This window comes from Modestobacter italicus (assembly GCF_000306785.1).
Classification (GTDB): domain Bacteria; phylum Actinomycetota; class Actinomycetes; order Mycobacteriales; family Geodermatophilaceae; genus Modestobacter; species Modestobacter italicus.
The window spans coordinates 848,889-963,054 of sequence record NC_017955.1 but is presented as its reverse complement, the minus strand read 5'-3'; the positions used below and the strand labels follow the sequence as shown (position 1 = coordinate 963,054).

Below are 114,166 nucleotides of genomic sequence, written 5' to 3'. Positions count from 1 at the left end.
ACCAGCGGCCCGGGACCGGGCAGCGCGACGGTGACGTCGAACCGGGTGGCCAGCGCCGACGCGGACTCGGCGAGCACCCGGTCGGCGCCGTAGAGCTCGGCGCCCGGGTGCACCACCAGGACGCGCGGGCGCGCTCCCGGCCCGGTCACGACGCGGCGCCGGTGAAGACGAGGACCGGGGCCCCCGCCTCGTACCCGACCGACAGCGTGACGTCGGCGCGGTCGGCCGCGGCGATGCTGAAGACGTAGACGCCCTGCGCCGTCCCGCCCGCGGCGACCGTGCCGCTGAACGGGGCCGCGGCGGGGTCGTTGACCGGCGAGGCGGGCACCAGCTCGGGCCCGGAGGCCAGGTCGACCGCGACGCCGCCGAGGGGCAGCGCGTCGGCCTTGCCGTTGGTCAGCGCGACGGTGACCCGCAGCGCGGGGCCGGTCACGTTGCCCGGGCCCACGCCCGTGGCGTCGACGGCGTCCAGCGAGACCACCCGGGCGGTGACGCCGTCGCCCACCGCGGCGGGCTGGTCGAGCGGCACCGGGGCGAGGTTGGCCGGCGGTTCGTCGGCGTCGGTGGTCGGGCCGGTCGGCGCGGGGGTGTCCGCGGCGGGGGCGAGCACCACCGTCGTCGGCGCGGCGGTCGGGGCCGCGGACGTCGCCGTCCCGGGGGACGCGGCCGCCGGGTCGCTGCCGGAGCCGCCGGTGGTCAGCGCCAGGACGACGAGCGCAGCGGCCACGACCGCCAGCACGGCGGCGACCGCCGGCCGGCGCTTGGACGACCGGGTCGTCGGGGTGTCGGAGGGGACGTTCATCGCGGCAACCTGCCCATCTCGCGGAACCACTTGACCGACGCGAGGGCCAGGAAGGCCGTCATCGCGACGAGGAGGAGGGTGTAGACGGACAGGAACAGCGCCGGTGCACCGAGGAGCACGAAGACGCAGCACAGCAGCCCGTAGTCGGTGGGCAGCACGAGCAGCGACCGGAGGACGCCGGCCCGCTCCCCCCGCTGCTGGGACCTGATCGGCACCCCGTGCTGGGCGCGGAGCGCGTCGTTGAGCATGGTCCCGAAGTAGAGGACGCCGTCGACCACGCAGTAGGCCAGCGGCACCAGCAGCCAGGCCCGGGCGTCGAGGTCGCCGAAGCGGTAGAGGCCGATGGCGACGGCCAGGTGCAGGCTCGAGGCCTTCGCCGCGTCGACCATGTGGTCCAGCCACTCGCCGGCCGGGGAGCCGCCGCCGCGGAGCCGGGCCAGCTGACCGTCCGCCGAGTCCAGCGCGTAGCCGACGACCAGGCAGGCGGCGACCGCCACCCCCAGCGGCCAGGACGGCGCGACGAGGGCGAGCAGCGCGATGCCGGTGGCGGAGAACGCGGCGCTGATGCCGGTGACCGCGTTGGGGGTGAGGCCGGCGTGGTACGCCGCGGCGGCCAGGAACCGGCCCATCCTCCGGTTGACGAACCGGGAGTAGGCGGGCGCGCCGAGGGCGCCCTTCTGCGCGCCGCCGAGCCGGGCCAGGGTCTGCCCGAAGGTCTCCGCCGGGCCCGGCCCGGGCGGGGCCGGGGTGTCCAGCACCGCGCTCACGCCTGGGCCGCCCGGGCCGTCGGCGCCTCGACCGGGAGGACCTCGGCTCCGACCGCCACCCGCAGGGGCACGGGCTCGTCCAGCGGGCGGCGGGGAGCCGGGGGCAGCACGGCGACCGGCGCGGCCGGCGTGGCCGGCTGCTCCCGGCGGCGGCCGCTGGGGCGGGAGCGCGGGAAGTCGCGGGCCGCCAGCCGGGCGCAGAGCGCCTCGTACCGGGCGGCGACGTCGTCCCAGTCGTACCGGGCGGCCATCACCCGGGCGCTGTTGCCGTCCCGGCGGACCGCCGCCGGGTCTGCCTCGGCCGCCGTCACCTCGACGGCGACGTCGTCGGGGGTGCTGAAGTACCGGCCGCTGATCTGCAGGACCTCGCGGTTGAACGCCACGTCGAAGGCGATGGTCGCCGCACCCGCGCCGATGGCGCGCAGCAGCGAGGGGTTGGTGCCGCCCACCGAGTGGCCGTGCAGGTAGGTCGCGCAGTTGGCGTAGAGCTGGTCGAGCAGCTCCTGGTCCCAGACGCCACCGAGGAAGCGGACCCGGTCGTCGGACAGCTCGTGCACCTGCCGGGTGTACTCGTCGGCGTAGGGCGCCGAGCCGACCACGACCAGGGGCAGCGTGGCCCCGCTGCGGCGGTAGCCGTCGACGATGACGTGCACGTGGTTCTCCGGCTCGAAGCGCGCGACCACCAGGTGGAACCCGCGCGGGGTGAGCCCGACGTCGGCCAGCTTCTCCGACCTGCCGCCGGCGATCTTGGGGGCGCCGTAGGCGATCTGCTCGGTGGAGGCGGCGAACTCGTCGCGGTAGTAGTCGGCGATGCCCTGGGCGTCGGCGATGAGCGCGTCGGACCAGCGGACCGACAGCGCCTCGACCACGCGGTAGTAGCGCTTGCCGGTGCCGCCCCACTTGGCGCGCTTCCACTCCAGGCCGTCGACGTGGGTGGCGACCGGGATGCGGGCGGCGCGCAGCAGCGGCAGCCACGGTGCGTTCGCCGCGTTGAAGACGATCGCCGCGTCGACCCGGTGGGCCAGCAGGTGGGCCACCGACAGACCGGTGTGGCTCAGCGTCTCCAGCGACCGGCGGCGCATGGCGGGCAGGTGGACCAGCTGCATGCCCAGGTGCGTCTCCGGGCGGGGCTCGTCCGCGGCGGTGCGGCAGTAGACGACGACCTCGTGGCCGGCGTCGGCCAGCCGGTGGCCGACCTCCTCGACCGCGGTCTCGAAGCCGCCGTACCGCGCCGGGACCCCACGCGTACCGACCAGCGCGATGCGCAGCTTCCCCGACGTGTTCCGTGGCATGTCTGCCGCTCCGTTTCTCCCCGTGCGTCCGTCCCGGCGTCCGGTCGGCCTGCCGGCCGCGCGGGACGCGGGGCCGGCACGCCGAGGCCAGGCCACGGGTGTGCTGGGGAGACCATCGGCTCTGCGTGACGGCGTCATCACCGAAGTGGTTGACGCCGTCACTCAGAGGGAGTACTCGGGTCAGTAGGCCCCGGAGGCGGTGGCCACGGCCCGGGCGGTCTTCCAGAGGATCTGCAGGTCCAGGGCGAGCGACCAGTTCTCCACGTACCGCAGGTCCAGCCGGACGGCCTCCTCCCACGGGAGGTCGCTGCGCCCGGAGATCTGCCACAGCCCGGTCAGGCCCGGCTTGACCAGCAGCCGACGGCTCACCGAGCTGTCGTAGCGGGCCACCTCCTGCGGCAGCGGGGGGCGCGGGCCCACCAGCGACATCGTGCCGGTGAGCACGTTGACCAGCTGCGGCAGCTCGTCCAGGGAGAGCCGGCGCAGCCAGCGGCCGACCGGGGTCACCCGCGGGTCGGAGCGCATCTTGAACAGCAGGCCGTCGGCGTCGTTGCCGTCGGAGAGCCCGGCCACCTGCTGGTCGGCACCGGACACCATGCTGCGGAACTTGAGCATCGTGAACGGCTCGCCGTTCAGGCCGATCCGCTCCTGCCGGTAGAAGACGCCGCCGGGGCTGGTCAGCCGCACGGCCAGCGCGAGGGCGCCGAACAGCGGGGCCAGCACGAGCAGCGCGCCGAGCGCGACCGAGCGGTCCAGCACCGTCTTGACCACCCGGCGCCACCCCTCGAACCGGGGCTGCTCGACGGCCAGCAGCGGCAGCCCGTCGAAGGGCCGGATGTGCAGCCGCGGGCCGGCGACCTCGACGAGGCCGGGCGCGACCAGGAGCTCCAGCCCGGTGCCCTCGAGCTGCCAGGACAGCGACCGCAGGTACTGCGCGGCGGTCTCGCTGGCCGAGGTCACCGCGATGGTGTCGGCCTGCACCCGGGCGGCGGTGGCGACCACGTCGTCCAGGCCGGCGACCGGCAGGCCGACCACCCGCGCGACCCGGGCCCGGTCGTCGGGCGTCACGCAGGCGGCGACGACCTGCAGCCCGGCGTGCGAGGTGCGGGAGAGCCGGTCGACCAGCTCCAGGACGGCGCCGCCCCGGCCGACGACCACGACCCGCTTGACGCACCGGCCCTGCAGCCGCTGGCGGTGCAGGAGGTGGCGGGCGCCGTACCGCTCGACGACGGTGGCCAGGGCCAGCGCCGGGACGCCGACGACGACCAGTCCGCGGCTGAGGTCGAGCTCGGCGGCATAGCTGAGGAAGCCCAGCCCGGCCAGCAGCAGCAGGCCGGCGCGGCCGATCCGGTGGAACTCGTCGCTGCCGATGCCGAACGTGCGCTCCTCGTAGGCGCCGGTCACGGCGAGCAGCAGCGGCCAGGCGAGGACGAGAGAGACGCTGGCCCAGAACAGGCCACCGGCCGGCGGCACCACGCCGTCGTGGGCGACCAGCACCACCAGCGCCGCGGCGGCCGCGAGGACGACCTCGGCGCCGACCAGCCGGCGGCGGTGCCGGGCGGCCCAGGGGTCGCGCGGGGTGGTGGGGGTGGGCAGCCGGTCGATCGACCCCGCGCTGCGCAGCGCACCTGCGACGGGATCGACGACCGACACGGCCTCAGCGCGTTCCAGCAGCAACGTGTCCCCCTAGGACCTGGTCGGTGACTTCCTGTCATCACGTCGCCGGGAGCCGGCCGCATCGGTGCGGCATCGGCTCCCTGTGGCGACGCACAGTGACCATCACAGCCGGTCACCGCTCGGACAACATGTCGTCACCCGAAGGGGCAGGCTGCCAGGGAAGGACCACCCGACCGGACACGGAGCGTCATCCGACCGGCGTCCCGGCTCCCCGATCGGGTCCCCGCAGCCCGCCCTTCCCCCGATCGGGGACGAACCGGGCACACGTCCGGGTGAGCAGGTCCCCGATCGGCTCCTCACGCTCCGGCGTCGGATGAGCATGCAGGGGACGAGAGGGCGGACCTGTGCGCGAAAGAGAACACCACCGGGGGAACGGCCCCGGCAGTTCGAGACCGGCCGGTGCACGTCGCTGGCTCCCCTGGGCCCTGGTGCCCGTGCTGGTGGTCGTGGTCTCGCTGACCACGGCGGGTCAGCGGACCCAGGCGGCGTCGCCGTCGCCGGCCTCACCCGCGGCGACCAGCAGCCCCGTACCGCCGGTGCCCGCACCGGCGACGCCAGCCCCGGCGCCGGTCCCCGCTCCGCTGGGCGCCGAGTGGACGCCGCTGATCGACCAGGGCTTCGACACCCCCGCCGCGCTCGGCGAGTTCGCCGACCGCTACCCCGGCTGGGCCGACTACGACGGCTGGAACGACACGACCGGGCCGGGTCTCTACGACAGCAGCCGCGTGGTCACGGTCGCCGACGGGGTGCTGACGGAGAACCTGCACACCGAGGACGGCGAGGCGCTCGTCGTCTCCATCACGCCGGTGCCGCACGTGCAGACCTACGGGCGCTACGAGGTCCGCTTCCGTGCCGACGTGGTGCCGGGGTACCACTTCTCCTGGCTGCTCTGGCCGGCCGACAACGACTGGACCGACGGCGAGATCGACTTCCCCGAGACGGGACTGGACCCCGGCGACTGGATCATGGGGTTCTCCCACCAGATCGGCCCGACGCCGGCGGTCAACCAGTGGGCGCAGCGCTTCGACGGGTCGCCGCAGAACTGGCACACCGCGGTCATCGAGTGGCGCCCGGACTCGCTGACCTTCGTCCTCGACGGCCAGAGCAGGACGACGACCGACCCGCTGGCCATCCCCTCGGTGCCGATGTACTGGTCGATGCAGACCGAGGCCGAGGAGCCGGACGCCTCGACCGCCGGCCGGGTCCAGATCGACTACGTCAAGGCCTGGGCCTACACCCCAGAGGCCGCGGGAGGCTGACCGGTCAGCTCCTGGGGTGCACCTGGTTCTGGGCGGTCTCCAGGCCCCGCTCGAGCAGCAGCTCGGTGGCGTCGGCGGCCTCGCCGACCAGCAGCTCGAGGGTCTTGCGCTCGGTGGCGGAGAAGTCCTTGAGCACGAAGTCGGCGGGGTCCTGCCGGCCGGGGGGCCGGCCGATGCCGACCCGCACCCGCAGGTAGTCCTTGGTCCCGGTCGAGCGGGAGATCGAGCGCAGGCCGTTGTGCCCGCCCTCTCCCCCGCCGCGCTTGAGCCGGACCGTCTCGAACGGGAGGTCCAGCTCGTCGTGCACCACGACCAGGTCGGTGGCCGGCAGGTGGTGGTAGTCCAGCAGCCCGCGCACCGGGCCGCCCGACTCGTTCATGTAGGTGAGCGGCTGCGCCAGCACGACGCGGCGACCGGCGAGCCTGCCCTCCGCCGACAGCGCCCGGGCGCGGGGCCCCTTGCCGGTGGACAGCTTGGCGCCGGCGCGGGCGGCGAGCTCGGCCAGCACCATCGCGCCGACGTTGTGCCGGTTGCCGGCGTAGCCCGGTCCGGGGTTGCCCAGGCCGACGACGAGGAACGGCCCCTCGGAGACCGGTTCAGGAGACGCCGCAGGGGCGCCGGCAGTGCCGGCGCCCCTGCGGGCCGTGCTCTCGCTCAGCGGTCCGCTCAGGACTCGTCGGAGTCGGCGGCCTCGATGGACTCGCCGCCGCCCTGGTCGGAGGGCTCGCCCACGACGTCGCCGTCGGCGTCGGACTCGTCGCGCTCGATGCCGGCCTCGGCCTCGGCCTCGGCGAGCTCCTCCTCGAGCTGCGCAGCGGTCGGCGCGCCGAGGAAGCCGATGACCAGCGCCTCGGGGTCGGTGAGCAGGGTGGCGCCGGCCGGCAGCGGCAGCTCGCCGGCGGTGATGCCGTTGCCCGCGGTGCGGCCGGTGATGTCGACCTCGATCGACTCGGGCAGGTTGGTGGCGTCGGCCTCGAGCGAGACGGTGTTCAGCTGGTGGTTGCTGATCGTGTCCGGCGCGGGGTCACCGACGATGATCACCGGGACGTCGACGGTGGTCAGCTCGCCGCGGCGGACGACCAGCAGGTCGACGTGCTCGTGGACGCGGGTCAGCGGGTCGCGCTGCACGGCCTTGGTCAGCGCCAGCTGCTCCTTGCCGTCCAGGACGACGGTCAGCAGCACGTTGGTGCCACCGTTGCGCAGCGCGGCGGCGAACTCGCGGGCCGGCAGGGACAGGTGGACGACGTCCTGGCCGTGCCCGTACATGACGGCGGGGACGCGCCCGGCCCGGCGGGTCCGGCGGGCGCTGCCCTTGCCGAACTCGGTGCGGGGCTCGGCGACGAGGCGGAAGTCAGCCACGGTGGTGTGCTCCTCAACAGGGTGGATCGGGTCTGTGCGGCCGGCGCACGAGCGCGGCACACCCTGGAGGGCAGACGCACGTCGATCACGGAGCGCGGACGAACCGCCTCCCTCGCCGGGCAGCACAAGAGAGGTTACACGACACCCCCACCGCGCTTTCGCGCGACAAAGCACCGCGCTTTCGCGCCAGAAAGCGCGGTGCTTCAGCGCGCGAGAGCACGGCAGGACCATGAGGGACCCGGGCCGCCGCCCCGGAGGGGCGTCTGCGGGACCGGGCGCGGGGCCGGAGGCTCCCGCCCGGGACCGCAGCCCGGGCCGGCGGCGCCGTCACGGGGCCCGGAGGGTCCCTGACGACGCCGCACCAACGGCTCAACGCAGCTGGGGAACGGCTCCTGGCCGCGGTGGAAGCCCGAAGGGCGACAGTCCTACGAAGCCCCGTCGAACAAGCTCGTCACCGAGCCGTCCTCGAACACTGCCTTGATGGCCCGGGCGAGCAGCGGGGCGATCGACAGCACGGTCAGCTTGTCGAACTGGCGGGCCGGCTCGATCGGCAGCGTGTTGGTGACGAGCACCTCGCTGACCCGGCTGTTCTTGAGCCGGTCGATCGCCGGGCCGGAGAGCACGCCGTGGGTGGCGGCGATGATCACGTCGGCGGCGCCGGCGGCGAAGAGGGTGTCGGCGGCTTTCACGATGGTGCCGCCGGTGTCGATCATGTCGTCGACCAGGATGCAGACCCGGCCCTCGACCTCACCGACGACGCGGTTGGCGACGACCTCGTTGGGGCGGGTGACGTCCCGCGTCTTGTGGATGAAAGCCAGCGGCGTGCCGCCGAGCTTGTCGCTCCACCGCTCGGAGACCCGGACGCGGCCGGAGTCCGGCGAGACGACGGTGAGGTCGCGGTCGCCCCACTTCTTCTTGACGTCCTCGATGAGCAGGTCCATCGCGAAGAGGTGGTCGACCGGGCCGTCGAAGAAGCCCTGGATCTGCGCGGTGTGCAGGTCGACGGCCATCAGCCGGTCGGCGCCCGCGGTCTTGAACATGTCGGCGACGAGCCGGGCGGAGATCGGCTCCCGGCCGCGGTGCTTCTTGTCCTGCCGGGCGTAGGGGAAGAACGGTGCGACGACGGTGATCCGCTTGGCCGAGGCGCGCTTGAGCGCGTCGACCATGATCAGCTGCTCCATGAGCCAGGTGTTGATCGGTGCGGTGTGGCTCTGCACGACGAAGGCGTCGCAGCCGCGCACCGACTCCTCGAACCGCACGAAGAGCTCACCGTTGGCGAACTCGTAGGAGGCGGTCGGGGTCGGGGTCACCCCCAGGTGACCGGCGATCTCCGTGGTCAGCTCGGGGTAGGCCCGCCCCGAGAAGAGCATCAGGCTCTTGTTGGTGGTCTGCCGGATCGCGCTCATCGCCGTCCCTGGTGGTCGTCGTCCCCCGCGGTGGCCGCGTGGCGGCCACCCTCGGACTGTGCAGGTCGAGTGTCCGCTGCGTCGTCGGCCGGTGCACCACCGGCCGCCGCGGCGGCCTCTGCCGAGGGCGTCCCCGGACGCCGTCGGCTCACCCAGCCTGCCACATTGCGCTGGTGCGCCCGGGCGACGGCCATCGCGCCGGGCGGCACGTCCTCGGTGATCACCGACCCGGCGGCGGTGTACGCGCCGTCGCCCACGGTGAGCGGAGCCACGAGCATCGTGTCCGAGCCGATCCGCACGTGGTCGCCGATCTCGGTGCGGTGCTTGGCGACGCCGTCGTAGTTGACGAACACCGTCGCCGCGCCCACGTTCGACCCCCGCCCGATGGTGGCGTCCCCGACGTAGGACAGGTGCGGCACCTTGGAGCCCTCACCGACCTGGACGTTCTTGGTCTCGACGAAGGCGCCCACCTTCGCGGCGCGGGCCAGCTCGGTGCCCGGGCGCAGGTAGCTGAACGGGCCGACGCTGGCGGCGGGGCCGACCACCGACAGGGTGACGTGCGAGCGGACGACCGAGGCGCCCTCGCCGACCTCGGTGTCCAGCAGCGTGGTGTCCGGCCCGACCACCGCGCCGGCGCCGACGGTCGTGGCGCCGAGCAGCTGGGTGCCCGGCTGCAGCACGGCCTCGGCCGCGACGTCGGCGGTGACGTCGACCCAGGTGGTCATCGGGTCGACGACCACCACGCCGGCGCGCATCAGCCGGTCGAGCACCCGGTCGTTGAGCGTGCGGCGCCGGTCGGCGAGCTCGCGCTGGTCGTTGCAGCCCAGCGTGTCGGCGGCGTCGTCCGCGCGGTGGCCGCCCACCGGGCGCCCGTCGGAGACAAGCAGCCCGAGGACGTCGGTCAGGTAGATCTCGCCCTGGTCGTTCGCGGCGCCGACCCGGCTGAGCGCCTCCCGCACGGCGGCGGCGTCCCCGACGTAGACGCCGGCGTTGACCTCGGCGATGGCGCGGGTGGCGGGGTCGGCGTCCCGCTCCTCGACGATGGCCCGCACGCCGCCGTCGCCGTCCCGGACGATCCTGCCCAGCCCGGTCGGGTCGGCGACCTCGGCGGTGAGCACGGTGAGTGCCGCGCCGGCGTCCCGGTGGGCCTGCACCAGCGTGCTGAGCGTCTCGGCGCGCAGCAGCGGGGCGTCGCCGTTGACGATGAGCACCGCGCCGGAGACCTCGCCGAGGGCGTCGAGCGCGACCGCCGCGGCGTGCCCGGAGCCGAGCTGCTGCTCCTGGACGACGGCGGCGGCCTCCGGCGCGACGTCCGCCAGGTGCTCGGTCACCATCTCCCGGCCGGAGCCGACGACGACGACGGTGCGGGCGGCGCCCAGCGGGGCGGCCGCGGCCAGCACGTGCCCGAGCATCGACCGGCCACCGAGCCGGTGCAGCACCTTGGGGGTGGCCGAGCGCATCCGGGTGCCCTGGCCGGCGGCGAGGACGACGACGGCGCCGACGTCGCCGCCGGGGCCGGCGGTGGGCGGGGTCTGGGGCAGGCTCACGGTTCTCCTCGCGGTGGCGGGTGGTGCGGACGCGGCGGGGCACCGGCCACGGCGGGCCGGCGGCGCGGACTGGCTGGGGGACTCGGACTCGAACCGAGACTTCCCGGCTCCAAAGGCCGGCGGGCTGCCGATTACCCCATCCCCCATCGCCGGGCGGGCCGCACGGAGCGGTCGCGCACCGGCGGTGCGACGGCGCGGGACGCCGGTGGACCACCGGTGCCCCGCCCGTGAGCCTAGGGCCGGGTCCCGGTCCGGGCACCCAGCACTCCGGTCGCGGGCGGGCCGGCCGCCCCTCGCGCCCCGTGGGTCACGGCCGGCGCCGGTCCGGGGTTCAGCCGACGAGCCGGGCCCCGTGCACCGGCCCGTGCACCGCACGGACCGTCCGGAAGACGCCGGCGCCGGCGAGCTCGGCGGCCAGCCGCACGGCGGTGTCCTCGTCGTCGGCCAGCCCGGCCACGGTCGGCCCCGACCCGCTGACCAGCGCGGCGCGCGCACCGGCGTCCGAGGTGGCCCGCAGCGCCCGGCGCAGCTCCGGGCGCAGCCGGATCGCCGGGGGCTGCAGGTCGTTGCTGAGCGCGGCCGCCAGCGCCTGCGTCGGTCCGCTGCGCAGCGCGGCGATGACCGGCTCGGTCGAGGCCAGCTCCGCACCGTCGGGCAGCGTCCCGGCCGCCCGCATCTCGTCGAGCTCGGCGTAGACGGCCGGGGTCGACAACCCGTCCCCGGCGATGCCCAGCACCCAGTCCCACCGCCGGCGGGCCAGCACCGGGGACAACCGCTCGCCGCGGTGGGTGCCCAGGGCGACCCCGCCGAGCAGGCTGAACGGCACGTCGCTGCCCAGCTGCGCGGCGAGCGTGGCGAGGTCGCCGCGGGTGGCCCGGGTGCCCCAGAGGGCGTCCAGGGCGACCAGCGCCGCGGCGGCGTCCGCGCTGCCCCCGGCCAGCCCGGCGGCGGCCGGGATCGTCTTGTCGATCTCCAGGTCCGCGTCGGCCGAGATGCCCGCGTGCCGGGCCAGCAGCTCCGCGGCCTGCCAGACCAGGTTCCGCCGGTCCAGCGGCACGCTCGACGGGCCGCGGCCGTCGCCGGCACCCTCACCGCGGACGGTGAGCGAGAGCCCCTCGGCGCGCCGCACGGTGACCGTGTCGAACAGCGAGACGGCGAGGTACACCGTCTGCAGCTCGTGGTAGCCGTCCGGGCGCAGCTTCCCGACGCCCAGGTGCACGTTGACCTTCGCCGGTGCCCGCGCGGCGACGGCGCCGTTGCCGGCCAGCCTGCCGGGTCCACCGGACGTCGCGTTCCTCACCGGGCCACCCTGCCTGCCGGTCGACGCACGCGCTACCGCCCCCCGTCGGGCACGGGGGCGGTGGCGGCCAGCCGGGCGAAGTCGGTCACCGAGAGCTGCTCGCCCCGGGTGGTGGGGTCGATGCCGGCCGCGCGCAGCCGGACCTCGGCCGCCGCGGGGCTCCCCGCCCAGCGCGCCAGCGCCGCGCGCAGCCCCTTGCGCCGGGTGGCGAAGGCGGCGTCGACGGCGGCGAAGGTGGCGGCCCGGTCCCCGGGCGGCGACGGCCGCCGGGTGAGCGCGACCAGCCCGGAGTCGACGTTGGGCACCGGCCAGAACACCGGCCGGGGGACGTTGCCGGCCCGGCGCACGTCGGCGTACCAGGCCGCCTTCACGCTCGGCACGCCGTAGGACGGCGTCCCCGGCCCGGCGGCGAGCCGGTCGGCCACCTCCGCCTGCACCAGCACCAGCGCGCTGCGCAGCGAGGGCAGCAGCTCCAGCAGGTGCAGCAGCACCGGGACGGCGATGTTGTACGGCAGGTTCGCCACCAGCGCGGTGGGCGGCGGTCCGGGCAGCTCGGTGACCCGCAGCGCGTCCGCGGTCACCACGGTCAGCCGGTCGGCGTACCGGGGCAGCCGGTCGGCGACCGTCCGCGGCAGCTGCTCGGCCAGCATCGGGTCGATCTCCACGGCGGTGACGTGCGCGCAGGCCGGCAGCAGACCGAGGGTCAGCGAGCCCAGCCCCGGGCCGACCTCGCAGACGACGTCGTCCGGGCCGAGGTCGGCGGTGCGCACGATCCGCCGGATGGTGTTGGCGTCGTGCAGGAAGTTCTGGCCGAGGGTCTTGGTCGGTCGCAGCTCGAGCTGCTGGGCCAGGTCGCGGATCGCGGCCGGGCCCAGCAGGCCGTCGCCGTGCTCGGGGTCGGTGCTCAGTTCGTCGCTCAGTCGAAGAGGTGGCTGCCGCAGCCCCACTGGCCGGCACCACTGCGCGCGTAGAGCATCTGCGCACGCATCGTCTGCTCGGCCACGGAGGCGGCGGCCGGGTCACCGGTGCCACCCACGCCGGCCCAGGTGGCCCGGGAGAACTGGTACATGCCGCGGTAGGTGCCGCTGGCGCTGACCGCGTTCGGCCGGCCGCCGGACTCGCACTGGGCCAGCGCGGCCCAGTTCAGGCCGTCGGCCGAGACCACCGCGGTGCTGGCGGCGGCGACCGGCTGCTCCTTGGTGCCCACGCTGACCAGCTCGTCGACCGGCGGCGTGGTGACGGCGACGCCGACCTGCTCGCGGCCGGTCTGGACGCCGTCGGTGCGGGTGACCCGCCAGGTGACGGTCTGCTCGCCCTCGACGCCCTCCTGGGTGACCGTGCGGTCGCCCTCGTAGGCCTCGGGGTCGTCGGTCTCGACGGTGGCGTAGTCCACCGGCTGCACCTCGGTGACGTCCTCGACCTGCACCCGGGTCACCCGCAGCACCATCGCGTCCAGCAGCGGCTGGGCCGGGTAGAGCGAGGTGCGGTCGGTCGGCGAGAGGGTGATGCCCTGCTCGGCCAGCAGCTCGCCGGCGGTCTGCGCGGTGGTGGTGACCACCTGCTGCCGGCCGTCGGCGACGAGGGTGACGTCCTTGGCGGTGGCGATCGAGAGGTCCATGCCGTCCAGCGGGAGGCGCTCGCTGCGGCTGGCCGACAGGACCAGGTTCTCCGCGCGGTAGCCGAGCTCGTCGAGCGCGCCGTCGACCGACAGCGCGGTCGTGTAGACCTGGCTGCGCACGCCGTCGACGGTCAGCGACAGCGGCCGCGCACGGTTGAGCACGATGGTGTCGCCGTCGTCGACGGCGGCGTCCTGGGCGGGCAGGACGACGTCGTGCGACGCGAGCTCCAGCCCCTCGTCGGCCAGCACCTCACCCGCCGTGTCGGCGTAGGTGGTGACCTCGCGCGCCTGGCCGTCGACGGTGATCGTCACCGTCTTCTGGGCGAGGAACCAGGCGGCAGAACCGCCCACCAGGCCCAGCAGGACCAGGGCGAGGAGACTGAGCTTCACGGATCGGCGCACAACACATCCACGGGTCACTGGACCCGGGCAGGGGAACGCGGGCAGCAGCCAGCGGGACCCCACCCGAGGTGGCGCCCGGCATCGCACGGCCCGACGGTGGTCCGGGTCCGGGAGTTCTCCGGACCGGCGGACCGGTCGCCCAGGTGTTCCCCACCCCGGCTGGTCGGTCACGACACGATAACGAACGCCTTCGGAAGACAACGGTGCCTGATCAAGAAACCACCATGTCGACCAGTCGCTCTGGAGGCGCGCCGACACGCACCGTGAGGCACACGCCGTGCTGGACGCTCAGACCACCGGGTGACCACGTGGGGAAGCCCACACGATGATCTTGGGACGAGCTGGGTACCGGGCCACCTCAGGCCAGCGCGTGCGAGGTCTGCTGCACCGGGCGCAGCCAGGTGACCAGGAAGCCGGCGACCACCAACCCGGCCAGGATCGCGGTGAAGCCGCCGGCGACCAGGGCGACCGGGAGCAGCCCGGCCCCGTCGCCGGCGATGCGGTCGTCGAGGTCGATCGCCGCGCGCAGCAGCAGCGCGCCGAGCGGCAGGACCGACAGCACCGTCGCCGCGGCGACCACCAGGTGAGCGGTCCAGGTGCGCAGCGCCTCGTCGATCGGCACGTCGGCCCCCTCGGCGGGCAGCGGGCGCGCCAGCACCCGCAGCAGCGCGGCCTCGGCGAGCAGCCACCCGGCCAGCGGCACCGCCAGGGCGATCACGGTCGGTGCGGTGCCCAGGTCGTCGGCCAGCCACAGCGCCGCGAGGACGTCGCCCGCGACGGTGCCGCGCATGGTCCACAGCAGCCCCGGCGAGATCTGCTCCCCGCGGCGGGGTCGGCGGGGCGGGTCGCTGAGCGCCCAGCGGGCCCGCGGGCGGGTCGCCTCGGCCAGCAGCACGCCGGCGAGCAGGCCGACGGCCAGGGCGGGCACCCACAGGAAGACCGACGCCTCGGCGAAGAGGACGACCGACAGCACCACCAGGGCCACGCCGAGGGCGAACCCGAGCTTGCGGACCCGGCGGCCGTGGGCGGCCTGCCGGGCCAGCTGGGCCGTCGCCGGGGGCGTGGTCGGCACGAACTCCACGGCGGCCGACGCGACCGCCCGGCGACCGGAGGCCAGCGACCAGGCCCGGGCCAGCAGTCCGGCCGGCGCGAGCAGGGCGATGAAGAGCACGACGGCGATGAGGCGGCCCACGCGCCCAGTGTGCCCCGGATCCCCGGCGAGGCGGTACCGCCCGCGGCCCCCGTCGCGGGGACCGCTGGTCACCAGCTGCCGAAGACCCGTTCGGCGGTGGCGGAGAGGGTGGCGCAGAGCTGCTCGAGGTCGGTGCCGGTGACCTCCGCCAGGGCGCGCACCGTCAGCGGCACGAGCCGGGCGGCGTTCGGCCGCCCGCGGTGCGGCATCGGCGTGAGGAACGGCGCGTCGGTCTCGGTGAGCAGCTGGTCCAGCGGCGTGCTGGCCGCGGCCTCCCGCAGGTAGCCGGCGTTCGCGAAGGTCAGCGTGCCGGCGAACGACAGCACGTACCCCCGGTCGATGCACTGCCGGGCGAAGCCGGCGTCGCCGGAGAAGCAGTGGAAGACGACGTGCTCCGGCGGCCCCTCCTCCTCCAGCACCCGGAGGATCTCCTGGTGCGCGTCCCGGTCGTGGATCTGCAGCGCCAGCCCGTGCCGCTTGGCGATGTCGATGTGCGCCCGGAACGACGCCTCCTGCGCCGCCCAGCCGTCCTCGCCGGTGCGGTACCGGTCCAGGCCGGTCTCCCCCACCGCCCGCACCCGCGGCAGCGCCGCGAGCCGGTCGATCTCGGCCAGCGCCGTCTCGCTCGCCGCACCCGCCCCGGCGTCGTTCGGGTGCAGCGCGACGGCGGCGAGCACCTCCGGACGGCGCTCGGCCAGCGCGGCCGACCACTGCGACGAGGCGACGTCCACCCCGGTCTGCACCAGCCGCGGGACGCCGACCGCCACCGCGGCGTCGATGGCCGCGTCGACGTCGGCGTCCTCCGGCCGGCGGTCCTCCCCGCCGACGGCGAAGTCGAAGTGGGTGTGGCTGTCGACCGCCGGCGCCGGCAGCGGCTCCGGGGACGGGACCGGATCGCCCCGCCGGTTGGCGCGCGCGGCGGTCGACCGGCTCACGCCTCGCCGTCCGTGCTGCTCTTCCCACCGGCCTCGAGCCGGGCCAGCTCCTCCTCGACGATCGAGGGGTCGAGCTTGGTGAAGACCGGCGTGGGCGCGGCGAGCGGGGTGCCCGGCGGGGCCAGCGGCGTGGACGCCCAGACCGCCTGCGCCTCGCCGTAGGACCCGGTGATGATCGGGTACGGCGACCCGTCGTCGAGGTCGGTGACCTCGTCGATGCGCGGGGCCACCGACCAGGTCCCGGTCCCGCCGAGCAGCTCGTGCACCTGCTGCGAGGAGTGCGGGAGGAACGGCGTGAGCAGCGTGTTGCAGTCCTTGATCGCCTGCAGCGCGGTGTGCAGCACGGTGTCCCGGCGGGCCGGGTCCTCCTTGAGCTTCCACGGCGCCTGGTCGGAGAGGTACTTGTTCGCCTCGCCCACGATCCGCATCGCCTCGGTGGCGGCGGCCTTCTGCCGGTTGCGGGCCAGCAGGTCGCCGACGGCGGAGAACGCCCCCGACGTGGTGGCCAGCAGCGCGCGGTCGGCGTCGGTCAGCTCCCCCGGGGTCGGGACGGCGCCGATGTTCTTGGCCGCCATCGACACCGAGCGGTTGACCAGGTTGCCCCAGCCGGCGACCAGCTCGTCGTTGTTGCGGCGCAGGAACTCCGCCCAGGTGAAGTCGGTGTCCTGGTTCTCCGGGCCGGCGACGGCGATGAAGTAGCGCAGCGCGTCGGCGTCGTAGCGGGCGAGGAAGTCGCGCACGTAGATGACGACGTTGCGCGAGGAGGAGAACTTGCGCCCCTCCATGGTCAGGAACTCGCTCGACACCACCTCGGTGGGCAGGTTGAGCCGGCCGTAGGACCCCGGCGTCCCGCCCTTGTCGCCCTCGCCGTTGTAGCCCAGCAGCTGCGCGGGCCAGATCTCGGCGTGGAAGACGATGTTGTCCTTGCCCATGAAGTAGTAGGCGGCCGAGTCCGGCGTCTGCCACCACTGCCGCCACGCCTCGGGGTCACCGGAGCGGCGGGCCCACTCGATGGACGCCGACAGGTAGCCGACCACCGCGTCGAACCAGACGTAGATCCGCTTGTCGTCGCGGTCCCGCCAGCCGTCCAGCGGCACCGGAACGCCCCAGTCGATGTCCCGGGTGTAGCTGCGCGGCTTGAGGTCCTCGAGCAGGTTGACGCTGAAGTTCAGGACGTTGGAGCGCCAGTTGGTGCGGGTGGCCAGCCAGTCGCCCAGGGCCCGGGCGAAGGCCGGCAGGTCGAGGAAGTAGTGCTCGCTCTCCACGAACTTCGGCGTCTCGCCGTTGATCCGGCTGACCGGGTTGATCAGGTCGGTCGGGTCGAGCTGGTTGCCGCAGTTGTCGCACTGGTCGCCGCGGGCGCCGTCGTAGCCGCAGATCGGGCAGGTGCCCTCGATGTAGCGGTCGGGCAGCGTGCGCCCGGTCGACGGGCTGATCGCGCCGAGCGTGGTCTGCGGGAAGACGTAGCCGTTCTTCAGCAGCCCGAGGAAGATCTCCTGGCTCACCGAGCGGTGGTTGACCGTCGTCGTCCGGGTGAACAGGTCGTAGCTCAGCCCGAGGCTCTGCAGGTCCTGCACGATGACCCGGTTGTTCCGGTCGGCGATCTCCCGCGGGGTCACGCCCTCGGCGTCGGCGGCGACGGTGATCGGCGTCCCGTGCTCGTCGGTGCCGCTCACCATCAGCACCTTGTCGCCGGCCATCCGGTGGTACCGGCTGAAGACGTCGGAGGGGACGCCGAAACCCGAGACGTGCCCGATGTGCCGCGGGCCGTTGGCGTAGGGCCAGGCGACGGCGGTGAGGATGTGCCGATCTGTCACGGCCTGAGGGTAGTGACCGCCGTCCAGCGGCTTCCGGCGGTTCCCCGGGTCAGGTGCCGTCGACGACGGCGGCGGTGCTCGGCGGTGCCACGGGAGCGGCCGGGCCGCCGAGCACGGCGACGCCGGTCAGGGCGAGCCCGATGCAGGCCACGGTGACCCCGCGCAGCACGCGGCGCTCCCCGTCCACGGCCGGACGGGGGGTCCGCGGCCGGCCACCCGCGGCCACCCACGCCGCGGACGACGGGGCCGTGGCCAGCAGCAGCTTCGCGGTGGGCACGCCGAGGGTGAGCAGCGCCAGGGCCGGCACGGGCAGCGCCCGCAGCGGGCCGAGCGCGAGCACCCAGACGCCGTCCGCGCCGAGCACGCCGGCGACGGCGAGCACGAGCAGCAGCACGATCTCGCCGCAGGCGACCGCGACGAGCAGCTGGCGGCCCGCGCCGTCGACCAGGCTGGCCCCGCCGCCGGCGCACAGCACGACCCAGCCGGCGAGCAGCACCAGCGTGACGGCGACGAGCAGGCCGTCCGGCCGCACGCCGGTGCCGAAGACGCCGTCCAGGCTGGTCAGACCGAGCGCGAGCAGGCCGAGGGACTGGAGCACCGCGAGCGCTGCCGCGGCCGCGACCGGGGCCGGCAGCCGGCGCGGCGACCGGGTCGCGGGGGCGACCAGTGTGGTGCGGGCGTCGACGAGGGCGCTCGGCACGGGGACCTCCTGACCGGGGACGGGTGTCCCTGATCAGGTCGGGTGCCGCGCCGTCCCCCCGGAGGACGGGCGGGCCGGGCCTCACCCCGGGGGGTGAGGCCCCGCCGTCACCGCTCCCCGCCGGCCTGCTGGCCGGCCGCCTGGCGCTCGGCCGCGCCCCTGACGGAGAACCGGGAGTTCCGGCGGCCGTAGGCGTAGTAGACGACGACGCCGAGCACCATCCAGACAGCGAACCGGGCCCAGGTCTCACCGGGGAGGTTGAGCATCAGGTAGATGCAGGCCAGCGCGGAGACGATCGGGAGCACGGGCACCAGCGGCACGCGGAAGGAGCGCGGCAGCTCGGGGCGGGTCCGCCGCAGCACGATGACGCCGATCGAGACCAGCACGAAGGCGAACAGCGTGCCGATGTTGACCAGCTCGGCCAGCACGCCGAGCGGGATGAACCCGGCCAGCAGCGCGACGAACGCCCCGGTGATCAGCGTGATCTTGTACGGCGTCCCGTGCTTGGGGTGCACGGCGCCGAGGGCCGGCGGCAGCAGGTGGTCCCGGCTCATCGCGAACAGCACCCGGGACTGGCCCATCATCAGGATCATCACGACGGAGGTCAGCCCGGCGAGCGCGCCGACGGAGATGGCCCCGGACAGGAACGGCAGCCCGACGCTGCGGAAGGCGTCGGCCAGCGGCGCCTCGGTCGACAGGTCGGTGTACTTCTGCATGCCCACCACGACCAGCGAGACGGCGACGTAGAGCAGCGTGCAGATCGCCAGCGAGCCGAGGATGCCGCGGGGCAGGTCGCGCTTGGGCTCCTTGGTCTCCTCGGCGGCGGTGGCCACGATGTCGAAGCCGATGAAGGCGAAGAAGACGATGGCGGAGCCGGCGAGGATGCCGCCCACCCCGAAGGTGCTGGGGGCGAAGCCGAACAGCGTCTGGATCAGCGGTGCGCTCCAGCCGCTGCCGGTCTCGGTGGGCTCGGCCGGCGGGATGAAGGGCGTGTAGTTGGCGGCCTTCACGTAGAAGAGGCCGACCACGATCACCAGCAGCACGATCGCGAGCTTGATGGCCACGATCACCGAGGTGACCCGGGAGGAGAACTTGATCCCGAGGACGAGCACCGAGGTCATGATCGCGACGATCACGATGGCCGGGATGTTGACCGTCGCCTCCTCGCCCGCGATCGACGTGGGCAGCGGGATGCCGAGGTCACCGAGCAGCTGGTTGAGGTAGCCCGACCAGCCGACCGCGACCGTCGCGGCGCCGAGCGCGAGCTCGAGCACGAGGTCCCACCCGATGATCCAGGCGATCAGCTCGCCGAGCGTGGCGTAGGAGAACGTGTAGGCCGAGCCGGCGACCGGCACGGTCGAGGCGAACTCGGCGTAGCAGAGGGCGGCGAGCCCGCAGACGATGCCGGCGACCACGAACGAGAGCGCCACGGCCGGGCCTGCGGTGGTCTTCGCCACCTCGCCGGTGAGCACGAAGATGCCGGTGCCGATGATCACGCCCACGCCGAAGACCGTGAGGTCCAGGGCGGAGAGGTTCTTCTTGAGCTGGTGGTCAGGCTCCTCGGTGTCGCGGATCGACTCCTCGACGCTCTTGACCCGGGCCTTGTTGGTGGCCACTGGAACCCCTCTCGAGCGGCCCGCGCTCTGGTGCGCCGGCCGACTGGTGATCATCGGTTCGGGGAGCGTCCCACGGGTGCGCACATCTCGCATGCCTACCCTCAGCAGGTCACGCGCCGGGTCGACCGAGCAGGCGCACGAGCAACCAGGAGACCCCGGTGACCAGCACCGACAGCTCGTCCGGGACGCGGTCGCGCCTGCCCCAGGTGCGGCGCACACCTCCCCCGGCCGGTGCCCCGAGCCTGCCGCCGGCCGCCCGGTCGGGCACCGACTTCGTCGTCGACTGCGCCGTCTACGTCGACGGCCGGCGCCTCGCGCCGGTCCCCCACGACGAGGCCCTGCGGCTGGCGGTCGAGCAGGACGGCTTCGTGTGGCTGGGGCTGCACGAGCCCACCGAGGCCGAGCTCGCCGGGATCGCCGCGGTGTACGGGCTGCACCCGCTGGCGGTCGAGGACGCCGTCGAGGCGCACCAGCGCCCCAAGCTGGACAGCTACGACGACAGCCTGTTCATGGTGCTGAAGACCGCTCGGTACGTGGAGCACGGCGCGCTCACCGCGACCAGCGAGGTGGTGAACACCGGGGAGGTGATGGTCTTCCTCGGCAGCCATTACGTGATCACCGTCCGGCACGGCGACCACGGCGGCCTGAAGGACCTGCGCAACAGCCTGGAGGGGCAGACCGACCTGCTGCGGCTGGGGCCGGCGGCGGTGCTCTACGCCGTCAGCGACCTGGTGGTCGACCACTTCGTCGAGGTGGCCGAGGCGGTGGAGGACGACGTCGAGGAGCTCGAGACGTCGGTGTTCAGCACGGACCGCACCGACGACACCCCGCGGATCTACCAGCTGAAGCGGGAGCTGATGCAGCTGCGCCGGGCGGTCCAGCCGCTGGAGATCCCGCTGTCCACCCTGGCCGAGCGGCCCAACGACCTGGTGCCGGACGCGATGCGCTCGTACTTCCGCGACGTCCAGGACCACGCCCTGCGGGTGCGCGACCAGGTCGCCGGCCTCGACGAGCTGCTGTCCAACATCCTGCAGGCGGCGCTGGCCCGGATCTCGGTGTCGCAGAACGACGACATGCGCCGGATCTCCTCCTACGCCGGCCTGATCGCCGCGCCCACCCTGATCGCCGGCATCTACGGGATGAACTTCGAGCACATGCCGGAGCTCAGCTGGCGCTTCGGCTACCCCCTGGCGCTGCTCCTGATGGCCGGCCTCTGCTACCTCCTCTACCGCGGCTTCAAGCGCAGCGGCTGGCTCTAGCCCCGCCGCCGTCCCAGGCATAGGTACCTATACGTGCATCTGAGGCGCTGACGTGCACGTATAGGTACCTATGCCTTGGCCAGGGGACGACGGTCGGCGCCGGCTCGGTCATCCACAGGACGGCGTCCGGGCCCTTCGCGACCGAGCTGCGCCGGGCACCCTCCTCGGGTGGACTGGCGCTCAGCGATCCGGCAGACAGTGAAGGCCAACGACGGGCTGGCGACGCGCAGGCAGCTGCTCGAGACCGTTCCGGCGGTCGTCCTCGACGGACACATCGGACGGCGGAACCTCACGCGGGTCTTCCCGCACGTCTACCGACTGCCCGACGGAGCAGCGGACGACCGGGCCGTGCTGCGCGCGGCGTTGCTGCACGCAGGGCCGGTTGCCGCATTGAGTCACACGACGGCACTTGCCGTCTGGGGACTCCGACGACTGGAACGGCCGCTCCACCTCACGGTCGACCAAGGTCTCAAGCGGGCCGGGGCGAGCGACCTGGTGGTCCACCGCCGACTGCGCTTCGACCCTGAGTCCGAGCAGTGCACCGAGCGGTCCGGGCTTCGTGTCACCGCCCTGCCCCGCTCGATCGTCGATGCCTGGCCGCTGATGCCGGTGCCCGAGCGCCGTCCTCTGGTCATCGACACCGCCCGCCGACGACTGGTGACGGCTCACCAACTGCGGGAGTCGCTGGCCGAGCGACCCAACGTCCCTGGGCGGCGAACGCTGCGGCAGACGATCGAGCTCATCGCCGACGGCTGCGAGAGCGAGCTGGAGGCACACGGCGTGCTCAGCGTCTTCCAGCACCGGTCGCTCCCCCGGAGCGTCGGGCAGCACCCGGTCGAGCTGCCGACGGGCCGGATCAAGCTCGACCGGGCGTACCCCGAGGTCAAGCTCGCCGTGGAACTCGACGGCGCGGCCCACCACACCTCCCCGGAGGACCGCCGCAAGGACCTGGCCCGCGACAGAGCACTCGCCGCGCTCGGCTGGGTGGTGCTCCGGTTCACCTACGCAGACGTGCTGCGGGACCCGGACGGCGTCCGGGCCAAGGTCCTCGAGGTCTACCGGGCACGCCAGATGCAGCTGAACGCCGGCTGAGGGCACCGGCATAGGTACCAATACCGGCGGATCGCGGCTCAGGACGCCGGTAAAGGTACCTATGCCTCAGGCTCCCTTGGCGGCGACGACGGCGTCGTAGACGACGCGGCGGGACAACCCTGTTCGGCCCACCACGGTCCGGATCGCCTCCTTGCGGTCGGCGCCGGCGGCCTCCTCCGCGGCGACCTCCGCGGCGAGCTCGGCCGCCGACATCGACACCGGCCCGGCGACGGCGCCCGCGACGACCAGGGTGATCTCCCCGCGCACGCCCTCGGCGGCCCAGCTCGCCAGCTCGCCCAGCGGCCCGCGGCGGACCTCCTCGTGGGTCTTGGTCAGCTCCCGGCAGACGGCGGCGGGCCGGTCGGCGCCGAAGGCCGCGGCGGCGTCGGCCAGCGCCTCGGCGAGCCGGTGCGGCGACTCGTAGAACACCATCGTGCGGAGCTCACCGGCCAGCGCGGCCAGCGCCGCCCGGCGCTCACCGCCCTTGCGCGGCAGGAAGCCCTCGAAGCAGAACCGGTCGGTGGGCAGCCCGGAGACGGCCAGCGCGGTGACGACGGCGGACGGGCCCGGCACCGAGGTGACGGTGATGTCGGCCTCGATCGCCGCCCGCACCAGCGTGTAGCCCGGGTCGGAGACCGAGGGCATGCCGGCGTCGGTGAGCAGCAGCACGGTGGCGCCGTCCCGCATCGCGGCCACCAGCCCGGGCAGCCGGGCCTGCTCCACCGACTCGTAGAAGCTGACCAGCCGCCCGGTGAACGTCACCCCGAGGTCGGCGGCCAGCCGGTGCAGCCGGCGGGTGTCCTCGACGGCGAGCACGTCGGCGGTGGCCAGCACCTCGCGCAGCCGCGGGCCGACGTCCCCGGGCTGCCCGAGCGGCGCACCACCGAGCACCAGTCGTCCGCTCATGCCGCCGAGCCTGTCACGGGGCCTGTCGCGGCGGACCGGACAGGTCGGCCACATACCCTGACGGCCATGGCGGTGCTGACCCCCGAGCGGACGGAGTCGGCTCCCGAGGACCCGCGGCCGCGCCGCCGCCCGGCACTCCCCCGGCCGCGCCGGCAGTCCACCCCGCCGCTGCCCGGCGACCGCCGGCTGGCCGCCGTGCTCACCGCGGTGCTCGGGGTGGCCACGCTGGTGACCCGGCTGTGGGACATCAGCTACCCGGCGGACCTGGTCTTCGACGAGGCGTACTACCCGCCGGAGGCCCGGGAGTTCCTGGAGCTCGGGTACGAGTACAACCGCGGCTACACGTTCATCGTCCACCCACCGCTGGGCAAGCTGCTGATCGCGGTCGGTGAGCAGCTGTTCGGCTACGACTCGTTCGGCTGGCGGCTGCCCAGCGCGGTGGCCGGCACGATCGCCGTCGTCGTCCTCACCCGGCTGGCGCGCCGGCTGACCGGCTCGACGCTGCTCGGCCTGGTGGCCGGGCTGCTGCTGGCGCTGGACGGGCTCTCGTTCAGCCTCGGCCGGATCGGGCTGCTCGACGTCTTCCTGCAGGTGTTCGTGGTGTGCGCGGTCAGCTGCCTGGTGGTCGACCGGGACCAGGTGCGCGCCCGGGTGCGCGAGGGCGCCGACCGGGTGACCCGCAGCGGGTTCCCGCTCGGGCCGCGGACCTGGCGACTGGCCGCCGGGGTGCTGTTCGGCTGCGCCTGCGCGACCAAGTGGAGCGGCGTCTACTTCCTGGCCTTCTTCGCGGTGCTCTCGCTGTGGTGGGACCGGTCGGCCTGGCGCGAGGCGGGCGTGGCCCGGCCGACGGCCGTGGCGCTGCGCCGCGGTCTGCCGGGTGCCGCCTGGGCCCTCGGCCTGCTGCCGGTGCTCGCCTACCTGGCGACCTTCACCGGCTGGTTCCGCGGCGAGGGCTCGCAGGGCCGGCACTGGGCCGAGCAGCACCCGGACACCGCCTACCCGTTCGTCCCGGGCGCGCTGCGCTCGCTGTGGCACATGCACGCCGAGTGGCTGCGGTTCCACAACGGGCTGTCGACCCCGCACCCGTGGCAGTCCGAGCCGTGGTCGTGGCTGGTCGACGGCCGCCCGATCCTGCTGTGGAACCCGCAGGGGCTCACCGACCCCGAGGGCAACCAGGTCATCCGGTACATCCTGATGCTCGGGACGCCGACGCTGTGGTTCGCGTTCGCCCCGGCCCTGGTGTGGCTGGTCTGGCGGCTCGTCGCCCGCCGGGACCCCGCCGCGCTGACCATCGCGGTCGGCATCGCCGCCGGCTGGCTCACCTGGTTCGTCAACCTCGACCGGACGATGTTCATCTTCTACATGGCACCGGTGCTGCCGTTCTTCGTCCTCGCGGTGACCCTGGTGCTGCAGGACGTGCTCGGTGCGGCCGGGGCCAGCGTGCTGCGCCGGCGGATCGGGCTGGCGGCGGTCTGCCTGTACGTCGCCGCGGTGGCGATGACGTTCGTCTTCTTCTACCCGATCCTCACCGGGCAGCCGCTGACGCACGCGGAGTGGGCCCAGCGGATGTGGTTCCCCTCCTGGTTCTGACGCCCTGCCGCGTGTCTCGTCCGTCACCCTGACTGGCCGGGATACATAGTTGGGTTGTACAACAGAGCGGTGGACGTCGACAGCAGCGAGCTCGCCGAGCGGCTGGACGACGTGGTCATCGCGCTGCGCCGGCTCACCCTGGACCGCCAGGGGCTGAGCCTCACCGCGGCCGCCACGCTGACCACGCTCCGCCGCTGCGGCGCGGCCCGGCTCACCGAGCTGGCGGCCGGCGAGGGCGTCAGCCAGCCCTCGATGACCGCGCTCGTCGGCCGGCTCGCCGACGCCGGCCTGGTGCACCGGCGCACCGACCCCGGCGACGGCCGGGCGGTGCTGCTCACCCTCACCCCGGCCGGCGCGGAGCTGCTGGACCGGCGGCGCGAGGACCGGGCCGCCCGGCTGGCCGGGCCGCTGGCGCAGCTCGCCGAGGACGACGTCCGCGCGATCACCGCAGCACTGCCCGCGCTGGCCCGGCTGGCGCAGGCCCCCGTCCCAGAACGAACCGGAGGCACCTCGTGAGCGGCGGCAGTCCCACGACCACGTCCAAGCAGCCGAAGGCGGTCTACGCCGTCGCCTTCGCCTGCGTCGTCAGCTTCATGGGCATCGGGCTGGTGGACCCGATCCTGCCGGCGCTGTCCGCCCAGCTGGACGCCACGCCCAGCCAGGTCAGCCTGCTGTTCACCAGCTACCTGGTGGTCACCGCGGTCGCGATGCTCGGCACCAACTGGGTGTCCAGCCGGATCGGCGCCAAGAAGACGCTGATCACCGGCCTGGCCGTCATCGTCGTCTTCTCCGCCCTCGCCGGGCTGTCCGGCTCGATCAACGGCATCGTCGGCTTCCGCGCCGGCTGGGGCCTGGGCAACGCGCTGTTCATCGCCACCTCGCTGGCGGTCATCGTCGCCTCGGCGTCGGGCGGCTTCGCCGGCGCGATCGTGCTGTACGAGGCCGCGCTCGGGCTGGGCATCGCCGCCGGCCCGCTGGTCGGCGGTCTGCTCGGCGACATCAGCTGGCGCGGCCCGTTCTTCGGCGTCGCCGTCCTGATGGCGATCGCGCTGCTGGCCACCGTCGTGCTGCTCGACGCCACGCCGAAGCCGGCCGAACCGACCCCGCTGTCGGCGCCGCTCAAGGCGCTGCGGCACCGCAGCCTGCTGACGATGAGCCTGACCGCCCTGTTCTACAACTGGGGCTTCTTCACCATGCTCGGCTACGCGCCCTACCCGATGGAGCTGTCGGCGATCCAGCTCGGCTTCGTCTTCTTCGGCTGGGGCCTGCTGGTCGCCTTCTTCGCGGTCATCGGCGCGCCCCGGCTGCAGGCCCGCTTCGGCACCGCCCCCGCGCTCTACGGCGCGCTCGGCTTCTTCGCCGTCCTGCTGCTGCTGATCGGCCTGTTCACCGACGTCCGCTGGGCGCTGATCACCTGCGTGATCGCCTCCGGGATCGTCGTCGGGATCAACAACACGCTGACCACCCAGGCGGTCATGCTCGTCTCGCCGGTGCCCCGCCCGGTCGCCTCGGCCGCCTACGGCTTCGTCCGGTTCCTCGGCGGCGGCCTGGCGCCCTACGCCGCCGGCAAGCTGGCCGAGCGCTTCGACCTGCACGTGCCGTTCCTCGTCGGTGCGGGCGCGGTCGTGCTGGCCATCGCCGTGCTGGCCACCGGCCACCGGATGCTCACCGCGGCCGACGCGCAGCTGGCCGGTGGCCACGGCGAGCCCGACGACGTCGCCGGGGAGGTCGCCGACGAGTTCGGCGGCGCGCCCGGCGCCATCGACCAGGAGGTCGAGCCGGAGCTGGTGGCCCGGAGGGAGTCCGCCACCCGTTCCTGAGGGACCTCCTGCACACGCGACGCCCCGGTCACCGGCGACCGGGGCGTCGTCGCGTTCCCGGGCGGGGAGGCCGCCCGGCCCCTAGCGTGGAGTTCCGAGGACAGGGGGCAGCAGACGATGAGCGGACCGGTGACCACCGCGCTGGACGGCGACGTCTGGCACGTCACGCTGGACGACGCGGCGCGGGGCAACGTCGTGGACCAGGCCATGGCCGAGCAGCTTCGTGCGGCGCTCGAGCAGCGGCCCGGCACGGCGCGGGCGGTGCTGCTGACCGCGGCCGGGCCGAGGTTCTGCGTCGGCGGGGACGTCCGCGTCTTCGCCGACGCCGCCGAGGACATGCCGGAGGTGGTCGGCCGGCTGGCGCACACCTGGCACGACACGATCCGGGCCGTCCTCTACTGCGACGTCCCGGTGGTGGCCGGCGTGCACGGCGCGGTGGCCGGCGCCGGGCTGGGTCTGCTCGGCGCCTGCGACATCGTGGTCTGCGCCCGCGGCACCAAGCTCCGGCCGGCCTACGGCGGCCTCGGCCTCTCCCCCGACGGCGGGACGTCGTGGGCGCTGACCCGGGCGCTCGGGGCGCCGCGCGCGCTGGAGCTCATGCTCACCGACGGCACGCTCAGCGCGGCCGACGCGCACCTGTTCGGCCTGGTCGCCCGGCTGGTCGACGACGACGAGCTGCTCGACGTGGCCACCGCGCTGGCCTCCCAGGTGGCGGCCGGCCCGGTCCGGTCGATGGTGCGCACCCGCGGGCTGGTGCGCCGGGCCGCCGTCCGCACGCTGGAGGAGCAGCTCGTGGACGAGGAGCGGCTGATCCGGGAGTCCGCCGCGGACCCGGAGAGCCGGGAGGGCGTGGCCGCGTTCCTGGCCCGGCGCCCGCCGGACTTCCCCGGCGCGGGCTGACCGCCGGACGGCGTCAGCGGAGGCTCTCGGTCACCTGACCCGTCGCGGCGTCCCAGGTGAGCGAGCCACCCTGGAAGTCCGACCGGCGCCCGCCGGGGACGGCGTACTCGTCGCTGGTCGGGAAGCCGAGGGAGGACCGTTCCCAGCCCAGCGCGGCCCAGCGGCGCAGGATGTCCCCCTCGACGACGTGCGCACCGGTGGCCGGCGTCCAGTAGACCGAGCCCCGCTCGAAGTGGTTGAACCGCCCGGCCCCGCCCGGCGTGCCCGTCTCGTCGGTGACCGGGAAGCCCAGCCGGCCGCCCTCCCAGCCCGCGCGGGCCCAGGCGCCGTAGATCGCGCCGACCACGCTGCGCGCGCCCACCCCCGGCAGCCAGTAGATCCCGCCGTCGGCGAAGTCGTTGTACCGACCGCGCCCGTCCGGCGTGCCCAGTTCCGAGCTCCGCGGGTAGCCGTGCACGCCCCGTTCCCACCCCAGCGCCGCCCACCGGGCGCCGATGTCGCCGTACACGGCACGGGCACCGGTCGCCGGGGTCCAGTAGACCGCGGCACCGAGCGCGGCGAACTGGTTGTACCGGCCGACGCCGTCGGGGGCGGTGCGCTCGTCGGTCAGCGGTGGGCCGAAGCGGACGTGGCCGCCCTCGGCGAGGTAAGCGGTCAGGACCGCACCGTGGACCTCGTGCACGCCGGCCGCCGGCGACCAGTACACCCGACCGCCGGTCGTGGTGAGGTAGCGGAGCGTCTCGTCGCCGGCCTCGGGGGCGGTGGGTGCGCCGAGGACGGCCCGCAGCGCCGGGTCCGTCGCGTACCGGCGGTCGATCGGGGTCAGGTAGTCGGCGCTGAGGGCCACGTCCTCGTCCGGCATGGTGAGCTCCCGCGCACGGGGGCTGCCGTCGGTCCAGCGCTCGAAGGTCGCCACCCCGTCGGTGGCCACGACCGGGGCGATCACGGACACCTGCGCGCCGACCGTCAGCCGGCTGCTGGCCCGGGCGACGCCGTTGACGGTGACCGCACCCGGCGTGCTGGCCGTCACCGTGAGCGTGCGCAGCCGCGGTGCCGCCTCGAAGGTCTGCTGGACCCGCACCCCGGCGGAGTCCCGGGCGCTGGCGGTGATCTCCACCCGGGTGTCGTCTCCGTGGTCGACGAAGGGCCGGCTGAACGTGCCGCCGGTGACCGTCTCGCCCGGGTGCTGGTGGCAGTAGCCGCCGCTGCAGTGGACCAGCACCTCGCTCCAGGTCACCGGCAGGGCACCGTCCTCCGCGTCGGTGGCGGTGGCGGTGGCCTCCACCGTGTCCCCCACCGCGAACAGCCGACCGGCCGGTGGCGACCCGAGCGTGAGGACGGGTGCGCCGTTGGCCGGCACCACGGTCGCGGTCGACGTGCCGGTGGCGCCCTGGGGGTCGGAGACGGTGAGCGTCACCGGGACCGGTGCCGTGCTGGGTGCGGCGTAGGTGTGCGACACCTGGGCACCGGTGCCGGTGCTGCCGTCACCGAAGTCCCAGCGGTAGGTGAGCACCTCGCCGTCCAGGTCACCGGAGGCGGTGCCGTCGAAGGCCACCGTGCGGGTGGCGGCGTCGCTGGTGAGCGTGATCTGCGCCGTGGGCGGCCGGTTCCCGGGCACGTAGACCAGCCGCTGCAGCACGCTGCCGCCGATGTCGGCGTACACGACGTCGCCGTTCGGGGCCGCCCCGAACGCCACCGGCAGGCCGTTGCCCACCCCGAACCCGGCGTCCTCCGGTGCCCGGACGAGGTCGCCCTCGGCGTCGTACCTCATCGTGTAGAGCCGCTGGGAGGAGTAGTCCCCGAAGAAGTAGGCCCCGCGGTAGGCCTCGGGGTAGTTGGCCCCGGTGTAGACGATGCCGCCGGTGACGCTCGTGCCGGCCGGTCCGTGCGGGTACGTGGCGAGCGGAGCGCTGTTGCCGACCCCCTGGCAGCCGGGCAGCTCGGCGTACCCCGGCGTCCGGACAGGCCCCTCCCAGCACGGCCACCCGTAGGAGGCGCCGGGTCGGACGAGGTCGACCTCCTCCCACGTGTTCCAGCCGACGTCCCCGACCACCGGTGCGCCGCTGGCCGGGTCCAGGGTCATCCGGAACGGGCTGCGGAAACCGCTGGCGTAGACCCGGCTGCGCCAGGAGCCGGGTGCTGCCGGGTCGTAGTACGGGTTGGTGGCGACGCCCCGGCCGTCGGGGAGGACGTGCAGCACCTTCCCGCGGCCGTCGTCCACGTCCAGGGCGCGCAGGGCGCGGGCGTCGACGAACCGGAAGTCCGCCGCATCGCCGACCGTGACCCACAAGGTGCCGTCGGGCGCCGCGAGGACGCTGGTCATGGCGTGCACGTCGGCATCGGCCGGCAGGTCCCAGACGACCCGCTCCGCACCCAGCCCGGTGGGCTCGGGGGAACCGGTGACCGTCCAGGCGCTCAGCCGCATGACCCACCGGCCGGCCACGTCGAGCGTGCGCACGGTGTAGACCTGCCGGCTGGTCTCGTAGTCCGGGGCGACGGCGACCCCGGAGAGACCGAGGTCCTGCACCGTGACGACCGGGAGCGTGGCGAGGGTGCGTGGGCGTCCATCGGCCGACACCCAGGCCACCCGGCCGTTCTTGCCGACGGTGAACCAGCTGCCGTCGGGTGCGAACGCGAAGTCGGTGAGCAGCTCGTCCTGCCCGCTCGGCAGCGGGCGGACGGCGAACCCGGCCGGCAGCAGGGGGGCTGCGGCGGCCGGGGTCGGCGGCAGGCCAGCGAAGGCGGCCGTCGCCAGCAGGACCAGCAGCACCAGCAGGGCCCCGACCGACCCGGGTGGCCTGGCGGTCGCGCGGTCGCCCTCCACCCCGGTCATCCGGGCAGTGCACCAGCCGCCGGGGCCGCCGGCCGGGCAGGACCGGGCGCGCCGGGGTGCGGATGACGGACCCGCCGTCCGCGGTGACCGAGCGCGCCCGGCCGGTGACCATGACCCGCGTCCGGAGCCGGAGACGCGTCAGGCCGGGCCCGATGGGCCCGGCCTGACGAGGGTGGAGCTGAGGGGAATTGAACCCCTGACCCCCTCGATGCGAACGAGGTGCGCTACCGGACTGCGCCACAGCCCCTCGAACGCAGAGCTTACCGTCCGCCCCTCCCGCCGCTGACAGGAGGGTCCGCGATCAGCCGTTGACCACCCGGGGCTGGTAGACGTCGATCTCGGCGAAGCCGATGTCCTCGTCGTCCAGGCCGACGACGGCGCTCTGCTGCCAGCCGGCCGACACCGGCGTACGGGCGGCGACCACCCGGCCGGGGCGCAGCGGGTGCACCGGGGCCAGCGGCACGCTCGGGTGCACCGGGCCGGTCTCGGCGGCGACCACGGGAGCCGGCCGGGGGGCGGGACGCTGCGCGGCCGGCCGCTGCGGCACGGGCCGGGCCTCCGGGGCACGACGGGCCGGCCGCTGCACGGCGCGGGCCCGGCGGCGGGCGGCGGCCCGCCGCTCACGCTGGGCCGCGGCGCGGATCACCATGAGGTAGCCGACCACGGCGACGTCCAGGAGCACCTGCGGCGCCCACAGCCAGGAGCGGTAGGTCAGCGCGCCGACCAGCGCCAGCACGGCCAGCGCGACCAGCCCGGCCAGCGTGCGGCGGCGCACCGCGTGCACGTCGACCCGCAGCTCGCCGCTGCTCACCAGCGCGGCCCGGTCGATCGTCACCCGCTCGGTCTCGGCGTGCACCACCGGGTCCACCGGACGACGCCGTTGCAGGGTGCGGCCCGAGTCGGCCACGCCGGTCCCCGTGCGTGCGTCGCCCCGGGTGACCACCATCGGCACCAGGACCACGAACCACAGCACGACGAGAGCGGCCAGCAGAACGCCCGATCCCATCACTTCCACCCCGATCCATCCGTGGCACACCGTGACGGCCCCATCCCTGGGACCACTCGAGTCACATCCGTCACTCGGCAGTCAAGGTAAGTGCCTGGGCTGCCGATACGCGGGACGTCCTGCGGTGTGTCGGCGTGGCGTGCCCGACGTGTCGGCGTGTCGAGGTCCGCTGTGCGTCTCGAAGCGGTAACGGACAGTCAGTGGCTGGGCGTGTGCGGTCCCGGTCGGCTCAGCGCGGCGCCTGCGACCGCCACCGGGTGAGCAGGCCCCCGGGGGCGTCCTCGGCCAGCAGGGCGTAGGCGAGGTGGTCCCGCCAGGCGCCGTCGATGTCCAGGTAGCTGCGGAACAGGCCCTCCTGCCGGAAGCCCAGCCGCTCGACCAGCCGGCGGCTCGGCCCGTTCTCCGGCCGGATGTCGGCCTGCAGCCGGTGCAGCCCGACCGGGCCGAACGCGTGGTCGCAGACCAGCGCCACCGCCAGCGAGGCGATCCCCCGGCCGGCGACCGCGGAGTCCACCCAGTAGCCGAGGTGCCCCGACCGCAGCGCCCCCCGGACGACGTTGTCGACCGTGACCTGCCCGGCCAGCCGGCCCTCGACGAGCAGCGCGAAGGGCAGCGACATCCCGACCCGGGCCCGCCGCCCGGCGGCCCGCCGCATCGCCCGGTACGCGGCCGGGGTGTGCCGGTCGCGCCAGGGCACCGGCGAGGACGGCTCCCAGGGCGTCAGCCACGCCTCGTTCGCCGTCCGCACCCGGGCCCACTCGCCGGCGTCGGCGCGGCGCAGCGGCTCGAGCCGGACCGGCCCCCAGCCCAGCTGGGCCGGCCAGCCGGGGTGCACCGCCGGGTCCAGCTCAGCCCCCGAGGAGCATCGGCATGACCGTCACCAGCCCGCCGGCGGACACCTCGGTGACGTCCTCGTCCACCACGATCAGGCAGTTGGCGCGGGCCATCCGGGCCAGCATCGCCTGGTCGCCGTCCCCGATCGGCTCCACGACGTAGCCGCCGTCGGGGTGCCGCATGACCTGGCCGTGCAGGTACTGCCGGTACCCGAGCGGGGAGAGCAGCTGCTGGGCCGACACGGCCTGCACGGTACGGCGGAACAGCTGCCGCTTGCCCAGCATCAGCCGGATCGCCGGGCGGACGAACACCTCGAAGGCGACCAGCGCGGCGACCGGCTCGCCGGGCACGCAGATGACCGGCACGCCGGTCGGGCCGAGCGTGCCGAAGGCGTGCACCGGGCCCGGGTGCATGGCGACCTGGGTGAACGACAGCCCGCCGAGCTCGTCGAGGGCCTCCTGCAGCACGTCGGGTGCGCCGGTGGCGAAGGTGCCGGCGATCAGGACGACGTCGCTGCGCAGCGACTGCCCCTCGATCAGCTCGACCATCCGGCGCCGGTCGTTGGGCAGGATGCCGCCGCGGTAGGCCTCGGCGCCGGCGTCGCGGGCCGCGGCGGCCAGCGCGTAGCTGTTGACGTCGACCTGCTGCCCGGGGCCGACGGTGGCGCCGACGTCGACCAGCTCGTCGCCGGCGCACAGCACGGCGATCCGCGGCCGCGGGCGCACCGCCACCCGCTCGCGGCCGACGGCGGCCAGCAGGCTGATCTGCGCTGGGCCGATGGGGGTGCCGATCTGCACGGCGGTGTCACCCGGGCTCACGTCGTCGCCGATCCGGCGGACGTAGCTGCCGGGTGCCAGCGCGGCGTAGACCTGCACCCGGGCGAGGCCCTGGTCGGTCCAGGCGGCGGGGACGACGACGTCGGCGCCGGCCGGCAGCATCGCCCCGACGGCCACCTTCTGCGCCAGCCCGGGGCCGATCGCGGTGGTCTCGGCCGAACCCGCGGTGGTCTCCCCCACCACGGCCAGCACGGTGGGCACCTCGACCGTGGCGGTGGTGGTGTCGGCCGAGCGGACGGCGTACCCGTCCAGGCCGGCCTGGTCGAAGGCAGGCAACGCCCGGGAGCTGGTGACCAGCTCGGCGCAGAGCAGGCCCTGGGCGTCCAGCACGGCGAGCTCGATCGGGGCCGGCTGCGGCACGGCGCCCAGGATCTCGTCCAGGTGCTGCTCGACCGAGCGCAGCCGCACCCCGGAGACGTCCACCGAGCCGGTGTCGGCCAGCGGGTCGGGGGTGCGGTCGCCGGTGGCGACGGCCGGGGAGGGGACCCGGTCGGAGGCGAACATCTCCCGGTCGACCTGCACGGTGTCGTGGCCGACGGGCACCGGGCGCTCGGCGGTGGCCAGCTGGGCCTCCCGCCGCGGCGTGACCAGCTGCCCCTGCCCGAGGTCGAGCTGGCTGGTGTCCCGGCCACCGCCGGAGAACCACCCGCGTGTGCTGTCGTCGTTCATCCCCACCACCGTCGTCCTCCGCGCCGTCGGGCCTGTCCCCCGTGGTCGCGTCGCGACCACGGCCGCCGATCGACGGACCTGCGCGGGACGATGGTGCCCTCTGCGGGCGCCGGTCAGGCCGGCGACGCGCCCTCGACGGGCAGGTCCGCGACGAAGTCACGCAACCAGGGGGCGAACGCGGGGCCCAGGTCCTCCCGCTCGACGGCGAGCTGGACGACGGCCTTGAGGTAGTCGAGCTTGTCGCCGGTGTCGTAGCGGCGACCGGAGAAGACGACGCCGTGCACGGGCACGCCGTCGTCGACCAGCTTGAGCATGGCGTCGGTCAGCTGGATCTCCCCGCCGCGGCCGGGCGGGGTCTCCCGGATCGCGGCGAAGACCTCCGGGGGGAGCACGTAGCGGCCGATGATCGCCAGCGAGCTGGGGGCTTCGTCGGCCGGGGGCTTCTCGACCATGCCGGTGATCCGGAAGACCTCGTCACCGGCGGCGTCGCCGGAGACCTTGGCCTCCTCGACGGCGACCGCGCCGTACTTGGAGATGTTCTCCGCACCCACGTCGAGCAGCGCCACGACCGCACCGCCGTGCTCGGCCTGGACGGCGAGCATCTGCTCCAGCAGCAGGTCGCGGGCGTCGATGATGTCGTCGCCGAGGAGCACCGCGAACGGCTCGTCGCCCACGAACGCGGCGGCCTGCAGCACCGCGTGGCCCAGCCCCTTGGCCTCGCCCTGGCGGACGAAGTGCACCTGGGCGACGTCGGTGGAGGCGTGCACCGCGTCCAGCCGCGACTGGTCGCCCTTGGCCTCCAGCGCCGTCTCGAGCTCCGGGGTGCGGTCGAAGAAGTCCTCGATGCTGCCCTTGTTGCGGCCGGTGACCATGAGCACCTCGGGCAGGCCGGCGCGCGCCGCCTCCTCCACGATGTACTGCAGCGCCGGCCGGTCGACGACCGGCAGCAGCTCCTTGGGCACCGCCTTGGTGGCGGGGAGGAAGCGGGTCCCCATCCCGGCAACGGGGATGACGGCCTTGGTGGCCGTGCGCTGGCTCGGGGTGGACGGGCTCGACATGGCGGGCAGCGTAACCAGCCCGCCGCCACCGGCGACTCCCCCGACCTGGTGAGCGGGACGGCGACGCTGCACACACCCGCCGCCCCGTCTGCCGGCTGGTGGCAGCTGACGGGACGGGCGGCGCGGGCCTCTGAGAGGCTGACAGACGTCTCCGTCGTCTTGCTGGAAGGACCCTGCAACCGTGAGTGGCCCCCTGGACGGCGTCCTCGTCGTCGACCTCACCCGCGCCCTGGCCGGCCCGCACGCCGGCATGATGCTCGGCGACCTCGGTGCCCGGGTGGTCAAGGTGGAGACCCCCGGCGGCGGGGACGACAGCCGCGGCTGGGGCCCGCCGTTCGTCGACACCCCGGACGGCGGGCGGGAGTCCACCTACTTCTTCTCCGCCAACCGCAACAAGGAGTCGATCGCCCTCGACCTCAAGGACGCCGCGGACAAGGCCGTGCTCACCGAGCTGGTGCGCCGCGCCGACGTGCTGCTGGAGAACTTCCGCCCCGGCACGCTGGCCAAGCTCGGCTTCGGCACCGACGTCCTCGCCGAGCTCAACCCGCGGCTGGTCACCCTGGCGATCAGCGGCTTCGGCCACGACGGCCCCGAGGGTGGCCGCGCCGGCTACGACCAGATCGCCCAGGGCGAGGCCGGGCTGATGTCGATGACCGGGTCCGGGCCCGAGGACCCGCAGAAGGTCGGCGTCCCGATCAGCGACCTGCTCGCCGGCATGTACGGCGCCTACGGCGTGCTGGCCGCGCTGCTCGAGCGGGAGCGGACCGGTCGCGGCCAGGTGGTGCGCACCTCGCTGCTGGCCGCCGTCGTCGGCGTGCACGCCTACCAGGGGACGGCCCACACGGTGGGCGGCAAGGTCCCCCGCGGGCAGGGCAACCACCACCCGTCGATCTCGCCCTACGGCCTGTTCCACTGCGCCGGCGGCAGCGTGCAGCTGTCCTGCGGCAGCGAGGGCCTGTGGCGCCGGCTGTGCACCGAGTTCGGGCTGGATGCCGACGCACCCGGCTTCGCCACCAACGGCGAGCGGGTCGCCCGGCGCGAGGAGGTCATCGCGCTGCTCGAGGGCGTGTTCGCCGACATCGAGGCCCCCGAGCTGCTGGCCCGGCTGGCGGCCGCCGGCGTCCCGGCCGGCAAGGTGCGCACCCTCGACGAGGTCTACACCTGGGACCAGGTCGAGTCGCAGGGCCTGAAGATCAGCGTCGAGCACCCCACCGCCGGGCCGCTGACCCTCCCCGGCCCGCCGCTGCGGTTCTTCGCCGCGGGTGCGGACGGCGAGCAGGAGACCACCCGCCGGGACCACACCCCGCCGCCGGTGCTCGGCGCCGACGGCGAGGCGATCCGGGCCTGGCTGTCGGGCGCTGAGCCGGACGGCGTGCCGCAGCCCGAGGGCGACGACGTCGAGGACGGGCACGCCACGTGACCGACCGGCTGGACGCCCGCGGCCTGCGGGACCTGGTGCTCGACCCGGGGTCCTGGCGGTCGTGGGACACCCCCGTGCCCCCGCGCGAGGTGGACGACGACTACGCCCGCGACCTGGCCCGGGCCGCGGAGAGGACGCAGCAGGACGAGGCGGTGGTCACCGGCGCGGGCACGTTGCGCGGCCGGCCGGTCGCCGTCGTCGCCGGGGAGTTCGGCTTCCTCGCCGGCTCGATCGGGGTCGCCACCGCCGAGCGGCTGATGGCGGCGGTCGAGCGGGCCACCGCCGAGGGCCTGCCGCTGCTGGCCTCGCCGGTGTCCGGGGGCACCCGGATGCAGGAGGGCACCGTGGCGTTCCTGCAGATGGTCGGCATCACCGCCGCGATCGCCCGGCACAAGGAGGCGGGGCTGCCCTACCTCGTCTACCTGCGCGGCCCGACGTTCGGCGGGGTGCTGGCGTCGTGGGGGTCGCTGGGTCACGTGACGATCGCCGAGCCCGGCGCCGCCATCGGGTTCCTCGGCCCGCGGGTCTACGAGGCGCTGTACGGAGCGCCGTTCCCGCCCGGCGTGCAGACCTCGGAGAACCTCGCCTCGCGCGGGCTCATCGACGGCGTCGTTCCCCCGGACGAGATCGCCGACGTCGCCGACAAGGCGCTGCGGGTGCTGGCCGCCCGGGAGACCTGGCACCGCGAGGCGGCCGTGGAGGGCCCGGTCGCGGGCGACGGCACCGACGCCGACGACCCGGAGGACGGCCGCACCGCGTGGGAGGTCGTCACCGCCTCCCGGCGTCCGGACCGGCCCGGGGTGCGGCAGCTGCTGCGCACCGCGGCGACCGACGTCGTCACCCTCAACGGCACCGGCGCCGGCGAGTCCGACCCGGGTCTGCTGCTCGCCCTGGCCCGGTTCGGCGGGGCGCCGTGCGTGCTGCTCGGCCAGGACCGGCGCGGGCAGTCGCTGTCGGCGCCGCTGGGCCCCGGCGCGCTGCGCGAGGCCCGCCGGGGCATGCGGCTGGCCGCCGAGCTGCGGCTGCCGCTGCTCACCCTGATCGACACCCCCGGCGCCGCGCTGTCGGTGGCGGCCGAGGAGGGCGGGCTGGCCGGCGAGATCGCCCGCTGCCTGCAGGACCTGGTCATGCTCGAGGCGCCGACGCTGGCCGTGCTGCTGGGCCAGGGCACCGGCGGCGGCGCGCTGGCACTGGTGCCCGCCGACCGGGTGCTGGCGACGGCCAACGGGTGGCTGGGCCCACTGCCGCCGGAGGGCGCCTCGGCGATCGTGCACCGCACCGTCGACCGGGCCGGGGAGATGGCGGCCTCGCAGGGCGTGCGGGCCACCGACCTGTGGCGCGCCGGCATCGTCGACCGGGTCGTGCCCGAGCGGCCGGACGCGGCCGACGAGCCGGTCGAGTTCTGCATGCGGCTGGGCCGGGTGCTCGCCGAGGAGCTGGCCGGGCTGCTCGGCCGTGACGACGTCGAGCGCCGGCGCAGCCGGGCCCGCCGCTGGCGGCACCTGGGCCACGCCGGCCGCTGACCCGGGACGGCGAGCCGGTGGCGCACGACGGGGTTGCTGCGCCCAGGGAGCGGGCACGGTCGTCGGGCGACCGGTGAGCCCGTCCGGTCACCGTCCCGGCCCGCGGGCCGGGCACCGCGAGGAGACCCGATGTCCCACGACACGCACACCGTCCTCCGCTCGATGCACGACCTCGGCCTGGCCACCTGGTTCGGCGGCAACCTGATGGGCGCCGTCGGGCTGAACAAGGCCGCGGCCGCCGCCCACGACAGCACCGAGCGCACCCGACTGTCCTCGATCGGCTGGGCGGCGTGGTGGCCGGTGCAGGGCGCGGCCATGGCCGCGCACCTGGTCGGCTCGGTCGGCATGCTGCGCGCCGACCGCGGCCGGGTGGCCACCGACCCCGGCGCGACGGCGAACACCGCGCTCAAGAGCGCGCTGACCGTCGCTGCCATCGGCACCTCGGTGGCCAGCGGGGTGCTCGGGGCCAGGATCGGCGCCCAGGCGCCGGTGCCCAGCGCGACCGCGACCGAGCCGGGCGCGGCCACCCCGCCGGACGTCGCGGCGGCGCAGCGCGGCCAGAAGCCGCTGCAGTGGGTGAACCCGGCGCTGACCGGGGCGCTCATCGTGCTGGCGGCCCAGCAGGGCGAGCAGCAGCGGACCAGCTCCACGCTGCGCGGCGCCCTGGGTGCCGGCCTCACCAGCCTCAAGGCCGCCGTCCTGCGGGCGTCCTAGCTCACGCGGCAGCGCGCTCGGGCGGGAGGCCCCAGGCCCGGGCCAGCAGCTCGAGGCTGTGCAGCCGCTCGGCGACCCCGTGCGTCGAGGCGGTGACCATCAGCTCGTCGGCGCCGGTGTCCGCGGCCAGCTGCCGCAGAGCGGCGACCGCGGTCGCCGGGCCGCCGACCACCGCGTTGCTCGGCATCGCCTCGGCGGCCGCGCGCTCGGGGTCGGCGACGGCCTCCTCGAGGCTGGGCACCGGCCGCAGCCGGTTGGTGCGGATGGACAACCGCATCAGCTGGCCGGGCAGCGCGAGCCGGCGGGCCTCCTCGTCGGAGTCGGCCACCAGCGTGTTGGCGGTGACGACCGCGTACGGCCGGTCGAGGACGGCGGAGGGCGTGAACGTCTCGCGGTACAGGTCGAGCGCCGCGACGGTGTTCGGGCTGCCGAAGTGGTGGGCGAAGGTGAACGGCAGGCCGAGCTGACCGGCCAGCTGCGCGGAGAACCCGCTGGAGCCCAGCAGCACCACCCGCGGTGCGGTGACCGCGGCCGGGGTGGCGCGGAACCGCTCGGCCAAGCCGCCCTCCACCCGCTCGTCGCCGAACAGCCCGAGCAGGTCCAGCAGGTTGGTCGGGAAGTCCTCGGCGGACAGCGCCCGCGGGTCCCGGCGCAGCGCGAGCGCGGTGTGCTGGTCGGTGCCCGGCGCCCGGCCGATGCCGAGGTCGATCCGCCCCGGGTGCAGCGCCTCGAGCAGCGCGAACTGCTCGGCGACCACCAGGGGGGCGTGGTTGGGCAGCATGACCCCGCCCGAGCCGACCGCGATCCGCTCGGTCACCGCCGCGAGGTGCGCGATGAGCACCGGCGGGTTGGTGCTCGCCACGGCCGGCATGTTGTGGTGTTCGGCGACCCAGATCCGCCGGTAGCCCAGCCGGTCGGCGGTCTGCGCGACGCGCACCGTGGCGGCCAGCGCGTCGGCGGTCGACTGACCGGTCCCGACCGTGGACAGCTCGAGGACGGACAGGGGCAGCGGGGTCTCGGACATCACCGACGCCAACGCCGTCCCGGCGGGCGGGCTTCCCGGAGGTCAGCCGACGCCGGGCACCCGAAGGGTGTGGTCGGGGTCCAGCCGCTCCAGGACCGCGCCGAGCGCCTGCTCCAGCGCGTCGGTCTGCTCCGGGGTGAGCGCGGCGAACAGGCCGTCGCGCACCGCGGCCACGTGCCCGGGGGCGACCCGCTGCACGACGTCCCAGCCCTCGTCGGTCAGGACGGCGACGTTCCCCCGCCGGTCCTCGGTCGCCCGCTCCCGGCGCACCCAGCCGCGCTCCTCCAGCCGGGCCACGGTGTGCGAGAGCCGGCTCTGCGACTGGTTCGCCGTCCGGGCCAGGTCGCTCATCCGGCGGCTGCGGTCCGGTGCCTCGGACAGCATGGCGAGCACCACGTAGGCCGCGTGGGTGAGCCCGGCGTCCCGCTGCAGCTGCGCGTCCAGGGTCCGGGGCAGCAGCTCGGTCACCGCCAGCCACGCACGCCAGGTGCGCTGCTGCTGGTCGTCGAGCCACGGCGTGTCCACGGGCCGACGTTATCCGCCCGCTTCGTCACCCCCATCCGGTAGACAGCCATCGTCGCCGTACGTCCACCGGTCGAGGGACACCTCGACAACCGGACGCCCACCAGGAGGAGAGCCCGATGAGCACGGCCACCAGGACCGACCAGCAGGCCGCCGGGGTGCACGGGGCCGACAGCCACGACCTGATCCGGGTGCTCGGCGCGCGGGTGAACAACCTCAAGGACGTCAGCGTCGAGATCCCCAAGCGCCGGCTGACGGTGTTCACCGGCGTCTCCGGCTCGGGCAAGAGCTCGCTGGTGTTCGACACGATCGCCGCGGAGTCCCAGCGGCTGATCAACGAGACCTACAGCGCGTTCGTCCAGGGCTTCATGCCGACGCTGGCCCGGCCCGAGGTCGACCTGCTCGCGGGCCTGACCACGGCGATCATCGTCGACCAGGAGCGGATGGGCGCGAACCCGCGCTCGACCGTCGGCACCGCCACCGACGCCCACGCGATGCTGCGCATCCTGTTCAGCCGGCTCGGCACGCCGCACATCGGCCCGCCCACGGCGTTCTCGTTCAACGTCCCGACGCGGAAGGCGAGCGGGGTGATGAGCACCGAGAAGGCCGGCGGCCGGGTCGAGAAGGCGGTGGTCAAGGACGTCGTCTACCTGGGCGGCATGTGCCCGCGCTGCGAGGGCATGGGCTCGGTCTCCGACTTCGACCTCACCGCGCTGTACGACGACCAGAAGTCGCTGGCCGAGGGTGCGCTGACGGTCCCCGGCTACAGCATGGACGGCTGGTACGGCCGGATCTTCGCCGGCGCCGGGTTCGACATGGACAAGCCGATCGGCCGGTACACGAAGAAGGAGCTGCACGACCTGCTCTACAAGGAGCCGACGAAGATCAAGGTCGAGGGCATCAACCTCACCTTCGAGGGCGTCATCCCGAAGATCCAGAAGTCGATGCTCTCCAAGGACGTCGACGCGATGCAGCCGCACATCCGCGCCTTCGTCGAGCGCGCGATCACCTTCCAGACCTGCCCGGAGTGCGACGGCACCCGGCTCACCCCGGAGGCCCGCTCCTCGACGATCCAGGGCGAGAGCATCGCCGACGTCTGCGCGATGCAGATCAGCGACCTCGCCGGCTGGGTCCGCGGCCTGGACGAGCCGTCTGTCGCGCCGCTGCTCAAGGGGCTGCGGCACCTGCTCGACTCGTTCACCGAGATCGGGCTGGGCTACCTGTCCCTCGACCGGCCGGCCGGGACGCTGTCGGGCGGCGAGGCGCAGCGGACCAAGATGATCCGCCACCTGGGGTCCTCGCTGACCGACGTGACCTACGTCTTCGACGAGCCGACCATCGGCCTGCACCCGCACGACATCGAGCGGATGAACGACCTGCTCCTGCTGCTGCGGGACAAGGGCAACACCGTGCTCGTCGTCGAGCACAAGCCCGAGACGATCGCGATCGCCGACCACGTCGTCGACCTCGGCCCCGGCGCGGGCGCCGGCGGTGGCGAGATCGTGTACGAGGGCACCGTCGACGGGCTGCGGGCCAGCGGCACGCTGACCGGCCGGCACCTCGACCAGCGGGTGTCGCTGAAGCCCGAGGTGCGCAGCTCCACCGGCGTCCTCGAGGTGCGCGGGGCGGACACCCACAACCTCCGGGACGTCGACGTCGACGTCCCGCTCGGTGTGCTGGTGGTGCTCACCGGCGTGGCCGGGTCGGGGAAGAGCTCCCTGGTGCACGGCTCCATCGCCTCCCGGGACGGCGTGGTGGTGGTCGACCAGGGCGCGATCCGCGGCTCGCGGCGGAGCAACCCGGCCACCTACACCGGGCTGCTCGACCCGATCCGCAAGGCCTTCGCCAAGGCGAACGGCGTCAAGCCGGCGCTGTTCAGCTCCAACTCCGAGGGCGCCTGCCCGACCTGCAACGGCGCCGGCGTCATCTACACCGAGCTCGGGGTGATGGCCACGGTGGAGTCCCCCTGCGAGGAGTGCGAGGGACGCCGTTTCCAGGCCGCGGTGCTGGAGTACCGGCTCGGCGGCCGGGACATCGCCGAGGTGCTGGCCATGCCGGTCACCGAGGCCGCCGGGTTCTTCGGCGCCGGGGACGCGCGCACGCCGGCCGCCTCCGCCGTGCTGGACCGGCTGGCCGACGTCGGGCTCGGCTACCTCACGCTGGGCCAGCCGCTCACCACGCTGTCCGGCGGCGAGCGGCAGCGGCTCAAGCTGGCCACCCGGATGGCCGAGAAGGGCGGCGTCTACGTGCTCGACGAGCCGACGACCGGCCTGCACCTCGCCGACGTGGAGAACCTGCTGGGCCTGCTCGACCGGCTCGTCGACTCCGGCAAGTCGGTGGTCGTCATCGAGCACCACCAGGCGGTCATGGCGCACGCCGACTGGATCATCGACCTGGGGCCCGGCGCCGGCCGGGACGGCGGCCGGGTGGTCTTCGAGGGCACGCCCGCCGACCTGGTCGCCGCCCGCTCCACCCTCACCGGCGAGCACCTGGCCGGCTACGTGGGGGCGTGAGCGCGTCGTCCGCACGCCGGAGGGCGTGGACGAGCCGGGTCCGGCTCGGGAGGATGCGGACGTGCCGACCCCTCCCCCGACGCCGGACCCCGTCGTGGACCCCCAGCGCCTGCGCGACCTGGCCCTGCTGCGCCGGGTCCGCGACCGGATCGACCGGGAGTACGCGCAGCCGCTGGACGTCGAGGCGCTCGCCCGCGGCGCGCACATGTCGGCCGGGCACTTCAGCCGCGAGTTCCGGCGGGCCTACGGCGAGTCGCCCTACGCCTACCTGATGACCCGCCGCATCGAGCGGGCGATGGCGCTGCTGCGGATGGGCGACCTGAGCGTGACCGAGATCTGCCTCGCGGTCGGCTGCTCGTCGCTGGGCACCTTCAGCACCCGGTTCACCGAGCTCGTCGGCGTGCCGCCCAGCAGCTACCGACGAGCGGCGCACGCGACGGCGGGGATGCCCTCCTGCGTGGCCAAACAGGTCACCCGACCGGTCAGGAACAGAGAAGCGCAGGTCACCGGCCCACCCCTAGCGTGACGGCCATGGACACCAGCCCGGGCATCGCCCTCCACTCGACCTTCCTCCCGCACGAGGACGCGGAGGCCTCACTGGCCTTCTACCGGGACGTGCTCGGCTTCGAGGTCCGCAACGACGTCGGGTCCGGCCGGATGCGCTGGATCACCGTCGCCCCCGCCGGCGACGGCCCGGCCATCGTGCTGTTCCCGCCGGGCGCCGACCCCGGCATCACCGACGACGAGCGCCGGACGATCACCGAGATGATGGCCAAGGGCACCTACGGGATCATCGTGCTGGCCACCCGGGACCTCGACGGCGCCTTCGAGGCGCTGCAGTCACGCGGTGCGGAGGTCGTCCAGGAGCCGATCGAGCAGCCCTACGGCATCCGGGACTGCGCCTTCCGCGACCCGGCCGGCAACCTGGTGCGGATCAACCAGGTCCGCTGAGCCGGTCGGCCCCCGTCGGGAACCCCCGTCCGCGAGACCCTGGTCACGCGTGCGGCAGCGACACCCGCTGCCCCGTGGACGTCGGGCCGCCGGACGGCGCATCATTGGCAGTCGCCGGGGGTGAGTGCCAGCCCGGCCCGGTCACCGACGAGGAGTTCGCAGCACTGTGCCCACCTACCAGTACGTCTGCACCAACCCCGAGGGCAAGCACGAGTTCGAGGTCGTGCAGTCGTTCACCGACGCCGCGGTGACCACCTGCCCGGAGTGCGGTTCCCCGGTGCGCAAGGTCTACGGCTCGGTCGGCGTCGTCTTCAAGGGCTCGGGCTTCTACCGCACCGACAGCCGCAAGGCCGAGAGCGCCAGCACCCCGGCGGCGGCCAAGGAGTCCAACGGGAGCAGCAGCAAGGAGTCCTCCGGCGGGAGCAAGGACTCCTCCAGCAGCTCCTCCTCGACCTCCTCCGCCGCTCCCGCGGCCTCGAAGGGCAGCGCCAGCAAGGCCGCTGACTGACCCAGCACGACGGACGCCGGCCCGCTGCCGGCCGTCCACAACCGGGCACCCGGTCCACAGCCGGGCGCTGACCCGCCCGGCCGACCGCGCCGGCGCCCAGCATCGAGGGGTGCCCCGCCTCCGCCGTCCCCGCTCCCCCGTGCGCCTGCTCCGGCAGGTGACCGCCGGGTGCCTCGCCTGCCTGGCGCTGGCGCTGGCGCTGCGTCCGCCCCCGGCACCCGCAGCCGCACCCGCGACGACGCCGGTCGTCACCGCCGCGGCCGACCTGGCGCCCGGCACGGTGCTCGCCGCCGGCGACCTGACCGCGGTGGCCGTGCCGGTCGAGCGGGCGCCGGCCGGGTCGGTGGCCGACCCCGCCGAGCTCACCGGCCGGGTGCTCGCCTCCCCGGTGCGGGCCGGTGAGGCCGTGACCGACGTCCGGCTCGTCGGTCCGGGGCTGTGGTCGCAGGTGCCGGCCGGCGAGGTGGCCGCCCCCGTCCGGCTGGCCGACCTGGCGGTGGCCACCCTGCTGCGCGCCGGCGACCGGGTCGACGTGCTCGGCACCACCGGCGACGGTGAGCTCGGTGCCGCCCCGGCCGTCGAGCTCGTCGCGCAGGGCGCCCTGGTGCTCAGCGCGCCGGCGGCCGCCGAGCCCGGTGCGGGGGTGGGGTCGGGCACCGACAGCGGCCTGCTCGTGCTCGCCGTCCCGCCGGACACGGCCCGCCTGCTGGCGGCCGCCGGGGCGGGCGGCACGCTCACCGTTACGCTCGGCCGGCCGTGATCATGGGGCCAGCCGTCGCCCCTCCGACCGAGGGGTGCGCAGGTGCTGACGAACGTCATCCGCGGGTTCAAGGACTTCCTGCTCCGCGGGAACGTCGTCGAGCTGGCCGTCGCCGTGGTCATCGGGGCCGCGTTCACCGCGGTCGTCAGCTCGTTCACCGAGTCGTTCCTGCAGCCGCTGATCGGCCTGGTGGGCGGTGGCGGCGTGACCGGCGGCAGCACCGTCGTCGACGGCCAGGTGTTCGCCTGGGGCGACTTCGTCAACCAGCTCATCACGTTCGTGCTGACCGCGGCGGTCATCTACTTCGTGGTCGTGCTGCCGCTGAAGATCGTCGCCGAGCGGCGCCGGCGCGGCGAGGAGGCCGGTCCTGCCGCGCCCACCCAGCTGGAGCTGCTGGCCGAGATCCGCGACCTGCTGCGGGCCCAGCAGGGCCTGCCGCCGACGACCGACGAGGAAGCTGGCCGGCACGCCCACACCGGCGAGTTCCCCCGCCCGGTCTGAGAAAGGACCCCTCCGCCCCGACGCCTCGCAGGCTCGGCGCGGGCCCCTGCGCAGGGGCCACAGCGGCTGTTCGGGCCGGCGGGCCGGTCCGTCACCAGTGCGGGGGGCGGTCCTCCAAGTAGCGGCGGTCGTCGTCGTCCGGGTCGGCCGGCCGCTCGCCCCAGCCGACGTCGCTGTCGTCGGGCGCGCGCTCGGGTGCCGGGCTCGGCACGGTTCCCCGCGGTTCGGCCGCGGGCTGCTCGGGTGCAGACACGCTCACGAGCCTAAGCGCGTCCACGAACCGGAGCGGAGCTGACGGCCGCCGCCGGACGCGATCGTCCTCGCGGCATCTCTGCCACGCCCCGCGCGAGGCCTGACCGGGCTCTTCAGCCGACCGGCTGACCCAGCCCCTCGAGGACCTCCGCGCCGGGCAGCGCGGCCAGCACCGACCCGGGCACCGCGAGCTTGCTGCCGCGGGTGCCCGAGCCGACGACCAGCAGCTCGGCGGCCGCGACCGCGGCGTCCACGAGCACCGGCCACGACGCCGGCAGGCCGATCGGGGTGATCCCGCCGTAGGCCATCCCGGACCCGGCGACCGCGACGTCCTGGGGTGCGAAGGACGCCTTGCGGGCGCCCAGGTGCCGCCGCACCAGCCCGTTGACGTCCGCGCGGGTGGTGGCCAGCACCAGGCAGGCGGCGAGGGTGGTCTCCCCCGCCCGCCGGGCGGCGACCACGACGCAGTTCGCCGAGGCGGTCAGCGGCACGCCGTAGGTGTCGGTGAACGCCGCGGTGTCAGCGGCCTCCTCGTCGATGGCGGCGACCCAGGCCGGGCCGGGCAGCCCGGGCAGCGCTGCGGCGACCGGCTCCCCGAGCAGCTCCGGGTGGTCGGCGGCGGGCAGCCAGGTCAGCGAGCCGAGCTGTACAGCGGTCATGACCTGATCCTGCGGCACCGGCCGACCGGCTCGCTGGCCGGACCCCTGCGCGCGGCGGCCGGGTTCCCGCTGGTCGGCGGCGCCGGGGCCGGGAGAGGATGGCGGCCATGATCGGTCAGCTGCACTCCGTGGTCATCGACGCCCCCGACCCGCACGCCCTGGCGACGTTCTACGCCGGGCTGCTGGGCATGGAGGTCAAGGGCGCGCCGGGCGACGACTGGGTCGTGGCCACCGGCGCCGGCTACCGGCTCGCCTTCCAGGAGGCCCCGGACCTGCAGCCCCCGGACTGGCCGGACCCCAGCCGGCCGCAGCAGTTCCACCTCGACATCCGGGTCGCCGACGTCGACGTCGCCGAGCCCCAGGTGCTCGAGCTGGGCGCCCGCCGGCTGCCCGGCGGAGGCGGGGACTTCCGGGTCTACGCCGACCCGGTCGGGCACCCCTTCTGCCTCGTGTGGGACGCGGCGTGAGCCCGGACCTGACGGCCGCCAGCGCGTTCGTCGCGGCGACCGGCCTGCAGCTCACCGAGGTCACCGGTACCCGGGTCGCCGGCTCGATCGACGTCGGACCGGACCACCACACCCCCTGGGGCGTGGTGCACGGCGGCGTGTACTGCACGGTCGTGGAGTCCGCGGCCAGCATCGGTGCCAGCACCGCGGTGGCCGAGCGCGGCCAGTTCTCGGTCGGGGTGTCCAACCAGACCGACTTCCTCCGGCCGATGACCGCCGGCCGGCTGGACGTCGTCGCCGAACCGGTCCAGCAGGGGAAGACGCTGCAGCTCTGGCTGGTCACCCTGGCCCGGGAGGACGGCAAGCTCGTCGCGCGCGGCCAGGTGCGCCTGCAGAACGTGCCGCTGCCCGGGGCGTGACCGACCGCGTCGGCCGGGCGGTGGCCGCCGCGGTGGCCGTCGCCCGCGCCTCCGGGCTCCGCTGCGCCGACCCGGTCGTCCTGCACGACGGGGTCAACGTGGTCGTGCACCTGCGGCCGGCGCCGGTCGTGGCGCGGGTCGCGACGCTGACCCCGCTGCTGCGGCCGGTGATCGACCGGCCGTTCGCCCGGGAGGTCGCCCTGGCGGGGGCGCTGGCCGCGGCCGGTGCACCGGTCGTCCCGCCGTCGGACCTGCTGCCTCCCGGCCCGCACCGGCACGCCGGTCTGACCCTGTCGTTCTGGCGGTACGTCGAGGTGCTGCCCGACCGTCCCGGCCCGGTGGCCGCCGCCGCCGCGCTGGTCGAGCTGCAGGCCGCGCTCGCCGACGTCCGGCCGGGCTGGGACGGCGCACCGCTGGACACCCCGCTGGACGACCTCGCCGTCTTCGGCGACCGCGGCGTGCGCCTCGGCGCGGCGCCGGACCTGGTGGCCCGGGTGGGCGAGCTGGTCGAGGAGCTGCGGCCCCGGCTGACCGGCCTCGCCGGCCACCTGCACGGCGACACCCACCCGGGCAACCTGCTGGGCACCCGGCAGGGCTGGGTGTGGACCGACCTGGAGGACTCCTGTCGCGGGCCGCTCGGCTGGGACCTGGCCTGCCTGCGCAGGACGAGCCGGCTGGACGGGCGGGCGGCTCTGGACGCGGTGCCGGGCCGGCCGAGCGACGAGGAGCTGGCTCCGTTCAGCTGGTTGCGGGCGCTGCACGCGGCCTCGTGGTGGTTCGTGCACGCCGTGCGGGTGCCCGGTGACCTCCCGGCCGCCGGTTCCCAGCTGCGGTCGGCGGTCGAGGAGGTCAGCGCAGGGCTGCGGGCACCGCGTCCGGGTCGAGGGTGACCCGGAACAGCGCCCGCGGGTCCTGCAGCGTGGCCGGCGGCCGGGCCGCCGAGCGGGGCACCACCGAGGCGAACCGGGCCGGGCGGCGGTGCGGCAGCAGCTCGCGGCCGGCGAAGGAGTAGTCCCCCACCACCTCGCCGAGCAGCAGGCCCGCGCCGCGCTCGACCGGCAGGCCGACCAGGTCGCCGGGCGCCACCTCGTCCAGGAACGCCGACAGCTGCCGCAGGTCCTTGGCCGGGCGCTTCCCGGTGAGCTCCTTGGACAGCGCCCGCAGCTCGACCTCCGTCAGCCCGGTGGCGTCGACGTCGACGCCGGCCTGGGTGCCCAGCCCGACGATCCCGGTGGCCAGGGCGGCGCCCAGCTCGGTGTGCGCCCGCGGCCGCACCACCCACACCGGCACGCCCTCCGGCGGGGCGGCCGGGGGGACGTCGTCGGCACCCGGCCACTTGTAGGGCAGGTCGTCGGGGTCGGCGGGGAACTGCGACCGGTAGAAGTCCGCGTCCTTGGCCAGCAGGTTGGAGCGGTGCGAGAGGTGCAGCTCCTCGTCGCCGACCCAGCTGGGCAGCAGCCCCGCGGCGGCCGCCTCGGCCTGGGTCATCCCCGCCGCGTCCGGGGCGAACTCGGCGATGAGGGTCTCGGTGGTGTCGGCGAAGCCGCGCTCCCGCCAGACCCGCACCATGGCCAGGGAGTAGACGACGAGGCCGGCGGTGTGGCCGCGCCACATCGTCACCACCGGGTGGTTGGCCCAGCCGTAGTCGGGGAGCTCGAGGGCGCGGAGCACCTGCAGGCACTCCACGCGCTGCTTGCCGAGCCGGGGGTTGTCCAGGAGCCGGGCGGACTCGGTGAAGTCGGCGACCGGGAGGAACGTCTGCATCGCGACCCAGTCTGGGTCAGGGGTCTAGTTCCCGCAGGGCCGCCTCCCAGCGGGCCCGGCGCTCGTCGTCGTCCTGGTCCCACCAGGCCGGGCCGCGCTCGCCGAGACCGGTCTTGGCCAGCTGCACCCGGGCGCGCGCGGCGGCGACCGCGGCGTCGTCGCCACGGGAGGTGCGCACGGCGGAGCGGGCCACGCCGAGGTGGTGCAGCAGCCGGCTGCGGACCTCGGCGGGCAGCGCGGGGTCGGCGGTCCGCCAGCGCCGCCCGTCGACGACGATCCAGCGGCCGTCGTCGGTGTGCTCGACCTCCCGGGCCACCGGTCAGCCCACCCGGCGGGCCAGCTCCGGCAGCACCGCGCCCAGCGGTGCGTCGACCTTCAGGTCGGCCTTGGCGTCACCGCGGGTGGGCCCGGAGTTGACGATCGCCACCGGGATGCCCCGCTTGGCGGCGTGGATGACGAACCGGTAGCCGCTCATCACCGTCAACGACGAGCCCAGCACCAGCAGCGACCGGGCCCGGTCGACCAGGCCGAAGCAGTGGTCGACGCGGTCCCGCGGGACGGTCTCGCCGAAGAAGACGACGTCGGGCTTGAGCGGCCCGCCGCCACAGGCCAGGCAGTCGACCATCACGAACCCGTCGAGAGCCTCCTCGGGGAGCTCCACGTCGCCGTCCGGGTTGACCTCGTCGGTGGGCTCCGGCCGGAAGCCGGGGTTGGCCGCCCGCAGCCGGACGTCGAGCGCCGCCCGGTCGGCGACGTCGCCGCAACCCAGGCAGACGGTGCGGTCCAGCCCGCCGTGCAGCTCGACGACCTCCCGCGCACCGGCGGCCTGGTGCAGCCCGTCGACGTTCTGGGTGATCACCGCGCCTACCGCCCCGGCGGCCTGCAGCGCCGCGACCGCCCGGTGGCCGGCGTTCGGGCGGGCCTCGCCGATCTGCCGCCAGCCGACGAAGCTGCGCGCCCAGTACCGGTGCCGGCCGCGCGGGTCGCGGGTGAAGGTCTGCCAGGTCATCGGGGTGTGCCGGCGCAGCGAGCCGGTCGCGCCCCGGTAGTCGGGGATGCCGGAGTCGGTGGACAGGCCGGCGCCGGAGAGGACCAGCGCACCGCCGTCGGCGAGCAGGTCGGCGAGCGCGGGGACGCCCTCCACGGTCGCGGGTGCTGCGGTCACCGGCCCATCGTCCCTGCCCGGCGACCGTTGCGCCCGTGCCCGTCACCACCGGCCCCGTCACCACCGGCCCCGCCGGCGCGGCTCCCAGGTCGCGCAGGGCTGGGAGGACCGGGACCCGACGCCGGGGCACGCCGGCCGCTGCGGCGGCCAGTCGGTCTCACCGTCCTCGTCGCGCACCAGGAGGTCGTCCCGGACGGTCCACCCGTTCAGGAAGACCTCGCAGTCGCAGAACCCACCGCTGCGGCCGAGCCGGCGCTCCAGCCCGGTCGCCCGGGGCAGCCGCAGGTCACGCCAGCGGCGGACCCAGCGCAGCGTGCCGTCGCAGCCGAACTCGTCGAGCATGCGATCGGCGAAGCAGAACAGGCACTCGGCGGGCCGCGGGCGGGTGAGTGCGTCGGACAGCGCGACCAGGTCGGTCTCGGCGGTGCGCGCGGGGTCGGTCTCCATGGGGCTCCTCCTCCGGTGAGTGGACGAGGAGTCCAGCGCGCGGAGACGGGGTCCTGCCGACCGTCGTCCACACCGGACGGCGTCGTCCACAGGCCGGGCCTCGTCTCGCTGCGAGTGGAGATTCCCCCTCCGCAGATGCTGCCCGGCGGGACCTGGGCGCTGTCCACAGCGGTCTGCTGCCGTGATGACGGTGACCGGAGGCCAGAGACGACCGCGTCCGCCCTGCTCACGCCGCTCCTCGCCGTGGCTCGGTCAGTCGCCGTCCACGTCGCCGGAGCCGCTGTCGAGCCAGGGCATCGGGTCGGTTCGCCAGTCGGCGGGCGGGGGAACCGGCTCGGACTGCACCTCGACCTGCTCGTCCAGCGGCACCTGGGCGCTGGCGTAGAACTCGTCCTCCGGGAGGCGGTACCTGTCGTCCGGCATGGGCGCAGCGTGGCATCGGGGATGCGTGAGGGGGGAGCTCGCACGCACGCTTCCCCTCGCGCGTCGCTGCGGTCTCCTCGCGCGCCTCCGAGGGCCACCGTCCGACGAGGGCCGGACCGCCGGGCTCAGCCGGTGGTGACGGTGTGCTCCAGCCGCTCCAGCAGCGCCTGGTGGATGCGGGCCAGGCCCTTGGGCGCGAAGGCGCGCTCGAAGAACCCGCCGATGCCGCCGGCCCCGTTCCAGGTCGTCCGCGCCCGGACCGTGCTGGCCCCGGCGTCGGCCGGGGTGACGGTCCAGGTGGTGACCATGCTGGAGTTCGCGTCGCTCTCCACCAGCGCGCCGTCGGGGCCGGCGGTGACGACGACGTCCTGCTCGCGGACCCGCTTCGACGTGGCCTGCAGCCGCCAGTGCACGCGGGTGCCCGCGCCCCGGCCACCGTCGTCGACCCGGTACTCGCTGTACTGCTCGGGCAGCACGGCGGGACGGGTGGTGACGTAGTCGGCGAGCGCGTCGCGGACGACGTCCGCGGGTGCTCGTACGACGCGTTCAGCGGTGGCGACGACCTGGCCCATGACCGCCATCCTGCCCCCCGGGGTGGGTGCGCCCGCAGGCAGCCGCACCCACCCCGGCCGGGTGATCACGTCCACCAGGAGCCGATCAGCCACTACTCTCGCCGCCGGAGCCGCCGGCAGGACGCCGGGTGCCTGCCGCGAGCGCGGCGCCCGGACTCCACCCGGCGAGGCGCCACATCCAACGACGGAGGCGGCCGGGGTGCTCGCGCGACAACGACAGGAGCGGATCCTCGAGGCGGTCCGGGTGCACGGCGGTGCCCGGGTCTCCGACCTCGTGACCCTGCTCAACGTCTCGGAGATGACGGTGCGGCGGGACATCGCCACCCTCGCCGGCCGGGGGCTGGTCGCCCGGGTGCACGGGGGTGCCACGGCCGTGGACGGCAGGAGCGCCGACGAGCCCGGCTTCCTGGCCAAGTCGGCCATGGCGCTGCGCGAGAAGGCGGCCATCGCCCAGGTCGCCGCCGGCCTGGTCGAGCCCGGCGACTCGGTGGCGCTGTCCGCCGGCACCACCACCTACGCCGTCGCCGAGGCGCTGCTCGGGGTGGCCGACCTGACCGTGGTCACGAACTCGCTGCCGGTGGCCCGGCTGCTGCACGAGAGCGCCCGGCGCGACCTGACCGTGGTGCTCACCGGCGGTGTGCCCACCCCGTCGGACGCCCTCGTCGGCCCGGTCGCCGTCGGCGCCCTACGCGGGCTGCACGTCGACTGGCTGTTCCTCGGGGTGCACGGCATGGACGAGCACGCCGGGCTGACCACCCCGAACCTCGTGGAGAGCGACACCGACCGGGCGCTGGTGGCCGCCGCCCGCCAGGTGGTGGTCGTCGCCGACTCGTCCAAGTGGCGGATCGTCGGGTTGAGCAGCATCGCCACCCTCAGCGAGGTAGACGTGCTGGTCACCGACTCGGGTCTGCCCGAGACCGCCCGCCGGGAACTGGCCTCCCGGGTCGGCCGGCTGGCCATCGCCGAGGTACCCGCCCCACCGGCCTGAGCAGCACGACCGGCGTCCTGGCGAGGGGGTCTCGACGCGTCGTCACCAGACCGTGATGTGACCTACGTTGCGCGACTGTGTCCGTTCATGTTCGATCTGGTCCGGCGGGAGGTCCGGCCCGCACCAGGCAACGAGGCCTCACAGGGAGCGCACACACATGACCAGCACCACCATCCACCGGCGGTCCGCGCTGCGGCCGTCCAGCATCCTCGTCGCCGGCGCCACAGCAGCCCTCGTGCTCAGCGGTTGCGCCAACAGCGGCGAGAGCGAGAGCTCGGCCGGGTCGGCGGCCGCCGGCTCCGGGGCCGCGCAGCAGACCGTCGAGAACACCGCGGCGGCCGGCGAGGGCTGCACCCTCGACAGCTACGGCATGAAGAAGGTCGACCTCAAGGGCGCCATCGTCGGGTTCTCCCAGTCCGAGCCGGACACCGCGGCCTTCCGCGCCGCCGAGACCCAGTCGATCAAGGACGAGGCGGCGAAGGTCGGCGTCGGCCAGCTGCTGGTCACCAACGCCAACGCCCAGCTGACCAAGCAGATCTCCGACATCCAGGACATGCTCAACCAGGGCGCCCAGGTGCTCATCGTCGCGCCGGTGAACTCCGACGGGCTCGACCCGGCGCTGGCCGCGGCCAAGGCCAAGGGCGTGCCGGTGCTGACCATCGACCGCAAGGTCACCAACGCCTCCTGTTCGGACTACCTGGCCTTCATCGGCTCGGACTTCGAGGACCAGGGCAAGCGGGCGGCCGACGCGATGAACGAGGCCACCGGCGGCAAGGCGAACGTCGCCGTCCTGCTGGGCTCCTCGGGCAACAACGTCACCGACCTGCGCACCTCCGGCTTCGAGGACCAGGTCAAGGCGGAGTACCCGGACATCAAGATCGTCGCCTCGCAGACCGGTGACTTCGACCGGTCCAAGGGCCAGTCGGTGGCCGAGCAGCTGCTCCAGTCCAACCCCGAGATCGACGCCATCTACGCCGAGAACGACGAGATGGGGCTCGGCGCGATGCAGGCCGTGCTGAGCGCCGGCAAGCAGCCGGGCACCGACGTCAAGATCGTCTCGATCGACGGCACCCGCAACGCGGTGCAGGCCATCGTCGACGGCCAGTACAACGCCGTCATCGAGTCCAACCCGCGGTTCGGGCCGCTGGCGTTCTCCACGCTCAGCGACTTCATGAACGGGGAGGCCATCCCCGAGGACATCATCATCGCCGACGACGAGTACACCCCCGAGAACGCCGAGTCCGAGCTGGCCAACGCGTTCTGAGCCGTCGCTGACGCTCATCTCAACCGGCGCCCCCGGCCCCGACCCGGGCCGGGGGCGCCTCCGCACAACTCGACGAGGAGTCGTGGTGGCCGAGCCGACCGCTGCCCACAGCCGTGCCCCCGGCCTGACCGAGGACGACGCCGGGCCCCTGCTCACCGTCCGGGGCGTGGAGAAGTCCTTCAGCGGCGTGCACGCGCTGCGCGGGGTCGACCTCACCCTCGAGCGTGGGTCCATCCACGCCCTGGTGGGCGAGAACGGGGCCGGGAAGTCGACCCTGATCAAGGTCCTCACCGGCGTGCACCCCGCCGACGCCGGCGAGGTCCGCTTCCGCGGCCGGCCGGTGGCCTTCACCCGGCCCGCCGACGCGCAGGACGCCGGGATCTCCACGGTCTACCAGGAGATCAACCTGGTCCCGCTGCTGACCGTGGCGCAGAACATCTACCTGGGCCGGGAGCCGCGCCGCCGCGGCCTGGTCGACACCCGCGGGCTGAACCAGCAGGCCGCCGAGCTGGTGCAGCGCCTGGGCATCGAGGTCGACGTCCGGGCGAAGCTCGGCTCGCTGGGCCTGGGCGTCCAGCAGATGGTGGCCCTCGCCCGCGCCGTCTCCATCGACGCGCGCGTGGTGATCATGGACGAGCCGACGTCCTCGCTGGAGGTGCGCGAGGTCGAGACGCTGTTCGGCGTCGCCCGCACGCTGGCCGCCTCGGGCGTCGGTCTGCTCTTCGTCTCGCACCGCATGGAGGAGCTGTGGGCGCTGTGCGACACGGTCACCGTGCTGCGCGACGGCCGCGTGGTGCACACCGGCCCGATGGCGGCGCTGGACCGGGTCGGCCTGGTCTCGCTCATGCTCGGGCGGGAGGCCAGCGACGTCCGCGCCGGTGGCACCACCGACTTCGGCGACTCGCACGTGCACGGCACGACGCCGCTGCTGTCGGTGTCCGGGGTCCGGGTGCCCAACCGGCTGCGCGACGTCGCCCTCACCGCGCGGCCGGGTGAGGTGGTCGGCCTCGGTGGCCTGCTGGGCTCCGGCCGCAGCGAGACGCTGAAGGCGATCTACGGCGACCTGCACACGACCGCGGCCGACATCGAGATCGGCGGGCAGCGGGTGAAGGCGGGGTCGGTCAGCCGCTCGCTGGAGGCCGGCATCGCGCTGCTGTCGGAGGACCGCAAGGCGGAGGGGATCATCCCGGACCTGTCGGTGCGGGACAACATCGCGCTGGCGGTCATGCCGCGGCTGTCCCGGGCCGGGATCATCTCCGACTCGAAGGTCGACGCGCTGGTCGAGGTCTTCATGCGCCGCCTGAAGATCAAGGCCTCCAGCCCGCGGCAGAAGGTCCGCGAGCTGTCCGGCGGCAACCAGCAGAAGGTGCTCATCGCCCGCTGGCTGGCCACCGAGCCCAAGGTCTTCCTGCTCGACGAGCCCACCCGCGGCATCGACGTGGGCGCCAAGCGCGAGGTCCAGGGCCTCATCGACGAGCTCGCCGAGCAGGGCCTGGCCGTCGTGCTGGTGTCCAGCGAGATGGACGAGCTGGTCGAGGGCAGCGACCGCATCGTGGTCCTGCACGACGGCGCGGTCTCCGGGCAGCTCTCCGGCGACCAGCTGACCTCCGCGCACCTCCTCACCGCCCTCGCCGGCGGCACCCCCTCGGACACCGGCACCGCTGCCGGCGCAGGAAGGAGCGACCGTGGCTGAGCACACGGCGACCGCGATCGAGCCGGCGACCCCGCCGCCGGCGGAGGAGGCCCCGGACCGCCGGAGCCGCCTGGACGGCGCCTGGTTCCGGCGCAACGGCGTCTACGTGGGCCTCGTCGTCCTCGTCCTGGTCAACCTGGTCATCACCCCGCACTTCGCCAGCACCGGGTCGCTCCGGCTGCAGCTCGTGCAGGTCGCCCCGATCATCGTGGTGAGCCTGGGTATGGCGATGGTCATCGGCACCGGCGGCATCGACCTGTCGGTGGGCGCGGTGATGGCGCTGACCGCCGCGGTCATCCCGCTCTACATCGGCTACGGCACCCTGGGCGCCATCGCGGCGGGCCTGATCGCGGGCATGCTGGCCGGTGCGCTGTCCGGTTCGGTGATCAGCCGGATCGGCGTCCAGCCGATCATCGCCACGCTGGCGGTCATGGTCGGCGGCCGCGGCCTGGCGAACATCATGGGCGGCCAGATCAAGAGCATCCGCGACCCCGGGTTCCGCGAGCTGGGCAGCGGCAAGCTGCTCGGCATCCCGTGGGTCGTGCTCATCGCGATCGTCGTGGTCATCGCGGTGGCGCTGCTGATGACCCGCACCACCTTCGGCCGTCAGCTCGTCGCGATCGGTGGCAACGCGCGGGCCGCGGCGCTCGCCGGCCTCCCGGTCACCCGGGTGCTCACCACGGTCTACGTGCTCTCCGCGCTGCTGGCCGCGCTCGCCGGCGTGCTGCTGGTGGCCCGCAACCAGGCCAGCGACCCGACGCGGCTGGGCCAGCTGGTCGAGCTGACCGCGATCACCGCGGTCGTCGTCGGCGGCACGCCGCTGACCGGTGGCCAGGTGCGCGTGCTGGGCACGGTGGCCGGCGCCCTGCTGATGCAGCTGATCACCTTCACCCTGGTCGCCCACAACATCACCGACTCGGTGGCCCAGATGGTCCAGGCGGTCATCGTCGTCCTGGCCGTCTACGCCACCGTCGGCACCCGGATGCGGCGGAGGTCGCGAGCATGAGCACCGTCGACACGACGCCCCAGGCCGCTGGGACGTCGGCCTCCACCCGCCGGCTCCAGGTCGTGCAGCGGATCCAGCAGCAGGGCGCGCTGGTCGTCCTGGTGCTGCTCTGCGCGATCGCCAGCTTCCAGTTCGACTCGTTCGCCACCGGGCCCAACGTCCGGTCGATCGCGCTGCAGGCCTCGTTCCTGGCGGTCATCGCGCTGGGGATGACCTTCGTCATCTTCACCGGCGGGATCGACCTCTCGGTCGGCTCGGTGTTCGCCCTCGGCGGCGTGCTGGCCGCATGGGCCTCGCAGTACGGCACGCTCGCCGCCGTCCTGGTGCCGCTGGCCGTCTGCGGGGCGATCGGCCTGGTCCAGGGGCTGATCATCGCGCACGCCAAGCTCGCGCCGTTCATCGTCACGCTGGCCGGCCTGCTCTTCGCCCGCGGGCTGCTGCTGTTCATCAGCGACGAGGGCGCGACGGTCTACAAGGTCCCCGCCGACAGCGGCTTCCGCGAGCTCGCCCAGGGCAGCTTCCTGGGCATCGGGTTCCCGATCTGGCTGGTCGCGATCTTCTACGCCGTGGGCGCGCTGGTCCTGTACCGCACGTCCTACGGGCCCACGGTGCTGGCCATCGGTGGCCAGGAGGACGCGGCCGAGCTGATGGGCCTGCCGGTGGCCCGCACCAAGGTGGTCACCTACACCGCGAGCGGGCTGCTGGCCGGGTTCGCCGGCGTGCTGATCGCCTCGTACACCTCCTCCGGCGTCCCGATCATCGGCGTGGGCACCGAGCTGCAGGCGATCTCCGCGGTGGTGCTCGGCGGCACCCTGCTCGCCGGTGGCGCCGGCACGGTGCTGGGCACCCTGATCGGCGTCCTGCTGCTGCAGGTCATCGCCAACGTGATCAACCAGGTCGGGTCGCTCAACTCGAACTGGCAGGACCTGGTCAGCGGCGCGATCCTGCTGGCCGTCGTCGTGCTGCAGCGCTACCTCGCCGGCCGGGCCAGACGGTGACGGCGGCCGGCCCGACCCGCTGGACCATCCGCTCCGGCGCCCACGAGGCGGTCATCGGCCGCCGGGGCGCCGGCCTCTGCGGCTACACCGTGGACGGCGTGGACGTCACCGACCCGCTCGGTGAGCAGGAGGTCCCCGAGGCCTACCAGGGGCTGGTGCTCGCACCCTGGCCCAACCGCGTCCCCGACGGCCGGTGGAGCTGGGCGGGGCAGGAGCTGCAGCTGCCGGTCAACGAGGTCCCCACCGGCTGCGCGCTGCACGGGCTGGTGGCCTGGACGGCGTGGAGCCCGCGCGAGGTCACCGCGGACGCCGTCGAGCTGGGGGTCGCGATCGAGCCCCAGCCGGGGTACCCCTTCGCCCTGGACCTGACCGTCCGCTGGTCGGTGGCCGCCGACGGGCTGCACTGCCGGATCGGTGTGCAGAACACCGGCTGGACGGCGGCGCCGTTCGGGGTCGCCGTGCACCCCTACGTCGTCCTGCCCGGCTGCACGGTCGACGACCTGGAGCTGACGCTGCCCGCGGCCTCCTGGCTGGAGACCGACGAGCGGTTGCGGCCGGTCGCGCTGCGGCCGGTGACCGAGGGCGGGCACGACCTCCGGGCCGGCGCGGCCCTGCGCGGGCGCCGGCTGGACACCGCGTTCACCGACGTCTCGGGCAGCACGGTGCAGGTCGCCGGCGGTGGCCATGCGGTCGAGGTCTGGGCCGACGACGCCTTTGGCTGGTGGCAGGTCTACACCTCGGACTACTTCCCGGCCGGTTCCCCGCGGCACCGCCGCGGGCTGGCCGTGGAGGCGATGACCTGCGGGCCCGACGCCTTCAACACCGGCCGGGACCTGCTCGTCCTCGAGCCGGGCGACCGGTGGGGCGCGGAGTGGGGGGTCCGCCCGGCCTGAGCGGTCGGTAGCACGGGGCAGCGTTGAAGTTCTCGGATCTTGACTTGAGGTGATGGCTCTCGGTTCCGAGGAGTCATCACATGCCGGTCACTACTCTCGCCCTGACCGCGGAGCTGCCTGAGCTCGGTGGGTCGCTGAGCTGGTCGCAGCTGGAGGCATGGGCGGTGGCGATGCGCGAGGAACTGCCGGCGGCAGCCCTGGCTGCGGCGTTGGAGGAGCTGCAGGACAGGCTCATCGATCGGGTGTGTGGCCGGAAGTGGCTGCCGGTGCGGGAGCTGCCGGCGCCGTTCGGCTGCCCGGGGTGTGGGGTGATGAGCGACTTCGAGCGCAAGGGCAAGCGCACCCGGCTGCGGAAGTTCAGCACCGCCGCGGGGGTGGTGGAGATCCGGCTGGCCAACGTCGGCTGCCGGTCCTGCCGGCGGGTGTTCGCCCCACTGCTCCTGCTGCTGGATCTGTCGGGCAAGAGGCGCACCGACCGGCTGATGGTGGAACTGGCCGAGCTGGCCACGCAGATGTCCTTCGCCCGGGCCGGTGCGGTCGCCGCCTCCTTCGGGCTGCCGGGCTCGGCCGGGCGGGCGCATGCCGCGGTGGCCGATCTGGCGCCGCTGCTCGATGGCGTCGGGCGCCCGGACGTGCCCGGAGCGCCCGCCGGTGCCCAGGTGGTCATCTTCGATGGCACCGGGATGCGTGCGGGGCGGCGCCGGTTGGGCGTCAACGGCAACATCGCCCTGGGCGTGACCGGGAGGGGCGGGCCGCGCCGGCGGCGGCGGGCCACCACGACCCTGCTCGGGCTGACCGTGGGCCAACCGTGGTCGGCGATGGCCGACCAGCTCCGCGACCTGCGCCCGCCGGCGATGGTCGTCGTCGACGGTGAACTGGCGATCACCACGCTGGCCCAGACGCTGTGGCCCGACGTGCCGATCCAGCGCTGCTGGTGGCACCTGCCCCGCGCACTGCGCTGGGCCCTCTACGCCGACAAGGCACCAGCAGCCTGGGCCAACACCAGGCGCACCGAGCTGACCGACCTTCTGCACCGGGTCGCCCGTGAACGCCTCACCCACGCCCAGGCGCTGGCCGCCTACGACGCCTTCACCGCGAGTGTCACCGCCGAGGGCCACCACGCCGCCGGTGAGCTGCTCGCCGGCGCCCGCGACCAGGTCTTCACCTGCCTGCGCCCCGAACTCCGCGCCCGCCTGGCCCACCTCGGCGGACCCGAACTCGGCTCCGGTGTCCTCGAGCGGGTCATGCGCGAACTCAACGCCCGCACCGACATCGGCGGCAGCCGCTGGTCCATCGAAGGCCTACGCGACCTGCTGACCGTGAAGCTGGCCCAGATGACCGACCACCCGGCGTGGACCACACTGACCCAGTCCCTACGCCCACCCAACGCCATCGCCTTCAACATCAAGACGCTGAACTTCAACGCTGCTTGACGCTACCGAGCGGTCAGCTGCTCTCGCGCACCACGAGCCGGTGCGGGGCGGTGATCACCCGGGCCGGGCTCTCGTCGCCGGCCAGCCGCTCGCGCAGCGACCGCAGCGCCAGCCGGGCGATGCCGTCCTTGTCCGGGCTGATCGTGGTCAACCGCGGGACGGCGAACCGGCCGTCCTCGACGTCGTCGAAGCCGACCAGGGCGACGTCCTCGGGCACCCGCAGGCCGGCGTCGACGACGGCGCGCAGCGCACCCAGGGCCAGCTCGTCGCTGAAGCAGAACGCCGCGTCCGGAGCCGCGTCGGCGCGCAGCAGCTCGGTCATCGCCCGGTGGCCCTCTGCTCGGTGCAGCGAGGTCACCGGCGCCGCGATCGCCGGCAGCCCGGCCGCCGCGATCGCCTGCCGCCAGCCGAGCTCGCGCTGGCGGGCGGTCTCGCTGGCGGGCTCCGACGACGCCCCCACCGCGGCGATCCGGCGCCGGCCGCGCTCCGCCAGGTGGGTGACGGCCGCGGCGGCCGCGGCGACGTTGTCGATGACGACGTGGTCGACCGGCGGCGTGCCGGCGTGCTCGCCGAGCAGCACGATCGGGGTGGCGTCGGGGCGCTCGGCGAGCTCCTCGGCGGTGACCGACCACGGGCTGAAGATGACCCCGTCGACCAGCTGGCTGCGCTCGCCGCGCAGCAACCGGCGCTCCCGCTCGCCGTCGCCGTCGGTCTGGTCGATCAGCACGGTCCAGCCCTCGGCCTCGGCGATCCGGACGGTGCGGGCGGCCAGCTCGGAGAAGTACGGGGAGTCGATCTCCGGGACCACCAGCGAGAGCAGCCCGGTGCGGCCGCTGCGCAGCGTGCGGGCGGCCACGTTGGGCCGGTAGCCGAGCGCAGCGATGCTGGCCTGCACCCGGGCCCGGGTGTCGGGGGCCACGTAGCGGAAGTCGTTGACCACGTTGGAGACGGTCCGGACCGAGACGCCCGCGTGGGCGGCGACGTCGCGCAGGCGCACCATGCCGGGCTCCTCCCCTGGTCTGCCGAACTCGCTCACTCTATCTCTTGCAACGTGGCATGCCACGTTGCAAGATGGTCGTACCCACGGAGAGGGAGAACACGATGACGACCACGTCCCCGGCCGCCACGGACACCGACGTCCAGGCCAAGCGCGACACCATCTACACCGACGGCATCGTCGGCGTCCCCGGTGCCTTCCCGACCGAGTGGGCCGACCGGCTCCGCGAGGACATCGAGGTGGCGTTCGCCGAGGCCCGCACCCGCGAGGGCGGCGCCATCGGCCGCGGCCCGAACCGCTGGTACGTCGAGGTGCACCCGGAGCAGATCCGCGGCTTCCTCGAGCTGGTCTCCCACCCGACGGTGACCGGCGTCTGCGAGGCCGTGCTCGGCCCGGACTACGAGATCGTCGAGATCGGCTTCGACATCCCGTTCCCCGGGGCGAAGAACCAGCCCTGGCACCGCGACTTCCCGTCCCCGGACGTCACCCGGAACGAGCGGAAGCTCAACTCGCTGGCCATCAACGCCACCGCGGTCGACACCGAGGAGGACATGGGCCCCTTCGAGATCGCCCCCGGCACCCAGTGGGACGACGACCCGTCGTTCAACCACGGCATGTTCCCGCCGAAGACCTGGTACCCCCGCTTCCAGGAGCGCGCGGTGCGCAAGTTCCCCCAGCGCGGTGACATCTCGATCCGCTCGGCGCTGACCATCCACCGCGGCACGGCCAGCCAGTCGGACAAGCCCCGCCCGGTGCTGGTGCTCGGTGTCGACGCCCCCGGCGCCGGCAACGGCGACAAGCACGACATGGCCGTGACGAAGGGCTTCTGGGAGACGCTGCCGGAGTCGGTGCGCGCCCACCTGAAGTGCCCGGTCGTCGACGAGCTGACCCCCATCTCGCAGAAGCACGACATCGAGGGCCTGGTGATGGGCGAGGAGTGACCTCTCCCGCCTGACGCGACAGGGCGCCGTCCCCCACTCGGGGGGCGGCGCCCTGTCGCGTGCGGAGGGGGGATCAGACCTCGGCGGCCTCGTCGGTGACGACCGGGGTCGCGGTGGTGAGGGCGTGGGCGCCGCAGGTGCAGGTGCCGCCGTTGCGGGCGGACAGGACCAGGGACACCGCGTGCGCGCGGTCCCGGGCACCGAGCTTGCGCAGGATGGCCTTGACGTGGGACTTGACGGTGTCCTCGGAGATGAACAGCGCCTTGCCGATCGCCCGGTTCGACTGCCCCTGGATCAGCTCGTCGAGCACGTCGGACTCCCGGCGGGTCAGCGGCACCTCCGGGGTCAGCTCCCGGGACACCGGCACCTCCCCGGCCTCCCCGCGGCGGATCTGCGGGTCGACCACGGTGCGCCCGGCGCGGGCGGCCAGCACCGCCCAGCCCAGCAGCGTCGGGGAGGTGTTCATCAGCAGGTAGCCGCGCACCCCGGCGGCCAGCGCCTCGTTGACCACGGCCGGGTCCTCGGAGGTGGCGACGGCGACGATGGCGATCTGGGGGTAGCGGCGGCGCAGGTCCCGGCAGGCGTTCAGCGTCGCCGCCCGGCCGGTGCCCAGCTCCACGATGACCGCGTCGGGGCGGGCGGTCTCGGCCAGGGTCAGCGCCCGCCGCGGCTCGCCGGGGGTGCCCACCGCCTGCAGACCGGCGGTCTCGTTGACCATGCCGATCAGGCCACGGCGCAGGACCGGGGCGTCGGCGAGGATGAGGACGCGGGTGACGCCGCGGGTGGTGCCGGCCATCGGGGTGGACACGTTCGTTGCTCCGCTCACAGTGGGTGATCGACTGACATCACCTAGATCGACCGGGTGAACGAGGTCCTTGAACACTTTCCTGTGACCGACCTGGGCCGGCCCCGCCGGCGTCCTCAGCAGCGTGGCCGGCGCCGGGGTCAGCGCGCCCGGTCCCGGCGGAAGCTGGCCGGCCGCCGCACCGTGTCCCGGCCCGCCCAGGCGGTGCGCCCCCAGGTCACCTGCTCCGGTGCGGGCACCGGCAGCGGGTCGCCGTGCGAGGTGATGTCCAGCCTGCTCAGCGCGCCGCCCTCGACGAACAGCAGCACGTTGCCGACCGGCCGCCCGTCCGGGCCGACGACGGTGCCCTCGACCGGCGCGGCGCCACCCGAGGAGGTGGTCGGCACGTCACCGGGCACCTGCAGGTCGAGGGTGCCGCAGCCGCAGCTGCAGCCGGGGGTGGCCGTCGCCCGGTCGACCTGGGCGCGCAGCTCGGCCGCGCCCGGGAAGTCGTGGGCGAGCAGGGCGTGCAGCAGCGCCCGGGCGTCCTCGGCCAGCGGCCGGGGGGTGGGCTGGGTCTTCCCGACGGTCATGGCACCCAGTGTCGCCCGCGTGCCGGCCCGGCCCGGCGACCCCCTGGCTCAGGCCGTCCAGCGGGCCGGGATGCGGCGGGTGTCGGCGCCGGCCACCGCACGCTCCTGCGCCGCGGCCAGCAGTCCGGCGACCTCGTCGGCCTGGTCCGGCGGCACCGACAGCGGCAGCCGCAGCCACCGGTCGGCGGTGCCGTCGACGGTGAACCGCGGCCCCGGCGTCACCCGCAGGCCCAGGTCGAGCGCGTGCGCGGCCAGCCGGGTGGAGCTGCACCCGGGCAGCTGCGCCCAGAGCACGGCGCCGGCCCGCGGCGGGACCACGCGCCAGTCCGGGAGCCGGGTCGCCAGCGCGGCCAGCAGCGCGTCCCGGCTGGCGCGCAGCCAGGCGACGCGGTCGGCGAGCACCTCGTCGGCCACCGCCAGCAGCCGGGTGGCGACCAGCTGCTCGAGCACCGGGCTGCTCAGGTCGATCGTGCCGCGCACCTGCGCCAGCCGGGCCAGCAGCGCCGGCTCGGCGCGCACCCAGCCGACCCGGAGCCCGGACCAGTAGGCCTTGCTCATCGAGCCGACCGTGACCACCCGGCGGTCGAGCGCGGCCAGCCGGGTCTGCGGCCCGCCGTCGAGCACCAGCTCGGTGAAGGTCTCGTCGGCGACGACCACCGGGGCGTCGAGCGCGGCGAGCAGCGCCCGGCGCTGGGCGTCGTCGGCGAGCAGGCCGGTGGGGTTCTGCCCGTCGGGGGTGACCAGCGCGATCTCGGCCGCGGCGACCGGCAGCTCCCAGCCGTCGGCGCCCACCGGCAGCGCGACCGGGCGCAGGTGGTTGGCGCCCAGGCAGTCGAGGGCGGCGGCGTAGGTGGGCTGCTCGACCAGGGCGCGCTGCCCGGGCCGGGTGACGGTGCGCAGCAGCAGGTCCCAGCCGGCCAGCGCGCCGCTGGTCACCATCACCTGCTCGGCCGCGGTGGCCAACCCCCGCCGGGTCAGGTGCCCCGCGATCGCGGTGCGCAGCGCGGGCAGCCCGTAGGGGTGCAGCCCGTACCCGGCCAGCAGCGGCCGCAGGTCGGCCGTGGCCCCGGCGACGGCGTCCAGCAGCTGGGCGGGCGCCGGGGCCGCCGCGACGGTGAGGTCCCGGACGACCGCCGGCTCCCCCGGGTCGGCGTCCGGGCGCACCGGGGAGACCGACGGCAACGCGACGGTGCTGCCGGCACCGGCCGCGCTGCGCAGGTACCCCTCGCCGCGGAGCACGTCGTAGGCGGCGCTGACGGTGGTGCGGCTGAGCCCGAGGGTGCCGGCGAGCTGCCGCTCCGAGGGCACCCGGGTGCCCACCGGGAGGCGGCCGTCCAGCGCGAGCCCGCGCAGTCCGGCCGCGACCGAGGCGTAGACCGGCCCCTCGGCCAGCCAGGGGGTGAGCAGCTCGGCGAGGCGGTCGGTGCGCACGGCGTCATCCTCCGCGACTTGGCCTGGTCCCGACAGGGCCAAGACGTCGCACTTGGCCCTGTCCCCGGAGCTCCCGCTGCTACAGCGTGGGGGCATGCGTCTGATCGAGCCGGTGCCCGGTGACCGCCGTCCCGCCCGGTTCGCGCTGCTGGTCGCCGGGCTGGCCGCCTACGGGGTCAGCGTCGGGCTGATGCTGCGCGCCGGGCTCGGGCTGATGCCGTGGAGCGTGCTGGACCAGGGCCTGTCGGAGACCTTCGGCCTGGAGGTGGGCACCTGGTCGATCCTCACCGGCGGCGTCGTCCTGCTGCTGTGGGCACCGCTGCGCCGCCGGCCCGGGGTCGGCACGCTGGGCAACGTCGTGCTGGTCGGGCTGACCATCAACGCCACGCTGACCGTGCTGCCGGAGGCGAGGACCCTCCCGGTCCAGGTGCCGCTGCTGCTGGCCGGCATCGTGCTGAACGGGGTGGCCACCGGCGCCTACATCGGTGCCGGGCTCGGTGCCGGGCCGCGGGACGGCCTCACCACCGGCATCGCCGCGCGCGGGCACTCGGTGCGGCTGGTCCGCACGGCGATCGAGGTGGCCGTGCTCGGGATCGGCTGGCTGCTCGGCGGCACGGTCGGCATCGGCACCGCGCTCTACGCCGTGACGATCGGCCCGATCATGCACCGCACCGTCCCCGCGCTGCGGCTGCGGACGGCGCCCGTGGAGTGCCCCCAGCAGGATTCGAACCTGCGACACACGGTTTAGGAAACCGATGCTCTATCCCCTGAGCTATGGGGGCTCGTGGGGTCTGCGGCGTTGAGGCTAGCTGGCCACTACAGAGGGACCCGGGAACATCCCCGTGGGTGAACTCGTGAGGACAGATAGGGGCGCTGTCGTGCCGCAACGGTTACCTTGGCTGAGCACGAGCCCCGGCAACGGCGCCGGCGGCGCGGGAGGTGGAGATCAGATGGACATCAGGGTGGTCGACGTCCCCGAACGGGGTCGCTTCGAGATCCGGGACGGCGAGCACTGCGTCGGACTGGCCAGCTACCACGTCGACGGCGGGGTGATGACCCTGCCGCACACCGAGGTCGACCCCTCCCGGAGCGGGCGCGGCCTCGGTACCCAGCTGGTCCGCGGCGTCCTCACCGCGGCCCGTGAGCGCGGCCTGCACGTGCTCCCCTACTGCTCCTTCATCCGCAAGTACCTCCTCGACCACCCGGAGGAGCTCGACCTCGTCGCCGAGGCCGACCGCCCGACGTTCGGGCTGGCGACCGCCAACAGCTGACCCACCCAGCGGGTCGGGCACGATCTTCTTACGCTCTACCGGTGCCCACCGCGCTGCTCTGGTTCCGCCGCGACCTGCGCCTCGGCGACCACCCGGCCCTGCTGGCCGCGGTCGACGCGGCCGGTCCCGAGGGCGCCGTCCTGCCCGTGTTCGTCTTCGACGACCGGCTCTACGGCCCCTCCGGTGACCCCCGACGGGTCTTCCTGCTCGACTGCCTGGCCGACCTGCGCGAGCAGACCGGCGGCGCGCTGGTGCTGCGCACCGGCGACCCCGCGCAGGTGCTCCCACAGCTGGTGGCCGAGCTGGGCGCGGGGTCGGTGCACGTCTCCGCCGACGCCGGGCCCTACGGCCGCCGGCGGGACACCGCCGTCGAGCGCGCGCTGGGCGACGTCCCGCTGGTCCGCACCGGCTCCCCCTACCTGGTCGCCCCCGGCCGGGTCACCAAGCGCGACGGCACCCCGTTCCAGGTGTTCACGCCGTTCTCCCGGGCCTGGCGCGAGCACGGCTGGCACGCTCCCGCGCCCCGCCCGGACGACGTCCCGTGGGCGACCGGCGTGCGCTCGGACGACCCGCCGCCGCGCCCCGAGCTGGACGGCGTCCGGCTGCCCCCGGCCGGTGAGGCCGCCGGGCTCGCGGCCTGGGCGGCGTTCCGCGACGAGCGGCTGCTGGGCTACGCCGAGGGCCGCAACACCCCGGGCACGAACGGCACCAGCCGGCTGTCGGCCTACCTGAAGTACGGCTGCGTGCACCCGCGCACGCTGGTCGCCGACCTGGCCGCGCACGACGACGGCGGGGAGTCCGTGCGCCGGTACACCGACGAGCTGGCCTGGCGGGACTTCTACGCCGACGTCCTCTGGCACCGCCCGGACTCCGCCCGCGCCTACCTCAAGCCCGAGCTGCAGTCGATGGCCTACGACTCCGGCCCGCACGCCGACGAGCTGCTGGAGGCCTGGCGCACCGGCCGCACCGGGTTCCCGATCGTCGACGCCGGCATGCGGCAGATGCTCGGCGAGGCCTACGTGCACAACCGGGTCCGGATGATCGTCGCCTCCTTCCTGGTCAAGGACCTGCACCAGGAGTGGACGGTGGGTGCCCGGGTCTTCATGCAGCACCTGGTCGACGGCGACCTGGCCAGCAACCAGCACGGCTGGCAGTGGGTGGCCGGCACCGGCACCGACGCCTCGCCGTACTACCGGGTGTTCAACCCGGTCACCCAGGGCAAGAAGTTCGACCCGGACGGGACCTACGTCAAGCGGTGGGTGCCCGAGCTGCGCGACCTGGACGCGAAGTACGTGCACGAGCCGTGGACGGCGCCCGGCGGCATCCCGGCCGGCTACCCCGAGCCGGTCGTCGACCACGCGCACGAGCGGCTGGTCTCGCTGGACCGCTACAACGCCGTCCGGGACCGGTGAGCCGGTGTCGGCTCTCTCACCCCTCCGCTCGTGGCAGCGCCCCGCGGCCGGAGGAAAGCTGGACGGCGTGATCGACCGTGCCTGAGGGCCACACCCTGTTCCGGCTGGCCCGCGAGCAGCAGGCCGCGTTCGCCGGCCGCGAGGTGCACGTGACCAGCCCGCAGGGCCGGTTCGCCGGCCAGGCCGAGCTGCTGGACGGCCGGGTGCTCGACGACGTCACCTCCTACGGCAAGCACCTGTTCGCCAGCTTCGGCCCGGACGTCGTCCACGTGCACCTGGGGCTCTACGGGTCGTTCACCTCCGGCACCGGGCTGCCGCCCGCGCCCCGGGGTGCGCTGCGGATGCGCTGGGAGGGCCCGGGCGAGGACGGCGAGGGGGTCTGGACCGACCTGCGCGGCGCCACCGCCTGCGACCTGATCACCGACGGCGAGGTGCAGTTCATCCTCGACCGGCTGGGCCCGGACCCGCTGCGCCGGCGGTCGGACCCGGCTAAGGCGTTCGCCCGCATCTCCCGCAGCCGGGTGGCCATCGGCGCGCTGCTGATGGACCAGGCCGTGCTCGCCGGGGTGGGCAACGTCTACCGCGCCGAGATCCTGTTCCGGCAGCGGATGAGCCCCTTCCGGGCGGGCCGGGACGTCGACGCCGAGGCGTGGGACCGGATGTGGGCCGACCTGGTGGTGCTGATGAAGGCCGGGGTCAAGGCGGGCCGGATCGTCACCACCGAGCGGGTCGACCGGGAGCGCCGGCGCGGCCCGGCGCTGCGGGAGGACGCGCACTACGTCTACCGCCGCCAGGGCCTGCCCTGCCGGATCTGTGGCACCGAGGTGCGCACCGAGGTGATGGTCGGCCGCAACCTCTTCTGGTGCCCCACCTGCCAGGCCGTCTAGCGGAGTGCCAGGGGCGCGTCATCCGCGCCCTGGCACTCCGCTCAGGCGGTCACAGCGCGCCCTTGGCCTCGTCGCCGGCGGGGACCGCGGTGAGGAGCCGGACGCCGATCGGCTCGGTGAGGTCGTCCTTGACGCTCTCGGAGAGCTGGTTGAACGTCGTGCCGGCGCCGTGGGCCTTCACGTCGTCCTGGGTGGCCCAGCGCTCGATCATCACGAAGCCGTAGCCGTCCTCGTGCAGGGCGTAGAGCTCGCAGCCGGACTCCTCGTGCACCTTGGGGATGGCCGCGGTGAACGCCTCCCGGACGGCGTCGGCGCGGCCGGGCTTGGGCGAGATGGTGGCGACGATCGTGATGGACAACAGGGTCTCCTCAGGGGTCGGGTCGGCCGAGCAGGCACGGCTCACCCTGGCGCCTACCCGCCCAGGGGACGACGATGCGGGCGTGGCCGAACCCGCAGGTACCGGACCGCGTCCGCTGCGGGTGGCCGTCGTGGGCGCCGGGCCGGCGGGCATCTACGCCGCCGAGGCGCTCGCCGGTCAGGACGACGTCCCGGTGGCCGTCGACCTCGTCGACCGGCTGCCCACGCCCTTCGGCCTGGTCCGGCACGGGATCGCCCCCGACCACGTGAAGATGCGGGCGCTGCGCGAGACGCTGCACCACACGCTGGACCACGAGCGGGTCCGGTTCGTCGGCAACGTCGAGATCGGCACCGACCTCTCCCTGGACGAGCTGCGCCGGCACGTCGACGCCGTCGTCTACACCTACGGCGCGGCCGGTGACCGGCGGCTGGGCGTCCCCGGCGAGGAGCTGCCCGGCAGCCTGGCCGCCACCGACGTCGTCGCCTGGTACTGCGGGCACCCCGACGCCGACCGGGCCCGGGTCGAGGACGCCGTGCTGCGCGCCCGGGACGTCGTCGTGGTCGGGGTCGGCAACGTGGCGCTGGACGTCGCGCGGGTGCTGGCCCGCTCCCCCGCCGAGCTGGACCCCACCGAGATGCCGCAGCACGTGCTGGACACCCTGGCGGCCGCGCCCGTCGAGCGGGTGACGGTGCTGGGCCGGCGCGGACCGGCGCAGGCCACCTTCACCACGCAGGAGCTCCGCGAGCTGGGGCACCTGGCCCGGGCGACCGTGCTGGTGCACCCCGGCGACCTGACCGACGCCGGCGACGCCGCGCTGGCCGCCGAGGACCGGCACGTGGCCCGCAACCTCGCCGCGCTGCAGGGGTTCTCCGAGAACCAGCCGGTGGCCGGCTGGACCACGGTGCGCCTGCAGTTCCACGCTCGCCCGGTCCGGCTGCTGGGCACCGACCGGGTCACCGGGGTGGAGGTGGAGCGGACGACGGTCGACGAGGACGGCCGCGCGGTCGGCACCGGGGAGACCTCCACGCTCCCCGCCGACCTGGTGGTCCGCTCGGTCGGCTACCAGGGGCACGCCCTCCCCGGGCTGCCGTTGGAGGCCGGCACGGTGCCGCACCAGGCCGGGCGGGTGCTCCGCGACGGCGTGCCGAGCACCGGGGAGTACGTGGCCGGCTGGATCAAGCGCGGCCCGACCGGCGTGGTGGGCACCAACAAGCACGACGCCCGGGAGACCGTCGCCTCGCTGCTGGCCGACGCCGCGTCCGGCGTCCTGGCACCCCGCGGGGACGACGACTGGGTGGACACCCTGGTGGCCCGGGGCGGGCGGCCGGTGCTGCTCGCCGACTGGCGGGCCATCGACGCCGCCGAGATCGCCCTCGGCGCCGTGCACGGCCGCGCCCGGACGACGCTGCACGACCGGGAGCAGCTGCTCGCCGCCGTGCGCTCCGCCGCTGCGGCGGTCGAGGGCTGAGGGCCGCCGTCCGCCTGCGCCTGGGTGGGGCAGACTGAGGGCCGTGAGCACCCCGGTACAGACCTCACCGGCCAGCACCATGATCTCCTTCGCGCGCGGCGCCCCGTCGACCGACATCGTCGACGTCGAGGGCCTCAAGCAGGCCGCCGTCGCGGCGTTCGACAGCGACCCGGCGGGGATGACCGGCTACGGGACGGCGGTCGGCTACGTGCCGCTGCGCCGGTGGATCGCCGAGAAGCACGGCGTCCCGGTCGAGCACGTGCTGGTCACCAACGGCTCGATGCAGGCCGACGCCTTCCTCTTCGACGAGCTGGCGACGCCCGGGGCCGCGGTCATCACCGAGCGCCCCACCTACGACCGCACCCTCCTCGGGCTGCGCAACCGCGGCGCCGACGTGCACCTGGTGACGCTGGAGGAGGACGGGATCGCCGTCGAGGAGGTGGCCGGCCTGCTCGAGGGCGGGCTGCGCCCCACGCTGGCCCACGTCATCCCCAACTTCCAGAACCCGGCCGGCTACACGCTCTCGCTGGCCAAGCGGGAGCGGCTGCTGGAGCTCGCCCGCCGGCACGACCTGGTGCTCTTCGAGGACGACCCGTACGTCGACATCCGGTTCAGCGGTGAGCCGCTGCCCCGGATGCTGGAGCTGGACGGCGGCGCCGCCAGCGAGCACGTCGTCTACGCCTCGTCGTTCTCCAAGACCGTCTGCCCCGGCATCCGGGTGGGCTACCTGGTCGGGCCGCCGGCGCTGATCAGGAAGATCCAGGTGCGGGCCACGAACACCTACATCGCACCGAACATGGTCGCCCAGGGCACCGTCTACGCCTACCTGCAGGGCGACCGCTTCCCGGCCGCGCTGGAGCGGGTGAAGCAGGCGCTGGCCGAGCGGGTCGGTCTGCTGGACGACGCGCTGCGCGCGCACCTGCCGCAGGCGAGCTTCCGCCGTCCCGAGGGCGGCTACTTCCTGTGGGTGTCGCTGCCCGAGGGCGAGGGCCACGACGTCGCCCGGATCACCGCCGAGGCGGCCGCCCGCGGGGTGGCGATCGTGCCCGGCACCGACTTCCTGCTGGAGGGCGGCGAGAACTCCTTCCGGCTCGCCTACTCCGCGGTGCAGCCCGGTGACGTCGACGAGGGCGTGCGCCGCCTCGCCGAGGCCGTCGAGGCCGCCCGCCCGTAAGAGCTCCTGCCCGCGCTCGTGCTCTGCTGCCTGACAGGCAGCAGAGCACGAGCGTCGTCAGCCTGAGTTGCGCAGGGCGGTGGCGACGCCGTTGACCGACAGCTGGATGCAGCGGCGGACCAGCTCGTCGTCGTCCCCGCCGCGGCGGCGGCGCAGCATCTCCACCTGCAGGTGGTGCAGCGGCTCCAGGTAGGGGAAGCGGTTGCGGATCGACCGGGCCAGCGACGGGTTGTCGGCCAGCAGGTGGTCGTCGCCGGTGATCGCCAGCAGCATCCGCACCGACCGCTCGTGCTCGGCGGTGATCTGGCTGAACACCCGGTCCCGCAGCTCGGCGTCGGGCACAAGCGAGGCGTAGCGGGCGGCCAGCTCCAGGTCGGTCTTGGCCAGCACCATGCCCATGTTGGACAGCACCGTGCGGAAGAACGGCCACCGGGCGTGCAGGTCCTGCAGCTGCGCGAGCCGGTCGGGCGAGTCGCCGACCCACGACTCCAGCGCCGTCCCGGTGCCGTACCAGCCGGGCAGCATGATCCGGGCCTGCGACCAGCTGAACACCCACGGGATGGCCCGCAGGTCGGTGATCTTGTCCCCGGCCTTGCGGGACGGCGGCCGGCTGCCGATGTTGAGCTCCGCCAGCTCCCGGATCGGGGTGGCCGCGCGGAACCACTCGACGAAGCCGGGCGTCTCGTGCACCAGCGCGCCGTAGGAGGCCCGGGCGCGGGCGGCCAGGTCGTCGAAGAGCGCGTAGGTCTCCTCGGCGTCCTCCCCCAGCCCCTCGATGTCCAGCAGCGTCGACTCCAGCGTGGCGGCGACCAGCGCCTCCAGGTTGCGCCGGGCCAGGTGCGGCGAGGCGTACTTGGCGGCGATCACCTCGCCCTGCTCGGTGATCCGCAGCGCGCCGGCGACCGAGCCCGGCGGCTGCGCGCGGATCGCCTCGTAGCTCGGCCCGCCGCCGCGGCCGACGGTGCCGCCCCGGCCGTGGAACAGCCGCAGCCGCACGCCCCCGGCCCGGGCGACCTCGACCAGCGCCAGCTCGGCCCGGTACAGCGCCCAGTTGGCCGCCAGGTAGCCGCCGTCCTTGTTGCTGTCGGAGTAGCCGAGCATGACCTCCTGGGCGTCGCCGCGGGCGGCCACCAGCGCCCGGTAGAACGGGTGGTCGAGCATCGCGGCCAGGGTCGCGCCGGCCGACTGCAGGTCCTCGATCGTCTCGAACAGCGGGGAGATGCCCAGCGGGCTGGTCGGCCGCCCCGCGGCGTCCAACTGCAGCAGCCCGACCTCCTTGAGCAGGACGCCCACCTCCAGCACGTCGCTGACCGACTCGCACATGCTGATCACGTAGTTCGGGATCGCGTCGGGCCCGAGCAGCGCGACCTGCTCGGCGGCGGCGCGCAGCAGGTCCAGCTCGCCGCGGGCCAGCTCGGAGAGCTCGGCGTCCGGGCGCACCAGCGGGCGGCGCAGCTGCAGCTCGCCGGTGAGCAGCGCGACCCGGGCCGGCTCGTCGAGGGCCAGGTAGTCCTCGCAGACCCCCGCCCAGGCCAGCAGCTCGGCCAGCACCTCCTCGTGCACCGAGGAGTTCTGCCGCATGTCCAGCCCGCACAGGTGGAAGCCGAAGACCTCCACGGCCTCCCGCAGCCGGGCCAGCCGGTCGTCGGCCAGCGCGCCGGCACCGTGCCCGCGCAGCGACCGGTCGACCGTCTCCAGGTCCGCGAGCAGCTCGCCCGGCGCCTCGTAGGCGGGAAGGACGGCGTCCGGCGCCGGGCCGGGGACCTCGCCGAGCACCCACAGGGCGGTGGCCGCCAGCCGCCGGTAGATGCCGCGCAGCGCCTGCCGGTAGGGCTCGTCGGCGCGGAACGGCGAGTCGTCCGACGCCGCCCGGGCCAGCGCGTACAGCTCCTCGGTCGGGGTGACCAACCGGTCGGACATGGACAGCTCGTCGGCCAGGCAGACCAGCTCGGCCAGGTGGTGGCGCAGCGCCGTCCCGGCCTGGGAGGTGGTGGCCCGGCGCACCGCGTCGGCGGTGACGAACGGGTTGCCGTCGCGGTCGCCGCCGATCCACGAGCCCGGCCGCAGCATCGGCGTGGCCAGCAGCCCGGCGTCCGGCCAGCGCTGCTGCAGCGCCTGCCGCAGCTCGGCGTTGATCTCCGGGACCACCTGGAACAGCGACAGGTCGTAGTAGCGCAGCGCCTCGTCGATCTCGTCGGCCAGCCGCAGCCGGCTCAGCCGCAGCAGCGCCGTCTGCCAGAGGGTGAGCACCTCGCGCCACAGGTGGGCCGACCAGGCCGGGTCGTCGGTGTCGCGCCGCTGCAGCAGGTCGCTGATCTGCTGCTGGACCTGGGAGACGGTCTTGCGCCGCACCTCGGTGGGGTGCGCGGTGACGACCGGCACGACCAGCGCGCCGGTGAGCTCCCGGGCGACGACGGCGGGGTCGAGGTCGGCGGCGTCGAGCAGCTGCAGCGAGGCCGCCAGGCTGCCCGGCTGCGCCGGGGAGCCCTCCCGCCGGTGGTGCCGGCGGCGGCGCTCGTGGTGCACGTCCTCGGCGATGTTGGCCAGCAGCGAGAAGTGGCTGAACGCGCGGATGACGTGGTTGGCCTCGCGCGGCTCCAGCCCGGCCAGCCGCTCGGCCAGCTCACCGCGGTCCACCTCGGAGCGGCGGATCCGGAAGGCCTCCACCCGGGTGGCCTCGACCAGGTCCAGCACGTCCGCGCCGGCCTGCTCGCCGATCACCTCCCCCAGCACCCGGCCGAGCAGCCGGATGTCCTCGCGGAGCGGGTTCTCGGACTCCCGGTCGTCGGGGGCGTGGAGGTCGGCGACGTCGACGGTTGCTTCGGACACGCGCGCAGTATCGGTGGTCGGTGTGACGGCCCGGTGTCCTGGGGAGGATGGGCCCGTGATGCGACTGCAAGCTGCACCCGCCGGACCCCGACCCGCCGAGCACGGGGAGGGCCCGGTCTGGGACGACGCGGCGCAGGAACTGGTGTGGGTGGACATCACCGCGGGGCAGGTCCGGCGCGGCCGGGTGCAGGGCGACGACGTCGTCGACGTGGCCGCGCACCGGGGCGGTGACACGGTCGGCTTCGTCGTCCCGGCGGCGGCCGGCGGCTGGCTGATGGGCGCCGGGGCGGGGATCAGCCGGCTGACCGCCGACGGGGAGGCCTCGGTGCTGATCGAGCTGACCGGCGAGGGCGGGGAGGAGGAGGCCGGCGGCAGCCGGATGAACGACGGCGCCTGCGACCGGGCGGGCCGGTTCTTCGGCGGCACGATGGCCTTCGACGAGCGCCCCGGCGCCGGTGCGCTGTACCGGCTGGACCTGGACGGGACGGTGCGCACGGTCCTCGACGGGCTCACGGTGTCCAACGGCCTGGGCTGGTCCCCGGACGACGCCACGGTCTACCTGTCCGACTCCGGCGCAGCCCAGGTCTGGGCCTTCGACTACGACCTGGCCAGCGGGGGCTTCGGGCCGCGGCGGGTGCTGCTCGACTTCAACGACGACCCGGACGGCGTGGCCGACGGCCTGACCGTCGACGACGAGGGCTGCCTCTGGACGGCGCTGTGGGGCGGCGGCCAGGTGCGGCGGTACTCCCCCGACGGCGAGCTGCTCGCGGTGGTCGACGTCCCGGGCGTGCAGAACACCACCAGCTGCGCGTTCGTCGGGGACCTGCTCGTGATCAGCACCTCGGTGCACGGGCTGGACGACGACGCCCGCGCCGCCCAGCCCGACGCCGGCCGGCTGTTCACCGTCCGCACCGGCGTCACCGGCCCGCCCGCACACCCCTACCGCGGCTCCCTCGGCGCCCTCTCCCAAGCGAGGTGATGGAACGGCCCGGGTGCAGGGGCCCGCGGCGTGCGGAGCGCGTCGTGGGGGGCACCCGGGTCCTTCATCAGGCGCGCTCGGCGCTCAGGGCCTCACGGAGCTTGACCTTGCCGCCGGTGCGCAGCAGCGCGCCGGAGTAGACCCGGCCGCCGACCCGGACGATGGCGGCGATCGAGACCAGCATCAGGACGACGGCGACCACGACCTCCCACCACGCCGCTCCCCCGGCGGCCTGCCGCACCGGCATGACCAGCGGCGACAGCCCCGGGACGAACGAGGTGACCGTGGCCAGCGTGCCGGTCGGCTCCTGGGCGGCCTGGATGGAGACCACGAAACCGACCACCAGCAGCAGGGACGCCGGGGTGATGACGCTGCCCAGGTCCTCCTGCCGGCTGACCAGCGACGCCGCGGCGGCGAACACCGAGGCGTAGAAGGCGTAGCCGAGCACGAACCAGGCGACCACCGTGACGACGGTGCCGATGAGCCGGCCGGGCAGCTCGACGACGTCGAAGGCCAGCGCCCCGGCGACGCCGATGACCGCGATCACCAGCATCTGCCCCAGCCCGAGCAGCCCGAGGCCGAGGATCTTGCCGGCGAGCAGCTGCCAGGGCCGCATGGTGGCCAGCAGCAGCTCGACCACCCGGCTGGACTTCTCCTCGACCACGCCCTGCGCGACGAACTGGCCGAACAGGATGAGCAGGCTGTAGAGCACGACCACCCCGACCAGCGCGACGACCGCCGCCTCGGTGTCGGCGTCGGCGTCCGGGTCGAGCGCGACGACGTCGACCTCGGGCGGGCTCTGCAGCTGCACGCCGGCGTCGGCCAGCTGCTGGCTGACCGCCATGCCCTGCACCGCGCCCTGGACGATCGTCTCGGCGGTGCCGCCGTCGTTCTCCACGAGCAGCTCGGGCTGGGCGGCGGACGGGCTGAGCAGCGCGGCGTCCACGTCGCCGTCCTCGACCGCGCGGCGGGCGGCGGCCTCGTCGTCGTAGTCGACGACCGAGACGTCGGTGTCCAGCGCCTCGCCCTGCGCCTCGAGCGCGTCGGTGACGGCCGCGCTCCCCCCGACGACCGCCAGCCTGGTCGACTCGCCGCCGCTGTTGATCGCCACCTGGAAGACGAGCATGCCCAGGATCAGCACGATCAGGACGCCGGAGCCGAGCAGGAACCCCTTGTCCCGGATCCGGGTGGAGACCTCCCGGCCGGCGACCAGGCGGACCAGCTGGGCCGGCGTGTGCGGCCGGGTACCGGAGGTGCTCACGCCGCCACCTCCCGGGTGTCGGTGACCGCGCCGCGGAACAGCTCGACCAGGGTGGGCTCGCGCCAGGCGAAGTGGGTGACCCGCCCGGTCGCCAGCGCGGCGGCCAGCACCTGCTGGTCGTCGGTGCCGGGACCCAGCTCGAGGACGACGTCGGCGCGCTGCTCGGAGACGACCCGCACCCCCGGCACCGCGGCCGCCCAGCCGTGCGGCGCGTCCGGGGCGACCACCCGCAGCTGCCGGCCGGCCGCGCCCGAGCGCAGCTCGTCGACCGTGCCGCTGGCGACGATCTTGCCGCGGGCGAGGATGCCGACCGCGTCGCACAGCCGCTCGACGAGGTCGAGCTGGTGGCTGGAGAAGACCACCGGGACGCCGCGCCGGCACTGCTCGAGCAGCGCCTCGGCGAGCGAGTCGACGCCGACCGGGTCCAGGCCGGAGAACGGCTCGTCGAGGATGAGCACGTCGGGCTCGCTGACCAGCGCGGCGGCGAGCTGCACGCGCTGCTGGTTGCCCAGCGACAGCTTCTCGACCTTGTCGCCGCGGCGCTCCCCCAGGCCCAGGCGCTCGGCCCAGTGCTCGGCGGCGCGTGCGGCGGGTGCGGCGTCCAGGCCGTGCAGCCGGGCGAAGTAGGTGAGCTGCTCGCCGACCTTCATCTTCGGGTACAGCCCGCGCTCCTCGGGCATGTAGCCGATCCGGCGGCGGACCGCCTCGTCGACCGGACTGCCCTGCCAGCGGACCTCACCGGCGTCGGCCCGGGCCAGGCCCATGGCGATCCGCATGGTCGTGGTCTTGCCCGCACCGTTGGACCCGCAGAAGCCGAACATCTGCCCGGGCGCGACGGTGAAGCTCACGCCTTCCAGCACCTGGTTGTCGCCGTAGGCCTTGTACAGGCCGTCGAACTCGAGCACAGCTCCTCCGCGGGTCGTCGTCTGCCTGCCGCCGTCACTTTCCATACCGGAAAGACTGGCGCATCACTTTCCGACTCGTCAAGTGAACTCTCCGGTGCGGCTGCGGCCCGGGACCGACCGTATCGGCGTCCCAGGCTGCGGCCCAGCCCTCCGTCGGGTGTCATCAAGGGCATGAGCACCGAGAACCACCCGGCCCAGCCGCCCTCCGGAGTCGGGCTGAGCGGGTTGCGCGAGGCCGCGGCCGGCTGCCGCGCCTGCGAGCTGTGGGAGCCGGCCACCCAGACCGTGTTCGGCGAGGGTCCGGAGACCGCCCGGATCGTCTTCGTCGGCGAGCAGCCCGGCGACCAGGAGGACCGCAAGGGCGAGCCGTTCGTCGGCCCGGCCGGCCGGCTGCTGGACAAGGCGCTGGCCGACTCCGGCATCGACCGCCGGGACGCCTACATCACCAACGCCGTCAAGCACTTCCGGTTCACGCCCACGCCGAAGCGGCGGATCCACCAGTCCCCGGGCGCGGAGCACCTGATGGCCTGCCGGCCGTGGTTGGAGGCCGAGTTCGCCGTCCTGCAGCCCGAGGTCGTGGTCTGCCTCGGCGCCGTCGCGGCGAAGGCGCTGATCTCGCCGTCGTTCCGGATCACCAAGGACCGCGGCCAGCTGCTGCCCTGGACGCCCCCCGGCCGGCCGGCCCTGCCGCTGACCGAGCCGGACGCCGACGGCGACGAGCCCGAGGAGGAGGTGCCGGCCCAGACCTGGATGCTGGCGACCGCGCACCCCTCCGCCGTCCTGCGCACCCCGGACGACGCCCGGGCCGCCGCCTACGACGCCCTCGTCGCCGACCTGAAGGTGGTCGCCGGCGCCCTCGCCTGAGGGGCAGGAGTGGCCACTTCTGCCCCTCAGGCGGTCAGTCGCGCTCGGGCTCGGGGAGGCGGCCGCCGGCGGGGACCTGGCCGCCGTCGGGCACCGTCGCCTCCCGGCCGACCAGGGTGATGTCGCCGTCCCCGCCGACCGTCGCGCCGGCGCCGACCACCACGTTGTCGTCCAGGACGGCGCGGGTCACCGTCGCGCCCGCGCGCACGTGGACGCCGGGCAGCAGCACCGAGTCCTGGACCGTGGCGCCCGCCTCGACGACCACCCCGGGCGACAGCACCGAGCCCCGGACGTTGCCCGAGACCCGGGTCCCGCCGGAGAGCAGGCTGTTCTCGATCTGCCCGTCGTCGAGCACCCGGGCCGCGCTGTGCCGCCCGCCGCGGGTGTGGATCGGCCAGTCGAGCTCGTCGAGGTCGATGGGCGGGTCCGCGGACAGGAAGTCGCGGTGCGCCTGCCAGTAGGACTCGACCGTGCCGACGTCCCGCCAGTAGCCCTCCAGCCGGTACGCCCGGGCGAGGCCGTCCTTGGTCTGCGCGGGCAGCAGGTGGTTGCCGAGGTCCTCCAGTCCGTCGTCCCCGACCTGGTCCTTCAGCGCCTGCAGCCGGTCGAGGGTCGCCGTCGGCGAGAACACGAAGACCTCGTTGGTGGCCGTGGTGCTCGCCGGCTCGTCGGGCTTGTAGGCGTAGTCGGTCACCTGCCCGTCGTCACCGACGACGACGATCCCGTAGCGCGACGCGTCGTCCGCGTCGACCTCGGTGGTCACCATCGTGACCTCCGCCCCCGAGGCCAGGTGCGCGTCGACGACCTCGCGGTAGTCCAGCTTGTAGACCGCGTCGGAGCTGACCACGACCAGCGCGTCCGGGTCGAACTGCCGGATGAGCTCCGACTGCCGCCACAGCCCGTCGGCGGTGCCCTCGGTCCAGCCGCCGCGCTCGCTGCCCTGGAACGGCGTGAGCATCATCAGCCCGCCGGTGGTCCGGTCCAGGTCCCACGGGCGGCCGTTGGCCAGGTGCTCGTTCACCGACTGCGGCTGGTACTGCACCGACACCCAGACGTCGGCGATGCCGGAGTGCTCGCAGTTGGACAGCGGGAAGTCGATGAGCCGGTACACCCCGGCGAACGGGACGGCGGGCTTGGCCCGGGTCTCGGTCAGCAGCTCCAGACGACTGCCCTTGCCACCGGCGAGCACCAACACGAGGACCTTCGGGAGAGCCATGCCCTCCCGCTACCCGCCGACCCCGGGTGCAAGCGCCAACGATCAGCTCCCGGCCATCCTCCGGCGGGCGGACTCGGCGAGCTCCTCGGCCCGCGAGGCGCGGAACAGCCAGAACGACGGCACCAGGACGGCGACCAGCAGCATCGCCACGATGATCACCACACCGCCGGACACCATCGCCGCGCTGACGCCGACCGAGCTGGCCAGCACGCCGGCGCGCAGGTCGCCCAGCCGCGGCCCGCCGGCCACGACGACGATGAACACGCCCTGCATCCGGCCGCGCATCTCGTCCGGCGCGGCGCTCTGCAGCATCGACGTGCGGAGCACCGCGCTGACCATGTCCCCGGCACCGGCGACCGCCAGGCACAGCACCGCCAGCCACAGCGTCGAGGCCAGCCCGAACCCGATGATCGCCACGCCCCACACCGCGATGGCGGCCAGCACGACGGCGCCCTGCCGGTCGACCCGGCTGACCCAGCCCGAGCTCAGCCCCATCAGCAGCGACCCGATCGACACCCCGGCGAACAGCCAGCCCAGGCTGTTGGCGTCCCCGCCGTAGGTGGTCACCGACAGCTCCGGGAACACCGCCTGCGGCCAGGCGAACAGCATCGCGATGACGTCGACGACGAAGGTCATCAGCAGCACCGGCTGGGTGCGCAGGAACGCGAAGCCCTCGCCGACCCCGCGCACGGCCGCGCCCAGCCTGAGCGGGCCCGTGGTGACGCCGCCGGGCGGCAGCGGCGGCAGGCCGCGCAGCAGCAGGACCGCGGCGAGGAAGCCCAGCGCGTCGATCGTGTAGAGGACGGACAGGTCGCCGACGCCGATCAGCAGCCCGGCCAGCAGCGGACCGACGATCACCCCGGCCTGCCGGACGGTCATCGCCAGCGCGTTCGCGGCCGCCACGCCCTCGGGCCCGACCAGCGCCGGGATCACCGCGCTGCGGGCAGGCTGGTTCACCGCGGCGAACGCCGACACCGCCGCCGCCAGCACCCACAGCACGGCCACGTGGCCGTCGCCGGGCAGCAGCGCCTGCACCGCGAGCAGCGCGCTGGTGACCGCGGCGCCGACGGAGGTGACCAGCATCAGCGTGCGCCGGTCCATCGCGTCCGCGATCGCCCCGCCGAGCAGGCCGAACACGACCAGCGGCACCAGCGCGACGACCGACGTCAGGCCGACCATCAGCGAGGAGCCGGTCAGCTCGTAGACCTGGTACGGGACGGCGACGAGCGTCATCTGCTGGCCGAGCATGGTGACCGTGACGCCGCCGAACACCCGCCGGTAGGCGCGGTTGCGCAGCGGCGAGGTGTCGATCGCCCAGCTGCGGCGCCGGGCCGGCTGCGGCTCCTCGACCGGCCCGCCCCCCTCGACCGGGTCGACGGGCGTCAGCGGGGGTGACGTGCTGGAACGGCCCCGTCGCAGGGGCCCACGGCGAGCGTGCGAGTCGTGGGGGGCGACGGGGTCGTTCATGGGGCGAGGCGCTGCACGACCCAGCCGCCGCCTTCCTCGTCGTCGCGGACGAACACCAGCCGGTCGTGCAGCCGGTCGTGACCGCCCTGCCAGAACTCCACCCGCTCGGGGAGCACCCGGTACCCGCCCCAGTTCACCGGCCGGGGCAGCTGCCCGGGCGGGGTCTGCGCGTCCAGCTCGGTCACCCGGGTGCGCAGCAGCTCGCGCGACTCGACCACCGTCGACTGGATCGAGGCGGCGGCGGCCAGCTGCGAGCCCCGGGGCCGGGGGTCCCAGAGCAGGTCGGAGGCGGTGTCGCCGATGCGTTCCACGGTGCCGTTGACCCGCACCTGGCGCTGCTGGGCGTGCCAGGGGAACACCAGCGCCGCCCGCGGGTTCACCGCCAGCTGCGCGCCCTTGGCCGAGGCGTAGTTGGTGCCGAAGACGAACCCGCTGACGTCGTAGCCCTTCATCAGCACGACGCGGGCGTCGGGAGCGCCGTCGGCGTCGGCGGTGGCCACCACCATCGCGTTGGGCTCGGGGAGGTCGGCGGCCACGGCGTCGGCGAACCACCGGTCGAACTGCTCGAGCCAGGTGGGGGCGAGACCGTCCTCCCCGAAGGCGCCGTCGTCGTAGTCCCTGCGCATGCGGATCAGGTCGGGCACCTCCTCATGCTGTCACCGCGGCGCCGGGCGCCGCCGTGTGACCGTGGACACCGGCGCTGCCCGGGTTCACCGGCCCGCCCCGGACCGCCTAGGTTGTGCCTCGTCGAGCGCTGGTCCAGCGCCGTCCCCACCCGCGCGCAGAGGAGCATGCGAGATGGCTGACGACTTCGTCCCCGGGCTGGAAGGCGTCGTCGCCTTCGAGACCACCATCGCGGAGCCGGACAAGGACGGCGGCGCGCTGCGCTACCGCGGCGTCGACATCGAGGACCTCGTCGGCACGGTCACCTTCGGCAACGTGTGGGCGCTGCTGGTCGACGGCGCGTTCGGGCCCGGCCTGCCGCCGGCCGAGCCGTTCCCCGTCCCGGTGCACACCGGTGACGTACGGGTCGACGTGCAGGCGGCGCTGGCGATGCTCGCCCCGATCTGGGGCCTGCGCCCGCTGCTGGACATCTCCGCCGAGCAGGCCCGCGACGACCTGGCCCGGTCCGCGGTGACGGCGCTGTCCTTCGTCGCGCAGTCCGCGCGCGGCACGGGCGTCCCGGCCGTCCCGCAGGCGCGGGTCGACGAGGCCGGCACGATCGTCGAGCGGTTCATGGTGCGCTGGCGCGGCGAGCCCGACCCGCGGCACGTCGCCGCCGTCGACGCCTACTGGACCTCAGCCGCCGAGCACGGCATGAACGCCTCCACGTTCACCGCCCGGGTCATCGCCTCCACCGGTGCCGACGTCGCCGCCTCGCTCTCCGGCGCGATCGGCGCCATGTCCGGCCCGCTGCACGGCGGTGCGCCGTCCCGGGTGCTGCACATGCTCGACGGCGTCGAGGCCTCCGGCGACGCGACGCGGTACGTCAAGGACCTGCTCGACAAGGGCGATCGGCTGATGGGCTTCGGCCACCGCGTCTACCGCGCCGAGGACCCCCGCGCACGGGTGCTCCGCCGCGCCGCCGAGGAGCTGGGCGCCCCCCGGTTCGAGGCCGCCCGCGCGCTGGAGCAGGCCGCGCTGACCGAGCTCCGCGAGCGCCGCCCGGACCGCCCGATCGAGACCAACGTCGAGTTCTGGGCCGCGATCGTGCTGGACTTCGCCGAGGTGCCCAGCCACCTGTTCACCTCGATGTTCAGCTGCGCCCGCACCGCCGGGTGGTGCGCGCACATCTTGGAGCAGAAGAACACCGGCCGGCTGGTGCGCCCCTCCGCGCGGTACGTCGGCCCCGACCCGCGTCGGCCCGAGGACGTCGAGGGCTGGGACACCATCACCACCAAGGCCATCACCGAGGCCACTCCCGCGTGATCAAGGACCCCCTGCCCCCCACCCCTCGCAGGCTCGGGGCGGGACCCTGCAGGGGGCCACAAAGACCTGAAGGGCATGCCACATGAGCATCACCATCCCCGCTGACCTGCTGCCGAAGGACGGGCGCTTCGGGTGCGGCCCGTCGAAGGTGCGGCCCGAGGCGCTGCAGGCGCTGGCCACCGACGGGGCGGCGCTGATGGGCACCTCGCACCGGCAGGCGCCGGTCAAGGGCCTGGTCAAGCGGGTGCGCGAGGGGCTGACCCAGCTCTTCGACCTGCCCGACGGCTACCAGGTGGTGCTGGGCAACGGCGGGACGACGGCGTTCTGGGACGCCGCGACGATCGGGCTGGTCCGCCGGCAGAGCGCGCACGGCAGCTACGGCGAGTTCTCCGCGAAGTTCGCCTCCGGCGTGGCCGACGCGCCGTTCCTGCAGCCGCCGCTGGTGGCCAAGGCGGAGCCGGGCTCGCTGGCGCTGCCACCGGCGCACCTCGGCGTCGACGCCTACGCGTGGGCGCACAACGAGACCTCCACCGGCGTGATGGCCCCGGTGACCCGCCCGGCCGGCGCGGACGACGACGCGCTGGTCCTGGTCGACGCCACCTCCGGCGCCGGCGGGCTACCGGTCGACATCGCGCAGACCGACGTCTACTACTTCGCACCGCAGAAGTCCTTCGCCAGCGACGGCGGGCTGTGGATCGCGCTGATGTCGGCGACCGCGCTCGAGCGGGTCGCCGAGATCAAGGCCTCCGACCGCTGGATCCCCGGGTTCCTCGACCTGTCGATCGCCGTGGACAACAGCAGCAAGGACCAGACCTACAACACCCCCGCCGTCGCCACGTTGTTCCTGCTGGCCGACCAGATCGACTGGATGCTCGGCCTCGGCGGGCTCTCCGGCGCCGTCGCCCGCAGCCGCGAGTCCTCCAGCCGGCTCTACGACTGGGCGGAGAAGAACGACCACACCCAGCCCTTCGTCGACCGGGTGGACGAGCGGAGCTACGTCGTGGGCACCATCGACTTCGACGAGTCCGTCGACGCCGCCCTGATCGCGAAGACCCTGCGCGCGCACGGCGTCGTGGACACCGAGCCCTACCGCAAGCTGGGCCGCAACCAGCTCCGGATCGGCATGTTCCCGGCCGTCGACCCCGACGACGTCAGCGCGCTGACCGCCTGCATCGACCACGTGGTGGGCCAGCTGTAGGGCGGAACCCGCGGGATCAGTAGATCGCACGCCATCTTCTGGTCGCGCAATCCGCTTGTCCGTGTGAGGCTCGACCCAGGTCCGGGTGGCAAGCCCCGGGCACGGAGTTCGAGGAGCACCTGTGTCGCACTCACCACGTCGGGTCGGAACGGCCATCGTCGGGCTCGGGGGTGCCGTGGCGACCACCGCGGTCGCCGGGCTGGAGCTGCTGCGGCTGGGCGCCGTCGGCGCCGACGGTCTCCCCCTCGCCGGGCTGACCGTCGGCGGCGCGTCCCTGGAGGAGGCCACCGGCCTCGTCGGCTACGACGAGCTGGTCGTCGGCGGTTGGGACCTGGACGGTTCGGACCTGTACAAGGCCGCCGAGCAGCACGGCGTGCTCGACCTCCGCCAGCTGCAGCAGGCCGAGCCGCTGCTGTCGACCATCACGCCCTGGCCCGCCGCCGGCGACGCCGACTTCTGCCGCAACGTCACCGGCGGCAACGTGGTGCTCGCCGAGGGCCGCCGCGCCCAGGTCGACGCCGTCCGCGCCGACCTGCGCCGCTTCCGCGAGGAGCAGCAGCTCGACGGGCTGGTGCTGCTCAACCTGGCCTCGACCGAGCGCTGGCCCGACCCGGCGGCGGCCTGCCTGCAGACGCCCGAGGCGTTCGAGGCCGGCCTGGACGCCGACGACCGGGCGATCACCCCGTCGATGGTCTACGCGTACGCCGCGATCACCGAGGGCGTCGGCTACGCCAACTTCACCCCCTCCCTCTCGGCCGACGTCCCGGCGCTGGTGCAGCTGGCCGAGCAGCGCGGCGTACCGATCGCGGGCAAGGACGGCAAGACCGGCCAGACGATGATGAAGACGGTGCTGGCCCCGGCCTTCCGCAGCCGCGCGCTCACCGTCGAGGGCTGGTACTCCACCAACATCCTCGGCAACCGGGACGGGCTCGCGCTCGACGACCCGGCGTCGCTGGAGAGCAAGCTGCAGACCAAGGCCAAGGTGCTCGACTCGATCCTCGGCTACCCCGTCGAGGACCACGTCGTCCGGATCGACTACTACCGCCCCCGCGGTGACCAGAAGGAGGCCTGGGACGCCATCGACCTGGTCGGCTTCCTCGGCCAGCGCATGCAGATCAAGGTCGACTTCCAGTGCCGGGACTCGATCCTGGCCGCCCCGCTGGCCGTCGAGATCGTCCGGCTGGTCGACCTCGCCCAGCAGCGCGGGGAGGGTGGCGTGCAGCGGCACCTCGGCTGGTTCTTCAAGGCCCCGATCACCGCCGACGGCAGCACCCCCGAGCACGCGCTGCACCGCCAGGAGTCCGAGCTGATGGACTGGCTGGCCGGCGGGAGCGTCGTCGTCCCCGGCCCCCGGTGACGACGACGACCGACCTCTCCCCCCTCGGGGCGCTGCGACCCCTGCTCGCCGAGATCGGTGACGCCAAGCGCGTCCGCACGGCCGCGGCACCCGGCTCGCTGGCCGAGCAGGCGTTCGGCCGCGCCTGGGCCCGGCTGCTCGAGGGCGAGGACGCCGAGGCGGTGGCGCTGTCGGAGACCGCGGCGGCGGTGGCCCGGGCCCGGCTGGCCGGGATCGACGCCCCGGTGCTGACGGCGGCCGGGCTGTCCGACGACGAGGCGCAGGCGGTGCTGCGGCGCGCCTTCGACGAGGTCGCCGGGCCCCTCGACGCGGAGCTGGCCGACCGGCTGCGGGCGGCGCTGCCCGCGGTGCGGCCGGCCGGTCCCCCGCCGTCGCTGGCGGTGGCGCTGAACGCGCAGCCGCGGGCCGGGGCCACCAGCCCGGGCAAGCCGCGGGTCATCGTCGAGCCGCCGGAGAGCCACGGCGACCACTGCCTCACCGTGGCCGTCTACGGCTGCCTGCTCGCCCCCGCGCTGGGCGCCGACCCGGTGCCGCCGTTCCTGGTCGGGATGGCGCACCACCTGCACAACGTCGTGCTGCCCGACGCCGGGTTCGCCGGCGAGGTGCTGCTGGGCGGCGCGCTGGACCGGGTGCTCGGCACGCTCGAGGAGCGGGAGCTCGCCGGCCTGCCCGCCGAGCTGGCGGACCGGCTGCGGCAGGTGCTGGCGCTGCGGGCCGACGCCGTGGCACCGGAGTCGCAGGCCTTCCACGCCGCCGACGTCCTCGACCGGGTGCTGCAGGTGCACCACCACGCGCGCGCCGCTGCCTTCACCGCCGCGCAGGCGCTGGACGACCTGGAGCTGGTGCACGCCGGGCCGGTGCAGTCGTTCCACCTGGACGTGCTGGCGGCGGCGGGGCTGTGAGCGTCACCGGTGTCACCGCGACCGGGGTGCCGGTCGTCGACGGGATCCCCTTCGCCCGCACCGGGCGGGAGGAGCTGCAGGCCCGGGTCGCCGCCCTGCTCGCCGATGGCCAGGTCGACCGGGCCCGGGTGGCGCTGCTCGCCGACGCCGACGACTGGTGGACCGAGCCCGCTCCCCCCGCCGAGCAGCTGGCGCGGGTCCCCGCGGCGGGCAGCCTGCGCGAGGCCATGCAGCTGCTCGGCATGGGCCGGGTCGGTGACTACTTCGCCCACCGCTGGTCCGACCCCACCCACCTGGCCGGGCTGGCGCTGCTCGGCCAGCACTGGCCCGGGGACCGGCCGGTGGTCGACGTCGCCTGCGGCATCGGCACGCAGCTGCGCGAGCTCGCCCGCCGCGGCGTCGCCGACCTGGTCGGTCTGGACGTCGTCTGGGCCAAGCTCTGGCTGGCCCGGCGCTTCGTGTGCCCGACCGCCCGGTACGTGTGCGCCGACGTGACGACCGCACCGGACCTGCAGGTGGGCCGGCCGGCGTTCGTCACCTGCACCGACGCCTTCTACTTCTTCCGGGACAAGGCCGCGGCCGCTGCCGCGATGGCCCGGCTGGCCGGGCCCGGCGGCACGGTCGTCGTCGGGCACGCGCACGTCGCCGACCCGCACGGCGCGCCGCTGCCCCCCGACGAGTACGCCCGGCTGCTGGGCGCCACGCTGCTCTACGACGACGAGGAGCTGACCCGCTCGCTGCTGGAGCGCCGCGCGCCCCGCCCCGCGCCGGCCGCGGAGCTGGCCGGCAGCGAGGCGATCGCCCTGGTGGCCGGTGACCTGCGCAGCCCGGCCCCGGTCGACCTGGGCGAGCCGCTCGGGCCGCTGCGCCCCAACCCGCTCTACGCCGACGGCGCGCTCCGCTGGCCCAGCGAGCGGTACGCCGCCGAGTACGGCCCGCGGTCGGGCCACCTGCCGGCCCGCTGGCCAGACCCGCTGCCGGCCGACGCGGCCCGCCGGCGGCTGCTGGTCGACCTGCCGGAGCAGTGGTGAGCGGCGTCGGGTGGGGGGTCGCCGGCTGCGGCTGGGTGGCCCGCGACCACGCGCTGCCCGGCCTGCTGCAGGTCCCCGGCGCCCGGCTGGTGGCGCTGCACGACCGCGACCCCGCCGCGATGGCCCGGATGCCGGTCGAGGCGCCCCGCAGCACCGACCTGGCCGCGTTCCTGGCCACCCCAGGCCTGGACGCGGTCTACGTCGCGGTGCCCAACTCCGCCCACCGGCAGGTCGTCGAGGCGGCCGCCGCGGCGGGGGTCGCGGTGCTGTGCGAGAAGCCGCTGGCCGCCGACGTCGCCGACGCCGAGGCCGCCGTCGCCGCGGCCGCCCGCGCCGGTGTGCTGCTGGGCACCGCCTTCGACCAGCGCTGGCACCCCGCGCACGTCCGGCTGCGCGAGCTGGTGCCCGAGCTGGGCACGGTCACCGCCGTCCGGATCGCCTACTGCTGCTGGCTGCCGGCCGACTGGTCACCGGACGGCGGCCCGCATGACAACTGGCGGGTCGACCGGTCGCGGGCCGGCGGGGGCGCCGCGATCGACCTGGCCCCGCACGGCCTGGACCTGGCCGGTGTGCTGCTCGGCGAGGACGTCGTCGAGCTCTCCGCGCTGCTGCAGAACCGGGTGCAGGACTACCCGGTGGACGACGGCGCGCTGCTGGCCGGCCGCACCGCCGGGGGCGTGCTGGTCGACCTGCACGTGTCCTACAACTGCCCCGACGCCCTCCCCCGCCGCCGGCTCGAGGTGGTCGGCACCCGGGGCATGGCCGTCGCCGTGGACACGATGGGCCAGACCGCCGGCGGGTCGCTCACGCTGTTCCGCCCCGAGCCGGTCGACGTCCCGTTCGCCGGCACCGACCCGTTCACCGCCCAGTTCGCCGGGTTCGGCGCCGCGGTCACCGGCGCGGCGCCCTGGCCGTACCCGCCCGACCGCGACCTCGCCCTGCACCGCCTGCTCGTGCAGGCGCTCGACGCCGCCACCGACCGCACCGGAGCCCGCTCGTGACGAACCCCGACACCAACCCCTACCGCGGCCTGCTGCCCGACCTGCCCGCCTTCGCCTGCACCAACTGCGGGCACTGGCAGCGCTGGCCGGCCCCCGGCCCGCAGGTCTGCCCGGTCTGCGCCGACGTGCGCAACGCGCTGCCCGAGCACGGCTTCGAGTTCGTCACCCCCAAGCAGGCCGACGAGCTGGTCACCGGCTTCTGGCGGCCCACCGCCGTGGCCGGCATCACCGAGTTCGGCACCGGACCCCGCTTCGGGCTGGACAGCCGCGGCTGGGTCATCGAGACCGACGCCGGGCTGGTCGGCTTCGAGTGCGCGCCCTGGTACACCGCCGAGATGCTCGCCGAGCTGCGCCGGATGGCCGCCGAGAAGGGCGGGTTCGACGTGCTCGCCTCCAGCCACGTGCACGGCTACGGCGCGCTGTGGCAGCTGCAGCTGGAGCTGGAGCCCGCGACGGTGTGCGTCGGGGTGCGCGACCTGGAGTGGACCAAGGCCTTCCGGGTCACCTGGCCCGCCGACGACGTGCTCGAGCTGGCCCCCGACCTGACGCTGCACCGCACCGGCGGGCACTTCCCCGGGCACTCGGTGCTGCACGACAGCCGGCGCGGGGTGCTCTTCTGCGGCGACTCGCTCAAGGTCGACCTGGACGGCGAGGGCAACCCCGTCGGGCTGAGCGCGCACAAGGCGTTCCACGCGCAGATCCCGCTCTCGCACGGCGAGCTGCGGGAGTACCTGGCGGTGGTCGCCGAGCTGGACTTCGGCGCCGTGGCCACGCCGTTCGAGCTGGTGCCGGGCGTGACCACCGACCACGTCGTCCACCTGGTGCAGCGGCTGCTGGCCGGGCGTCCGGACGCCGCACCGATCGCGCTGACCGAGCTGTGACCACCACCTCCCAGCGGTACCTGGACTCCTTCCCGGCCGGCGTCGAGGAGTTCGCCATCGAGGGCCTGGACGTCCTCGACGTGCCGCTGCACAGCGCGTTCCTCTCCTCGACGCCGGAGCACCCGGGCGGCAGCGGGCTGGGCTACGGCGCGACCCGGGAGGAGGCCCGCACCGGCGCGCTCGGCGAGATGGCCGAGATGGCGCTGTCCATCCGCGCGCACGCCGGGCTCGACCGGGTGCACGGCTCGTACCGGGAGCTGGCCCGCACCGAGGGCCGGGACCGGGTGGCCGACCCGCGCACGCTGTGCCTGGAGGCCGGCAGCACCTACGACGACGACCGCGAGCTCCAGTGGCTGCCGATGACCCGCACCCGGGACGGCGAGACCGTGCTGGTGCCGGCCGAGCTCGTCGTCTCCGCGCCCGAGGAGCTGCCCGGGGACCCACCGCCCGGCGGCTGGCTCACCACGGTGATCACCAACGGCCAGGGCGCGGCGTTCGACGCCGACCGGGCGGTCCGGCACGCGCTGCTCGAGCTGCTGCAGCGCGACGGGAACGCCACCACTTTCCGCGCGCTGGACCAGGGCGTGGTGGTCGACCTGGCCGGTCTGCACGACCCCGATGCGCTGGCCCTGCTCGACCGGCTCGACGCCGCCGGCATCGACGTGCTGGTCAAGCTGGCGAGCACCGAGCACGGCATCGTCGACGTCTACGCCGTCGGCTGCTCGCGGGACGGCTCGGAGCCCGCCCCGATGATGGTCACCGCCTGCGGCGAGGCGGCCGACCCCGACCGGGACGCCGCGGTGCGCAAGGCGCTGCACGAGTTCGCCGCCGCGCGCAGCCGCAAGGCGTTCATGCACGGCCCGCTGGACGCCGTCGCCGCCGCCACCCCGCCGGGCTACCTGGACCAGTGGCTGCGCGGGCACCCGCCGGAGCGGATGGTCGAGGAGGACCGGGCGCTGCAGGCGATGCTCGGGTGGACCCGGCTGGGCACCGACCGGCTGACCGACCTGCTGCGCGGCTCGGTGCTGTCCCGGCGGAGCAGCGTGGCGCTGTCCGACCTGCCCAGCGGCGGGGACGACGACGTGGTCGGCACCCTCACCGCCGAGGGGTACGACGTGCTGGTCGACCTGCAGCCCTCCCGGGGCGAGGCCGTGGCGGCGAAGGTGCTGGTGCCCGGCCTGGAGGCCGAGACGATGTCCTACGGCCGGATCGGTGAGCGCGGCGTGCGCCGGCTGCTCGACCGCGGCGACGGCCCCGGGGCCGGGCTCGCCGCCGTCGGCGCCGGACCCCGGCGGCTGGGCCCGGGTGCACCTGACCGCCGAGGCGGAGGAGCGCCTGGGTGGGCCGGCCTGGTTCGACCGGGCCGGCGCCGAGCGGGCGGTCGGCGAGCTGTACGCGCTGTACCGGGAGCCCGGCCGGCACGTCGCCGCGCTGGCGGTGAGCTCGTGAGCCTGCGGTACGCCTACAACACCAACGGGCTCACCTCGCACCGGCTCGACGACGCGCTGTCGTTCCTGGCCGACACCGGGTACGCCGGGGTGGCCCTCACCCTCGACGTGCACCACCTCGACCCGTTCGCCGTCGACGCCCGCGCGCAGGCCCAGCGGGTCCGCCGCCGCTGCGACGACCTGGGGCTGGGCGTGGTGGTCGAGACCGGCGCCCGGTTCCTGCTCGACCCGCGGGTCAAGCACGAGCCCACGCTGGTCAACCCGACCCCCGAGGGCCGCGCCCGCCGGCTGGCCTACCTGCGGCTGGCCTGCGAGCTCGCCGAGGTGCTGCAGGCCGAGGCGGTGAGCTTCTGGGCCGGCGTGCCGCAGCCCGGCGTCGACCGGGCGGCCGCCCGCGGCTGGCTGGTCGACGGCGTCCGGGCGCTCGTCGACAGCCACGGCGGGCGCGGCTACGCGCTGGCCGTCGAACCGGAGCCGGGGATGCTCGTCGAGGACGCCGACGACTGGGCCGCCCTCGCTGCGGACGTGCCCGGCCTGACCCTCGCGCTGGACACCGGGCACTGCGTGGTCAGCGGCCGGTACACCCCCGAGCAGGCGGTGACCGCCTTCGGCCCGCAGCTGGGGGCGGTCGCCGTCGAGGGCATGCGCCGCGGCGTGCACGACCACCTGCCGCTCGACGAGGGCGACGTCGACCTGCCGGCGGTGCTGGCCGCGCTGCGCGCGGTGGGCTACGACCGGCTGGTCAGCCTGGAGCTCTCCCGCGACGGCCACCGGGCGCACCAGCTGGTGCCCCGCTCGATCGAGCTGCTGAGGGAGGCCGAGGGATGAGGATCTGCTTCGTCAGCCGGCGCTACTGGCCGGCGGTGAGCGGCATGAGCGTCTACGCGGAGAACCTGCTGCGCGAGCTGGTCGCGCTCGGGCACGACGTGACGCTGGTCAGCCAGTACCGGGACGACGAGGCCGGCACCCGGGTCTACGGGGGCGGCCCGCCGCCGGCCGACCGGGTGCCCGCCGGGGTCGAGGTGCACGCGCTGCCCAGCCGCGGCGAGACCGTCGTCCCCGCCGACTGGGAGGGCGACATCGAGGAGCTCGTCCGCACCGTCGTCGCCCTGCACGACCAGCGGCCCTTCGACGTGCTGCACGCCCAGTACGGCTACCCGCCGGGGCTGGCGGTGCTGGAGGCCTCGCGGCGCACGGGCGTGCCGAACCTGGTCAGCATCCAGGGCGGCGACGGGCACTGGGTGGGCACCTGCTGCCGCACCCACGCCGAGGCGATGCGGGCGGTGCTGGACCACGCCGGCGCGGTGCTGATCGGCAGCGCCAGCTTCCGCGACGAGGTGGTCGGCAACCTGGGCACCGACCCGGCGCGCTTCACGATCGTCCCCGGCGCCACCGACACCCGCCGGTTCACGCCGGCCGACCGGCCGCTGGGCAGCCTGGCCGACCCGCCGGTGCTGCTGTTCCACGGCCGGGTCGACCGCCGCAAGGGGGTGCTCGACCTGCTCGAGGCGCTGCCCGACGGCGTCCGGCTGGTGGTGTCGGGCATCGGCCCGGACCTGGAGGAGGCGCGCGCCCGGGCCGACGACCGGACCACCTTCCTCGGCTACGTGCCCCCGGACGAGGCACCCGCGGTGTACCGCTCGGCCGACGTGTTCGTCAGCCCGACCTACAGCGAGGGGTTCAGCAACACGCTGCTGGAGGCGATGGCCAGCGGCCTGCCCACGGTCAGCACCGTCAGCGTCGGCGTCGTCGACTGCCTGCGGCACGAGGAGAACGGGCTGCTGCACGAACCCGGCGACGTGGCGGGGTTGCGCAAGGAGCTCGACCGGCTGCTGTCCGACGCCGAGCTGCGGCAGCGGCTGGCCACGACCGCCCTGGAGGAGGTCCGCCGGCTCTACTCCTGGCCGGTGCTGGCCGGCGCGATCGACGGGGTCTGCACCCGGCTCGCCGGCACCCTGCCGGACCTGGGCTGGACGCCGCCCACGACCGTCGACCCGAGCTGCCGGTTCCGGGCCGCAGCGCACCTGCTCTGATGCGGGTGCTCGCGGTCAGCCCGCACCTGGACGACGCGGCCTTCTCCGCCGGGGCGACCCTGGCGGCGCTGGCCGACGCCGGGCACGAGGTCACCGTGGTCACCTGCTTCACCCGCAGCGTGCCCGACCCCACCGGCTTCGCGCTGGCCTGCCAGCTGGACAAGGGGCTGCCCGCCGACGTCGACTACCTGGCGCTGCGCCGCGCGGAGAACGCGGCCGCGATGGCGGTGCTCGGCGCCACCCCGGTCGACCTCGACCTGCCCGAGGCGCCGCACCGGGGCTACACCAGCGCCCCCGACCTGTTCGCCGGCGTGCACCCGGGCGACGACGTCTGGCGCGAGGTGGCCGACCTGCTCGCCGGGCAGACCGCGGACCTGTGGCTGGCCCCGCAGGGGCTGGGCGCGCACGTCGACCACCTGCAGGTGCTGCGGGCGGTCGCGTCGCTGGACCTGCCGGTGCTGTGGTGGCGGGACAGCCCCTACGTGCTCCGCCGGCCCGACGCCGTCCCGGGCGAGGCCCTGCCCGGCGGGCTGTCCACCGTCGAGCTCCCGCAGCTGCTGGACCGGCGCGCCGACGCCTGCGCCTGCTACACCACCCAGCTCGGCTTCCAGTTCGGCGGCGAGGCGGGCATGCGCGCGGCGCTGGCCGACCTGCCCGAGGTGCTGCTCGCCGGGTCGGCGGCGCGGGACGTGCTGGCGGTGCGGGCATGAGCTGGCTGGTGACCGGCGGTGCCGGCTACATCGGCGCCCACGTCGTGCACGCCATGACCGCGGCCGGTGAGCAGGTGGTGGTGCTCGACGACCTCTCCACCGGCGACGCCGGCCGGCTGGCGGAGCTGCCCGGCGTGCCGCTGGTGGTCGGCTCGGTCCGGGACCGCGGGCTGGTCCGCCGGGTGCTGCGCGAGCACGCGGTGCAGGGCGTGGTGCACGTGGCCGGCAAGAAGCAGGTGGCCGAGTCGGTCGCCGACCCGCTGACCTACTACGCGGAGAACGTCGAGGGGCTGGTCGCGCTGCTGGAGAGCTGCCGGGCCAAGGGGGTCGCCCGGTTCGTGTTCTCCAGCAGCGCCGCCGTCTACGGCACCCCGGACGCCGACCCGGTGGCCGAGGACGCGCCGTGCCGGCCGCTGTCGCCCTACGGGCAGACCAAGCTGGTCGGTGAGTGGCTGCTCCGCGACTGCGCCGCCGCCTGGGGGCTGGCCGCCACCTCGCTGCGCTACTTCAACGTCGCCGGCGCGGCGACGCCCCGGCTGGGCGACTCCGGTGCGGCCAACCTGGTGCCGCTGGTCTTCGCCGCGCTGGACGCCGGCTCGGCACCGCTCGTGTTCGGCGACGACCACGGCACCCCCGACGGCACGGGTGTCCGGGACTACGTGCACGTCGCGGACGTCGCCGAGGCCCACCTCGCCGCGGTGCGCGCGCTGACGGCCGGCTCGCCGGGGGGCACCTACAACGTGGGCCGCGGGCAGGGCGCCAGCGTGCTCGACGTCCTCCGGGTGGTCGGCGAGGTGACCGGCGCGGACACCACGCCCGAGGTGGTCGGCCGCCGGCCCGGTGACCCGGCGAGCGTGGTGGCCGCGGTCGGCCGGATCGAGCGCGAGCTCGGCTTCCGGGCGCGGTACGACCTGCACGACATGGTCACCAGCGCCTGGACCGCCTGGCGCCGCCTCCAACCCCTCTGAACGGAGTGCCACGGCGCGGAAAACGCGCCCCTCGCACTCCACTAAGCAGGGGGCAGGACCCAGGTGTCCTTGCTGCCGCCGCCCTGGCTGGAGTTGACCAGCAGCGAGCCCTCGGTGAGCGCGACCCGGGTCAGCGCGGCGGGCAGCGCCCGGGTGCTGCTGCCGGCGACGGCGAACACCCGCAGGTCGGCGTGCCGCGGCACGACCAGGCCGTCGACGACGGTCGGCACCGTGGAGAAGTCGACCGGCTGCTGGGCGACGAACCGGTGCGGGGCGGCGAGCACCTGCGCCTGCAGCTCGGCGAGCTCCGCGGCCGAGCACAGCGGGCCGAAGACGACGCCCTGCCCGCCGTACCCGTCGACCGGCTTGACCACGAGCTCGTGCAGCCGGTCGCGCACCTCGGCGAGGTCGGCGGCGTCGGCCAGCAGCCAGGTCGGCACGCAGGCCAGCACCGGCTCCTCGGCCAGGTAGAAGCGGATCATCGCGTCGACGTACCGGTAGGTGGCCTTGTCGTCGGCGACGCCGTTGCCCGGCGCGTTGGCCACCGCCAGCTGCCCCGCGCGCACCGCACCGGCCAGCAGCGCACCGACCGACGCGCCGCTGGGGGTGAGGTGGGCGGACAGGTCGGCCTCGTCGAAGCGCCGGTACAGGACGTCGACCGGCTGGCGCTCGCCGTCCCGCTGCACCGCCACCCCGCCGGACGTCGTCGGCCAGAGGACGTCGGGGGTGACGATCGGGATGCCCATCGCCTCGGCGAGCAGCCGGTGCTCGAACCAGGCGGAGTTGTGCGGGCCGTCGGTGAGCAGGCCCAGCCGCGGCACGCCGGTGCACCCGGCGGGGGCGGCGTCGGCCAGCGCGGCGCGCAGCATCGCCACCGACTCGGCCGGGTCGACCAGGCCCGCCGCCTCGGCCCCGGCGTAGAGCTGCGGCAGCGCGGCGCAGCCGCTGTCCCGGTTGGTGAGCGCGTAGCCGATGCCCGAGGGCACCCGCAGGTTGTCCTCGAGCACCACCCAGCCGTCCGGCCCCAGCAGCAGGTCCATCCCGGCGACGGTGATCCGCTGCTGCCCGGGGACGGCTGCGCCGACGGCGTCCGGCCGGTGGCCGGGGCTGGCCGAGACCAGCCACTCCGGGACGACGCCCGCCCGCACCACCTCCGGCTGCTTCTCCTCGTCGGTGCGCCGCCGGCCGGTCGGGCGGTAGACGTCGGCCAGGAAGGCGTTCAGCGCGCGGGTGCGCTGCTCGACCCCGGCGGACAGGTGCGCCCAGTCGGCCGCGGACAGCACCCGCGGCACCGGGCAGAGCGGGAACGGGCGCTCCTGCAGCCGGCCGTCGACGTAGCTGCCGAAGACAACGCCGCGCATCCGCCGCTCCTGGGCGACCGCGCCGACCACGGCGGCCAGACCGACCCCGCCGAGCTGGTCGAGGACCCGGGCCACCGGCTCGTAACCCGGCCGCACCGCGCCGTCCGCGGTCACGGCCTCGTCGCCGACCGAGGCGGGGTAGCGGGCGAAGACGCCGGGGCTGCTGGTCATCGCGTGGTCACAGCCATCGATCGAACCACTCGGTCACGCGCTCGGACAGGTGCACGAGGTTCTCCCGTCCCACGATCGTGTGTCCCTCGCCGCGGAGCAGCAGCAGCTCGGCCGGTGCGCCCAGCGCGGTGAGCTGCTGGTGCGCCTGGACGGACTCGAGCACCGGGACGTTGGTGTCCCGGTCGCCGTGGGCGAGCAGCACCGGGGCGGTCAGCCGGTCGAGCGCGGTCATCGGCGACAGCGTGGCCAGCATCTCCCGGTCGGTCACCGGGTCGCCGTACTCGGTCACCGACGCGGCCGCCATCCACGGCTCGGTGCCGGCGAAGAAGGTCCGCAGGTCGCTCATCCCGGCGAGCGTGGCGCCCGCGGCGAACAGGTCGGGCCAGCGGGTCAGCGCCACCAGCGTCAGGTAGCCGCCGTAGGACCAGCCGTGCGCGCCGACCTGACCGGGCAGCGCGACGCCCGCGGCGACCAGGTGCTGCACGGTGGCGACCACGTCGTCGAAGGAGGCCTCCCGGGCGGCCAGGTCGTCGGCGGCCATGAACGCCGCGCCGTGCCCGCCCGAGCCGCGCACGTTCGGCGCGAACACGGTCAGCCCGGCGGCGACCAGCGCCTGCGCGACCGGGGAGAAGACCGGCCGCTCCTGGCCCTCCGGCCCGCCGTGGAAGCTGACCACCGTGCGGTTGGGCCCGTGCACCCCCGGCGGCGTGTAGAGCCAGCCGTCGAGCTCGGTGCCGTCGGCCGCGGCGTACCGCAGGTGCTCCGGGGCGACCAGCAGGTGCGCGTCGGGCCGCCGCGGGGTCGAGGGCAGCGGCACCGGCGCCTCCGCGCCGTCGAGGGCCACCCGCCACAGCGACCGCGGGGACAGCGGTCCGGTGAGCTCGGCGAGCAGCGTGCGGCCGTCCGGCGACAGCGACCACCCGGGCATCACCGGCTCGGGCAGCGCGACCGTGTGCCGCACGGTGCCGTCGGCCAGGTCGCGGACGTCGAGCTCGGTGCACCCGTCGGCGTTCCAGACGCAGACGACGGTGCCGTCGGCGCGGACGGCGTAGGCGTCCAGGTCGGCGTCCGGGCGGGACACCAGCACCTCTCCGCGGCCGGGCACCCGGTCCTCGTCCAGCGGGACGCGGACCAGCGCCGTCCGGTCGCTGCGCGGGACACCGGCCAGCCCCGGCAGCCCGGCCCGCAGGTAGACCGCGCGGCCGTCGGGGGCGAACCGGCCGTCCTCCGACGCCCGGCCACCGGGGTCGCCGAGCGGGATCACCCGGCGCTGGACGCCGGAGGCCACGTCGACCAGCACGACGTGCCGGTGCCCGCGCGGTCCGCGGCGGGCGAGGACGGTGCGCTCGTCGGCGGCGACCGCGGTGACCGAGAGGAACCCGCCGCCGGCCAGGGTGCGGCGGGCGCCGCTGACCACGTCGACCAGGACGACGTCGGCGTCCGGGCCGTCACCGGGGGCGATCGAGCAGACGTAGTGGCCGCTCGCGGCGGTCCAGCCCCCGGCGAACACGGTCGACCGCGGGTCCTCCCCCGCGACCAGGTGCCGCTCGGTGCCGTCGGGGCGCACGGCCCACAGCTGGGCGCAGATCGACCCACCCGGGCTCACCAGGTAGGCCAGCCACTCGCCGTCCGGCGACCAGGCGACCGAGACGACCTCCTCGTCCGCGCCGGACAGCACGGCCGGCGGCGTCTGCTGGTCCAGGGTGGTGACCTCCAGGCGCGGCAGCCCGGACCGGTCGCTCACGTAGGCGACCCGGTCGCCGGTGGGCGCGAGCGTGGGGCACCAGGCGCCGGAGGCACCGGCGACCTCGGCGATGGCGAGGCGGGCCTGGGTGGACAGCCCGGCGGTGCGCAACGCGTCGGTCATGTCACCTCCTCGTCGGGACGGGGCAGAACGGGACCTGCCGGGTGGACGTCGTCGTCCTCCCCGGCATCGGCAGGGCAGGGCCCGTGGCGGACCCCGGGAGCGTCAGCGGATGCCGTGCCGCTGGAGCCAGAGCTCCAGCAGGCCGACCTGCCAGAGCTGGTTGGACCCCAGCGTGGTGCGGTGGCTGTTCGGTTCGGCCAGCAGCCGGTCGACGTACCCGGTGCGGAACAGGCCGCGGTCGCGGGCCTCCGGTGCGTGCAGCGCCGCGCGCACCGTCTCCAGGTACTCCCCCTGCAGGTCGATGATGGCGGGTACCGGGAAGTACCCCTTCGGCCGGTCGATCACGTCGGCCGGGATGACCTTCCGGGCGGCGTCCTTGAGCACCCCCTTGCCACCGTGCAGCAGCTTCAGCTCCGGCGGGACGGCGGCGGCCAGCTCCACGAACTCGTGGTCCAGGAACGGCACGCGGGCCTCCAGGCCCCAGGCCATCGTCATGTTGTCCACCCGTTTGACCGGGTCGTCGACCAGCATGATCGTCGAGTCCAGCCGGAGCGCCCGGTCCAGCGTCGTGTCCGCGCCCGGGCGGGCGAAGTGCTCGGCGACGAAGGCGCGGGACACGTCCTCGCCGGTCATCCACCGCTCGGACAGCACCCTGGCCATCTCGCTGTGCGAGCGGTCGACGAAGACGCGCGCGTAGGCGTCGACGGCGTCGGCGACCGGGACGCCGTCCAGCGGCGGGTACCAGTCGTACCCGGCCATGACCTCGTCGGCGCCCTGCCCGCTCTGCACCACCTTCACGTGCTGGCTCACCTGCTGGGAGAGCAGGTAGAACGCGACGGCGTCGTGGCTGGTCTGCGGCTCGCTCATCGCGCCGATCGCGCCGTCGAGCCCCGCGTGCACGTCGGCGCTGGGCACCATCAGCCGGTGGTGGTCGGTCGCGAACGTCTCGGCGATGACGTCGGAGTAGGCGAACTCGTCACCGGACCGCTCGCCCACCGCCTCGAAGCCGATGGAGAAGGTGGCCAGGCCGTGCTGCCCCTCCTCGGCGAGCAGGCCGACGATGAGGCTGGAGTCCAGGCCGCCGGAGAGCAGCACCCCGACCGGGACGTCGGAGACCATCCGCCGGCGCACCGCGACGCGGAGCTGCTCCAGCACCCGCTCCTGCCACTCGACCGGGTGCAGGTCGGCGAGGTCGGCCCGCCGCTCGTGCACCGGACGCCAGTACTCCCAGTCCTGCTCGCGCCCGTCGGGCTCGTACGTGCGCACCGTGGCCGGCGGCAGCTTGCGGACCCCGGCCAGGATCGTCCGGGGCGCGGGCACCACGGCGTGGAAGGACATGTAGTGGTGCAGCGCGACCGGGTCGATGGCGGTGTCCACGCCACCGGCCCGCACCAGCGCCGGCAGCGAGGAGGCGAAGCGCACCCGGCCGGGGCCGCGGCTGAGGTAGAGCGGCTTGATGCCCAGCCGGTCGCGGGCCATGACGACCCGGCCGGTCTCCCGCTCGACCACCACGAACGCGAACATCCCGAGGAAGCGCTCGACGCACGCCGCGCCCCAGCGGTGGTAGGCCTTGAGCACCACCTCGGTGTCGGAGGTGGAGAAGAAGCGGTAGCCGGCCTGCTGCAGCTCGGCGCGCAGCTCCTTGTAGTTGTAGACGATCCCGTTGAAGACCATGGTGAGACCGAGCTCGGGATCGACCATCGGCTGGGCGCCGGCGTCGGTCAGGTCGATGATCTTCAGCCGGCGGTGGCCGAGCGCCACCGGCCCGGACTGCCAGCCGCCGGAGCCGTCGGGCCCCCGGCGCTGCAGCTGGTCGCACATGGCGCTGACCGCCGCCATGTCGGCGGTCCCGCCGTCGAACCGGACCTCACCCGAGATGCCGCACATGCGTGCCCCTCCCTGTGCCGGTGGTCGTGACGGACGATCGGTCCACCATGCCCCCGGACTGTTTCGAGCACGTGACCTGGCGCCGGTCGGCGGCGCCGGAGGGACCATCCTGGCGGTTGCCGCAGCAGCCTGCGACCGGGCGGTGACCGACGGTCGAGAGCGTCCCGAGCGCTGTTGTCGAGCCGACGCGCCGGGCCGGGCGTGTCGGCCGTACACGTGCCCGGAGGCGCGGATAGCGTTGCAGCTGGTCCGCTCCCCCGGACGAGCACCGGTTCCCTGCTGGAGGTCGCCCCATGCGCTCCTTGCGCCTCGTGGCGCTCTCCGAGGACGGCACGCACCTCGTGCTCGCCGCGGAGGGGCCCGACCCGTCCGACGACGTCGAGCACCTCGAGCTGGCGGTCGACGAGCACCTGAGGTCCCTCCTCGCCGACCGGCCGACCCCGTCGCCCGCGCCGGAACCGGCACCGCAGCCCGCCCCCGCCCAGCCGGCCAACGACCTGCCGCCCCGGGTGATCCAGGCGCGCATCCGCGCCGGGGAGAGCCCCGAGCAGGTCGCGCACGCCTCGGGCACCCGGGTCGAGCGGATCATGCGGTTCGCCTACCCCGTGCTGCAGGAGCGCACCCGGGTGGCCGAGCAGGCCCGCGACGCCCGGGTCCGGTTGTCGGAGGGCACGCCCAGCGTGCCGCTGGAGCAGTTCATGTCCGAGCGGCTGCGGCTGCTCGGCGCGGACCTGGACGCCGTCCGGTGGGACGCGCACCGGTCCGAGGACGGCACCTGGCAGGTCCGCGCCGCCTGGCGAGCCGGCCACAAGTCCGGCACCACCCGCTGGAGCTACGACATCCCGGCCAAGACGGTGACCCCGGTCGACGCCACGACCATGGACTTCGCCGAGGGCACCCGGCTGGTCCGGGTCGTCCCCGACGTCCCGGTCGGCCTGCCGGCCGCGCCGATCTCGCGCCGGGGCACCGCGGTGGCGACCGACGACGAGCCCGGCCACGACGACTCCCTCGACGACCACCTCGACGACCGGGTGCGCAACGTCGTCCCGGTCGACGGCAACCCGGTCGACGTGCTCCTCTCCGGCGACGACGGCCCGTACGGCGAGGCCCGGTCGGCGCACGGCGGGCACCCCGCGCTCAGCCCGTACGACGACACCGACACCCAGGACACCGTCGTCCTCGGCTCGCTGGCCGACGGCGAGACCGACGACCCCCGCGCCCGGATCCCGGCGTGGGAGGACATCGTCTTCGGCGTCCGCCGGCACCGTTGACGCCGAGACCACCCGGCCGTAAAGCGTTCGGAGCCGTCCGACTCCCGGCCTAGCCTGGCGGGGCCATGACCGAGATCCCCGCGCCCGCCGACGACCGGGGGCGGCTCTCCTCGCTCGCCATGCTGCTCCCCTTCGCCCGGCCCTACCGCGGCGTGATCGCGCTGACCTTCACCGGCGCCCTGCTGGCCACGCTCACCCAGCTGGTCATCCCGCTGGTCACCCGCGCGGTCGTCGACGGGCCGATCGCCGCCGGCGACCGGGCCGGGCTGGTCCCGCTGCTCGCGCTGGCGCTCGGCTTCGGGATCGCCGAGGCGGCGCTGTTCTTCCTGCGCCGCTGGGCCATGGGCATCAGCAGCCTGCAGCTGGAGCGCGACCTGCGCGACGCGCTGTACCAGCGGCTGCAGCGCCTCCCGATCGCCTTCCACGAGGGCTGGTCGTCGGGCCAGCTGCTGAGCCGGGCCACCTCCGACGTCTCCACGATCCGGCGGTTCGTCGGCTTCGGCGCGGTGTTCCTCGTCGTCAACCTGATCACCTGCGTCGTGGTCAGCGTGCTGCTGCTGGTGACCTGCTGGCCGCTGGGCCTCGCGGTGCTGGCGACCAGCATCCCGCTGGTCGTGTTCGGGCTGCGCTGGGAGGCGCGGTACAACACCGAGTCCCGGCGGGTGCAGGACGAGCAGGGCGAGCTGGCCACCGACGTCGAGGAGGCGGTGCAGGGCATCCGGGTGGTCAAGTCGCTGGGCCGCAGCCGGCTGGTGTTCGACCGCTACGACCGCACCGCGCTGCGGCTGCGCGACCTCGAGCTGGCCAAGGTCCGCACGCTGGCGCTGATCTGGTGCCTGTTCGAGTTCCACCCGCAGATCACCCTGGCGGTCATCCTGGTCGGCGGCTCGCTGGCCGTGGCCGGCGGCGCGCTGACCGTCGGCGGGCTGGTCGGGTTCGTCGCGCTGTTCACCGTGCTGCTCTGGCCCATCCTGAGCCTGGGCTTCCTGCTCGCCCAGGCCCAGGAGACGGCGAGCGCCTGCGACCGGATCCGCGAGCTGCTGGACGCCCCGATGACCGTCACCGACCGCCCCGGCGTCGTCCCGCTGCCGGTGGGCACGCCGGCCCGGCTGCGGTTCGAGCACGTGGCGTTCCGGTTCCCCGGAGCCGGGGAACCGGTGCTCACCGACGTCGACCTCGACATCGCCGCCGGGGAGACGGTGGCCGTGGTCGGGGCCACCGGGTCGGGCAAGACCACGATGACCGCCCTGGTCGCCCGGCTGTTCGACGTCACCGGCGGCCGGGTCACCCTCGACGGCCACGACGTCCGCGACCTGCCGCTGCACCAGCTGCGCACCGTGGTGGCCACGGCGTTCGAGGACGCGACGCTGTTCTCCATGAGCGTCCGGGAGAACGTGACGCTGGGCCGCCCGGGCGCCGACGACGACCAGGTGGCCGAGGCGCTGCGGGTGGCGCAGGCCGACTTCGTGCACGAGCTGCCCTGGGGCCTGGACACCCGGATCGGCGAGCAGGGGCTGTCGCTGTCCGGCGGCCAGCGGCAGCGGCTGGCGCTGGCCCGCGCGGTGCTCGGCCGGCCGTCGGTGCTGGTGCTCGACGACCCGCTGTCGGCGCTCGACGTGCACACCGAGGCGCTGGTCGAGCGGGCGCTGCGCGACGTGCTGGCGCAGACCACCGCGCTGGTCGTCGCCCACCGCGCCTCCACCGTGCTGCTCGCCGACCGGGTCGCGCTGCTGCAGGACGGCCGGGTCACCGCGGTGGGCCGGCACACCGACCTGCTCGCCCAGGTGCCGGCCTACCGGGCGCTGCTGTCCTCGGAGTCGCAGCTGGCCGGCGCGCTCACCGAGGCCGGGTCCCGGTGACCGAGCCCGACGACCCGGCCGGGTGGCGCGGCGTCGCCACCGAGGACGACGACGAGCTCACCGCCTCGGCGAGCTCGTTCCTGCGCGGCCGGTCCCGCCGGTTGCTGGGCGACCTGCTGCGCCCGCACCGCCGGGCGCTGTGGCTGCTGCTGGCCACGATCACCGTCCAGAACCTCGCCTGGCTGGCCGGTCCGCTGCTCGTCGGGATCGGCATCGACCACGCCGTCCCGGCGCTGCTGGCCGAGCCGGCGGACCCCTGGCCGCTGGTCTGGGTGACCGCGGCGATGGTCGGTGCCGCCGCGGCGGACGCCGTCCTCCGGTACGTGTTCCTCGTGGGTTCCGGCCGGGTGGGTCAGGCGGTGCTGCTGGCGCTGCGCCGGCGGGTGTTCTCCCACGTCCAGCGGCTGCCGCTGGCGTTCCACGAGCGGTACACCTCCGGCAAGACCATCAGCCGGCTGACCAGCGACGTGGAGGCCCTCGCCGAGCTGCTGGACGAGGGGCTCGACGGGCTGCTGACCGCGCTGTTCAGCGTGCTCACCATCGGCGTCGTGCTGCTGGTGCTGGACCTGCCGCTGGGCCTGGTCGCGCTGCTCGGCTTCCCGCTGCTGTACCTGGTGGGCCGCTGGTTCCAGCGCCACTCGACCGTCGCCTACCGCCGCACCCGGCAGACCATCGCCGCGCTCATCGTCCAGTTCACCGAGACGATGGGGGGCATCCGGGCGGTGCAGGGGTTCCGCCGCGAGCCCCGCAACGACGAGCTGCACGCTCGGCTCAACGAGGACAACCGGCGGGCCAACCACCGGGCGTTCTGGCTGATCGCGGTGTTCGTGCCGGCGGTGACGATGATCGGCAACCTGGTCACCGTCGCCGTCCTCGGCTACGGCGCGCTGCGGGTGATGGACGGCGACCTGGCGGTCGGCGTGCTCGTCTCCTTCCTGCTGTACCTGCGCCGGTTCTTCGACCCGCTGCAGGACATCGCGATGTTCTACAGCAGCTACCAGTCGGCCGCCGCCGCGCTGGAGAAGCTGTCCGGGGTGCTGGAGGAGCGCCCCGGCGTCGCCGAGCCGGCCGATCCGACGCCGCTGCCGCACCCGGTCGCCGGCGAGGTCGTGTTCGACGGCGTGCGGTTCGGCTACGGCAGCGCGACGGTGCTGCCGCAGCTCGACCTCACCGTCCCCGCCGGGCAGACGGTCGCCCTGGTCGGCGCGACCGGGGCGGGCAAGTCGACGCTGGCCCGGCTGGCGGCCCGGTTCTACGACCCGCTGGCCGGTCAGGTGCGGCTCGACGGGGTGCCGCTGGACCGGCTCGCCGACGCCGACCTGCGCCGGGCGGTGGTGATGGTGACCCAGGAGAGCTTCCTGTTCTCCGGGTCGATCGCCGACAACATCACCTTCGGCAAGCCCGACGCCACCCGGGCGGAGGTCGAGCAGGCGGCCCGGGCGATCGGTGCCGACCGCTTCATCCGGGCGCTGCCCGACGGCTACGACACCGACGTCCGCAAGCGCGGCGGCCGGCTGTCGGCCGGTCAGCGGCAGCTGGTCAGCTTCGCCCGCGCCTTCCTCGCCGACCCGGCGGTGCTGGTGCTGGACGAGGCCACCAGCTCCCTCGACGTGCCCTCGGAGGTCCTCGTCCAGCGGGCGCTGCAGACGCTGCTCGCCGACCGGACGGCGCTGATCATCGCCCACCGGCTGTCCACGGTGGAGATCGCCGACCGGGTGCTGGTGATGGAGGCCGGCCGGGTCGTCGAGGACGGCTCCCCCGCCGAGCTGGTCGCCGGGACCGGCCGGTTCGCCGACCTGCACCGCGCCTGGGCCGACAGCCTGGTGTAGGGCAGGACCCTCGGCGCCCGGTCCTGGACCGTGACTGCCCGCCGGTCGCGGCGCCGCCGACGGGGAACAGGGTGTCCGCGAAGATCGTTTCGGGTAGTGCACCGGTCGGTCGTCCAGGTGGACGCGTCCGGCGGTCGGGTCCTCCGGCCACCGGCAGACCGGTACGGGACGGGAGACGGACGTGTCAGCATCGGTGTCCATGCCGCTCGGCGGCGTGCAGGTGGGGTCCTACGAGAACTACCAGCAGGCACAGCGGGCGGTGGACCACCTGTCCGACCAGAAGTTCCCGGTCGAGAACGTGACGATCATCGGCAGCGACCTGCGCCAGGTCGAGCGGGTCACCGGCCGGCTGAGCTGGGGCCGGGCGATCGGCGCCGGCGCGGCCAGCGGCGCCTGGTTCGGGCTCTTCGTGGGCCTGCTGCTGGGCATCTTCGCCACCGACGGCGGTGACTGGATCGGCTCGGTCCTCAGCGGCCTGCTGATCGGTCTGGTGTTCGGTGCCGTGTTCGGTGCGGTCGGTTACGCGGCGTCCCAGGGCAAGCGCGACTTCACCAGCACCAGCCAGATCGTCGCCGGTCGCTACGACGTGCTATGCGCCCCGCAGGTCGCCGAGCAGGCCCGCGCCGAGCTGGCCAAGCTCTCCCTCCGCGGCTGACGGCCCCCTGCAGGGTCCCGCCGCGAGCCTGCGAGCGGTGGGGGGGCAGGGGGTCCTTCCGCTAGCGCAGCGTGGCGAAGGCGACCGCCGCGGCTGCGGCGACCCCGAGCGAGTCGACGCCGCTGCGCATCGGGATCCGGGCGCGCACCCGGGCGGCCTGCTGCGCCTCGCGGGTGAGCCCGGGCCCCTCGGCGCCGAGCAGCACCGCGGTGCGGGGGTGGGCCCGGGGGTCGACGTCGCCGACGTCGACCGCGTCGTCGGCCGGGGTGAGGGCGACGGTGCAGTACCCGGCCTCGTGCAGCCGGTCCAGCCCGCCGGGCCAGTCGCCGAGCACCGCGATCGGCAGCGTCAGCACGTGCCCCATCGAGACCCGCACGCACCGCCGGTAGAGCGGGTCGGCGCAGTGCGGGTCCAGCAGCAGCCCGTCGATGCCGAGCGCGACCGCGGACCGGGCGATCGACCCGATGTTCTCGTGGTCGTTGAGCCCCTCGAGCACCGCGAGCCGCCGCGGTGCCGCCGGGTCCGGGCCGGCGATGAGCGCGTCCAGGTCCGGCGGCGGCAGCCGGTCGGCCGAGGCGAGCACCCCGCGGGTCAGCCGGAAGCCGATCAGGTCCGAGAGCACCCACTTGTCCGCCTCGTACGCGGTGACCTCGGCCGGCAGCTCCAGGGCGGCGACCCGGCCGGGGATCCCGATCACGCTGCGCACCGGGTACGGCGAGGCCAGCAGCCGCTGCACCGCGGGGACCCCCTCGACGATGACCGGCCCGGTGCCCCGTTCGGTGCCCGGCCGGCGGTCGCCGGCCACCAGGTCGCGGAAGTCGGCCACCCGCTCGTCGGTCGGGTCGGTGATCAGCTCGGGCGCGGGCACACCGACGATCATCCCCGCCCCTCCCCCGCCGACCACGGCCCGGGATCAGGAGAGCTGACCATCATCGCTCCTGGCTCACCGCAAGTCCTGAGCCAGGAGCAACGGAGCTGAGCCAGGACACCGTTGCTGTCCACAGATCGCTCACGGGCCGCCGACACGCGGCATCGCATCCAGCAGGGTCGACTCGTGCACCCTCTGCTCCGCGAAGCCGCCGACCGCCACCGCGGGGTCTTCACCGCGGCCGACGTCCGTCGTGCCGGTCTGGTCCCCGTCGACGTGCAGTCGGCGCTGCGCCGTGGCGAGTGGGACCGCCTGCGGCAGGGCGTCTACGTCGAACGGGCCGTCCTGCGCGACGCCATCGCCCGTGGCCCCGACCACCGGCACCTCCTCGACTGCGTCGCCGTGCTGCTCTGCCTGGGCGGACGCCCAGCGCTGAGCCGCGCATCGGCCGCCAGGCTGTCCGGTCTGCTGGTGCCCTCGGCCGCCGTCGAGGCAGCTGTCTCGTTGACCGACGAGGTGCAGTGGCGCCAGGGCCGCGGGTACACCGTCATGCGCGCCGGGCTGCCGGCGGACGACGTCCTGTCGAACGGGGCCGTCCGGTGGACGGGACCGGCCCGCACCCTGGTCGACTGCGCCCGGGCGTGGTCTCTGTAGGACGCCGTGGTGGCGATGGACGCAGCGCTGCACGACGAGCTCCTGACCCACGACAACCTGCGGGAGGCGGTCCTCCGGCAGACCCACTGGAACGGGATCGCCGCGGCGGCTCGGGCAGCCGGGCTGGCGAACGGCCGCGCGGAGTCACCCCTGGAGACCCTGGGGCGACTGCGCATCCTGGGCAGCGGCCTGCCGCTGCCGGAGCTGCAGATGGACCTGCACGGGCCGCGCGGCTTCGTCGGGCGGGTGGACGCCTGGTACGAGGACGCCGCGGTCGCCGTCGAGTTCGACGGCCGGGTCAAGTACGAGGACCCGTTCGGTGGTCGCACGGCCGCCCAGGTGCTCTGGGACGAGAAACGGCGGGAGGACGCGATCCGGGATCTCGACGTCCGGGTGCTCCGCGTCGTCCCGGCTGACCTCCGGGGCCCCTGGCCCGACCGGCTCCGTGAGCTGCTCCAAACACGTCCGACGGGGCCACGCACCGTCCGCGCCGTCTCGGGCGCGGTGCAGCCGCGGCGTGCTGGCGACCGTCCGGGCTCAACTCTGTTGCTCCCAGCTCACGAGATGAAGTGAGCCAGGAGCAAGGACGATCACCTCTCCTAATCCCCGGCCGGACCGGGGCTCGCCGCGCGCGATCACGTCGTGCCCCGCAGGATCGGCGGCGTGGACAGCGCGCGCAGCACGGTCGTGGTCGGTGGCGGGATCTCCGGGGTGGCCTGCGCCCGGGCCCTGGCCGACCGGGGCGTGTCGGTGCGGCTGGTCGACCGCGGGCGCCGGCTCGGCGGGCGGATGGGCGGCCGGACGCTGCACGGTCGGCCGGTCGACCTCGGCGCCTCCTACCTGACCGCGGGCGAGGGCTCACCGTTCGCGCCGGTCGTCGAGGACTGGGTCCGGCGCGGCCTGGCCCGGCCGTGGACCGACACGTTCACGGTGGCGGGCCCGGGCGGCATCGAGCGGACGACGTCCGGCCCGGTCCGCTACGGCACCCCCGGCGGGCTGCGCAGCCTGGTCGTCGACCTCGCCACCGGGCTGGACGTCGAGCTGGGGCGCGCGGTCACCTCGGTGACCCCCGGCCCGCAGGTCGACGGCGAGGCGGTGGCCGCGGTCGCGCTGGCCATGCCCGATCCGCAGGCGGCCCGGCTGCTGGCGTCCGACGACGTCCCGGACGCCGGCTGGCAGCCCTCGCTGGCCGTCGCGCTGGGCTGGCCGGACCGGCGCTGGCCCGCCGACCTGCACGGCGTCTTCGTGCACGACTCCCCGGTGCTGGAGTGGGTGGCCGACGACGGTGACCGGCGCGGTGACGCCGCCCCGGTGCTGGTCGCGCACACCACCCCGGCGTTCGCCGCCGAGCACCTGGCCGACCCCGACAGCGCCGTCCCGGCCGTGACCGCGGCGGTCCGCGCGCTGCTGGGCATCGACGCCGACCCCGGGTGGAGCCACGCGCACCGGTGGAGCTTCGCCAAGCCCGCCGCCCCCCGGGAGGCCCCCTTCGCGCTGGCCGACGGCGTCGGCCGGTGCGGCGACGGCTGGTGCGCGCCGTCGAAGGTGGAGAGCGCGTGGCGGTCCGGCGACGCGCTGGGCCGGGCGCTGGCCGGCGCCCCGCCCACCTGACACCCCCCGCTCGCCCCCGCCCGACACCCTGAGACGAGGAGACCCTGCGTGCCCGGCGGTTTCACGCCCCCACCCGGCCCGGCGGAGGCCGGCGTCGAGACCGAACGCTCGGCGGGCTCCCCCGTCGCCGCGCTGGCCCGCGGGGTCCTGGTCCCGGCGCTGGTGGCCACGGTGATCGGGCTGGCGTTCGTGGTGGTGTTCCTCGACGCCTTCCACGCGCCGGTGCCGCACGACCTGCCGGTCGGCGTCGTCGGCAGCACCGCGCAGGTCGAGCAGGTGCGCACCGCGCTCGACCGGGCCGCCCCGGGCGAGTTCGCCGTCACCCGGCTGACCGACGAGGCCGCCGCCCGCTCCGCCGTCCTGCACCGGGACGTGTACGCCGCCTTCCTGCCCGGTCCGCCCGCGCGGCTGCTCTCCGCCGGCGCCAACGGCCAGGGCGTGACGATGACGGTGACCCAGGCGTTCGCCCCGCTCGCCCAGCAGGCCGGCGGGCAGCTGCAGGCCGAGGACCTGCGGCCGCTGGCACCCGGTGACACCCGCGGCCTGGGCATCTTCTACGGCGCCTTCGGGGTGGTGCTCGGCGGCTTCCTGTTCGGCATCCAGTCCTACTCCGCGGCGCCGAAGCTGCCGTTGCGCTGGCGGCTGGTGAGCATCGGGCTGTTCGCGGTCGTGTCCGCGCTGCTGGTCAGCTGGGCCGCCGCCGTCCTCTACGCCGCCGTCCCGGCCTCCTTCGGCACGGTGGCCCTGCTGGTCGGGCTGCTCGCGCTGTCGGTGGCCGCGACGGCGGCGCTGGTGCTGCGCACCATCGGGTCGGCCGGCACCTTCGTCACCTCGCTGGGGCTGGTGATCCTGGGCAACGCCACCAGCACCGGCAACCTCCCCGCCGAGTACCTGCCGCCGTGGCTGCACCCGCTGGCGGAGGTCCTCCCCCCGGGGGTCGCGGTGCGGGCGCTGCGCGGCACCACGTACTTCGCCGGCGACGGGGTGGCCCGTGCGCTGTGGGTGCTCGGCCTCTGGTCGGTGGTGCCGCTGGGGCTCATCGCCGTGCTCGACGCGGTCCGCCGCGGACGGGCCCGCCCCGCGTCCGGGTGACCGGCGCGCGCCCCTTCCGGGGGACCCGGCGACGACGGCGGGTCCAGCTGCGCCCGGCAGGAGCCGATGACCCGGGCATGCGGTGGACGAGTGACCCGGGGCACCCGCCCGTCCGGTGGTCGGTGTTCACCCGGCTGGCGATCGGCATGGCCGTGCTCGGCCTGGCCGTCGGTGCGGTCTTCCCCGTCTTCGCCGTGCTGCTCGGGGTGCCGGCGCAGTACGCGACCACCGCGGTCTTCCGCGCCGCCTGCCTGGCCGCCGGGCTGGTGCTCGGCGGGGCGAACTGGCTGCTCGCCCGGTCCGTCATCGGCACCCGGCTCCGGCTGCTGGCCGGCCGGATCGGCGAGGTCGCGCAGACCGTCGGCGACCCCGTCACCTCCGCGCAGGGCCCCGGCCGCCCGGCCGCCGACCTGGCGCTGCCGGTCGACTCCGCCGACGACCTGGGCAGCGCGGCCCGCGCCTTCAACGCCCTGCTCGTCGCGCTGGACCGGGAGCGCCGGTTCCGCTCGGTCGTGCACGCCACCAACGACGTCCTGGCCCTGCTCACCCCCGAGGGCCGGGTCGCCTTCGTCTCCGACTCGACCTCCGCGGTGCTCGGCTGGACCCGCGCCGAGCTGCTCGAGATGCACGCCGGCGACCTGCTCTTCGCCGAGGACGCCCACCTGTTCACCACCAGCGGCGCACCGATCACCCACGACGGCCAGCCCTCCCAGGTCTTCCTGGTCCGGGTGCGGCACCGGGACGGCGGGTGGCGGCACCTGGAGGTCAGCTCCTCCGACCGGCGCGACGACCCGGACATCGGCGGGCTGCTGCTGACCGCCCGGGACGTGACCGAGCGGCTGGAGCTGCAGTCCCGGCTGGCCCACCAGGCGACGCACGACGCCCTCACCGGGCTGCCCAACCGCGCCGCCGTCCTGGCCCGGGGCGAGGAGCTGCTGACCGACCCGGCCACCCCGTGCCGGCTGGCGGTGCTGCTGATGGACCTGGACCGGTTCAAGGAGGTCAACGACACCCTCGGGCACAGCTACGGCGACCGGCTGCTGGCCCAGGTGGGTCCGCGGCTGCGCCCGCTGGTCCGCGAGGTGGACATGGTGGCCCGGCTCGGCGGCGACGAGTTCGCGGTGCTGCTGCCGGACGTGACGGTGGCCGAGGCGCGGGCGGCGGCCGAGCGGCTGCACGCCGCGCTGGGCACGCCGTTCCTGGTCGACGGCCTCTCGCTGGACGTCGACGTCAGCATCGGCGTGGCCGTCTGCGGCGAGGGCGGCGCCGACGTCGGCACCCTGCTCCGGCAGGCGGACATCGCCATGTACGCCGCGAAGGAGAGCCACGACGGCGTCGCCGTCTACGACCCGCTCTCCGACGGCAACGACCGCAGCCGGCTGGTGCTGCTGTCGGAGCTCCGGCGCGGGCTGGCCGACGGCGAGCTGGTCGTCCACTACCAGCCGAAGGTGGCGCTGGGCAGCGGTCAGGTCGTCGGCGTCGAGGCGCTGGTGCGCTGGCAGCACCCCGTCCGCGGGCTGCTGGCGCCGGTGGACTTCCTCCCCGCCGTCGAGCGCACCGCGCTGATCGAGCCGGTGACCGACGCCGTCCTCGACCTCGCCCTGGCCCAGGTGCGCGCCTGGTGGGCCGCGGGCTTCCGGGTCCCGGTGGCGGTGAACCTGTCGGCGCGCTCGCTGGCCCGGCCGGACCTGCTCGGCCGCGTGCTGCAGCGGCTGCAGGCCCACGGCGTGCCCGCGGACCTGCTGCGGCTGGAGATCACCGAGAGCGCGCTGCTGGCCGAGCCGACCCGGGCCCGGGAGGTGCTCCGCAGCCTGCACGCCGCCGGTGTGCGGCTGTCGATCGACGACTTCGGCACCGGCTACTCCTCCATGGGCCACCTCAAGCACCTGCCGGTCGACGAGCTCAAGGTCGACCGCAGCTACGTGGCGGAGATGGTGACCTCGGCCGAGGACGCCGCCCTGGTCCGCTCGGTCGTCGACCTCGGCCACGAGCTCGGCATGACCGTCGTCGCCGAGGGCGTCGAGGACGCCGCCACCGCCGCCGCCCTGGCTGACCTGCGCTGCGACGTCGGCCAGGGCTGGCTGTTCGGCCGGCCCGGCCCGGCCGTCGACGTGACCGCGGTGCTCCGCGCCGGCGCAGCGGCGCGCTGACCCTCCTCGCGGCACCGCAGGGCCTTGCCGGGCCGGTCGAACTCATCTAGCGTTGAGTTCATCACCCGTTGAGTTGTCGGAGGTCGTCATGGACGCCGCTGTCACCGTCACCGACCTGGTCGTGCACCGCGGTGCGCGCCGGGTCCTGCACGAGGTGGGGTGCACCGTCCCGCCCGGCCAGGTCACCGGCCTGCTGGGGCCGAGCGGGAGCGGCAAGAGCACCCTGATGCGCGCCATCGTGGGCGTGCAGCAGGTGCGGTCGGGGCAGGTCACCGTGCTGGGCCGGCCCGCCGGCTCGGCCGAGCTCCGCTCGCGGGTCGGCTACGTCACCCAGGCCCCCAGCGTGTACGCCGACCTCACCGTCCGGCAGAACGTCCGGTACTTCGCCGCGCTGCACGGCCGGGGGGCCGCGGCCGCCGACGCCGCGATCGCCGACGTCGGCCTCACCGACGCGGCCGGCCAGCTCGTCGAGCAGCTCTCCGGCGGCCAGCGCGGGCGCGTGTCGCTGGCCTGCGCGCTGGTAGGCGAGCCCGAGCTGCTGGTGCTCGACGAGCCGACGGTCGGCCTCGACCCGGTGCTGCGGGTGGAGCTGTGGAGCCGCTTCCACGCCCTGGCCGACGCCGGGACGACGCTGGTCGTCTCCAGCCACGTGATGGACGAGGCCGCCCGCTGCGACCGGCTGCTGCTGCTCCGCGAGGGCCGGCTGCTCAGCGACTCCACGCCGGCGGAGCTGCGCAGCCGCGGCGGCACCGACGACCTGGAAGAGGCGTTCCTCCACCTGGTGCGGGAGACCCAGCAGGAGGTGGCGGCGTGACCACCGCCCTCAGCCCCGCGCTCACCACCGCCACCGCGGGCCGGGTGCTCCGCCAGCTCGGCCACGACCACCGCACGGTGGCGATGCTGCTGGTGCTGCCCAGCGCCCTGCTCGGCCTGCTGTACCTGATCTGGTCCGACGTCCCGACCGCCCCCGGCCAACCGGACACCTTCGACCGGGTCGGGCTGATCATGCTCGGCGTCTTCCCGTTCGTGGTGATGTTCCTGGTGACCAGCATCGCGATGCTCCGCGAGCGCACGTCCGGCACGCTCGAGCGGCTGCTGACCACGCCGCTGTCCCGCCCGGACCTGCTGCTCGGCTACGGCGCCGCGTTCGGCCTGGCCGCCGCCCTGCAGGCCGTGGTCACGGTGACGGTGGCGACGACGCTCTACGGCCTGGACGTCGCCGGACCGCTGGCCCTCGTCGTCCTGATCGCCGTCGTCGACGCCGTGCTCGGCGTGGCGCTCGGGCTGCTGGCCAGCGCCTTCGCCCGCAGCGAGTTCCAGGCCGTGCAGTTCATGCCGGTGATCGTGCTGCCGCAGTTCTTCCTCTGCGGGCTGCTCGTGGCCCGCGAGCAGCTGCCCGGCTGGCTGCAGGCGGTCAGCGACGCCCTGCCGCTGACCTACGCCGTCGAGGCCCTGCAGGAGGTCGGCCGCTCCGCGGACGCGACGGGCACCATGTGGACCGACGTCGGTGTCGTCGCCGGCGCCGCGCTGCTGGCCCTCGGGCTGGCGGCGGCCACCCTGCGGAGGAGGACCAGCTGAGCCAGCCCGGACGCCGCAGCCGGCCCTCGGGCCGGCGCCCCGGCAACCCCGGCACCCGGGAGGCGGTGCTCGCCGCGGCGCGCACCGCCTTCGCCGAGCGCGGGTTCGACGGCGCCTCGATCCGGGTGATCGCCGCCGCCGCCGGGGTCGACCCGGCGCTCGTGCACCACTACTTCGGCAGCAAGGACAAGCTCTTCCTCGCCGCGATCGAGGCGCCGGCCGACCCGGAGGAGCTGCTCCCCCAGGCGCTGGCCGGCGGGAGGGACGAGCTCGGCGCCAACGTCGTCCGGCTGCTGCTGCAGGTCTGGGACGGGCCGGCCCGCACCGCCGGGCTGGCGCTGGTGCGCTCGGCGGTCAACAACGAGTGGACCGCACGGCTGCTCCGCGAGTTCCTGGTCGCCAAGGTGCTGCGCCGGGTGGTCGGCACCCTCGGGCTGCCGAAGGCCGAGGGCGAGGCGCGCGGCTCGCTGGTGGCCTCCCAGCTCGTGGGGGTGGTGATGGCCCGCTACGTGCTGCAGCTGGAACCGCTCGCCTCGGCCTCCCCGGAGGAGCTGGTCGCGGCCATCGGCCCCACCGTGCAGCGCTACCTGACCGGCGACATCGTCCTCCCCGGCGGTGCCGCGACAGCCCTCTAGGCTGCCCGTCGATGACGAGCGCCGAGGGGTTCCGGTTCGCCGACGACCCGCTGTCCGCCCCGGTCTTCACGCCCGCGTCCGACACCGCTCCCGCCGCCGTCTGCCGCGGGGTGGGCAAGACCTACCGGACGGCGACCGAGCAGGTCCCGGCGCTGGTCGACGTCACCCTGGCCATCCCCCGCGCGCAGGTGACGGTGGTGGTCGGGCCGTCCGGGTCGGGGAAGTCCTCGCTGCTGCGGCTGCTCGCCTGCATCGACTCACCCGACGCCGGTGAGGTGCTCGTCGCCGGTCAGCGGGTCGACCGGTTGCGCCCCCGGGCCCGCCGTCGGCTGCGGCAGCGCCAGGTCGCCTACCTGTTCCAGCGGCCGGGCGAGAACCTGCTCCCCTACCTGGACGCCGTCGCCCAGGTCCGGCTCGCCGCGTCGCTGCGCGGTGCCCCGGTGACCGCGGCGGCCGCCCGGGACCTGCTGGACCGGCTCGGGCTGCGGGACCGCGCCGACCACCTGCCCGGGCAGCTCTCCGGCGGGGAACAGCAGCGGCTGGCGGTGGCCTGCGGCGTCGTCGGCGACCCGGCGCTGGTCGTCGCCGACGAGCCCACCGCCGAGCTGGACACCGCCGCCGCCGAGCGGGTGCTCACCGCCATGGAGGAGCTCGCCGCGGCCGGGGTGGGCTTCGTGCTCTCCTCGCACGACCCGCGGGTGATGGCCGTCGCCGACGGCTTCGTGCGGCTCGACCACGGCCGGGTGGTGCCGTGACCGGGCGGGTGCAGCCGACCGGCGGGCTGGTCGGCCGCGGGCTGGTCAAGCGCTACCGCCGCGGGGTGGAGACCGTCTCCGCCCTCGCCGGGGTGGACCTGCGGGTGGACGCCGGGGAGTTCGTGGCGCTCGTCGGCCCGTCCGGCTCGGGCAAGAGCACCCTGCTGGCGCTGCTGTGCGGCTGGGAGACCGCCGACGAGGGCGAGCTCCGCTACCTCGGGCCGCTGGGCGACCGCCGTCCGGAGACCTTCGGCTGGCGCGACCTCGCGCTCGTGCCC

At 74.9% G+C, this 114,166-nt stretch carries 108 protein-coding genes and 3 tRNA genes (2 of these 111 only partly in view); 60 read left to right on the top strand and 51 right to left on the bottom strand.

Translation table 11 applies throughout. The annotated features are described in order from the left end of the window. The 5 genes from MODMU_RS04635 to MODMU_RS04615 all read right to left on the bottom strand — a co-directional run. Positions 1–149: the start of a glycosyltransferase gene (locus MODMU_RS04635; protein WP_014739018.1), read on the bottom strand. 1,075 nt of this gene lie to the left of the window's left edge; 149 of the gene's 1,224 nt are visible here — the first part of the coding sequence; it begins with the start codon at positions 147–149; its stop codon lies off the left edge, out of view. Continuing rightward, positions 146–802 (bottom strand): hypothetical protein, encoded by a 657-nt coding sequence (locus tag MODMU_RS04630; RefSeq protein ID WP_014739017.1) that lies wholly within the window; start codon positions 800–802, stop codon positions 146–148. The genes MODMU_RS04635 and MODMU_RS04630 overlap by 4 nt, the downstream gene beginning before the upstream one ends. After that, positions 799–1,569 carry a CDP-alcohol phosphatidyltransferase family protein gene (locus MODMU_RS04625; protein ID WP_014739016.1) on the bottom strand — a complete coding sequence of 257 codons (771 nt, stop codon included), beginning with the start codon at positions 1,567–1,569 and terminating at the stop codon, positions 799–801. Before MODMU_RS04625 ends, MODMU_RS04630 begins: the two co-directional genes overlap by 4 nt. Next, positions 1,566–2,861: a DUF1972 domain-containing protein gene (locus MODMU_RS04620; protein ID WP_014739015.1), complete on the bottom strand. Its 1,296-nt coding sequence runs from the start codon at positions 2,859–2,861 to the stop codon at positions 1,566–1,568. The genes MODMU_RS04625 and MODMU_RS04620 overlap by 4 nt, the downstream gene beginning before the upstream one ends. Positions 2,862–3,041: 180 nt before the next feature. Next, the gene (locus tag MODMU_RS04615; protein ID WP_166503398.1) at positions 3,042–4,514 is read right to left on the bottom strand and encodes a sugar transferase; all 1,473 of its coding nucleotides are present in this window, start codon (positions 4,512–4,514) and stop codon (positions 3,042–3,044) included. Positions 4,515–4,966: 452 nt separating this feature from the next. Here MODMU_RS04615 and MODMU_RS04610 point away from each other — a divergent pair, with 452 nt between their 5' ends. After that, positions 4,967–5,797, top strand: coding sequence for a glycoside hydrolase family 16 protein (locus tag MODMU_RS04610; RefSeq protein WP_051143925.1), 831 nt, complete (start codon positions 4,967–4,969; stop codon positions 5,795–5,797). A gap of 4 nt (positions 5,798–5,801) precedes the next feature. On the opposite strand, the gene pth is transcribed toward MODMU_RS04610, so the two are convergent. The 13 genes from pth to MODMU_RS04545 all read right to left on the bottom strand — a co-directional run bounded on the left by pth (position 5,802) and on the right by MODMU_RS04545 (position 19,689). Beyond that, positions 5,802–6,359, bottom strand: coding sequence for an aminoacyl-tRNA hydrolase (gene pth, locus MODMU_RS04605; RefSeq protein ID WP_041794955.1), 558 nt, complete (start codon positions 6,357–6,359; stop codon positions 5,802–5,804). 104 nt (positions 6,360–6,463) lie between these two features. Then, a complete protein-coding gene (locus tag MODMU_RS04600) occupies positions 6,464–7,156 on the bottom strand; it encodes a 50S ribosomal protein L25/general stress protein Ctc (RefSeq protein ID WP_014739010.1) in 693 nt (230 codons plus the stop codon). A gap of 425 nt (positions 7,157–7,581) precedes the next feature. Beyond that, the gene (locus MODMU_RS04595) at positions 7,582–8,562 is read right to left on the bottom strand and encodes a ribose-phosphate diphosphokinase (protein WP_014739009.1); all 981 of its coding nucleotides are present in this window, start codon (positions 8,560–8,562) and stop codon (positions 7,582–7,584) included. Further along, positions 8,559–10,109, bottom strand: a complete 1,551-nt coding sequence (gene glmU, locus MODMU_RS04590; protein WP_014739008.1) for a bifunctional UDP-N-acetylglucosamine diphosphorylase/glucosamine-1-phosphate N-acetyltransferase GlmU — start codon at positions 10,107–10,109, stop codon at positions 8,559–8,561. The genes MODMU_RS04595 and glmU overlap by 4 nt, the downstream gene beginning before the upstream one ends. A gap of 70 nt (positions 10,110–10,179) precedes the next feature. Next, a tRNA-Gln gene (locus tag MODMU_RS04585) sits at positions 10,180–10,255 on the bottom strand. Between the two features lie 185 nt (positions 10,256–10,440). Then, complete coding sequence (locus tag MODMU_RS04580) at positions 10,441–11,409, bottom strand: 4-(cytidine 5'-diphospho)-2-C-methyl-D-erythritol kinase (protein WP_014739007.1); 969 nt, start codon at positions 11,407–11,409, stop codon at positions 10,441–10,443. 32 nt (positions 11,410–11,441) lie between these two features. Then, positions 11,442–12,356, bottom strand: coding sequence for a 16S rRNA (adenine(1518)-N(6)/adenine(1519)-N(6))-dimethyltransferase RsmA (rsmA, locus tag MODMU_RS04575; RefSeq protein ID WP_014739006.1), 915 nt, complete (start codon positions 12,354–12,356; stop codon positions 11,442–11,444). Next, positions 12,326–13,429, bottom strand: coding sequence for a resuscitation-promoting factor (locus MODMU_RS04570; RefSeq protein ID WP_014739005.1), 1,104 nt, complete (start codon positions 13,427–13,429; stop codon positions 12,326–12,328). Before MODMU_RS04570 ends, rsmA begins: the two co-directional genes overlap by 31 nt. A gap of 358 nt (positions 13,430–13,787) precedes the next feature. Then, positions 13,788–14,621, bottom strand: coding sequence for a hypothetical protein (locus MODMU_RS04565; RefSeq protein WP_166503397.1), 834 nt, complete (start codon positions 14,619–14,621; stop codon positions 13,788–13,790). 68 nt (positions 14,622–14,689) lie between these two features. Next, positions 14,690–15,556: a TatD family hydrolase gene (locus MODMU_RS04560; protein WP_014739003.1), complete on the bottom strand. Its 867-nt coding sequence runs from the start codon at positions 15,554–15,556 to the stop codon at positions 14,690–14,692. After that, positions 15,553–17,373 (bottom strand): methionine--tRNA ligase, encoded by a 1,821-nt coding sequence (metG, locus tag MODMU_RS04555; protein ID WP_014739002.1) that lies wholly within the window; start codon positions 17,371–17,373, stop codon positions 15,553–15,555. Before metG ends, MODMU_RS04560 begins: the two co-directional genes overlap by 4 nt. A gap of 49 nt (positions 17,374–17,422) precedes the next feature. Beyond that, positions 17,423–18,073, bottom strand: a complete 651-nt coding sequence (locus MODMU_RS04550) for a hypothetical protein (protein WP_014739001.1) — start codon at positions 18,071–18,073, stop codon at positions 17,423–17,425. Between the two features lie 107 nt (positions 18,074–18,180). Further along, positions 18,181–19,689 carry an amino acid permease gene (locus MODMU_RS04545; RefSeq protein WP_014739000.1) on the bottom strand — a complete coding sequence of 503 codons (1,509 nt, stop codon included), beginning with the start codon at positions 19,687–19,689 and terminating at the stop codon, positions 18,181–18,183. Between the two features lie 158 nt (positions 19,690–19,847). Between MODMU_RS04545 and corA the strand changes: the two genes are divergently transcribed. Together corA and MODMU_RS04535 are read left to right on the top strand one after the other, a co-directional pair. Further along, entirely contained in the window at positions 19,848–20,948 is a 1,101-nt protein-coding gene (gene corA / locus MODMU_RS04540) for a magnesium/cobalt transporter CorA (protein WP_014738999.1), read from the top strand. Between the two features lie 168 nt (positions 20,949–21,116). Further along, positions 21,117–22,040, top strand: coding sequence for a DUF559 domain-containing protein (locus tag MODMU_RS04535; RefSeq protein WP_014738998.1), 924 nt, complete (start codon positions 21,117–21,119; stop codon positions 22,038–22,040). Between the two features lie 66 nt (positions 22,041–22,106). Here MODMU_RS04535 and rsmI read toward each other — a convergent pair whose 3' ends face one another. Beyond that, complete coding sequence (rsmI, locus tag MODMU_RS04530) at positions 22,107–22,946, bottom strand: 16S rRNA (cytidine(1402)-2'-O)-methyltransferase (RefSeq protein ID WP_014738997.1); 840 nt, start codon at positions 22,944–22,946, stop codon at positions 22,107–22,109. Between the two features lie 66 nt (positions 22,947–23,012). On the opposite strand from rsmI, the gene MODMU_RS04525 reads away from it, so the two are divergent. The 4 genes from MODMU_RS04525 to MODMU_RS04510 all read left to right on the top strand — a co-directional run bounded on the left by MODMU_RS04525 (position 23,013) and on the right by MODMU_RS04510 (position 27,256). After that, entirely contained in the window at positions 23,013–24,536 is a 1,524-nt protein-coding gene (locus MODMU_RS04525) for a dolichyl-phosphate-mannose--protein mannosyltransferase (protein WP_014738996.1), read from the top strand. Positions 24,537–24,605: 69 nt separating this feature from the next. Continuing rightward, entirely contained in the window at positions 24,606–25,052 is a 447-nt protein-coding gene (locus tag MODMU_RS04520) for a MarR family winged helix-turn-helix transcriptional regulator (RefSeq protein WP_014738995.1), read from the top strand. Then, complete coding sequence (locus MODMU_RS04515) at positions 25,049–26,356, top strand: MFS transporter (protein ID WP_014738994.1); 1,308 nt, start codon at positions 25,049–25,051, stop codon at positions 26,354–26,356. Before MODMU_RS04520 ends, MODMU_RS04515 begins: the two co-directional genes overlap by 4 nt. 117 nt (positions 26,357–26,473) lie before the next feature. Continuing rightward, positions 26,474–27,256 carry an enoyl-CoA hydratase/isomerase family protein gene (locus tag MODMU_RS04510; protein ID WP_014738993.1) on the top strand — a complete coding sequence of 261 codons (783 nt, stop codon included), beginning with the start codon at positions 26,474–26,476 and terminating at the stop codon, positions 27,254–27,256. 13 nt (positions 27,257–27,269) lie between these two features. On the opposite strand, the gene MODMU_RS04505 is transcribed toward MODMU_RS04510, so the two are convergent. The 6 genes from MODMU_RS04505 to MODMU_RS04480 form a co-directional block, all read right to left on the bottom strand. Further along, positions 27,270–30,089, bottom strand: coding sequence for a PQQ-dependent sugar dehydrogenase (locus tag MODMU_RS04505; RefSeq protein WP_014738992.1), 2,820 nt, complete (start codon positions 30,087–30,089; stop codon positions 27,270–27,272). A 173-nt stretch (positions 30,090–30,262) separates the two neighbouring features. After that, positions 30,263–30,336 (bottom strand) — tRNA-Ala (locus MODMU_RS04500). Between the two features lie 54 nt (positions 30,337–30,390). Further along, positions 30,391–31,095 carry a divisome protein SepX/GlpR gene (gene sepX / locus MODMU_RS04495; protein WP_014738991.1) on the bottom strand — a complete coding sequence of 235 codons (705 nt, stop codon included), beginning with the start codon at positions 31,093–31,095 and terminating at the stop codon, positions 30,391–30,393. Between the two features lie 229 nt (positions 31,096–31,324). Then, positions 31,325–31,930, bottom strand: a complete 606-nt coding sequence (locus MODMU_RS04490) for a GNAT family N-acetyltransferase (RefSeq protein WP_014738990.1) — start codon at positions 31,928–31,930, stop codon at positions 31,325–31,327. 13 nt (positions 31,931–31,943) lie between these two features. Next, the gene (gene glp / locus MODMU_RS04485; protein ID WP_014738989.1) at positions 31,944–33,434 is read right to left on the bottom strand and encodes a molybdotransferase-like divisome protein Glp; all 1,491 of its coding nucleotides are present in this window, start codon (positions 33,432–33,434) and stop codon (positions 31,944–31,946) included. Between the two features lie 113 nt (positions 33,435–33,547). Continuing rightward, complete coding sequence (locus MODMU_RS04480) at positions 33,548–34,492, bottom strand: UTP--glucose-1-phosphate uridylyltransferase (RefSeq protein WP_014738988.1); 945 nt, start codon at positions 34,490–34,492, stop codon at positions 33,548–33,550. 181 nt (positions 34,493–34,673) lie between these two features. Here MODMU_RS04480 and MODMU_RS04475 point away from each other — a divergent pair, with 181 nt between their 5' ends. The 3 genes from MODMU_RS04475 (at position 34,674) to MODMU_RS04465 (ending at position 38,149) form a co-directional block, all read left to right on the top strand. After that, positions 34,674–35,912 carry a CaiB/BaiF CoA transferase family protein gene (locus MODMU_RS04475; RefSeq protein WP_014738987.1) on the top strand — a complete coding sequence of 413 codons (1,239 nt, stop codon included), beginning with the start codon at positions 34,674–34,676 and terminating at the stop codon, positions 35,910–35,912. After that, entirely contained in the window at positions 35,909–37,435 is a 1,527-nt protein-coding gene (locus MODMU_RS04470) for a carboxyl transferase domain-containing protein (RefSeq protein ID WP_014738986.1), read from the top strand. The genes MODMU_RS04475 and MODMU_RS04470 overlap by 4 nt, the downstream gene beginning before the upstream one ends. Positions 37,436–37,564: 129 nt before the next feature. Next, positions 37,565–38,149, top strand: a complete 585-nt coding sequence (locus MODMU_RS04465; RefSeq protein ID WP_014738985.1) for a hypothetical protein — start codon at positions 37,565–37,567, stop codon at positions 38,147–38,149. A 1-nt stretch (position 38,150) separates the two neighbouring features. Here the strand turns inward: MODMU_RS04465 and MODMU_RS04460 are convergent, their stop codons facing one another. After that, on the bottom strand, positions 38,151–39,173 hold the full coding sequence (locus MODMU_RS04460; protein WP_014738984.1) for an LLM class flavin-dependent oxidoreductase: 1,023 nt from the start codon (positions 39,171–39,173) through the stop codon (positions 38,151–38,153). A gap of 42 nt (positions 39,174–39,215) precedes the next feature. Then, positions 39,216–39,698: a MarR family winged helix-turn-helix transcriptional regulator gene (locus MODMU_RS04455; protein WP_014738983.1), complete on the bottom strand. Its 483-nt coding sequence runs from the start codon at positions 39,696–39,698 to the stop codon at positions 39,216–39,218. Positions 39,699–39,814: 116 nt separating this feature from the next. Here MODMU_RS04455 and MODMU_RS04450 point away from each other — a divergent pair, with 116 nt between their 5' ends. From MODMU_RS04450 to mscL, 6 genes are all read left to right on the top strand, one after another. Next, positions 39,815–42,208 carry an ATP-binding cassette domain-containing protein gene (locus MODMU_RS04450; RefSeq protein ID WP_014738982.1) on the top strand — a complete coding sequence of 798 codons (2,394 nt, stop codon included), beginning with the start codon at positions 39,815–39,817 and terminating at the stop codon, positions 42,206–42,208. 61 nt (positions 42,209–42,269) lie between these two features. Continuing rightward, a complete protein-coding gene (locus MODMU_RS04445) occupies positions 42,270–42,734 on the top strand; it encodes a helix-turn-helix transcriptional regulator (protein WP_231851765.1) in 465 nt (154 codons plus the stop codon). Positions 42,735–42,739: 5 nt separating this feature from the next. Next, the gene (locus tag MODMU_RS04440; RefSeq protein ID WP_014738980.1) at positions 42,740–43,159 is read left to right on the top strand and encodes a VOC family protein; all 420 of its coding nucleotides are present in this window, start codon (positions 42,740–42,742) and stop codon (positions 43,157–43,159) included. 166 nt (positions 43,160–43,325) lie between these two features. Beyond that, positions 43,326–43,667, top strand: coding sequence for an FmdB family zinc ribbon protein (locus MODMU_RS04435; protein WP_014738979.1), 342 nt, complete (start codon positions 43,326–43,328; stop codon positions 43,665–43,667). A 109-nt stretch (positions 43,668–43,776) separates the two neighbouring features. After that, complete coding sequence (gene cpaB, locus MODMU_RS04430) at positions 43,777–44,427, top strand: Flp pilus assembly protein CpaB (RefSeq protein WP_041794950.1); 651 nt, start codon at positions 43,777–43,779, stop codon at positions 44,425–44,427. A 42-nt stretch (positions 44,428–44,469) separates the two neighbouring features. Continuing rightward, positions 44,470–44,928, top strand: a complete 459-nt coding sequence (gene mscL, locus MODMU_RS04425; RefSeq protein ID WP_014738976.1) for a large conductance mechanosensitive channel protein MscL — start codon at positions 44,470–44,472, stop codon at positions 44,926–44,928. Positions 44,929–45,019: 91 nt separating this feature from the next. Here the strand turns inward: mscL and MODMU_RS28340 are convergent, their stop codons facing one another. Continuing rightward, the gene (locus MODMU_RS28340; RefSeq protein ID WP_166503395.1) at positions 45,020–45,181 is read right to left on the bottom strand and encodes a hypothetical protein; all 162 of its coding nucleotides are present in this window, start codon (positions 45,179–45,181) and stop codon (positions 45,020–45,022) included. Positions 45,182–45,293: 112 nt separating this feature from the next. Then, positions 45,294–45,839, bottom strand: a complete 546-nt coding sequence (locus tag MODMU_RS04420; protein ID WP_041794949.1) for a YbaK/EbsC family protein — start codon at positions 45,837–45,839, stop codon at positions 45,294–45,296. A 107-nt stretch (positions 45,840–45,946) separates the two neighbouring features. On the opposite strand from MODMU_RS04420, the gene MODMU_RS04415 reads away from it, so the two are divergent. From MODMU_RS04415 to MODMU_RS04405, 3 genes are read left to right on the top strand one after another with little or no spacing between them, the layout of a single operon-like run. After that, positions 45,947–46,306: a VOC family protein gene (locus MODMU_RS04415; RefSeq protein ID WP_014738975.1), complete on the top strand. Its 360-nt coding sequence runs from the start codon at positions 45,947–45,949 to the stop codon at positions 46,304–46,306. Next, positions 46,303–46,704, top strand: coding sequence for a PaaI family thioesterase (locus MODMU_RS04410; protein WP_014738974.1), 402 nt, complete (start codon positions 46,303–46,305; stop codon positions 46,702–46,704). Before MODMU_RS04415 ends, MODMU_RS04410 begins: the two co-directional genes overlap by 4 nt. Continuing rightward, complete coding sequence (locus tag MODMU_RS04405) at positions 46,701–47,594, top strand: phosphotransferase family protein (protein WP_014738973.1); 894 nt, start codon at positions 46,701–46,703, stop codon at positions 47,592–47,594. The genes MODMU_RS04410 and MODMU_RS04405 overlap by 4 nt, the downstream gene beginning before the upstream one ends. Here the strand turns inward: MODMU_RS04405 and MODMU_RS04400 are convergent. From MODMU_RS04400 to MODMU_RS04380, 6 genes are all read right to left on the bottom strand, one after another. Continuing rightward, the gene (locus MODMU_RS04400; RefSeq protein ID WP_014738972.1) at positions 47,554–48,468 is read right to left on the bottom strand and encodes an MSMEG_6728 family protein; all 915 of its coding nucleotides are present in this window, start codon (positions 48,466–48,468) and stop codon (positions 47,554–47,556) included. The genes MODMU_RS04405 and MODMU_RS04400 overlap by 41 nt on opposite strands. Before the next feature lie 16 nt (positions 48,469–48,484). Further along, positions 48,485–48,784, bottom strand: coding sequence for a hypothetical protein (locus MODMU_RS04395; RefSeq protein ID WP_014738971.1), 300 nt, complete (start codon positions 48,782–48,784; stop codon positions 48,485–48,487). A gap of 3 nt (positions 48,785–48,787) precedes the next feature. Further along, complete coding sequence (locus MODMU_RS04390) at positions 48,788–49,633, bottom strand: NAD-dependent protein deacetylase (protein ID WP_014738970.1); 846 nt, start codon at positions 49,631–49,633, stop codon at positions 48,788–48,790. A gap of 57 nt (positions 49,634–49,690) precedes the next feature. Then, the gene (locus tag MODMU_RS04385; protein ID WP_014738969.1) at positions 49,691–50,080 is read right to left on the bottom strand and encodes a DUF2695 domain-containing protein; all 390 of its coding nucleotides are present in this window, start codon (positions 50,078–50,080) and stop codon (positions 49,691–49,693) included. 252 nt (positions 50,081–50,332) lie between these two features. Next, positions 50,333–50,503, bottom strand: a complete 171-nt coding sequence (locus tag MODMU_RS28335) for a hypothetical protein (RefSeq protein WP_014738968.1) — start codon at positions 50,501–50,503, stop codon at positions 50,333–50,335. A 125-nt stretch (positions 50,504–50,628) separates the two neighbouring features. After that, a complete protein-coding gene (locus MODMU_RS04380) occupies positions 50,629–51,075 on the bottom strand; it encodes an SRPBCC family protein (protein WP_014738967.1) in 447 nt (148 codons plus the stop codon). Between the two features lie 199 nt (positions 51,076–51,274). Here MODMU_RS04380 and MODMU_RS04375 point away from each other — a divergent pair, with 199 nt between their 5' ends. From MODMU_RS04375 to MODMU_RS04345, 7 genes are all read left to right on the top strand, one after another. Beyond that, the gene (locus MODMU_RS04375; RefSeq protein WP_014738966.1) at positions 51,275–52,063 is read left to right on the top strand and encodes a DeoR/GlpR family DNA-binding transcription regulator; all 789 of its coding nucleotides are present in this window, start codon (positions 51,275–51,277) and stop codon (positions 52,061–52,063) included. 157 nt (positions 52,064–52,220) lie between these two features. Next, positions 52,221–53,327, top strand: coding sequence for an ABC transporter substrate-binding protein (locus MODMU_RS04370; protein WP_014738965.1), 1,107 nt, complete (start codon positions 52,221–52,223; stop codon positions 53,325–53,327). Between the two features lie 85 nt (positions 53,328–53,412). Beyond that, positions 53,413–55,020 carry a sugar ABC transporter ATP-binding protein gene (locus MODMU_RS04365; RefSeq protein WP_231851764.1) on the top strand — a complete coding sequence of 536 codons (1,608 nt, stop codon included), beginning with the start codon at positions 53,413–53,415 and terminating at the stop codon, positions 55,018–55,020. Further along, the gene (locus MODMU_RS04360) at positions 55,013–56,026 is read left to right on the top strand and encodes an ABC transporter permease (protein WP_014738963.1); all 1,014 of its coding nucleotides are present in this window, start codon (positions 55,013–55,015) and stop codon (positions 56,024–56,026) included. Before MODMU_RS04365 ends, MODMU_RS04360 begins: the two co-directional genes overlap by 8 nt. After that, positions 56,023–57,024 (top strand): ABC transporter permease, encoded by a 1,002-nt coding sequence (locus tag MODMU_RS04355; RefSeq protein ID WP_014738962.1) that lies wholly within the window; start codon positions 56,023–56,025, stop codon positions 57,022–57,024. Before MODMU_RS04360 ends, MODMU_RS04355 begins: the two co-directional genes overlap by 4 nt. Then, positions 57,021–57,917 (top strand): aldose 1-epimerase family protein, encoded by an 897-nt coding sequence (locus MODMU_RS04350; RefSeq protein ID WP_014738961.1) that lies wholly within the window; start codon positions 57,021–57,023, stop codon positions 57,915–57,917. Before MODMU_RS04355 ends, MODMU_RS04350 begins: the two co-directional genes overlap by 4 nt. 80 nt (positions 57,918–57,997) lie before the next feature. Continuing rightward, entirely contained in the window at positions 57,998–59,350 is a 1,353-nt protein-coding gene (locus MODMU_RS04345) for a transposase (protein ID WP_014738960.1), read from the top strand. Positions 59,351–59,363: 13 nt separating this feature from the next. Here MODMU_RS04345 and MODMU_RS04340 read toward each other — a convergent pair whose 3' ends face one another. After that, entirely contained in the window at positions 59,364–60,350 is a 987-nt protein-coding gene (locus MODMU_RS04340; protein WP_041794946.1) for a LacI family DNA-binding transcriptional regulator, read from the bottom strand. Positions 60,351–60,451: 101 nt separating this feature from the next. On the opposite strand from MODMU_RS04340, the gene MODMU_RS04335 reads away from it, so the two are divergent. Beyond that, positions 60,452–61,288: a phytanoyl-CoA dioxygenase family protein gene (locus MODMU_RS04335; RefSeq protein WP_014738957.1), complete on the top strand. Its 837-nt coding sequence runs from the start codon at positions 60,452–60,454 to the stop codon at positions 61,286–61,288. Between the two features lie 73 nt (positions 61,289–61,361). Here the strand turns inward: MODMU_RS04335 and MODMU_RS04330 are convergent, their stop codons facing one another. The 3 genes from MODMU_RS04330 to MODMU_RS04320 all read right to left on the bottom strand — a co-directional run bounded on the left by MODMU_RS04330 (position 61,362) and on the right by MODMU_RS04320 (position 64,096). Next, the gene (locus MODMU_RS04330) at positions 61,362–62,096 is read right to left on the bottom strand and encodes a response regulator transcription factor (RefSeq protein ID WP_014738956.1); all 735 of its coding nucleotides are present in this window, start codon (positions 62,094–62,096) and stop codon (positions 61,362–61,364) included. Positions 62,097–62,233: 137 nt separating this feature from the next. After that, positions 62,234–62,665, bottom strand: coding sequence for a hypothetical protein (locus MODMU_RS04325; RefSeq protein ID WP_014738955.1), 432 nt, complete (start codon positions 62,663–62,665; stop codon positions 62,234–62,236). 48 nt (positions 62,666–62,713) lie between these two features. Beyond that, on the bottom strand, positions 62,714–64,096 hold the full coding sequence (locus tag MODMU_RS04320) for an aminotransferase-like domain-containing protein (protein ID WP_014738954.1): 1,383 nt from the start codon (positions 64,094–64,096) through the stop codon (positions 62,714–62,716). Positions 64,097–64,190: 94 nt separating this feature from the next. On the opposite strand from MODMU_RS04320, the gene yczE reads away from it, so the two are divergent. After that, entirely contained in the window at positions 64,191–64,844 is a 654-nt protein-coding gene (gene yczE / locus MODMU_RS30420; RefSeq protein ID WP_014738953.1) for a membrane protein YczE, read from the top strand. Here the strand turns inward: yczE and MODMU_RS04310 are convergent. Beyond that, positions 64,806–64,878, bottom strand: a tRNA-Arg gene (locus MODMU_RS04310). The two genes, yczE and MODMU_RS04310, sit on opposite strands and share 39 nt — an antisense overlap. A gap of 168 nt (positions 64,879–65,046) precedes the next feature. On the opposite strand from MODMU_RS04310, the gene MODMU_RS04305 reads away from it, so the two are divergent. The 3 genes from MODMU_RS04305 to MODMU_RS04295 all read left to right on the top strand — a co-directional run bounded on the left by MODMU_RS04305 (position 65,047) and on the right by MODMU_RS04295 (position 67,666). Beyond that, on the top strand, positions 65,047–65,367 hold the full coding sequence (locus MODMU_RS04305; RefSeq protein WP_014738952.1) for a GNAT family N-acetyltransferase: 321 nt from the start codon (positions 65,047–65,049) through the stop codon (positions 65,365–65,367). A gap of 41 nt (positions 65,368–65,408) precedes the next feature. Then, positions 65,409–66,779: a cryptochrome/photolyase family protein gene (locus tag MODMU_RS04300; protein WP_014738951.1), complete on the top strand. Its 1,371-nt coding sequence runs from the start codon at positions 65,409–65,411 to the stop codon at positions 66,777–66,779. Between the two features lie 77 nt (positions 66,780–66,856). Beyond that, positions 66,857–67,666, top strand: coding sequence for an Fpg/Nei family DNA glycosylase (locus MODMU_RS04295; protein WP_014738950.1), 810 nt, complete (start codon positions 66,857–66,859; stop codon positions 67,664–67,666). A gap of 49 nt (positions 67,667–67,715) precedes the next feature. On the opposite strand, the gene MODMU_RS04290 is transcribed toward MODMU_RS04295, so the two are convergent. Continuing rightward, positions 67,716–68,024 (bottom strand): putative quinol monooxygenase, encoded by a 309-nt coding sequence (locus MODMU_RS04290; RefSeq protein ID WP_014738949.1) that lies wholly within the window; start codon positions 68,022–68,024, stop codon positions 67,716–67,718. A gap of 82 nt (positions 68,025–68,106) precedes the next feature. Here MODMU_RS04290 and MODMU_RS04285 point away from each other — a divergent pair, with 82 nt between their 5' ends. Continuing rightward, the gene (locus tag MODMU_RS04285) at positions 68,107–69,492 is read left to right on the top strand and encodes an FAD-dependent oxidoreductase (protein WP_041794945.1); all 1,386 of its coding nucleotides are present in this window, start codon (positions 68,107–68,109) and stop codon (positions 69,490–69,492) included. A 43-nt stretch (positions 69,493–69,535) separates the two neighbouring features. Next, complete coding sequence (locus MODMU_RS04280) at positions 69,536–70,666, top strand: aminotransferase-like domain-containing protein (RefSeq protein WP_014738947.1); 1,131 nt, start codon at positions 69,536–69,538, stop codon at positions 70,664–70,666. A gap of 57 nt (positions 70,667–70,723) precedes the next feature. Here the strand turns inward: MODMU_RS04280 and ppc are convergent, their stop codons facing one another. Then, positions 70,724–73,495, bottom strand: a complete 2,772-nt coding sequence (gene ppc / locus MODMU_RS04275; protein ID WP_014738946.1) for a phosphoenolpyruvate carboxylase — start codon at positions 73,493–73,495, stop codon at positions 70,724–70,726. A 58-nt stretch (positions 73,496–73,553) separates the two neighbouring features. Between ppc and MODMU_RS04270 the strand changes: the two genes are divergently transcribed. Beyond that, positions 73,554–74,474 (top strand): SMP-30/gluconolactonase/LRE family protein, encoded by a 921-nt coding sequence (locus tag MODMU_RS04270; protein ID WP_231851763.1) that lies wholly within the window; start codon positions 73,554–73,556, stop codon positions 74,472–74,474. 67 nt (positions 74,475–74,541) lie between these two features. On the opposite strand, the gene MODMU_RS04265 is transcribed toward MODMU_RS04270, so the two are convergent. Next, a complete protein-coding gene (locus tag MODMU_RS04265; RefSeq protein ID WP_014738944.1) occupies positions 74,542–75,735 on the bottom strand; it encodes an ABC transporter permease in 1,194 nt (397 codons plus the stop codon). Then, positions 75,732–76,640, bottom strand: coding sequence for an ABC transporter ATP-binding protein (locus tag MODMU_RS04260; protein WP_014738943.1), 909 nt, complete (start codon positions 76,638–76,640; stop codon positions 75,732–75,734). The genes MODMU_RS04265 and MODMU_RS04260 overlap by 4 nt, the downstream gene beginning before the upstream one ends. 171 nt (positions 76,641–76,811) lie before the next feature. Here MODMU_RS04260 and MODMU_RS04255 point away from each other — a divergent pair, with 171 nt between their 5' ends. After that, entirely contained in the window at positions 76,812–77,504 is a 693-nt protein-coding gene (locus tag MODMU_RS04255) for a UdgX family uracil-DNA binding protein (protein ID WP_014738941.1), read from the top strand. 34 nt (positions 77,505–77,538) lie between these two features. Here the strand turns inward: MODMU_RS04255 and MODMU_RS04250 are convergent, their stop codons facing one another. Genes MODMU_RS04250 through pdxH form a run of 3 tightly spaced genes read right to left on the bottom strand, consistent with a single transcriptional unit; the run spans position 77,539 to position 80,831 of the window. Next, complete coding sequence (locus MODMU_RS04250) at positions 77,539–78,720, bottom strand: glucose-1-phosphate adenylyltransferase family protein (RefSeq protein ID WP_014738940.1); 1,182 nt, start codon at positions 78,718–78,720, stop codon at positions 77,539–77,541. Between the two features lie 42 nt (positions 78,721–78,762). Next, a complete protein-coding gene (locus MODMU_RS04245) occupies positions 78,763–80,187 on the bottom strand; it encodes an MFS transporter (RefSeq protein ID WP_014738939.1) in 1,425 nt (474 codons plus the stop codon). Next, entirely contained in the window at positions 80,184–80,831 is a 648-nt protein-coding gene (gene pdxH, locus MODMU_RS04240) for a pyridoxamine 5'-phosphate oxidase (protein WP_014738938.1), read from the bottom strand. Before pdxH ends, MODMU_RS04245 begins: the two co-directional genes overlap by 4 nt. A gap of 154 nt (positions 80,832–80,985) precedes the next feature. On the opposite strand from pdxH, the gene MODMU_RS04235 reads away from it, so the two are divergent. The 11 genes from MODMU_RS04235 to galE all read left to right on the top strand — a co-directional run bounded on the left by MODMU_RS04235 (position 80,986) and on the right by galE (position 93,645). After that, the gene (locus MODMU_RS04235) at positions 80,986–82,116 is read left to right on the top strand and encodes a citrate synthase 2 (RefSeq protein ID WP_014738937.1); all 1,131 of its coding nucleotides are present in this window, start codon (positions 80,986–80,988) and stop codon (positions 82,114–82,116) included. An 82-nt stretch (positions 82,117–82,198) separates the two neighbouring features. Then, on the top strand, positions 82,199–83,314 hold the full coding sequence (gene serC / locus MODMU_RS04230) for a phosphoserine transaminase (protein WP_014738936.1): 1,116 nt from the start codon (positions 82,199–82,201) through the stop codon (positions 83,312–83,314). A 175-nt stretch (positions 83,315–83,489) separates the two neighbouring features. Further along, entirely contained in the window at positions 83,490–84,671 is a 1,182-nt protein-coding gene (locus tag MODMU_RS04225; RefSeq protein ID WP_014738935.1) for an inositol-3-phosphate synthase, read from the top strand. Next, complete coding sequence (locus MODMU_RS04220; protein WP_014738934.1) at positions 84,668–85,573, top strand: hypothetical protein; 906 nt, start codon at positions 84,668–84,670, stop codon at positions 85,571–85,573. The genes MODMU_RS04225 and MODMU_RS04220 overlap by 4 nt, the downstream gene beginning before the upstream one ends. Continuing rightward, complete coding sequence (locus MODMU_RS04215; protein WP_014738933.1) at positions 85,570–86,604, top strand: class I SAM-dependent methyltransferase; 1,035 nt, start codon at positions 85,570–85,572, stop codon at positions 86,602–86,604. Before MODMU_RS04220 ends, MODMU_RS04215 begins: the two co-directional genes overlap by 4 nt. Beyond that, a complete protein-coding gene (locus MODMU_RS04210; RefSeq protein WP_014738932.1) occupies positions 86,601–87,605 on the top strand; it encodes a Gfo/Idh/MocA family protein in 1,005 nt (334 codons plus the stop codon). Before MODMU_RS04215 ends, MODMU_RS04210 begins: the two co-directional genes overlap by 4 nt. Then, the gene (locus tag MODMU_RS04205) at positions 87,602–88,486 is read left to right on the top strand and encodes an MBL fold metallo-hydrolase (RefSeq protein ID WP_014738931.1); all 885 of its coding nucleotides are present in this window, start codon (positions 87,602–87,604) and stop codon (positions 88,484–88,486) included. The genes MODMU_RS04210 and MODMU_RS04205 overlap by 4 nt, the downstream gene beginning before the upstream one ends. Further along, positions 88,483–90,762 (top strand): YcaO-like family protein, encoded by a 2,280-nt coding sequence (locus MODMU_RS29020; protein ID WP_014738930.1) that lies wholly within the window; start codon positions 88,483–88,485, stop codon positions 90,760–90,762. The genes MODMU_RS04205 and MODMU_RS29020 overlap by 4 nt, the downstream gene beginning before the upstream one ends. After that, positions 90,759–91,967 carry a glycosyltransferase family 4 protein gene (locus tag MODMU_RS04190; protein ID WP_014738929.1) on the top strand — a complete coding sequence of 403 codons (1,209 nt, stop codon included), beginning with the start codon at positions 90,759–90,761 and terminating at the stop codon, positions 91,965–91,967. Before MODMU_RS29020 ends, MODMU_RS04190 begins: the two co-directional genes overlap by 4 nt. Continuing rightward, complete coding sequence (locus MODMU_RS04185) at positions 91,967–92,677, top strand: PIG-L deacetylase family protein (protein WP_014738928.1); 711 nt, start codon at positions 91,967–91,969, stop codon at positions 92,675–92,677. Before MODMU_RS04190 ends, MODMU_RS04185 begins: the two co-directional genes overlap by 1 nt. Further along, entirely contained in the window at positions 92,674–93,645 is a 972-nt protein-coding gene (galE, locus tag MODMU_RS04180; protein WP_014738927.1) for a UDP-glucose 4-epimerase GalE, read from the top strand. The genes MODMU_RS04185 and galE overlap by 4 nt, the downstream gene beginning before the upstream one ends. 41 nt (positions 93,646–93,686) lie before the next feature. On the opposite strand, the gene MODMU_RS04175 is transcribed toward galE, so the two are convergent. The 3 genes from MODMU_RS04175 to MODMU_RS04165 form a co-directional block, all read right to left on the bottom strand. Beyond that, the gene (locus MODMU_RS04175; protein WP_014738926.1) at positions 93,687–95,177 is read right to left on the bottom strand and encodes a circularly permuted type 2 ATP-grasp protein; all 1,491 of its coding nucleotides are present in this window, start codon (positions 95,175–95,177) and stop codon (positions 93,687–93,689) included. Positions 95,178–95,184: 7 nt separating this feature from the next. After that, a complete protein-coding gene (locus MODMU_RS04170) occupies positions 95,185–97,044 on the bottom strand; it encodes a S9 family peptidase (protein ID WP_014738925.1) in 1,860 nt (619 codons plus the stop codon). Positions 97,045–97,146: 102 nt separating this feature from the next. Further along, a complete protein-coding gene (locus MODMU_RS04165; RefSeq protein ID WP_014738924.1) occupies positions 97,147–98,931 on the bottom strand; it encodes an N-acetylglutaminylglutamine amidotransferase in 1,785 nt (594 codons plus the stop codon). Between the two features lie 293 nt (positions 98,932–99,224). Here MODMU_RS04165 and sepH point away from each other — a divergent pair, with 293 nt between their 5' ends. The 4 genes from sepH (at position 99,225) to MODMU_RS04145 (ending at position 104,545) form a co-directional block, all read left to right on the top strand. Continuing rightward, positions 99,225–100,202 carry a septation protein SepH gene (gene sepH / locus MODMU_RS04160; protein ID WP_014738923.1) on the top strand — a complete coding sequence of 326 codons (978 nt, stop codon included), beginning with the start codon at positions 99,225–99,227 and terminating at the stop codon, positions 100,200–100,202. Positions 100,203–100,267: 65 nt separating this feature from the next. After that, positions 100,268–102,061, top strand: coding sequence for an ABC transporter ATP-binding protein (locus MODMU_RS04155; protein ID WP_014738922.1), 1,794 nt, complete (start codon positions 100,268–100,270; stop codon positions 102,059–102,061). Next, positions 102,058–103,890, top strand: coding sequence for an ABC transporter ATP-binding protein (locus MODMU_RS04150; protein ID WP_014738921.1), 1,833 nt, complete (start codon positions 102,058–102,060; stop codon positions 103,888–103,890). Before MODMU_RS04155 ends, MODMU_RS04150 begins: the two co-directional genes overlap by 4 nt. A 181-nt stretch (positions 103,891–104,071) precedes the next feature. Further along, on the top strand, positions 104,072–104,545 hold the full coding sequence (locus tag MODMU_RS04145; protein WP_193375760.1) for a YflT domain-containing protein: 474 nt from the start codon (positions 104,072–104,074) through the stop codon (positions 104,543–104,545). A gap of 61 nt (positions 104,546–104,606) precedes the next feature. On the opposite strand, the gene MODMU_RS04140 is transcribed toward MODMU_RS04145, so the two are convergent. Continuing rightward, complete coding sequence (locus MODMU_RS04140; protein WP_014738919.1) at positions 104,607–105,425, bottom strand: TrmH family RNA methyltransferase; 819 nt, start codon at positions 105,423–105,425, stop codon at positions 104,607–104,609. Between the two features lie 174 nt (positions 105,426–105,599). Here MODMU_RS04140 and MODMU_RS28070 point away from each other — a divergent pair, with 174 nt between their 5' ends. The 10 genes from MODMU_RS28070 to MODMU_RS04095 all read left to right on the top strand — a co-directional run. Beyond that, entirely contained in the window at positions 105,600–106,067 is a 468-nt protein-coding gene (locus tag MODMU_RS28070; RefSeq protein ID WP_014738918.1) for a type IV toxin-antitoxin system AbiEi family antitoxin domain-containing protein, read from the top strand. Positions 106,068–106,076: 9 nt separating this feature from the next. Continuing rightward, complete coding sequence (locus MODMU_RS28065) at positions 106,077–106,640, top strand: hypothetical protein (RefSeq protein ID WP_166503394.1); 564 nt, start codon at positions 106,077–106,079, stop codon at positions 106,638–106,640. A gap of 90 nt (positions 106,641–106,730) precedes the next feature. Next, positions 106,731–107,678, top strand: coding sequence for an NAD(P)/FAD-dependent oxidoreductase (locus MODMU_RS04130; protein WP_014738916.1), 948 nt, complete (start codon positions 106,731–106,733; stop codon positions 107,676–107,678). Between the two features lie 48 nt (positions 107,679–107,726). Then, entirely contained in the window at positions 107,727–108,770 is a 1,044-nt protein-coding gene (locus MODMU_RS04125) for a hypothetical protein (RefSeq protein ID WP_014738915.1), read from the top strand. A gap of 77 nt (positions 108,771–108,847) precedes the next feature. Then, positions 108,848–110,920 carry a putative bifunctional diguanylate cyclase/phosphodiesterase gene (locus MODMU_RS26725; protein ID WP_083869664.1) on the top strand — a complete coding sequence of 691 codons (2,073 nt, stop codon included), beginning with the start codon at positions 108,848–108,850 and terminating at the stop codon, positions 110,918–110,920. Positions 110,921–111,008: 88 nt separating this feature from the next. Next, positions 111,009–111,734, top strand: a complete 726-nt coding sequence (locus MODMU_RS04115) for an ABC transporter ATP-binding protein (protein WP_014738913.1) — start codon at positions 111,009–111,011, stop codon at positions 111,732–111,734. After that, complete coding sequence (locus tag MODMU_RS04110; protein WP_014738912.1) at positions 111,731–112,498, top strand: ABC transporter permease; 768 nt, start codon at positions 111,731–111,733, stop codon at positions 112,496–112,498. The genes MODMU_RS04115 and MODMU_RS04110 overlap by 4 nt, the downstream gene beginning before the upstream one ends. Positions 112,499–112,563: 65 nt before the next feature. Next, positions 112,564–113,133, top strand: a complete 570-nt coding sequence (locus tag MODMU_RS04105; RefSeq protein ID WP_014738911.1) for a TetR/AcrR family transcriptional regulator — start codon at positions 112,564–112,566, stop codon at positions 113,131–113,133. A gap of 11 nt (positions 113,134–113,144) precedes the next feature. Then, entirely contained in the window at positions 113,145–113,888 is a 744-nt protein-coding gene (locus MODMU_RS04100) for an ABC transporter ATP-binding protein (RefSeq protein ID WP_014738910.1), read from the top strand. Further along, a protein-coding gene (locus MODMU_RS04095; protein WP_014738909.1) for an ABC transporter ATP-binding protein crosses the window boundary here: on the top strand, positions 113,885–114,166 show its start. The gene runs 405 nt beyond the window's last position; 282 of the gene's 687 nt are visible here — the first part of the coding sequence; its start codon is at positions 113,885–113,887; its stop codon lies beyond the right edge, outside the window. The genes MODMU_RS04100 and MODMU_RS04095 overlap by 4 nt, the downstream gene beginning before the upstream one ends.

Coding starts and splice junctions, on each gene's coding strand:
- MODMU_RS04340 (WP_041794946.1), bottom strand. CDS start 60,350: ATGGTGCGCCTGCGCGACGTCGCCGCCCACGCGGGCGTCTCGGTCCGG.
- MODMU_RS04175 (WP_014738926.1), bottom strand. CDS start 95,177: ATGACCAGCAGCCCCGGCGTCTTCGCCCGCTACCCCGCCTCGGTCGGC.
- MODMU_RS04185 (WP_014738928.1), top strand. CDS start 91,967: ATGCGGGTGCTCGCGGTCAGCCCGCACCTGGACGACGCGGCCTTCTCC.
- MODMU_RS04620 (WP_014739015.1), bottom strand. CDS start 2,861: ATGCCACGGAACACGTCGGGGAAGCTGCGCATCGCGCTGGTCGGTACG.
- MODMU_RS04245 (WP_014738939.1), bottom strand. CDS start 80,187: ATGAACGACCCCGTCGCCCCCCACGACTCGCACGCTCGCCGTGGGCCC.
- MODMU_RS04510 (WP_014738993.1), top strand. CDS start 26,474: ATGAGCGGACCGGTGACCACCGCGCTGGACGGCGACGTCTGGCACGTC.
- MODMU_RS04505 (WP_014738992.1), bottom strand. CDS start 30,089: ATGACCGGGGTGGAGGGCGACCGCGCGACCGCCAGGCCACCCGGGTCG.
- MODMU_RS04460 (WP_014738984.1), bottom strand. CDS start 39,173: ATGTCCGAGACCCCGCTGCCCCTGTCCGTCCTCGAGCTGTCCACGGTC.
- MODMU_RS04345 (WP_014738960.1), top strand. CDS start 57,998: ATGCCGGTCACTACTCTCGCCCTGACCGCGGAGCTGCCTGAGCTCGGT.
- MODMU_RS04335 (WP_014738957.1), top strand. CDS start 60,452: ATGACGACCACGTCCCCGGCCGCCACGGACACCGACGTCCAGGCCAAG.
- MODMU_RS04190 (WP_014738929.1), top strand. CDS start 90,759: ATGAGGATCTGCTTCGTCAGCCGGCGCTACTGGCCGGCGGTGAGCGGC.
- MODMU_RS04155 (WP_014738922.1), top strand. CDS start 100,268: ATGACCGAGATCCCCGCGCCCGCCGACGACCGGGGGCGGCTCTCCTCG.
- MODMU_RS04480 (WP_014738988.1), bottom strand. CDS start 34,492: ATGTCGAGCCCGTCCACCCCGAGCCAGCGCACGGCCACCAAGGCCGTC.
- MODMU_RS04380 (WP_014738967.1), bottom strand. CDS start 51,075: ATGGGCCAGGTCGTCGCCACCGCTGAACGCGTCGTACGAGCACCCGCG.
- MODMU_RS04370 (WP_014738965.1), top strand. CDS start 52,221: ATGACCAGCACCACCATCCACCGGCGGTCCGCGCTGCGGCCGTCCAGC.
- galE (WP_014738927.1), top strand. CDS start 92,674: ATGAGCTGGCTGGTGACCGGCGGTGCCGGCTACATCGGCGCCCACGTC.
- MODMU_RS04525 (WP_014738996.1), top strand. CDS start 23,013: ATGGCGGTGCTGACCCCCGAGCGGACGGAGTCGGCTCCCGAGGACCCG.
- sepX (WP_014738991.1), bottom strand. CDS start 31,095: ATGGGATCGGGCGTTCTGCTGGCCGCTCTCGTCGTGCTGTGGTTCGTG.
- MODMU_RS04305 (WP_014738952.1), top strand. CDS start 65,047: ATGGACATCAGGGTGGTCGACGTCCCCGAACGGGGTCGCTTCGAGATC.
- serC (WP_014738936.1), top strand. CDS start 82,199: ATGAGCATCACCATCCCCGCTGACCTGCTGCCGAAGGACGGGCGCTTC.
- MODMU_RS04385 (WP_014738969.1), bottom strand. CDS start 50,080: ATGGAGACCGACCCCGCGCGCACCGCCGAGACCGACCTGGTCGCGCTG.
- yczE (WP_014738953.1), top strand. CDS start 64,191: ATGCGTCTGATCGAGCCGGTGCCCGGTGACCGCCGTCCCGCCCGGTTC.
- MODMU_RS04115 (WP_014738913.1), top strand. CDS start 111,009: ATGGACGCCGCTGTCACCGTCACCGACCTGGTCGTGCACCGCGGTGCG.
- MODMU_RS04595 (WP_014739009.1), bottom strand. CDS start 8,562: ATGAGCGCGATCCGGCAGACCACCAACAAGAGCCTGATGCTCTTCTCG.
- MODMU_RS04140 (WP_014738919.1), bottom strand. CDS start 105,425: ATGATCGTCGGTGTGCCCGCGCCCGAGCTGATCACCGACCCGACCGAC.
- MODMU_RS04440 (WP_014738980.1), top strand. CDS start 42,740: ATGGACACCAGCCCGGGCATCGCCCTCCACTCGACCTTCCTCCCGCAC.
- MODMU_RS26725 (WP_083869664.1), top strand. CDS start 108,848: ATGCGGTGGACGAGTGACCCGGGGCACCCGCCCGTCCGGTGGTCGGTG.
- MODMU_RS04450 (WP_014738982.1), top strand. CDS start 39,815: ATGAGCACGGCCACCAGGACCGACCAGCAGGCCGCCGGGGTGCACGGG.
- MODMU_RS04415 (WP_014738975.1), top strand. CDS start 45,947: ATGATCGGTCAGCTGCACTCCGTGGTCATCGACGCCCCCGACCCGCAC.
- MODMU_RS04250 (WP_014738940.1), bottom strand. CDS start 78,720: ATGGCTCTCCCGAAGGTCCTCGTGTTGGTGCTCGCCGGTGGCAAGGGC.
- MODMU_RS04325 (WP_014738955.1), bottom strand. CDS start 62,665: ATGACCGTCGGGAAGACCCAGCCCACCCCCCGGCCGCTGGCCGAGGAC.
- MODMU_RS28335 (WP_014738968.1), bottom strand. CDS start 50,503: ATGCCGGACGACAGGTACCGCCTCCCGGAGGACGAGTTCTACGCCAGC.
- glp (WP_014738989.1), bottom strand. CDS start 33,434: ATGAACGACGACAGCACACGCGGGTGGTTCTCCGGCGGTGGCCGGGAC.
- MODMU_RS04400 (WP_014738972.1), bottom strand. CDS start 48,468: ATGCAGACGTTCCTCCCGGTCGCCGACTTCACCGAGTCCGCCCGGCTC.
- MODMU_RS04270 (WP_231851763.1), top strand. CDS start 73,554: ATGCGACTGCAAGCTGCACCCGCCGGACCCCGACCCGCCGAGCACGGG.
- MODMU_RS04165 (WP_014738924.1), bottom strand. CDS start 98,931: ATGTGCGGCATCTCGGGTGAGGTCCGGTTCGACGGCGGGACCGCCGAC.
- sepH (WP_014738923.1), top strand. CDS start 99,225: ATGCGCTCCTTGCGCCTCGTGGCGCTCTCCGAGGACGGCACGCACCTC.
- MODMU_RS04170 (WP_014738925.1), bottom strand. CDS start 97,044: ATGACCGACGCGTTGCGCACCGCCGGGCTGTCCACCCAGGCCCGCCTC.
- MODMU_RS04235 (WP_014738937.1), top strand. CDS start 80,986: ATGGCTGACGACTTCGTCCCCGGGCTGGAAGGCGTCGTCGCCTTCGAG.
- MODMU_RS04465 (WP_014738985.1), top strand. CDS start 37,565: ATGTCCCACGACACGCACACCGTCCTCCGCTCGATGCACGACCTCGGC.
- MODMU_RS04630 (WP_014739017.1), bottom strand. CDS start 802: ATGAACGTCCCCTCCGACACCCCGACGACCCGGTCGTCCAAGCGCCGG.
- MODMU_RS04420 (WP_041794949.1), bottom strand. CDS start 45,839: ATGACCGCTGTACAGCTCGGCTCGCTGACCTGGCTGCCCGCCGCCGAC.
- rsmI (WP_014738997.1), bottom strand. CDS start 22,946: ATGAGCGGACGACTGGTGCTCGGTGGTGCGCCGCTCGGGCAGCCCGGG.
- MODMU_RS04100 (WP_014738910.1), top strand. CDS start 113,145: ATGACGAGCGCCGAGGGGTTCCGGTTCGCCGACGACCCGCTGTCCGCC.
- MODMU_RS04255 (WP_014738941.1), top strand. CDS start 76,812: ATGAGCACCGAGAACCACCCGGCCCAGCCGCCCTCCGGAGTCGGGCTG.
- MODMU_RS04355 (WP_014738962.1), top strand. CDS start 56,023: ATGAGCACCGTCGACACGACGCCCCAGGCCGCTGGGACGTCGGCCTCC.